At 61.6% G+C, this 115,343-nt stretch carries 95 protein-coding genes and 4 pseudogenes (1 of these 99 cut by a window edge); 40 read left to right on the top strand and 59 right to left on the bottom strand.

What is annotated here, in order from left to right; all coding sequences use genetic code 11:
* On the bottom strand, positions 1-231 hold the start of the coding sequence (locus ACVMDN_RS33215; RefSeq protein ID WP_076827363.1) for an ABC transporter ATP-binding protein/permease. 1,626 nt of this gene lie to the left of the window's left edge; only the first 231 of its 1,857 coding nucleotides appear in the window; its start codon is at positions 229-231; the stop codon falls past the left edge of the window.
* Between the two features lie 194 nt (positions 232-425).
* Between ACVMDN_RS33215 and rpmE the strand changes: the two genes are divergently transcribed.
* Positions 426-653 carry a 50S ribosomal protein L31 gene (rpmE, locus tag ACVMDN_RS33220; protein ID WP_016845230.1) on the top strand — a complete coding sequence of 76 codons (228 nt, stop codon included), beginning with the start codon at positions 426-428 and terminating at the stop codon, positions 651-653.
* 398 nt (positions 654-1,051) lie between these two features.
* On the opposite strand, the gene ACVMDN_RS33225 is transcribed toward rpmE, so the two are convergent.
* Entirely contained in the window at positions 1,052-1,531 is a 480-nt protein-coding gene (locus tag ACVMDN_RS33225) for a hypothetical protein (RefSeq protein ID WP_456815425.1), read from the bottom strand.
* A gap of 82 nt (positions 1,532-1,613) precedes the next feature.
* Here ACVMDN_RS33225 and ACVMDN_RS33230 point away from each other — a divergent pair, with 82 nt between their 5' ends.
* Positions 1,614-2,681, top strand: coding sequence for a LysR family transcriptional regulator (locus ACVMDN_RS33230; protein WP_141340055.1), 1,068 nt, complete (start codon positions 1,614-1,616; stop codon positions 2,679-2,681).
* Positions 2,682-2,791: 110 nt separating this feature from the next.
* On the opposite strand, the gene ACVMDN_RS33235 is transcribed toward ACVMDN_RS33230, so the two are convergent.
* Positions 2,792-3,346, bottom strand: a complete 555-nt coding sequence (locus ACVMDN_RS33235; protein ID WP_076827357.1) for a hypothetical protein — start codon at positions 3,344-3,346, stop codon at positions 2,792-2,794.
* Between the two features lie 550 nt (positions 3,347-3,896).
* Here ACVMDN_RS33235 and ACVMDN_RS33240 point away from each other — a divergent pair.
* Entirely contained in the window at positions 3,897-6,440 is a 2,544-nt protein-coding gene (locus ACVMDN_RS33240; protein ID WP_244558787.1) for an MASE1 domain-containing protein, read from the top strand.
* A gap of 86 nt (positions 6,441-6,526) precedes the next feature.
* On the opposite strand, the gene ACVMDN_RS33245 is transcribed toward ACVMDN_RS33240, so the two are convergent.
* Positions 6,527-7,144, bottom strand: a complete 618-nt coding sequence (locus ACVMDN_RS33245; RefSeq protein ID WP_076827353.1) for a LysE family translocator — start codon at positions 7,142-7,144, stop codon at positions 6,527-6,529.
* A 159-nt stretch (positions 7,145-7,303) separates the two neighbouring features.
* The gene (locus ACVMDN_RS33250) at positions 7,304-7,930 is read right to left on the bottom strand and encodes an FMN-binding negative transcriptional regulator (RefSeq protein WP_076827351.1); all 627 of its coding nucleotides are present in this window, start codon (positions 7,928-7,930) and stop codon (positions 7,304-7,306) included.
* A 98-nt stretch (positions 7,931-8,028) separates the two neighbouring features.
* On the opposite strand from ACVMDN_RS33250, the gene pdxR reads away from it, so the two are divergent.
* Positions 8,029-9,543, top strand: coding sequence for a MocR-like pyridoxine biosynthesis transcription factor PdxR (gene pdxR, locus ACVMDN_RS33255; protein ID WP_076827349.1), 1,515 nt, complete (start codon positions 8,029-8,031; stop codon positions 9,541-9,543).
* 13 nt (positions 9,544-9,556) lie between these two features.
* Here the strand turns inward: pdxR and rcdA are convergent, their stop codons facing one another.
* Together rcdA and ACVMDN_RS33265 are read right to left on the bottom strand one after the other, a co-directional pair.
* Positions 9,557-10,069 carry a protease adaptor protein RcdA gene (rcdA, locus tag ACVMDN_RS33260; RefSeq protein ID WP_028333674.1) on the bottom strand — a complete coding sequence of 171 codons (513 nt, stop codon included), beginning with the start codon at positions 10,067-10,069 and terminating at the stop codon, positions 9,557-9,559.
* A gap of 574 nt (positions 10,070-10,643) precedes the next feature.
* A complete protein-coding gene (locus tag ACVMDN_RS33265; RefSeq protein ID WP_016845225.1) occupies positions 10,644-10,835 on the bottom strand; it encodes a DUF1192 domain-containing protein in 192 nt (63 codons plus the stop codon).
* 273 nt (positions 10,836-11,108) lie between these two features.
* Here ACVMDN_RS33265 and metG point away from each other — a divergent pair, with 273 nt between their 5' ends.
* The 3 genes and pseudogenes from metG to ACVMDN_RS33280 all read left to right on the top strand — a co-directional run bounded on the left by metG (position 11,109) and on the right by ACVMDN_RS33280 (position 16,854).
* Positions 11,109-12,788, top strand: coding sequence for a methionine--tRNA ligase (gene metG, locus ACVMDN_RS33270; RefSeq protein ID WP_141340054.1), 1,680 nt, complete (start codon positions 11,109-11,111; stop codon positions 12,786-12,788).
* Between the two features lie 69 nt (positions 12,789-12,857).
* Positions 12,858-13,857: pseudogene (locus ACVMDN_RS33275) on the top strand (NAD(P)H-quinone oxidoreductase).
* A gap of 120 nt (positions 13,858-13,977) precedes the next feature.
* Complete coding sequence (locus ACVMDN_RS33280) at positions 13,978-16,854, top strand: EAL domain-containing protein (protein WP_076827342.1); 2,877 nt, start codon at positions 13,978-13,980, stop codon at positions 16,852-16,854.
* Between the two features lie 113 nt (positions 16,855-16,967).
* Here ACVMDN_RS33280 and ACVMDN_RS33285 read toward each other — a convergent pair whose 3' ends face one another.
* The gene (locus ACVMDN_RS33285) at positions 16,968-17,246 is read right to left on the bottom strand and encodes a DUF7662 domain-containing protein (protein WP_057017704.1); all 279 of its coding nucleotides are present in this window, start codon (positions 17,244-17,246) and stop codon (positions 16,968-16,970) included.
* Between the two features lie 115 nt (positions 17,247-17,361).
* Between ACVMDN_RS33285 and ACVMDN_RS33290 the strand changes: the two genes are divergently transcribed.
* Positions 17,362-18,855 carry a sensor domain-containing diguanylate cyclase gene (locus ACVMDN_RS33290; RefSeq protein WP_076827340.1) on the top strand — a complete coding sequence of 498 codons (1,494 nt, stop codon included), beginning with the start codon at positions 17,362-17,364 and terminating at the stop codon, positions 18,853-18,855.
* A gap of 236 nt (positions 18,856-19,091) precedes the next feature.
* Here the strand turns inward: ACVMDN_RS33290 and ACVMDN_RS33295 are convergent, their stop codons facing one another.
* The 4 genes from ACVMDN_RS33295 to ACVMDN_RS33310 all read right to left on the bottom strand — a co-directional run bounded on the left by ACVMDN_RS33295 (position 19,092) and on the right by ACVMDN_RS33310 (position 23,397).
* Positions 19,092-21,140, bottom strand: coding sequence for a DEAD/DEAH box helicase (locus ACVMDN_RS33295; RefSeq protein ID WP_076827338.1), 2,049 nt, complete (start codon positions 21,138-21,140; stop codon positions 19,092-19,094).
* A 343-nt stretch (positions 21,141-21,483) separates the two neighbouring features.
* On the bottom strand, positions 21,484-21,831 hold the full coding sequence (locus ACVMDN_RS33300) for a hypothetical protein (protein WP_076827336.1): 348 nt from the start codon (positions 21,829-21,831) through the stop codon (positions 21,484-21,486).
* Positions 21,832-22,009: 178 nt separating this feature from the next.
* Positions 22,010-22,696, bottom strand: a complete 687-nt coding sequence (locus tag ACVMDN_RS33305) for a haloacid dehalogenase type II (protein ID WP_076827335.1) — start codon at positions 22,694-22,696, stop codon at positions 22,010-22,012.
* A gap of 86 nt (positions 22,697-22,782) precedes the next feature.
* The gene (locus tag ACVMDN_RS33310) at positions 22,783-23,397 is read right to left on the bottom strand and encodes a CGNR zinc finger domain-containing protein (RefSeq protein ID WP_057017699.1); all 615 of its coding nucleotides are present in this window, start codon (positions 23,395-23,397) and stop codon (positions 22,783-22,785) included.
* Between the two features lie 186 nt (positions 23,398-23,583).
* Here ACVMDN_RS33310 and ACVMDN_RS33315 point away from each other — a divergent pair, with 186 nt between their 5' ends.
* From ACVMDN_RS33315 to ACVMDN_RS33330, 4 genes are all read left to right on the top strand, one after another.
* Positions 23,584-24,279 (top strand): alpha/beta fold hydrolase, encoded by a 696-nt coding sequence (locus ACVMDN_RS33315; RefSeq protein ID WP_076827333.1) that lies wholly within the window; start codon positions 23,584-23,586, stop codon positions 24,277-24,279.
* 33 nt (positions 24,280-24,312) lie between these two features.
* Positions 24,313-24,912 carry a TMEM175 family protein gene (locus tag ACVMDN_RS33320; RefSeq protein WP_076827331.1) on the top strand — a complete coding sequence of 200 codons (600 nt, stop codon included), beginning with the start codon at positions 24,313-24,315 and terminating at the stop codon, positions 24,910-24,912.
* Positions 24,913-24,952: 40 nt separating this feature from the next.
* Positions 24,953-25,807: an alpha/beta fold hydrolase gene (locus ACVMDN_RS33325; RefSeq protein ID WP_057017696.1), complete on the top strand. Its 855-nt coding sequence runs from the start codon at positions 24,953-24,955 to the stop codon at positions 25,805-25,807.
* Between the two features lie 163 nt (positions 25,808-25,970).
* Positions 25,971-26,741: an SDR family oxidoreductase gene (locus ACVMDN_RS33330; RefSeq protein WP_076827323.1), complete on the top strand. Its 771-nt coding sequence runs from the start codon at positions 25,971-25,973 to the stop codon at positions 26,739-26,741.
* A 31-nt stretch (positions 26,742-26,772) separates the two neighbouring features.
* Here ACVMDN_RS33330 and ACVMDN_RS33335 read toward each other — a convergent pair whose 3' ends face one another.
* The 3 genes from ACVMDN_RS33335 to ACVMDN_RS33345 all read right to left on the bottom strand — a co-directional run bounded on the left by ACVMDN_RS33335 (position 26,773) and on the right by ACVMDN_RS33345 (position 29,038).
* The gene (locus ACVMDN_RS33335) at positions 26,773-27,276 is read right to left on the bottom strand and encodes an SRPBCC family protein (protein ID WP_225646597.1); all 504 of its coding nucleotides are present in this window, start codon (positions 27,274-27,276) and stop codon (positions 26,773-26,775) included.
* Positions 27,273-27,599 (bottom strand): ArsR/SmtB family transcription factor, encoded by a 327-nt coding sequence (locus ACVMDN_RS33340; protein WP_141340053.1) that lies wholly within the window; start codon positions 27,597-27,599, stop codon positions 27,273-27,275. The genes ACVMDN_RS33335 and ACVMDN_RS33340 overlap by 4 nt, the downstream gene beginning before the upstream one ends.
* A 137-nt stretch (positions 27,600-27,736) precedes the next feature.
* A complete protein-coding gene (locus ACVMDN_RS33345; RefSeq protein WP_076827321.1) occupies positions 27,737-29,038 on the bottom strand; it encodes a PQQ-dependent sugar dehydrogenase in 1,302 nt (433 codons plus the stop codon).
* A 459-nt stretch (positions 29,039-29,497) separates the two neighbouring features.
* Between ACVMDN_RS33345 and ACVMDN_RS33350 the strand changes: the two genes are divergently transcribed.
* A complete protein-coding gene (locus tag ACVMDN_RS33350) occupies positions 29,498-29,785 on the top strand; it encodes a hypothetical protein (protein WP_075969423.1) in 288 nt (95 codons plus the stop codon).
* Positions 29,786-29,896: 111 nt separating this feature from the next.
* On the opposite strand, the gene ACVMDN_RS33355 is transcribed toward ACVMDN_RS33350, so the two are convergent.
* Together ACVMDN_RS33355 and glf are read right to left on the bottom strand one after the other, a co-directional pair.
* Complete coding sequence (locus ACVMDN_RS33355) at positions 29,897-31,165, bottom strand: serine hydrolase domain-containing protein (protein ID WP_076827317.1); 1,269 nt, start codon at positions 31,163-31,165, stop codon at positions 29,897-29,899.
* Positions 31,166-31,232: 67 nt separating this feature from the next.
* Positions 31,233-32,441, bottom strand: coding sequence for a UDP-galactopyranose mutase (glf, locus tag ACVMDN_RS33360; RefSeq protein WP_076827315.1), 1,209 nt, complete (start codon positions 32,439-32,441; stop codon positions 31,233-31,235).
* A 197-nt stretch (positions 32,442-32,638) separates the two neighbouring features.
* On the opposite strand from glf, the gene ACVMDN_RS33365 reads away from it, so the two are divergent.
* The 3 genes from ACVMDN_RS33365 to ACVMDN_RS33375 all read left to right on the top strand — a co-directional run bounded on the left by ACVMDN_RS33365 (position 32,639) and on the right by ACVMDN_RS33375 (position 35,100).
* A complete protein-coding gene (locus ACVMDN_RS33365; RefSeq protein WP_076827313.1) occupies positions 32,639-33,871 on the top strand; it encodes a hypothetical protein in 1,233 nt (410 codons plus the stop codon).
* Between the two features lie 73 nt (positions 33,872-33,944).
* On the top strand, positions 33,945-34,097 hold the full coding sequence (locus ACVMDN_RS33370) for a hypothetical protein (RefSeq protein ID WP_456843666.1): 153 nt from the start codon (positions 33,945-33,947) through the stop codon (positions 34,095-34,097).
* A gap of 22 nt (positions 34,098-34,119) precedes the next feature.
* Positions 34,120-35,100, top strand: coding sequence for a caspase family protein (locus tag ACVMDN_RS33375; RefSeq protein WP_456843694.1), 981 nt, complete (start codon positions 34,120-34,122; stop codon positions 35,098-35,100).
* A 41-nt stretch (positions 35,101-35,141) separates the two neighbouring features.
* On the opposite strand, the gene ACVMDN_RS33380 is transcribed toward ACVMDN_RS33375, so the two are convergent.
* The 5 genes from ACVMDN_RS33380 to ACVMDN_RS33400 form a co-directional block, all read right to left on the bottom strand.
* Positions 35,142-35,705 carry a DUF488 domain-containing protein gene (locus ACVMDN_RS33380; RefSeq protein WP_076827309.1) on the bottom strand — a complete coding sequence of 188 codons (564 nt, stop codon included), beginning with the start codon at positions 35,703-35,705 and terminating at the stop codon, positions 35,142-35,144.
* A complete protein-coding gene (locus tag ACVMDN_RS33385; protein WP_057017689.1) occupies positions 35,698-35,907 on the bottom strand; it encodes a hypervirulence associated TUDOR domain-containing protein in 210 nt (69 codons plus the stop codon). The genes ACVMDN_RS33380 and ACVMDN_RS33385 overlap by 8 nt, the downstream gene beginning before the upstream one ends.
* Before the next feature lie 318 nt (positions 35,908-36,225).
* A complete protein-coding gene (locus ACVMDN_RS33390; RefSeq protein ID WP_076827307.1) occupies positions 36,226-36,837 on the bottom strand; it encodes a DUF502 domain-containing protein in 612 nt (203 codons plus the stop codon).
* A 232-nt stretch (positions 36,838-37,069) separates the two neighbouring features.
* Positions 37,070-37,387, bottom strand: coding sequence for an HdeA/HdeB family chaperone (locus ACVMDN_RS33395; RefSeq protein ID WP_283805964.1), 318 nt, complete (start codon positions 37,385-37,387; stop codon positions 37,070-37,072).
* An 89-nt stretch (positions 37,388-37,476) separates the two neighbouring features.
* Positions 37,477-38,901: an MltF family protein gene (locus tag ACVMDN_RS33400; protein ID WP_310885540.1), complete on the bottom strand. Its 1,425-nt coding sequence runs from the start codon at positions 38,899-38,901 to the stop codon at positions 37,477-37,479.
* Between ACVMDN_RS33400 and ACVMDN_RS33405 the strand changes: the two genes are divergently transcribed.
* Positions 38,900-39,073, top strand: coding sequence for a hypothetical protein (locus ACVMDN_RS33405; protein ID WP_168857739.1), 174 nt, complete (start codon positions 38,900-38,902; stop codon positions 39,071-39,073). The two genes, ACVMDN_RS33400 and ACVMDN_RS33405, sit on opposite strands and share 2 nt — an antisense overlap.
* On the opposite strand, the gene ACVMDN_RS33410 is transcribed toward ACVMDN_RS33405, so the two are convergent.
* The 5 genes from ACVMDN_RS33410 to ACVMDN_RS33430 form a co-directional block, all read right to left on the bottom strand.
* A complete protein-coding gene (locus ACVMDN_RS33410) occupies positions 39,074-40,378 on the bottom strand; it encodes a DUF3300 domain-containing protein (protein WP_233475662.1) in 1,305 nt (434 codons plus the stop codon).
* Positions 40,379-40,474: 96 nt separating this feature from the next.
* Positions 40,475-41,488, bottom strand: coding sequence for an HAD family hydrolase (locus ACVMDN_RS33415; protein WP_076827303.1), 1,014 nt, complete (start codon positions 41,486-41,488; stop codon positions 40,475-40,477).
* Positions 41,489-41,562: 74 nt separating this feature from the next.
* Entirely contained in the window at positions 41,563-43,269 is a 1,707-nt protein-coding gene (locus ACVMDN_RS33420; RefSeq protein WP_200844473.1) for an arylsulfatase, read from the bottom strand.
* Positions 43,269-44,243 carry a formylglycine-generating enzyme family protein gene (locus ACVMDN_RS33425; RefSeq protein ID WP_141342794.1) on the bottom strand — a complete coding sequence of 325 codons (975 nt, stop codon included), beginning with the start codon at positions 44,241-44,243 and terminating at the stop codon, positions 43,269-43,271. Before ACVMDN_RS33425 ends, ACVMDN_RS33420 begins: the two co-directional genes overlap by 1 nt.
* A gap of 190 nt (positions 44,244-44,433) precedes the next feature.
* Positions 44,434-44,679 (bottom strand): hypothetical protein, encoded by a 246-nt coding sequence (locus ACVMDN_RS33430; RefSeq protein ID WP_229192917.1) that lies wholly within the window; start codon positions 44,677-44,679, stop codon positions 44,434-44,436.
* A gap of 272 nt (positions 44,680-44,951) precedes the next feature.
* Here ACVMDN_RS33430 and ACVMDN_RS33435 point away from each other — a divergent pair, with 272 nt between their 5' ends.
* Positions 44,952-46,739 carry a tetratricopeptide repeat protein gene (locus tag ACVMDN_RS33435; protein ID WP_246786640.1) on the top strand — a complete coding sequence of 596 codons (1,788 nt, stop codon included), beginning with the start codon at positions 44,952-44,954 and terminating at the stop codon, positions 46,737-46,739.
* Positions 46,740-47,875: 1,136 nt separating this feature from the next.
* Here ACVMDN_RS33435 and ACVMDN_RS33440 read toward each other — a convergent pair.
* The gene (locus ACVMDN_RS33440; protein ID WP_159109449.1) at positions 47,876-50,704 is read right to left on the bottom strand and encodes an autotransporter family protein; all 2,829 of its coding nucleotides are present in this window, start codon (positions 50,702-50,704) and stop codon (positions 47,876-47,878) included.
* An 881-nt stretch (positions 50,705-51,585) separates the two neighbouring features.
* Between ACVMDN_RS33440 and ACVMDN_RS33445 the strand changes: the two genes are divergently transcribed.
* A complete protein-coding gene (locus ACVMDN_RS33445) occupies positions 51,586-52,038 on the top strand; it encodes a hypothetical protein (protein WP_141342795.1) in 453 nt (150 codons plus the stop codon).
* Between the two features lie 365 nt (positions 52,039-52,403).
* Here the strand turns inward: ACVMDN_RS33445 and ACVMDN_RS33450 are convergent, their stop codons facing one another.
* The gene (locus tag ACVMDN_RS33450; RefSeq protein WP_057017678.1) at positions 52,404-52,892 is read right to left on the bottom strand and encodes a MarR family winged helix-turn-helix transcriptional regulator; all 489 of its coding nucleotides are present in this window, start codon (positions 52,890-52,892) and stop codon (positions 52,404-52,406) included.
* A gap of 250 nt (positions 52,893-53,142) precedes the next feature.
* Here ACVMDN_RS33450 and ectA point away from each other — a divergent pair, with 250 nt between their 5' ends.
* Together ectA and ACVMDN_RS33460 are read left to right on the top strand one after the other, a co-directional pair.
* Complete coding sequence (ectA, locus tag ACVMDN_RS33455) at positions 53,143-53,688, top strand: diaminobutyrate acetyltransferase (protein WP_225160841.1); 546 nt, start codon at positions 53,143-53,145, stop codon at positions 53,686-53,688.
* 4 nt (positions 53,689-53,692) lie between these two features.
* Positions 53,693-54,409, top strand: coding sequence for an aminotransferase class III-fold pyridoxal phosphate-dependent enzyme (locus ACVMDN_RS33460; protein WP_456834693.1), 717 nt, complete (start codon positions 53,693-53,695; stop codon positions 54,407-54,409).
* Here ACVMDN_RS33460 and ACVMDN_RS33465 read toward each other — a convergent pair.
* Positions 54,379-55,321, bottom strand: a protein-coding gene (locus ACVMDN_RS33465) for an IS630 family transposase (protein WP_141343507.1) whose coding sequence is annotated in 2 segments (ribosomal slippage) — positions 54,379-54,981 and positions 54,983-55,321 — 942 coding nt in all. Because the reading frame shifts where the segments join, the coding sequence is not laid out codon by codon here. The two genes, ACVMDN_RS33460 and ACVMDN_RS33465, sit on opposite strands and share 31 nt — an antisense overlap.
* 12 nt (positions 55,322-55,333) lie before the next feature.
* On the opposite strand from ACVMDN_RS33465, the gene ACVMDN_RS33470 reads away from it, so the two are divergent.
* The 6 genes from ACVMDN_RS33470 to ACVMDN_RS33495 all read left to right on the top strand — a co-directional run bounded on the left by ACVMDN_RS33470 (position 55,334) and on the right by ACVMDN_RS33495 (position 60,495).
* The gene (locus ACVMDN_RS33470; protein WP_456834692.1) at positions 55,334-56,089 is read left to right on the top strand and encodes an aminotransferase class III-fold pyridoxal phosphate-dependent enzyme; all 756 of its coding nucleotides are present in this window, start codon (positions 55,334-55,336) and stop codon (positions 56,087-56,089) included.
* Between the two features lie 15 nt (positions 56,090-56,104).
* The gene (locus tag ACVMDN_RS33475) at positions 56,105-56,518 is read left to right on the top strand and encodes an ectoine synthase (protein WP_076827282.1); all 414 of its coding nucleotides are present in this window, start codon (positions 56,105-56,107) and stop codon (positions 56,516-56,518) included.
* A 65-nt stretch (positions 56,519-56,583) separates the two neighbouring features.
* Complete coding sequence (gene thpD, locus ACVMDN_RS33480) at positions 56,584-57,462, top strand: ectoine hydroxylase (protein ID WP_283812345.1); 879 nt, start codon at positions 56,584-56,586, stop codon at positions 57,460-57,462.
* Positions 57,459-57,911 carry a hypothetical protein gene (locus ACVMDN_RS33485; protein ID WP_057017674.1) on the top strand — a complete coding sequence of 151 codons (453 nt, stop codon included), beginning with the start codon at positions 57,459-57,461 and terminating at the stop codon, positions 57,909-57,911. Before thpD ends, ACVMDN_RS33485 begins: the two co-directional genes overlap by 4 nt.
* Before the next feature lie 20 nt (positions 57,912-57,931).
* Positions 57,932-59,182 (top strand): MFS transporter, encoded by a 1,251-nt coding sequence (locus tag ACVMDN_RS33490; RefSeq protein ID WP_141342790.1) that lies wholly within the window; start codon positions 57,932-57,934, stop codon positions 59,180-59,182.
* Entirely contained in the window at positions 59,179-60,495 is a 1,317-nt protein-coding gene (locus ACVMDN_RS33495) for an MFS transporter (protein WP_199805256.1), read from the top strand. The genes ACVMDN_RS33490 and ACVMDN_RS33495 overlap by 4 nt, the downstream gene beginning before the upstream one ends.
* A gap of 1,567 nt (positions 60,496-62,062) precedes the next feature.
* On the opposite strand, the gene ACVMDN_RS33500 is transcribed toward ACVMDN_RS33495, so the two are convergent.
* Positions 62,063-63,472, bottom strand: a complete 1,410-nt coding sequence (locus ACVMDN_RS33500; RefSeq protein ID WP_310885539.1) for a hypothetical protein — start codon at positions 63,470-63,472, stop codon at positions 62,063-62,065.
* A gap of 449 nt (positions 63,473-63,921) precedes the next feature.
* Here ACVMDN_RS33500 and ACVMDN_RS33505 point away from each other — a divergent pair, with 449 nt between their 5' ends.
* Both ACVMDN_RS33505 and ACVMDN_RS33510 read left to right on the top strand, forming a co-directional pair.
* The gene (locus ACVMDN_RS33505; protein WP_141342788.1) at positions 63,922-64,197 is read left to right on the top strand and encodes a hypothetical protein; all 276 of its coding nucleotides are present in this window, start codon (positions 63,922-63,924) and stop codon (positions 64,195-64,197) included.
* Between the two features lie 853 nt (positions 64,198-65,050).
* A complete protein-coding gene (locus ACVMDN_RS33510) occupies positions 65,051-65,296 on the top strand; it encodes a tyrosine-type recombinase/integrase (RefSeq protein ID WP_283812346.1) in 246 nt (81 codons plus the stop codon).
* 50 nt (positions 65,297-65,346) lie between these two features.
* Here ACVMDN_RS33510 and ACVMDN_RS33515 read toward each other — a convergent pair whose 3' ends face one another.
* The 10 genes from ACVMDN_RS33515 to ACVMDN_RS33560 all read right to left on the bottom strand — a co-directional run bounded on the left by ACVMDN_RS33515 (position 65,347) and on the right by ACVMDN_RS33560 (position 75,011).
* The gene (locus ACVMDN_RS33515; RefSeq protein ID WP_456814901.1) at positions 65,347-65,949 is read right to left on the bottom strand and encodes a plasmid pRiA4b ORF-3 family protein; all 603 of its coding nucleotides are present in this window, start codon (positions 65,947-65,949) and stop codon (positions 65,347-65,349) included.
* Positions 65,946-67,511 carry an IS66 family transposase gene (tnpC, locus tag ACVMDN_RS33520; protein ID WP_253639843.1) on the bottom strand — a complete coding sequence of 522 codons (1,566 nt, stop codon included), beginning with the start codon at positions 67,509-67,511 and terminating at the stop codon, positions 65,946-65,948. The genes ACVMDN_RS33515 and tnpC overlap by 4 nt, the downstream gene beginning before the upstream one ends.
* A 51-nt stretch (positions 67,512-67,562) precedes the next feature.
* Positions 67,563-67,916 carry an IS66 family insertion sequence element accessory protein TnpB gene (tnpB, locus tag ACVMDN_RS33525; protein WP_011931031.1) on the bottom strand — a complete coding sequence of 118 codons (354 nt, stop codon included), beginning with the start codon at positions 67,914-67,916 and terminating at the stop codon, positions 67,563-67,565.
* Positions 67,910-68,332: an IS66-like element accessory protein TnpA gene (tnpA, locus tag ACVMDN_RS33530; protein WP_247280258.1), complete on the bottom strand. Its 423-nt coding sequence runs from the start codon at positions 68,330-68,332 to the stop codon at positions 67,910-67,912. Before tnpA ends, tnpB begins: the two co-directional genes overlap by 7 nt.
* A 642-nt stretch (positions 68,333-68,974) precedes the next feature.
* A complete protein-coding gene (locus ACVMDN_RS33535; protein ID WP_076827263.1) occupies positions 68,975-69,241 on the bottom strand; it encodes a helix-turn-helix domain-containing protein in 267 nt (88 codons plus the stop codon).
* A 575-nt stretch (positions 69,242-69,816) separates the two neighbouring features.
* Positions 69,817-71,154 carry an MFS transporter gene (locus ACVMDN_RS33540; RefSeq protein ID WP_076827261.1) on the bottom strand — a complete coding sequence of 446 codons (1,338 nt, stop codon included), beginning with the start codon at positions 71,152-71,154 and terminating at the stop codon, positions 69,817-69,819.
* A gap of 105 nt (positions 71,155-71,259) precedes the next feature.
* Entirely contained in the window at positions 71,260-72,291 is a 1,032-nt protein-coding gene (locus tag ACVMDN_RS33545; RefSeq protein WP_076827259.1) for a 2Fe-2S iron-sulfur cluster-binding protein, read from the bottom strand.
* A complete protein-coding gene (locus tag ACVMDN_RS33550; protein WP_076827257.1) occupies positions 72,288-73,277 on the bottom strand; it encodes a PdxA family dehydrogenase in 990 nt (329 codons plus the stop codon). Before ACVMDN_RS33550 ends, ACVMDN_RS33545 begins: the two co-directional genes overlap by 4 nt.
* Complete coding sequence (locus tag ACVMDN_RS33555) at positions 73,274-73,744, bottom strand: aromatic-ring-hydroxylating dioxygenase subunit beta (RefSeq protein WP_076827255.1); 471 nt, start codon at positions 73,742-73,744, stop codon at positions 73,274-73,276. Before ACVMDN_RS33555 ends, ACVMDN_RS33550 begins: the two co-directional genes overlap by 4 nt.
* Before the next feature lie 10 nt (positions 73,745-73,754).
* Positions 73,755-75,011, bottom strand: coding sequence for an aromatic ring-hydroxylating dioxygenase subunit alpha (locus ACVMDN_RS33560; RefSeq protein WP_076827253.1), 1,257 nt, complete (start codon positions 75,009-75,011; stop codon positions 73,755-73,757).
* Positions 75,012-75,122: 111 nt separating this feature from the next.
* On the opposite strand from ACVMDN_RS33560, the gene ACVMDN_RS33565 reads away from it, so the two are divergent.
* On the top strand, positions 75,123-75,902 hold the full coding sequence (locus ACVMDN_RS33565) for an IclR family transcriptional regulator domain-containing protein (protein ID WP_310885535.1): 780 nt from the start codon (positions 75,123-75,125) through the stop codon (positions 75,900-75,902).
* Positions 75,903-76,104: 202 nt separating this feature from the next.
* Here the strand turns inward: ACVMDN_RS33565 and ACVMDN_RS33570 are convergent, their stop codons facing one another.
* The 3 genes and pseudogenes from ACVMDN_RS33570 to bufA1 all read right to left on the bottom strand — a co-directional run.
* A complete protein-coding gene (locus ACVMDN_RS33570) occupies positions 76,105-76,560 on the bottom strand; it encodes a hypothetical protein (protein WP_206601510.1) in 456 nt (151 codons plus the stop codon).
* Positions 76,547-77,445: pseudogene (gene bufB / locus ACVMDN_RS33575) on the bottom strand (MNIO family bufferin maturase). The gene ACVMDN_RS33570 and the pseudogene bufB overlap by 14 nt, the downstream one beginning before the upstream one ends.
* A 57-nt stretch (positions 77,446-77,502) precedes the next feature.
* Positions 77,503-77,685: pseudogene (gene bufA1 / locus ACVMDN_RS33580) on the bottom strand (BufA1 family periplasmic bufferin-type metallophore); the annotation flags it as partial.
* Between the two features lie 438 nt (positions 77,686-78,123).
* Between bufA1 and ACVMDN_RS33585 the strand changes: the two are divergent.
* On the top strand, positions 78,124-79,062 hold the full coding sequence (locus tag ACVMDN_RS33585) for an HPP family protein (protein ID WP_076827249.1): 939 nt from the start codon (positions 78,124-78,126) through the stop codon (positions 79,060-79,062).
* A 257-nt stretch (positions 79,063-79,319) separates the two neighbouring features.
* Here the strand turns inward: ACVMDN_RS33585 and ACVMDN_RS33590 are convergent.
* The 4 genes and pseudogenes from ACVMDN_RS33590 to ACVMDN_RS33605 all read right to left on the bottom strand — a co-directional run.
* A pseudogene (locus ACVMDN_RS33590) lies at positions 79,320-80,012 on the bottom strand (transposase); the annotation flags it as partial.
* Between the two features lie 276 nt (positions 80,013-80,288).
* The gene (locus tag ACVMDN_RS33595) at positions 80,289-81,341 is read right to left on the bottom strand and encodes an alpha/beta hydrolase family protein (RefSeq protein WP_076827288.1); all 1,053 of its coding nucleotides are present in this window, start codon (positions 81,339-81,341) and stop codon (positions 80,289-80,291) included.
* A gap of 33 nt (positions 81,342-81,374) precedes the next feature.
* A complete protein-coding gene (locus ACVMDN_RS33600; RefSeq protein WP_076827247.1) occupies positions 81,375-82,526 on the bottom strand; it encodes a mandelate racemase/muconate lactonizing enzyme family protein in 1,152 nt (383 codons plus the stop codon).
* 121 nt (positions 82,527-82,647) lie between these two features.
* The gene (locus ACVMDN_RS33605; RefSeq protein WP_076827245.1) at positions 82,648-83,955 is read right to left on the bottom strand and encodes an MFS transporter; all 1,308 of its coding nucleotides are present in this window, start codon (positions 83,953-83,955) and stop codon (positions 82,648-82,650) included.
* A 292-nt stretch (positions 83,956-84,247) separates the two neighbouring features.
* Here ACVMDN_RS33605 and ACVMDN_RS33610 point away from each other — a divergent pair, with 292 nt between their 5' ends.
* Positions 84,248-84,853 carry a glutathione S-transferase family protein gene (locus ACVMDN_RS33610; RefSeq protein ID WP_076827243.1) on the top strand — a complete coding sequence of 202 codons (606 nt, stop codon included), beginning with the start codon at positions 84,248-84,250 and terminating at the stop codon, positions 84,851-84,853.
* A gap of 17 nt (positions 84,854-84,870) precedes the next feature.
* Here ACVMDN_RS33610 and ACVMDN_RS33615 read toward each other — a convergent pair whose 3' ends face one another.
* Positions 84,871-85,815: a LysR substrate-binding domain-containing protein gene (locus tag ACVMDN_RS33615; protein ID WP_076827241.1), complete on the bottom strand. Its 945-nt coding sequence runs from the start codon at positions 85,813-85,815 to the stop codon at positions 84,871-84,873.
* 259 nt (positions 85,816-86,074) lie between these two features.
* On the opposite strand from ACVMDN_RS33615, the gene ACVMDN_RS33620 reads away from it, so the two are divergent.
* The 3 genes from ACVMDN_RS33620 to ACVMDN_RS33630 all read left to right on the top strand — a co-directional run bounded on the left by ACVMDN_RS33620 (position 86,075) and on the right by ACVMDN_RS33630 (position 88,845).
* Complete coding sequence (locus tag ACVMDN_RS33620) at positions 86,075-86,821, top strand: sulfite exporter TauE/SafE family protein (RefSeq protein WP_076827239.1); 747 nt, start codon at positions 86,075-86,077, stop codon at positions 86,819-86,821.
* A 56-nt stretch (positions 86,822-86,877) separates the two neighbouring features.
* Complete coding sequence (locus tag ACVMDN_RS33625) at positions 86,878-87,762, top strand: LysR substrate-binding domain-containing protein (protein ID WP_310885534.1); 885 nt, start codon at positions 86,878-86,880, stop codon at positions 87,760-87,762.
* A gap of 219 nt (positions 87,763-87,981) precedes the next feature.
* On the top strand, positions 87,982-88,845 hold the full coding sequence (locus ACVMDN_RS33630) for a hypothetical protein (RefSeq protein WP_076825044.1): 864 nt from the start codon (positions 87,982-87,984) through the stop codon (positions 88,843-88,845).
* 736 nt (positions 88,846-89,581) lie between these two features.
* Here the strand turns inward: ACVMDN_RS33630 and ACVMDN_RS33635 are convergent.
* Entirely contained in the window at positions 89,582-89,893 is a 312-nt protein-coding gene (locus ACVMDN_RS33635) for a DUF736 domain-containing protein (protein ID WP_076825106.1), read from the bottom strand.
* Between the two features lie 709 nt (positions 89,894-90,602).
* Positions 90,603-92,603 carry a ParB/RepB/Spo0J family partition protein gene (locus ACVMDN_RS33640; RefSeq protein ID WP_076825045.1) on the bottom strand — a complete coding sequence of 667 codons (2,001 nt, stop codon included), beginning with the start codon at positions 92,601-92,603 and terminating at the stop codon, positions 90,603-90,605.
* 921 nt (positions 92,604-93,524) lie between these two features.
* On the opposite strand from ACVMDN_RS33640, the gene ACVMDN_RS33645 reads away from it, so the two are divergent.
* The 4 genes from ACVMDN_RS33645 (at position 93,525) to ACVMDN_RS33660 (ending at position 98,241) form a co-directional block, all read left to right on the top strand.
* Entirely contained in the window at positions 93,525-93,980 is a 456-nt protein-coding gene (locus ACVMDN_RS33645; protein ID WP_076825048.1) for a DUF3788 domain-containing protein, read from the top strand.
* 286 nt (positions 93,981-94,266) lie between these two features.
* A complete protein-coding gene (locus ACVMDN_RS33650) occupies positions 94,267-94,722 on the top strand; it encodes a (2Fe-2S)-binding protein (RefSeq protein ID WP_057016316.1) in 456 nt (151 codons plus the stop codon).
* Positions 94,723-94,726: 4 nt separating this feature from the next.
* Positions 94,727-96,934, top strand: a complete 2,208-nt coding sequence (locus tag ACVMDN_RS33655) for a xanthine dehydrogenase family protein molybdopterin-binding subunit (protein WP_076825060.1) — start codon at positions 94,727-94,729, stop codon at positions 96,932-96,934.
* Between the two features lie 395 nt (positions 96,935-97,329).
* On the top strand, positions 97,330-98,241 hold the full coding sequence (locus ACVMDN_RS33660; RefSeq protein WP_244558668.1) for a helix-turn-helix transcriptional regulator: 912 nt from the start codon (positions 97,330-97,332) through the stop codon (positions 98,239-98,241).
* A 128-nt stretch (positions 98,242-98,369) separates the two neighbouring features.
* Here the strand turns inward: ACVMDN_RS33660 and ACVMDN_RS33665 are convergent, their stop codons facing one another.
* The 5 genes from ACVMDN_RS33665 to ACVMDN_RS33685 form a co-directional block, all read right to left on the bottom strand.
* Positions 98,370-99,533, bottom strand: coding sequence for a DUF3095 domain-containing protein (locus tag ACVMDN_RS33665; RefSeq protein ID WP_076825064.1), 1,164 nt, complete (start codon positions 99,531-99,533; stop codon positions 98,370-98,372).
* 78 nt (positions 99,534-99,611) lie between these two features.
* Positions 99,612-101,231 (bottom strand): GMC family oxidoreductase, encoded by a 1,620-nt coding sequence (locus tag ACVMDN_RS33670; protein ID WP_307720377.1) that lies wholly within the window; start codon positions 101,229-101,231, stop codon positions 99,612-99,614.
* Positions 101,232-101,438: 207 nt separating this feature from the next.
* Positions 101,439-101,840: an SPW repeat domain-containing protein gene (locus tag ACVMDN_RS33675; RefSeq protein ID WP_057016321.1), complete on the bottom strand. Its 402-nt coding sequence runs from the start codon at positions 101,838-101,840 to the stop codon at positions 101,439-101,441.
* A gap of 604 nt (positions 101,841-102,444) precedes the next feature.
* Positions 102,445-103,335: a LysR family transcriptional regulator gene (locus ACVMDN_RS33680; protein WP_076825068.1), complete on the bottom strand. Its 891-nt coding sequence runs from the start codon at positions 103,333-103,335 to the stop codon at positions 102,445-102,447.
* Positions 103,336-103,616: 281 nt separating this feature from the next.
* Entirely contained in the window at positions 103,617-104,252 is a 636-nt protein-coding gene (locus ACVMDN_RS33685; RefSeq protein WP_057016343.1) for a response regulator transcription factor, read from the bottom strand.
* A 219-nt stretch (positions 104,253-104,471) separates the two neighbouring features.
* On the opposite strand from ACVMDN_RS33685, the gene ACVMDN_RS33690 reads away from it, so the two are divergent.
* A complete protein-coding gene (locus ACVMDN_RS33690; RefSeq protein ID WP_076825070.1) occupies positions 104,472-104,852 on the top strand; it encodes a response regulator transcription factor in 381 nt (126 codons plus the stop codon).
* Here the strand turns inward: ACVMDN_RS33690 and ACVMDN_RS33695 are convergent.
* From ACVMDN_RS33695 to ACVMDN_RS33705, 3 genes are all read right to left on the bottom strand, one after another.
* Positions 104,817-110,735: an ATP-binding sensor histidine kinase gene (locus ACVMDN_RS33695; protein ID WP_083714888.1), complete on the bottom strand. Its 5,919-nt coding sequence runs from the start codon at positions 110,733-110,735 to the stop codon at positions 104,817-104,819. The genes ACVMDN_RS33690 and ACVMDN_RS33695 overlap by 36 nt on opposite strands.
* 179 nt (positions 110,736-110,914) lie before the next feature.
* Complete coding sequence (locus ACVMDN_RS33700) at positions 110,915-114,088, bottom strand: efflux RND transporter permease subunit (RefSeq protein WP_057016324.1); 3,174 nt, start codon at positions 114,086-114,088, stop codon at positions 110,915-110,917.
* Positions 114,085-115,287 (bottom strand): efflux RND transporter periplasmic adaptor subunit, encoded by a 1,203-nt coding sequence (locus ACVMDN_RS33705; protein WP_244558669.1) that lies wholly within the window; start codon positions 115,285-115,287, stop codon positions 114,085-114,087. The genes ACVMDN_RS33700 and ACVMDN_RS33705 overlap by 4 nt, the downstream gene beginning before the upstream one ends.
* Positions 115,288-115,343 lie beyond the last annotated feature (56 nt).

The following is a 115,343-nucleotide window of genomic DNA, read 5'->3' on the forward strand; positions in this document are numbered from 1 at the left end:
CGGCACGATCAGCGTGGTGATCGCGGCGATCGTCAGCGAGATCAGCGCGAGGATCGCCCGGCCCTTGTAGCGCGCCACATAGGGCGCGAGCGCAAGCAACGGCCGCAACCGGGCACGGCTCTTCGCCGGCTCCGTGATCTGGCTCTCGATGAAGGCTTCCTCATCGAGCAACGCGTCGCGCGGAGGCTGCGGGGCGCCGCGCGGGGTCTCAAGCTGTTCGGCTACGCTCATCAATCTAGACCGGTTCTATCACCCCCCACATAGGCCCGCCGACCCCCGGCTGGCAAATCCGGTAAAGTCCCAATCCGGTGATGGGCTTAGGCCCTTTCTTGGCTTGTTTTGGCGGGCTCCATGGGTTATAGACCCGCGCAAATCCCGTATTCCAGACATCTTGAGACGGGCGCCGGCGCGCCGAAGGAACTGTCATGAAAGCCGATATTCATCCGAATTATCATACGATTAAGGTCGTCATGACCGACGGCACCGAGTACCTGACCCGCTCGACCTGGGGCAAGGAAGGCGACACGCTGAACCTTGACATCGACCCCAAGTCGCACCCGGCCTGGACCGGCGGTACCCAGCAGCTGATGGATCGCGGCGGCCGCGTCTCGCGCTTCCAGAAGAAGTTTTCGGGCTTCCTCAAGAAGGACTAAAGTCCGCTTCGGGATCGCCCCGGCGACCACACGCAAAACGCCCCCGTCTCGGGGGCGTTTTTGTTTTTGGGGGCCGCTCCGGACCGGCGGGCTGAACGGGCCCGCGATCCTCCCGATGCGTCGTCCTGGCAAAGGCCAGGACGACAGCGAATGTGTGGCACGGCCTCCATCCACAATCGTCGCCCCTGCCTAGTGCGCAATTGCGCACGGAAGCAGGGACCCACAACCACAGGGCTGTGTTGTTGAAGAGGGCTGCGGCCCCAGCGTCGCGCAACTACTGTCATTTGTGGTTATGGGTCCCGGGTCAAGCCCGGGACGACACTGAATGTGTGGCTCGACTTTTGGGTCATACATCTGCAAGCAAGCATGGATGGGCTACTTCTTTAAGCGCGCTGCAGTCAGCCGGCGACCTCGCGCAGACTTGCTTCGTAACGCGCGCTCGCCCGTTCGAAGTTGCGGCGCGCTTCTTCGCGGTCGGAGCGGCCCTCTTCAAGCGTCAACGAATCCCATTTGCTCCGTTCCGTGGCGAAAAAATCGCCGCCATAGACGTGGATTGCGCCGCTCAGCCGGTCGATTGGATTGATCACCGAATGGATGATGTCGGTGCCGAGCGGCACGGTATCGCGCACGCACAAGGCCCTGGCGCCGGCAGCCTCGATCCTGTTCGGCTCGCTCGGAATGCGCCGCCAGAAGACGTTGTCCTCACGGCCCCCATAAACGCCGATCACGGCCCACATGTGATGGTCGTGAGGTGGCACGATATAGCCGGGGGGCCACACCACGTTGAGGATGGTCAGCGTCTCGGAATGGAAGAGCGCGCGGCTTTCGGGACGCTGCGGCTCGCCGAGTCCCTTGAATACCGCAGCCGGTTCAGACATCGCGCGGGCAACGACCTCATGAATGGCTCGGTGAGACGGGTCCGCCGCGAACGCTGCGCGGCAGTCGGCAACGAAACGCTCGGTGTCAAACATCGCGATTCCCCTTTTGGACAAATCTCGGCTGGGCCGCGTAAGGATGTCGCGGCTTGCTCAATGTGTCCAATGCATTTATTATCCATCTATTCATGCATTTGGTGCATTGAAAATGGACCTTCGACAGCTGCGCACCTTCGTCGTCGTTGCCGAGGCAGGCGGCTTTGCCGCCGCTCAACAACAGCTGCGTCTGAGCCAGCCGGCGGCCTCTCGCCAGATCCGGGCGCTCGAGGACGAACTCGGGATTCCGTTGTTCGATCGCGTCGGCCGCGGGATCAAACTGACTTCAGAAGGCGAGGATCTGCTACGGCGCGGCCGCCGTCTCCTGCAGGATGCCGAATCGTTCGGCGAGCGTGCCCGCGCGCTGAGAACCGGCAAGGCCGGCGCGCTGCGCGTCGGCTGCAGCACCCAACATATGGAAACGGTGCTCGCCAATTTCCTCCCCCTGTTCCGGCGGAAGCACCCCTCCGTGGTCATCGATTTGATTGAGGATGGTGGTGCCCGCGTTCCGGATCGTCTGCAGCGGGGCGACGTTCATCTCGCGATCATTCCGGCCGCCGACGACGGCTATCACCGCCGGTTGCTGGCTCCCGTCCATATGCTTGCTGCGGTTTCGCCGCGGCATGGCTTCGCAAGCAGGCGGAAGCTGGAGATTGCCGAACTCGCCGAAGAGTCATTGCTGCTCCTGCGGCGGGACTTCGCATCTCGCGGCTGGTTCGATGCCGCCTGCAACGTCGCACACATCAGGCCACGCGTGATCCTCGAAAGCGCAGCGCCTCACACCTTGCTCGCGCTGGCAAAAGGCGGCAACGATGTCGCCATCGTGCCGTCGAATGTCCAGATCCCGTCCGCAGGCGTCCGCGCCTTTCCGCTGATTCACAGGGGCGCCTCGATCGGGCGATGGACTGCGGTGGCTTGGGATCCGCAGCGCTTTCTGGCTCCTTATGCCAAATCCTTTATCGACGAACTCGTCGCCTATTGCGGCCAGCACTATCCGGGACGCGAGTTTGCCAAGCGCGTCTCCCCTCTACCGAGGCCGGAAGAAACAAAGGCGTAGTCGCCTTGCGGGAATTGCCGCGGATGGCCTGCTTCCGGGACCCGCAACGACGACTCAATCACGAACATGAAATGGTAGCTCGCGCCGTCGCGCGGATTCCGACGGCGAACCTAGCGCGGACGTTTCGGTCGCTTGAGTTCGGCGACCTTAAACTTCCCCGCGGCCTGCAGGCTGCTGCAAAGCCACCAGGCCCTGTTTCGGTACTCGCCCAGGAACCATTTGGTCTCGACGCAATCGACGTAGGACTTGTAGGTGAGGTTGTCCCGGCACGTCGACGAGAACGGTCCGTGGGTTTGTCCGCCCGTCGACTCGCTGCACCCGACCCAAGGGTCCTTGCCATGCGGGAGGCTCGATTCGCAGCCACCGTTGCAATTGCTGGCGACTTTCTCCAGCGCGGCAATCCTGCCCAGCACTGAATCCGGCGCCGGCGACGGCGCTCGAGCGGTTGACGACGACGTCTGGGTGGTTCTCGATCTCCGGTGAGATACCCCCGTGGTCACCACCTGTTTCGGACGATTTGGCCTTGCCACTGGCTTCGGCGCCTCGACCGTGATGGAGGGAAGCGGCTTGGCTGGGTCTGTTTGCGACGCTGCCGGACCGCACAGCCAGACAGTTGACAACACGGCGACGGCTGAAGGCGCGACAAGGCTCGACGGCAATCTCATGACATAGCCCTCCCAAATCCGGGACGGAAATGCCGTCCCGACGAGGGCACGGTACCATACAGCCCGAGTTTGGCTACCTAGGGTTGAGGATAAATCTCCCGGTGTCTCACGATCGACGTCGACATGGCGGCGAGAGAACGCCCACCGCTCGCACCGTTCCGGCGTCTAGCCCAAAGCTGAGCTCGAACGGCTCTTGCCGATATTCGCCTTTGACCCGGAGCGGTTACTTGAACGACGCCGACACGCGGCGGGATCGGGTCGATTTTGCAGGCCCACGCCGTTAGGTCAGCGGTTCTGCCCCATGGTCTCTTGTTCAGAAGTTGCTGGCGCCCCCTACTCTCGATCCAGCGGCCATGCTTTGGTCAAAACTGCGTTGAGTGTTTGGCAGGGGTCATCGACTTGGTACGATCGCCCTCCTTCGGGTGACATGGAACCGGGTGCCAGGTCGTTCCCTACCGCATTCTTGAGGTGCCCACCGCAAAGGCTTGTGATGGAACGGGCAAGGTTCGATAAGGCCGGGATTTTCGCTTTTGGCGATGCTCGGAGCGCTGTGACCTACTCGATCGAACTTTTTATCGTCACCGCGATCTACGGGAGCCTTGCGGCCTCCGCACATGTCCTTCCCGCTATCAATCCGACCGCGACACCGCTGTGGCCGCCAACCGGGGTTGCGCTCGCGCTTATGCTGCTGCGTGGCTACCGGATCTGGCCCGCGATCCTGGTGGGCGCCGTCGCGCCTTACCTGATAACCGACCGATCGCTCCTGGAATTTGTCGCCGCCGGGATCGGCACCCTCCTTGCTGCACTGGCCGGGACATGGCTGATCGGACGCTGGTCGAACGGTTGCCAGACGTTTGCCACGCCATCCGGTGTCGCAAAGTTTGCAGGTGTCTCCTTTGCGCCGACCGCGATGATCAGTTCATTCTCCGCCTTGGCCGGATCCATCTTCGTCAACGAACCGAGCTTTCCCGATTCCGTCGCCGCCGGGCTGACCTGGTGGCTTGCCGACGCAGCCGCGATCCTGGTGATTGCTCCGGTCATCGTGCTCTGGGCGATGATGCCCTTACGGATTTCCTCCAGATGGGATCTGTTGGAATCGATCGCAGTTATCGCTCTCGCTGGTCTCATTGGGATCGTAGCCTACAGCCCGCTCATCGGCAGTGACCTCGTCAGCGACGATCTCAACGTGGCGTTGCCGCATCGCAGCCTGCTGGGTTTTCTGGCTTTGCTCCCGTTGATCTGGACCGGTCTGCGCGGCAATCGATGCACCGCGGCTACGGCTGCGCTCATTTTCACCGGAATGGCAGTCTGGGGTTTCGCGTTCGGTAATGATCCGTTTCCGAAAACGGATCCGAACGGAGCATTGTTGTCACTGCTCGTGCTTTCGATCACCGTATCGGCCCCCTCTCTTGCCCTGGCAGCGGCAATCGCCACGCGTCACACCGCGGAAGCCCATCTGCTTTCCGTGCAGGACCAGTTGAACGGTCAACTTGAACGGAACGCTTCGGCGCTCGACAGCATCAGACGGCACTTCCAAACCCTTATCGAAGGCGTCGTCGATTATGCGATTTTTGCGCTTGATAGAGAAGGACACGTTACGAGTTGGAATAGCACCGCTCAAAAGATCATCGGCTACACCTCGGAAGAAATCATCGGCAAGCATTTTGGAATATTCTATCGGCCGGATGAACGCCGCGCGGGTTCGCCGACACACGCGCTGGAGACGGCAATCGAAAGAGGCAAGTACGACGTAGAGGGTTGGCGCATCAGAAAGAATGGTACGCCGTTCTTCATCACCGGCTCGGTCTCGTCGAGCCATGATGACTCAGGAAATCTGATCGGCTTCATCAGTATTCTGCGGGACGCAACCGAGCGACGCGACGCGGAAGAGAAGCTGGTTCAGGCACGCGAACAGCTCGCGATGTCGCAGAAAATGGAGGCAATCGGCAAGCTGACCGGCGGGATTGCACACGACTTCAACAATCTATTGATGATCATCGGAGGCAGCGCCCAGATCTTCACACGCCTGCTTGATCCAAAACTGCCCAAGGCAATTGAAGCCATACAGACCGCGGCCAAACGCGGCGAAAGCCTCACACGCCAATTGTTGACATTCTCTCGTCATCAGCATCTCAGCCCGACGGTCGTCGATCTGAATGCGTCCATCAAGAACATGCGGACCATGATCGAGAGCTCGCTGCGCGGGAACATCGTGTACAATGAGAACGTCGGCGAGGGCGTAGCATCGGTCAAGGTGGACCTCGCCGAGCTGGAACTTGCGATCGTCAACATCGCCGTCAATGCGCGCGATGCAATGCCAAGCGGCGGCACGTTCACCTTATCCGTCCATGCGGTGACTGCGAACCAGGAAACCGGCGGCGATCGCCGCGCAAAGGCTTTCTTTGCGATCGCGCTTGGCGATACCGGCACCGGCATTCCGCCAAACCTGCTGTCCAAGATGTTCGATCCGTTCTTCACGACCAAAGAGGTCGGCAAGGGTACCGGGCTCGGCTTGTCCCAAGTCTATGGTTTCGCGCACCAGGCCGGCGGAACGGTGACGGCGGACAGCAAGGTTGGACAGGGAACAACGATTACAATCTACTTGCCGTCCTGCGCAGACGAGCAGATCACCAGTAAAGAACTGGCCGCTGCCAGAACAAGAGCAAGGCAGCCGCAGCGGCAGACGGTTCTCGTTGTCGACGACAGCCCCGAAGTGGCAGATGTGACTTCCTCGCTGTTCGAGCATCTGGGTTACGACACGATCTATCGAGATTCGGCCGAAGCGGCGCTGAAATTGCTCGACGCCGGTACAAAGATCGATCTCGTCTTCAGCGATATCGTCATGCCCGGGACCATCGATGGCGTCGGGCTCGCGAGAGAAGTCCGGTCGCGATACCCCGGTTTGCCGATCGCCCTTACAACCGGCTACAGCGATGCCGCAAAAGCAGCTCCGCCAAGTCTAAAAATACTCCGCAAGCCGTTCGATACCGACGCACTGAGAGATTTTATCCACGATCTTGCGCCGCCGCGACCACCGCGATCATCCGGCGCGCCCATGACGTCGAACACGACTGAAGCCTCGGGCAGAAATTGACCGGTCGCGCCATTGCAGAAGCAGCTCGTCGCGCAGCTTGGCGAAGCGTTGATCCGCACCATCGCCGCTGATGGACATGACTGCTTCTAGCGATCCTGGAAGGCCAGCCGCGCACCGAGCGCGACCAGGATGCTGCCGCCGATCCGCTGCATGATGCGCCGCGACCTCTTCGAGCGCTGCAGCTTCGACATCACGGCGCTGGCGAAGAACACGCAGACGATATCGACCGCCGAGAAGGTCAGATTGACCGCTGTGCCGAGCAGAAACAGCTGGGCCCAGACCGGCAGGCTGGCCGACGCATCGACGAATTGCGGCAGGAACGCCAGGAAAAAGATCGCCGTCTTCGGATTGAGCACCTCGACGACGATGCTTTGCGCGAAGGCGCGCTCCGCGGAGAGCGGCGCAAGTGTGGGGCGCTTTGCATTGTCGCGGTCGCGGAACAGCGACAGCCCGAGCCAGACCAGATAGGCCGCACCGGCAAGCTTCATCGCCATGAACAACGGCGGCACCGCATGAAACAGCAGCGCGAGGCCGGCCGCCGCGGCGACGACATGGACATAGCCGCCGAGATGCAGCCCGAGCGAGGCCATCAGCCCCGCGCGCCGGCCGCCTGCCAGCGTGCGGGCCGCGGCATACAGCATGGCGGGACCCGGGATCAGCGCGAAGGTCGCGGTCGTGATCGCGAAGGCGAGGTACAATTCCATGTGTGGGCGTCAATCTCTGCAGGGGTCGAGCGGGCGCAACTTCCTCGGCCGTCATTGCGAGCGAAGCGAAGCAATCCATCTGCCCGCATATGCCGATAGATGGATTGCTTCGTCGCTATCGCTCCTCGCAATGACGGTCGGGAATTTGTTCAAGGCGTCTCAGCTCGCCGGAATCATTGCCGCGACCTCGCGATCAGTCGGATTGTCGCTGGCCTCAAGCCCCGCGATCACGCCGGCGCGATCCTCGAGCTTGCGGTTCTGGCTCATCTTCTTCTTGGCATCGATCCGCGTGATTGGCATCCGGAAGCCGACGATCCCGCGCAGCTGCGCCTTGATGAAATCACCAGGCGCGTCACTGACCTGCCAGGCTTCCGGGCGCGAAGTTTCGTGCAGCTCGGTCAACCGGGTCACGACGTCCAGCAGACGATCGGCATTCTCGAAGAACTCGGCCGCGCCATAGGCGTGGACGGCGACGTAATTCCAGGTCGGCACCACTTTGCCGTGCTCGGCCTTGGTCGCATACCAGGACGGCGTCACATAGGCGTCGGGCCCCATGAAGATCGCCATCGCCTCGCCGACCGCGGGCAGCTTCCACTGCGGATTGGGCCGCGCGACGTGACCGTACAGCGTGCCGTAGTCGCCCTCGTTCTCATTGAGGATCAGCGGCAGCGGCGTGCCGATCAGGCCATCTGCGGTTGCGGTGACCAACGTCGCGAGCTTCGAGGCCCGCATCGCGGCGTGGACCGGACCGAGCTCATCCATCCTGAAATGCGGCGGCAGGTACATCGCGGACCTCTTGACAGACCTCATCAATTGCTGCTCGCACCATAGCGCCAAAGTGGCCTATGATAAGGGCCACTTTCGATCAAACTAATTGGTCCACTATGCCCCGCCTGCGCGCCACGATCAGCATCCCTTCGCTCCGGGCCGTCGACCGCGCCGCCGGACAGGTCGGGCGGCAGATCGCGCAGGCCCTGCGCGCCGCGATTGCGAGCGGCGAGCTGAAGGCCGGGGATTTTCTGCCGTCGACGCGCGCGCTGTCGGCCTCGCTCGGCGTCGCGCGCGGCACGGTGACGGAGGCCTTCGAGCAGTTGCTGGCCGAGGGCTATCTGGAATCGCAGGTCGGTGCCGGCACCCGCGTCGCGCCGACGCTTGCCGAGCAGGCACGGCCCGTCGTGGTCAATCGCAAGCCTAACAAATCAGTGCCGATCCGGTTGCCGCCGCGCGCGGCGCGGCTTGCCAAAGTGGCGGCGGCCTTCAGGCCGATGCCGGAGGTCCCGTTTGCGATCGCGGTCCCCGGCGGCGCGGTCGCGCCCGACGACCATTGGCGCCGCCTCGGCAACCGCGTGCGCGCATCGCGCGCTGCGGCGCCGGCGAGCTATGGCGAGCCGCGCGGCCTGATCGAGCTGCGGCAGGCGATCGCCGACTATGTGCGCAAATCCCGCGCGGTGCATTGCGAGCCCGAGCAGGTCGTGATCACGGCCGGCACCCAGCAAGGCCTCTATCTCGCCGGCCGCGTGCTGCTGTCGTCAGGCGATCCTGTCTGGGCCGAGGATCCCGCCTATCCCGGCATGACCGCCGTGCTCGACGATCTCGATCTCGTCACCACGCGCGTTGGCGTCGATGCGCAGGGCATCGACGTCGATGCCGCCACCGCCGCGTGCCCGCACGCACGCGCGGCGTTCGTGACGCCGTCGCATCAATATCCGCTGGGCATGCCGATGAGCATGGCCCGCCGCAATGCGCTGGTGGCGTGGGCGCAACGAAGCAATGCGTGGATCGTCGAGGACGATTACGACAGCGAGCTGCGCTACGCCGGGCATCCCTTCCCGTCGATGCAAGGCCTCGCCCCATCGCGGGTGATCTATTTGGGCACGCTGAGCAAGGTGCTGTTTCCCTCGCTGCGGCTCGGCTATGTCGTGGCGCCTTCGCCGCTGATCGACGCTTTCGCCGGCGCGCGGGCGCTGCTCGACCGGCATTCGCCGACCGCCGACCAGCATGTGCTGGCAGCCTACATGCGCGAGGGGCTGTTCGAAGCGCATATCAGGCGCATTCGCGGCGTCTACGCCGCACGGCGTGCGACGCTGATCGCGGCGCTGACGCACCACATGCCTGGTGACGTCACGCTGCAGCCGAGCGACCAGGGCATGCATCTGCTGTTGTGGCTGCCCCACGACCTCGACGATGTGCAACTGGCAAAATCAGCGCTTGCCGCCGGCATCGTCGTGCGGCCGATCTCGCCGATGTACAAGGCCGCGCCACGCCCCGGCCTGATGCTCGGCTTCGGCGGTTTCGAACCGGAGGAGTTGGAGGCGGCGGCGATCAGGCTGCGGCGCGTGATGGATCAGCACACGTCGCCGCGGCGGACCAGGCCACGCCGCGCGGACGCGTCACACTGATTTGCTGTCCGGATTACTGCTCGAACGCCGCCTTGAGGCGGTTGAGCTGCGGCACCAGCGGGTTGCCGATCGTCGAGCGGTCCGGCGCCGGCGCGTGGATCGTGGTGTCGAGGCGGCGGACGCGCGCCTGCAGATCCATCGAACGGGCGATCAGCTGCTGCAATTGCTCGGGCAGCTTGGTCACCATGTCGGCCGGGCCGGGATCGGCGGCCGACAGCTTCACCTTGGTCTTTTCGCGATTGGCCTGGGTCAGCGTCATCTCGCCTTCCTTGACCGCGCGATGCAGCAGCAGCCAGGAGGCGAGCTGCATCAGCCGCGTGGTCAGGCGCATGCTTTCGGTGGCATAGGTCAGGCTCACGGACCGTTCGAGCGCCTTGGCCTCGGCACGTCCGTCGCCGTCGAGATAGGCGGCGGTCTGCTCGACCAGGTCCATGCCTTCCCGGAACAGCACGCCGAATGCCGCAGAATTGGTCAGCCGCTCACTGAACAGCACAAGCCCGGCTTCGCTCTGGGAACGATCGGCCATGGTTAACGCCCTCACACCACCGTAACGCCCGCTGGCATCTGACGCGCCAGCTTATGATGAACAAATCATTGCGCGGGCGCGCCGAAGAGTCCAGCCGCAACCGGATTTATGGTTTCCAGCCGCTAGGACGCACAAAAAAGAGCCGCCGTTTCCGGCGGCTTTGAAGTTGATAACAGGGAGGCGTCAAACAGAGTGGACAGGAGCCACTCGGTGTCCAAACGAGGACAATGCAGTCATAATCGAGAAAGCTTAACCGATCGTAAATGAACGGATTTCTTGACACTTTGTTTGCCATGTCGGCCATTGACCTAGTTTGGGACAGGCCTCTTCTCATTCCCCTTGAGAGGGGAATGTCGGGATGGGGGTCAACCGCAGGCGACGGCGTATGTGAAGAGAGCTGATCCCCACACGCTTTGCTCTGGCGAGCAAAGCGACCTCCCCTTTTCAAGGGGAGGTGGAGCCGCGTAGCCCGGATGGAGCGCAGCGAAATCCGGGAACGGTCCATCCGCGGATAGCGCGGCTCCCGGATTGCGCTTCGCTTCATCCGGGCTACGACAGAAATGATGGCGCAGCGCTACGACTTGAAGAACGCGTTGGCGGCGTCCTTCGACGCGCGCTTCTTCGTCATCGCCTCTTTCAGGCGATCGACTTCGGCGTTGAGCAGCGCGATGCGCTCCGTCAACTCCTCGACCGACAGCAGCGAGAGATCCTGGCCGATCTCATGGCTGATTTTCTTCCGCGGCCGGTCCTCATCCTCAATCGGCATGTGTCTTCCCCGCGATGCTGATCTGGCGTCCTGCGTCCAGCGATGATAGATATCCGTCCAGAGGAGAATTTTGCAGTGACTTTCGTGTGCGCGCAACATCTGACGCGAATGCCCCGGCCCGACCGCAAGGAGTCTGACCGGACGGGATAGTTGCGCGCCTGCGCGCGAGGCATGAGCCGACCCCAAGCCCTTCCGGTCACGCGGGAGGGCTTTTTGATTTTCCGCTTTGATTCTTGCGGGGTCGGCATCACCGAACGCGAAAGACCTTAATCCATGACCAAGATTCTCATCACCAGCGCGCTGCCCTACGTCAACGGCGTCAAGCATCTCGGCAATCTCGTCGGCTCGCTGCTGCCCGCCGACGTCCACGCCCGCTTCCGCCGGCAGACCGGCTGCGACGTGCTCTTCATCTGCGCGACCGACGAGCACGGCACACCGGCCGAGCTCGGCGCCATCGAGGCCGGACAGGATGTCCGGGCGTTCTGCGACGCACAGCACGCCGTCCAGGCCGACATCTATCGGCGCTTCGGTCTGTCGTTCGATCATTTCGGCCGCACCAGCTCGCCGCACAACCATGCGCTGACTCAGCACTTCTATCGCCGGCTCGATGACGCCGGGCTGATCGAAGCACGCACCTCCCGACAGGTGTTCTCGCCGGCCGACCGGCGCTTCCTGCCAGACCGCTACGTGCTCGGCACCTGTCCGCATTGCGGCGACGCCGGCGCGCGCGGCGATCAATGCGACCATTGCGGCACGCTGCTCGACCCGTCGGACCTCATCGATCCCCGCTCGGCGCTATCCGGCAACCGCGCGCTCGAGATCCGCGACAGCCGTCATCTGTATCTGCGCCAGTCGCAGCTGGTCGACAGCATCGGCGCATGGATCGACAGCCGCACCGGATGGCCGCCCTTCGTGGTGTCGACCGCGAAGGGCTGGCTCAATGCCGAGCTGCGCGACCGCTGCATCACGCGCGATCTCGCCTGGGGCATCGCGGTGCCGCGCGACGGCTTCGACGGCAAGGTGTTCTATGTCTGGTTCGACGCGCCGATCGGCTACATCGCGGCGACGCAGGAATGGGCCGACGCCGCGCCAGGCCGCGACTGGCGGCAATGGTGGTGGCAGGCCGATGACGTCAGCTACATCCAGTTTCTCGGCAAGGACAACATCCCGTTCCACACCGTGAGCTTTCCGGCGACGCTGATCGGCTCCGGCGAACCGTGGAAGACCGCCGATGTGATCAAGGGATTCCACTGGCTGAATTACGAGGGCGGCAAGTTCTCGACCAGCAGGAAGCGCGGCATCTTCACCGATGCGGCGCTGGCGGAATTGCCCGCCGATCTCTGGCGCTGGTGGCTGATCGCCAACGCGCCGGAGAGCGCCGACACCGATTTTGGCGTCGCCAGATTCGTCGCCGACGTGAACAAGGATCTCGCCGATATCTTCGGCAATCTCGCCAACCGCATCATCAGCTTCGCGCATCGCGCCTTCGACGGCCGCATCCCGGATGGTGGCGCTCCCGGCGATGCCGAGCGCCAACTCGCGCTTGAACTGGAGCAGCGCATCGCAGCGCTGCACCGCCATCACACGGCGCTGGAATTTCGCGCAGCGGCGGCCACGACCCGCGCGATCTGGGACACCGCGAACGCTTATCTGCAGCACGCAGCACCCTGGACGGCGATCAAGTCCGATCCGGCACGCGCGGCAGTCATCACCCGCACCGGGCTCAATCTTGTCGCGCTCAGCGCCACGCTGGCGTGGAGCATCGTGCCTGATCTCGCGGCGCGCGTACTTGGCGCGCTCAGTTGCGACGATGTGATCCCGCGCTGGCCCACTGGCCCACTCCTCCCGCTGCTGGATCGCGGCGCGGGCACGCCGGTCGCTAGGCTCGGGCCGCTGGTCGAGAAAATCACGCCTGAGAGAGCCGACCAGCTCACGACGCGGTTCGGGGTTTAATGGCGTTTCGCTTCGGTGGAAAAGGCGGTATGCCATCCGCCGATCCTCTCCACTGACCAGGGACCAGCCATGCCAAATCTGCCCGCGCAAATGACCGTCGTTGCCATCAGCAAGCCTGGTGGCCCTGAGGTGCTGGTGCCGGAGACCCGCGCGGTGCCGGTGCCAAAGGCCGGCGAGATTTTGGTCAAGGTCGCGGCCGCCGGCGTCAATCGTCCCGACGTCGCGCAGCGCTCCGGCTCCTATCCGCCGCCGCCCGGCGCCAGCGACCTGCCCGGCCTCGAAATCGCGGGCGAAGTGGTCGCGCTCGGCGAAGGCGCAAAGCACAAGATCGGCGACAAGGTGATGTCGCTGGTCGCCGGCGGCGGCTACGCGCAATATTGCATCGCGCAGGACGCGCAGGCGATGACCGTGCCGCCCTCGCTGTCGATGCAGGAAGCCGGCGCGATTCCGGAAACGCTGATGACGGTGTGGCACAATGTGTTCGAGCGCGGCGCGCTGCAGGCCGGGGAGACGCTGCTGATCCACGGCGGCTCGTCGGGCATCGGCACGATGGCGATCCAGCTTGCCAAGGCGTTCGGCGCCAAGGTGATCGTCACCGTCGGCTCGCAGGACAAGGCCGATGCCTGCCTCAAGCTCGGCGCCGATCACGCGGTCAATTACAAGACCGAGGATTTCGTCGAGGCGGTGAAGAAGGCCACCGGCGGCAACGGCGCCAATGTCATCCTCGACATGGTGGGCGGCGATTATATCGACCGGAACTATGACGCCGCCGCGGTCGAGGGGCCGCATCGTCCAGATCGCGTTCCTGTCGGGAACACCGAAGGCCACGGCCAATTTCGCCAAGCTGATGGTCAAGCGGCTGCACCACACCGGCTCGACCCTGCGCCCCCGTAGTAATGCGGACAAGGCGGCGATGGTCGCGGCGATCGAGGCGAAGGTGCTGCCCTTGCTGCGCGAAGGCCACGTCAAACCGCTGATGGACAGCACATTCCCGCTGGAAAAGGCCGCCGACGCGCACCGGCGCATGGAGACCAGCGAACATATTGGCAAAATTGTGTTGGCGGTTTAACCCTCGCGACGGAAGCAGGGGCGGAAACCCTTTGATTCCCTTCGCTTTCGTGTCATTTATCGCGCCACCGCCGGGCCGGTCGCCGGGTCCGGTCAGTTTGTCGATCGCGGAGTACTGACATTGCGTCTGATCAGGTGCCTTGCGCTGCTCGCGCTGGGCCTCATGATGTTTGCCGCCGCGCCTGCCGCGTATGCGATCGACGCGGTCAGCGTGCGCAGCGATGCGCCCGCGATCGATCTGACGGCGGTTCTCGACCATCAGCGCAGTGAAGCCGACCGCATCCAGGTCTCCACCGCCCCCGGAACCGACGGCATCGTGCGCCGCATCGAGGTTCGCGCCCGCGAAGGCGGCCAGAACTGGGTGGTGTTCGCGCTCGCCAACAACACCGATGACCAGCTCGACCGCCTGATCGTTGCGCCGCACTACCGCATCGTGTCGTCCGGCCTGCTGTGGCCCGACCTCGGCCTGTCGCGCATCGCCACCATCACGCCGTCGGTCGGCGATCGTCCCGAGCGGCAGGAGAGCCCGACCGCCGACGTGTTCCGCATCACGCTCGATCCCGGCGCCGTCGTCACCTATGTCGCGGAACTGCGCACCGACAAGCTGCCGCAGCTCTATCTGTGGGAACCCGACGCCTACAAGGACAAGGTCAACTCGTTCACGCTGTACCAGGGCATCGTGATCGGCATCTCGGGCCTGCTCGCGCTCGTGCTCACGATCTTGTTTGTGGTCAAGGGCAGCATCATGTTCCCGGCCGCCGCGGCGCTGGCCTGGGCGGTGCTGGTCTATATCGGCGTCGACTTCGGCTTCTGGGGCAAGGTGCTCGACATGTCGAACAACGCCGAGCGCGTCTGGCGCGCGGCGGGCGAGGCGATCCTCGCCGCGACACTGCTGGTGTTCCTGTTCGCCTATCTGAATTTGAGCAGATGGCACGTCCGCTACTCGCACATCACGATCGGCTGGCTGGTCTTCCTCGGCTCGCTGGTCGCGCTGGCGCTGTTCGATCCCGCGGTCGCTTCCGGCATCGCGCGCATGTCGCTGGTGATGATCGCCTTCGCCGGCTTCGCGCTGATCGTCTATCTCTCGACCCACGGCTTCGACCGCGCGGTGCTGTTGATCCCGACCTGGTTCCTGCTGGTGGTCTGGGTGGTCGCGGCCGGCATGACGGTCGCCGGCTCCGTCACCAACGACATCGTCGGCCCGGCGCTGCTCGGCGGCCTGGTGCTGATCGTGATGCTGATCGGATTCACGGTGATGCAGCACGCCTTTGCCGGCGGCGGCGCCACCACCGGCGTCGTCTCCGATGTCGAGCGCCGCGCGCTGGCGCTGACCGGCTCCGGCGACCTGATCTGGGATTGGGACGTGTCAGCCGACAAGGTGTTCACCAGCCCCGAGACCGAGGCCCTGCTCGGCCTCAAGCGCGGCACGCTGGAAGGCCCGGCGGCGAAATGGCTCGAGGTGCTGCACCCGCTCGACCAGGACCGCTTCCGCGCCGCGCTCGACAGCGTGCTCGACCAGCGCCGCGGCCGCCTGGTGCAGGATTTCCGGCTGCGCACGCCCGACGGCCACTTCATGTGGTTCGCGCTGAAAGCGCGGCCGGTGGTCGGCTCCGACGGCGAGGTCTCGCGCGTGGTCGGCACCCTCACCGACGTCACCGAGTTCAAGAACTCCGAAGAGCGGATGCTGCATGACTCCGTCCATGACAACCTGACCGGCCTGCCGAACCGCCGGCTGTTCATGGACCGCCTCGGCGCAGTGGCGAATCTCGCCAAGACCATGCCGAACCTGCGGCCGACCCTGATGGTGATCGACCTCGACCGCTTCAAGCAGGTCAACGATTCCGTCGGGATCGCGGTCGGCGATTCCATTTTGCTGACGCTGGCGCGGCGGCTGACCCGCATCCTCAAGCCGCAGGACACGCTGGCCCGCATGGCCGGCGACCAGTTCGGCCTGATCCTGCTGTCGGAGCAGGACCCGGCGCGGATCACCAATTTCGCCGAGACCATCCGCAAGACCATCCGCGCCCCGATCGCGTTCAACGACCGCGAGATCTTCCTGACCGCCTCGATCGGGCTTGCGCTGTCCGACCCGGCGGCACCGCTGACCGACGAGATCATCAAGGACGCCGAGCTTGCGATGTATCATTCCAAGCGGATCGGCGGCGACCGCATCGACGTCTACAAGCCGGCGATGCGGGCGCGCAAGACCGACCGCCTGACGCTTGAGAGCGACCTGCGCCGCGCCATCGAGCGGCAGGAGATCACGATCCTGTACCAGCCGATCGTGCGGCTGGAGGATCGCGCGATCGCCGGCTTCGAGGCGCTGGCGCGCTGGGATCATCCCAAGCTCGGCCGGATGTCACCGTCGGAGTTCATCAACGTCGCCGAGGAGACCGGCCTGATCGTCGATCTCGGCATGTTCGTGATGGACCAGACCGCGCGCCAGCTCGCGGTGTGGCAGCGCGCGATGCGCGCCCGCGAGCCGATCTTCGCCTCGGTCAACGTGTCGTCGCGGCAGCTGCTGCGCCACGATCTGATCCACGATATCCGCACCGTGCTGTCGCGCTCCTCGGTGGCGCGCGGCACGCTGAAGCTTGAGCTGACGGAATCGCTGGTCATGGAGAACCCGGAGCACGCCGCCCAGATGCTGGCGCGGATCCGCGAGCTCGGCACCGGGCTGTCGCTCGACGATTTCGGCACCGGCCACTCCTCGCTGTCCTATCTGCAGCGCTTCCCGTTCGACACCATCAAGATCGACCAGTCCTTCGTCCGCACCACCAGCCGCGGCACCCGCCCGGTGATCCTGAAATCGATCATCGCGCTGGCCCACGATCTCGGGATGGAGGTGGTGGCGGAAGGCGCCGAGACGGATTCGGATGCCGTCGAGCTCTACCAGCTCGGCTGCGAATACGCCCAGGGCTTTGCCTTCGGCGAGCCGATGGACGCCGATGCGGCGACCCGGCTGCTCACCGAGGAACGGCTGGAAGCCGCGAGCTAACTCTTGTCGTCCCGGCCTCGTGCGCAATTGCGCACGGGAGCCGGGACCCATACGCCGCGGCCCATCCATGACGCGCTGGGGCCGGTTGCCTTCGTAACAACAACGCCCTGTGGTTATGGGTCCCGGCGTTCGCCGGGACGACGGTTAGGCATGCGCTTGAACCTGACGCTCTTGCCGTCGGCCTGGCGGGTGGCGATGTAGCCGGCCTCGAGGCAGGCCTCGCGCTGCGGCATCTTCTCCTGCGGGCTGCGCAACGTCTCCCACCACGAGGCCCGGTGCGCGGCGCGCGGCAGCGCCGCATCGATGATCGCCTCGATCTCCTCGAAGGTCAGCACGAATTCGGGCAGATGCTGCTTCTTCAGATAATCCCGCAATGCGTCGTAGTCGTTCACAACGTCCTCGATGACAAAAGTCCGGCAACCACCCGTTAACCCATTCGGCGGCTGCTGTCGCCATTTAAGGCGACAACAAGATTTCCCGTTGCATGACGGCGCATTGGAGCGGGACATGTCATTTCGACGGCGAAACGACGCAAGGCGGCGCTGGCGGCTATCGGCAAAGCTGCTGATCGCGGCGTCGGTTGCGACCGTCCTCGGCTTCTCCGCGGTCTGCGCCGGCGTGATGTTCGACATGCGCCGCGGCGAGGAGGAACTGGCCCGCCGCACCCTGGAGAATCTGGCGTCGGGGATCGAGGCCGACATCAGCCGCAACATCGAGCTCTACGACCTGTCGCTGCGCGCGGTCGCCAGCAATCTCGAGATGCCGGAGATCCGCAATATCAGCAAGGAACTGCGCCAGCTGATCCTGTTCGATCACGCCGCGACCGCAAAACATTTCGGCGCGATCCAGGTGTTCGACACCAAGGGCAATTTGACCATCGACGCGGCGAGCCTCGATCCACGGCCGGAGACCCGCAGCGACGAGGAGTATTTCACGGTCCAGCGCGACAATCCCGATGCCGGCCTTTACATCAGCCGGCCGATGCTGCATCGCGGCGCCTACGCCATCGTGCTGAGCCGGCGCATCGTCGACGACGAGAGCCGCTTCCTCGGCGTCGTGGTCGGCTCGATCCGCTTCAGCTATTTCCACGATCTGTTCGGGCGGCTGAACCTCATGCCGGGCGACACCATCACCGTGCTGCGCAACGACCGCACCATCATCATGCGGACGCCGTTCGATCTCGACGTGATCGGCAAGAGCCTCGCGGAGCAGCTCGACTGGAAGGCCGAGAACCTGAAGGTGGGCGGCGCCTTCTCCGGCAAGGGCCCGGTCGACGACATACCGCGGCTCTATGTCAGGCGCAGCAGCTCCGGGCCGCTTTACGTGGTGGTCGGCAAGCCGCTCGAAGCCGTCTTCAACCTCTGGCGCACGGAGGCCATTCGCATCGGCGCGATCATGGCGTTTCTGATCCTGTTCGTGCTCAGCGCAACGCTGGTGCTCGCCCGCGAGATCGTTCGCCGCGCCGACGCCGAGGACAAGCTTGAGGAGATGGCGACTACCGACGCCCTCACCGGCCTGAAGAACCGGCGCAAGTTCGACGGCGAGATCGAGCGCGAATGGCGCCGTGCCGGCCGCTACGGCCAGCCGGTCGCGCTCTTGATGATCGATGCCGATCATTTCAAGGCCTACAACGACACCTATGGGCATCAGGCCGGCGACCAGGTGCTGGTCGGGATCGCGATCTGCATTTCGGACGCGGTGCGCCGCGCCGGCGATTGCCCGGCTCGTTTCGGCGGCGAGGAGTTCGCCGTGCTGCTGCCCAACATGACCGCGCTCGAGGCCTTCAACCTGGCCGAGACCATCCGCCGCAAGGTCCAGCAATGGTGCGCGGGCGAACTGATCACGACAGTCAGCATCGGCGTCGCCAGCATGCGGCCGACCGCGGGCCAGCAATGGTCCGATCTGATCGAGGCCGCCGACAAGGCGCTCTACGCCGCCAAGGCCAACGGCCGCAACCAGTCGGTGCTCGCGACCGTGCCGAAGATCGCGCTGGTGGCGTGAGGGGCCAAGCGGCTGCAAAATACCGGGCGTCACAAGCAATCAGTTAGACGCGAAGCCCTCTCCGCATCGTCGTCCCGGCGAAGGCCGGGACCCATAACCACAGGCGTTCGTCGTCGAAGCGAGCTGCGGCTCCAGCGTTAGGCAACAATGAGCATTCGGGGTAATGGGTCCCGGCCTTCGCCGGGACGACGGTGAGGATGTGGCACGGCTTGTGACTCACACATCCGCACGCCAACTCAGCCCCGCCGCTTCTTCTTCGGCTTCTTGCCGAACTTCGGCTTCGCCGACACGTCCGGCCACTGCGTGGGTCCGGCGTGGCTGGACTTGCCCGGATGCTTCTTTTTCTTTCCGAACCGGGGCTCGTCGCCGGATTTCGGCCTGAAGCCTTTTCCGTCCCGATCTGATCGGAACGAGTCCCTGGATTCCTTCTTTGACGCGTATTCCTGACGCGAACCGCTCGCGCCTTCGCTCGAAAACGCTCTGGCCTCGCGGTCCGGTTTGCCGCGCCGCTTTCCCGCCCCCTCGTCGCGCGGCCCCCCGGCGCGCGGCGCGCTGTATCCGCCGTCGCCATCGTCGCGCCAGGGCTTGCGCGCCGGCTTCTCGCGCACCTCTCCCTGCGGCGCGCCCGCCAGCGGCTCGATGCGGATGCTGTCTTCCTTGTCCGGACGCTTGATCTTGACCGCGAAGGAATCCGCGACCCGCGCGGCGATCTCGAACTCGGTGGTCGTATCCATGATCTTGATCGCGCCGATGTCGCGCTTGTCGATGCCGCCACGGCGGCAGATCATCGGCAGCAGCCAGCGGGCTTCGGCGTTCTTCCGGCGTCCGATCGCGGCGCGGAACCAGACGGTCGCCTCCTCCATGCCGTGACGCGCGGAGGACTTGCCGGTCTTCGATCGCGGCCCGGCGGCACGATCATCGCGGCGCGAGGCGCGCTCGCCGCGGCGATCGTCGCGGTCCCGGCCGCGTCCCTCGCCGGGATCGAGGATGTCTTCGGGCGCAGGCAGCCGCGCGCGGTAGAGCCGGGCGAGCGCTGCGGCAATCGCCTCGGGCGCGCGTTCGGCGAGCAAGGCCTGCGCCAGCGCCAGATCGTCTGATGTCGCCTCCTCGGAGAACACCGCATCCTGCAGCAGGCGATCATGGTCGAGCTTGCGGATCTCCTCCGCCTGCGGCGCGGAGCCCCAGACCACATCGATGCCGGCGAGATCGAGCAGCAATTCGGCGCGCCGCCGCCGTGCCGGCGGCACCAGCAGGATGCTGACGCCCTTGCGGCCGGCGCGGCCGGTACGGCCCGAGCGATGCTGCATGACCTCCGGGTCTTTCGGCAGATCCGCGTGAATGACGAGATCGAGGCTCGGCAGGTCGATGCCGCGCGCCGCGACGTCGGTCGCGACGCAAACCCGCGACCGCCCGTCGCGCAACGCCTGCAGCGCCTGGGTCCGCTCGTTCTGGGTCATTTCGCCCGACAGCGCGGCGACGGAGAACCCGCGCTCGAGCAGCGCCGCCTGCAAATGCCGGACGGCCTCACGGGTGTTGCAAAACACCAGCGCGCTCGGCGCCTCATGGAAACGCAGCACGTTGACGACGGCGTGCTCGACATCGTCGGCAGCCACCCGGATGGCGCGGTACTCGATATCGGCATGGCCGCCTTCGTCACCCGCGACCTCGATCCGGAACGCCTGCTCCTGATACTGCTTGGCAAGCGCGACGATGCCGCGCGGAAACGTCGCCGAGAACAGCAAGGTGCGGCGGGTGTCCGGCGTGGTCTCGAGGATGAATTCCATATCCTCGCGGAAACCGAGATTGAGCATTTCATCGGCCTCGTCGAGCACGACGACCTTGAGTTCCGAAATGTCGAGACGGCCGCGCCGCAAATGGTCGCACAACCGGCCGGGCGTCCCGACCACGATGTGGGCGCCCTCGGCAAGCTCGCGCTGCTCGCGGCGCGGGTCCATGCCGCCGACACAGGAGACGACGCGGCCGTCGGCGTGTTCATAAAGCCAAGCAAGCTCGCGCTGGACCTGCAAGGCGAGCTCGCGGGTCGGCGCGACGATCAGGGCCAGCGGGGCGGCAGCCGGCTCGAACCGCTCGGCACCGTCGAGCAGGTCCTTTGCCATGGCCAAGCCGTAGGCAACGGTCTTGCCCGAGCCGGTCTGGGCTGAAACCAGGAGATCGCGGTCCACAGCGTCGTCCGCGAGCACGGCGAGCTGGACCGGGGTCGGTTGATCGTAGTTGCGCTCAGCCAAGGCGCGGGCGAGCGGCGAACTTGTGGTCGGAAAGGGCACGAGATGGGAAACCTTGATTGGTCCGGGCGCAGAACGTCGAGCGGGACGACCTGGAGCTGCGTACCCGGCAGGCGGCACAGCCGCATGACGATTTGGGGTGCTTTACGCCAAGAAGCGCCAAATCGCCATGCCCCCGTCGCAGAAAAGCTGGCGCCCGGATCAGGCGGCCTGCCCGATCCGGGCCGTAGGGCTGGTCAGCGCGATGGCGGGTGACGGCTTCGCCTAACCTGCAAGACCGTCCGGTCGGCGACAGCCGCCGCTACTTTGCCGCCTTGGCGCATTTGAGAGGTCAAGAGGAACGAGAACGGGGCAAGCACCGTTGCGGGACTCTCTGGACGCCGCATCACTTCGCCTTGAGCGCCTTCTCGTGGCTCTCGAGCGCCGCTGTCATCAGCTTCGGCAATTGCGCGGCATAGACCTCGATGAAGGTGGCATCGCCGCAGGCCTCCGGATCGCGCGCGGCCTGCTCGGCGATGCGCGCGGCCCTGGCCTCGCATTTCGCGAACATGTGCCAGAACCAGTCCGCGTTCTTGCCGAGTGCCGGCTTGTTCTTCTTGATGACGGCGGCGCCGACCGCGCTCATCGCGCTGACGACGCCGGCGCCCAGCGTGCTGATGGCGCGCGCGTTGAGGATGTCCTCGCGCCCTTGCGCGGTGGCGTTGGTGGCGGTCGCTCGTCCCTTGGCCGGCATGCTGTGAGCTCCTTCGATCCCTGCGGCGGATGCAGCATCGGCCGCGGAAGTTGAGGAAAGCTCAAGGGGCATGGTTGAGAACCGCTATGGATTTCATTCCGGTTTTATGCGCTTCCGAGCGATCGGGCCTGGAGGGGCGTTTTGCCCTCTTCTCTGCGCGGGAATCCGTCAGGCGTCGTTACCCTTTGGCGCCGTAGCGGCGGATCAGCTGACCGGCGACATCGTCGAGATCATTGCCGACGACCTGCGGCTGCGGGCCGACGCCGAGGACATCGTTGCCGGGACGCTTGATCAGCGCGGCCTCCCAGCCGGCCGCGACCGCGCCCAGCGTGTCCCAGGTGTGGCAGGCGATCAGGCAGAACTCCGAGGGCTTTGCCCCGAGCTCCTTCTCGACATAGCCATAGGCCTGCCGCGACGGCTTGTGATGCTTGACGCCGTCGGCGGAGAAGCGCCGCTCGAACAGATCGACGATGCCGCCATGGGTCAGCTGCCGGGTCTGCACCTCGAGCAGATTGTCGGTCAGCGTGAACAGGCGGAAACCCGCCGCGCGCAGCCTGCGCAGCGCGCCGGGCACTTCGCCGTGCGGCGGCATGGTGGAGAATTTCTCGGTCAGCTCCTGCTTGTCGGCATCGTCGATCCTGATGCCGCGGGTGTCGGCCAGCATCTTCATGACCGCGGCGCCGATATCGGTGAACGGCACGTAACACCCCGCGACGGTGAGCGAGGCCGAGTACATGATGAAGTTGGCGAACCACAGCCGCATCGCGCTCCTGTCGTTGAAGATGCGCGCGAACACCGGCTCCATGGTCTCGAGGTCGAGCAGGGTTTCGTTGACGTCGAACACGATCAGGGGAAGTGCCGCCATTTTGTTGGGCTCCTGTTGGTCTTTGTTTTGAGCATGATCTTTTCGGAAAACCGCTACGCACTTTTCCGGGTCATGCTTTGGTGGTCTCAGCCCCTGTCCTTCATCCGGCTGCGGTGCGCGGCCTGCTTGGCGCGGTTGCCGCAGATCGCCATGCTGCACCATCGGCGCGCACGCGCCCGCGTGTGGTCGGCGAACATCAGCGTGCAGGCCGGGCCCTCGCACGCCTTGATGTCGGAGAAGCTTTCCTCGCAGACGACCCTGGCCATCGCTTCCCCGATCGGCAGCAGCAATGTTTCGGCCGAACGCCAGCGCCGCGTCCGCTCCAGCGCGAAACCGTCATGGCCGCCATCGCCGTCCTTGCGGCGATGCGCCACGATCCGGCTGAACGCCTGATCGCTTTCCAGCAGCCGGTTCAGCGGCTCGATCTCCTTGAGCGCACGCGACGCCAGCGGCCGGCCCATATGCTTGCGCACGAAGCCGCGGAACCACTCGCGCAAATCGCGGGCCTGACCGGCGACGTCGTCGAGCTCGCCCGGCGTCGCGCGCGCCTTGAGCTCGTCGAGCACATCGGGCGGCACCAGCTGCGCCTGCGCGAGCCAGCGCAGCAGGCCGTCGCCATCGCCGATCCAGTCGACCGGCGTATCGACCGGGGTCGCAATCGAATTGATGAAATCGATGCCCAGGCTGTCTGCGATGAACATCGCGGGCGGATGGGATTGCACGGTGACGCCCTCCTGGCGGCTTTCTGACGGCTTCCTCAGTCACGGAAATAGTAACCTGATAAAAATCATTTGACAAGTTACGCGTCCTGGACCATAAGTGCGATAACCTGTCAAACAGAATTTTAGAGGTTACGGCAAAACGGGCCTGAAACGAGGGAGCGGACAATGTCGAACAAGGATGTCAGCGTGGTGCTTGCGCATGGCGCGTGGGCCGACGGCTCGAGCTGGGCGCGGGTGATCACGGCGCTCGACGCCGAGGGCATTACAGCGGTGGCGGCGCCGCTGCCCCTCACCTCGCTCGCCGACGACGTCGCCGCGCTGAACCGCACTCTCGACCGCGTCGCGGGCCCGGTGGTGCTGGTTGGCCATGCCTATGCCGGCGCCGTGATTGCCGAGACCCGCTCGCCGCGCGTCAAGGCGCTGGTCTATGTCGCGGCGCTGGCGCCGGATGAAAGCGAGACGGTCGCCGACGTATTCTACCGGCTGCCGCCGCATCCGTTCGCGCCGAAGCTCGCGCCCGACGCCAATGGCCTGATCTGGCTGCCGGAGTCTGCTTTCGCAGCGGCCTTTGCGCAGGGCGCGCGGTCCGAGGACCTTGCGGTACTCGCCGCGGTGCAGCGGCCGATCTCGCCGGCCTGCATCACCGTGCCGGTCGGCCGCCCGCTCTGGAAGGACGTCCCGAGCTGGTTCCTGGTTGCCGAGGACGACCGGATGATCGCGCCCGAGACTCAGCGCAGCATGGCGGCGCGGATGCAGGCGACCGTGCGTTCACATCCCGTCGATCATACCCCGATCGTCACCGCGCCGAAGCTCGTCACCGACATCATCCGGGAAGCGGTCGAGAACGTTACAGAGCACTGACCTCTTCCCACGATTCCGGACAGGAGAGCTGCCATGCAGGAGAAACGTCTCTCGGCCGACCGGCTCGGCGCGTTTTCCGATGCGGTGATCGCCGTCATCATCACGGTGATGGTGCTGGAGCTGAAGGCGCCGGAGGGCTCGCGGTTCGCCGACCTGCTGCCGCTGTGGCCGACCGCGATCAGCTACGCCGCGAGCTATCTGTTCATCGCGGTGATCTGGGTCAATCATCACCATCTGCTGCATCTGGTGCGGCAGCCGACGCCGCGGTTGATCTGGCTGAACTTCGTGCATCTGTTCGCGGTTTCACTGCTGCCGTTTGCCACCGCATGGGTCGCGCGATCGCACATGGCCGCCGCGCCGGTGGTGGTCTATGCAGTCATCTTCCTGCTGATCGATCTCGCCTATCTCGCCTTCGAGCGCACGGTGCTGACGCAGGCAGACCAGAGCCTGATCTCCGAGCGCGTGCGGACATGGACGCAGCGCCGCACCTTGCTCGCCGTGCTGGTGTTCGCGGCCGGCACCGCCATCGCCCCGTTCATGCCGCTGCTGGGCTTTGCCACCGTGTGCTGCGCCCTGCTGCTCTATCTGCGTCCCGAAGCGATCAGCGGGCTCGCGAAGCAAATCAAATCCTAAGTCCCGGAACTCACCAACGCACGATCACAAGGAGTGACAGATGTCCCAGGTCAAATACCGCATTGCCGATGTCGACGGCTTTAACATCTTCTATCGCGAAGCCGGTTCGCCCGGCGCGCCAAAGCTGCTGCTGCTGCACGGCTTCCCGAGCGCCGGCCACATGTTCCGCGATCTGATCCCGCAGCTCGCGGACAAATTCCACATCGTGGCGCCGGATTTGCCCGGCTTCGGCCAGTCGGACATGCCGCCGCGCGACAAGTTCAACTACACTTTCGACAGCATCGCCGGCGTCATCGATCGCTTTACCGAGGTGATCGGCTTCGATCGCTTCGCGGTCTATGTGTTCGATTATGGCGCGCCGACCGGCTTCCGCCTGGCGGTCAAGCATCCGGAGCGGATCACGGCGATCATCTCCCAGAACGGCAACGCCTATCAGGAAGGCCTCAGCGACGGCTGGACGCCGATCAAGGCCTATTGGCAGGATCCCTCGCCGGCGAACCGCGACGCCTTGCGTGCGTTCCTGACGCCGGAGACCACGCGCTGGCAGTACACCCACGGCACATCAGATCCGCAAACGGTGTCGCCGGACGGCCAGAACCTCGACAACTACTACATGGCGCGGCCCGGCGCGCACGACGTGCAGCTCGATCTGTTCGGCGACTACAAGAGCAACGTCGCGCTCTACCCCACCTTCCAGACTTACTTCCGCACCCACCAGCCGCCGTTCCTCGCGGTGTGGGGCAAGAACGATCCGTTCTTCCTGCCGCCGGGCGCCGAGGCGTTCAAGCGCGACAATCCGAAGGCGGTCGTCAAATTTTTCGACACCGGCCACTTTGCGCTGGAAACGCACGCCGCCGAGATCGCGCAGGCTATCCGCGAGTTCCTGAACCGCTGACTCAAGGATGTCGGCACCCACAACTCTATCCGCGTCTTTGCGAGCGAAGCGAAGCAATCCATAGCTCCGCACAACGGAAGGATGGATTGCTTCGTCGCTGTCGCTCCTCGCAATGACGGGCTCACATCCACTCAGTCGCGCCGACCACTGCAAGGAAGTACACATGACTACATCCGTCGCCATCGTGACCGGCGCCAGCTCCGGCATCGGACGTGCCGCCGCGCTGCGGCTCGCGCGGGATTTTTCCGCCATCGTCCTCGTCGCGCGCAGCGGCGAGAGGCTGCGCGAGGCCGCTCAGGAGATCGAAAGACGCGGCAGCACGCCGCTGGCGCTCGAGCTCGATCTCGCCGCGCCTGATGCCGCTGATGAAATCGTCAAGGCCACGCTGGATCGCTTCGGCCGCATCGACGCGCTGGTCAATGTCGCAGGCTCAGTGCCCGGGCTCGATCTGTTCGAGCTGACCGACCAGCAATGGGACGCCGGCCTCGCGCTCAAGTTTCACGGCGCGAGGCGGCTGACGATCCGCGCCTGGGACGCGCTGAAAGCGTCGCAAGGCGCTGTCATCTTCACGTCAGGCAATGCCGCCGTGCTACCCCGCGCCGGCGCCGCCGCGGTGGGCACGATCAACGCCGCGATCGAGGCACTTGCAAAAGCCTTCGCCGAGCGCGGCATCGACGACGGCGTGCAGGTGAACTGCGTGTCCCCGGGCGCCGTGATGACCGGCCGACGCCTCGCGATGCTGGAGAAGATCGCAGCGGCAAGGCAGCTCGATGTCGACGCGGCCAAGGCCGGCTTCCTCAGGCAGGCCGGCATCAGGCGGTTCGGCACGCCGGAGGAGATCGCCGACCTCGTCGCCTATGCCGTGTCGCCGCCGGCGCGCTGGATGACCGGCACCGTGCTGCGCATCGATGGCGGCGAGATCAGGACTGTCTGACATCGCCGCGCTATTGCCGATCCGCGCGCGGTCATGCTTTCGGCCCCTGCGCGGCGCGTGCCGCGAACATCGCGAGCAGCCGGCCCCAATCGCCTTCGGTATCAAAGATGCGGCGCATCTCGGCGGCGCGGGCGCCGTAACGGTCGAGCTTGCGGTGCTCGAGCTCGACGCGGGTGGCGTCCTTGCCGTCGGCAATGAAGCGCACCTCGATCTCGGTCTTCAGGTTCGGATCGTATTGCCAGTCCGCGGTGATATCCCACGACAGCACGAGGCGCGACGGGGGCTCCCAGAGCAGCACGCTGCCCCAGTCGCAGGTACTGCCGTCGTCGCCGCGTTCGTACCAGCGGCCGCCGACGCGCGGCTCCATGATTGCATCGACCGCATTGGTCTTGCCGATTTTGTAATGCGCGAGCGGCCACCACGTGCCCATCTGCTCGGTGAAGACCCGCCAGGCCACCGCCGGCGGCGCCTCGACATTCATCACCTTGCGGACGCTGTAGGGATCGTAATTGTCGGAGGTCGCTTGCATCGTCATCGGGATCTCCTCTCTTTGGCGGCTTCGCGTTCGGCCGCTTGCTTGAAGGCGGTCAGTGTCTTGTCCCAGAATCCGTCGAGCCAGCCGCGCAGGCTCTCCAACCCGCGGGTGTCGATGGCATAGAGCCGCCGCGTGCCTTCGATCCGCACCACGGCAAGGCCGGCGTCCTTCAGCACCCGAAGATGCTGCGACACTGCCGGACGGCTCACCTTGAGGCCGTCGGCGATCTCCTGCACCGATCGATTGCCCTCACGCAGCCGCTTGAACACCAGGCGGCGGGTCGGGTCTCCCAGCGCGTCGAGCGCGCGTTCGGCGCTGATCATGATCGTGTCGTCCGTTGTTGGATTTAACGTAAGTCTACACTTACGGTAAGTCAAGGCTAACGCTCTGTTCCAAATGAAACGGCGCGGCTCCGATCGAAGCCGCGCCGTTCAAATCGTCTTGCCGCAAGTGCAGGCGCTTACGCCGCCGTCACGCGCCAGATCACGTTGCCGACGTCGTCGGCCACCAGCAGCGAGCCGTCGGGGCCGAGCGCGACGCCCACCGGGCGGCCGTACGACACCTTCTCGTCGGGCGCGAGGAAGCCCGAAAGGATGTCGCGCGGCGGCCCCGCGGGACGGCCGTCCGCGAACGGCACGAACACCACCTTGTAGCCTGACAGCGTCGAGCGATTCCACGAGCCGTGCTGGCCGATCACCATGCCGTCGGGAAAACCCGGCAGCGTGCCCTGCGGCATCCAGCACAGGCCGAGCGAGGCGGTGTGGCCGCCGAGCGCGTAGTCCGGCTGGATCGCCTTGGCGACCATCGCCGGATCCTGTGGCACGCGATCGTCGACCGTCTTGCCCCAGTAGCAATAAGGCCAGCCGTAGAAGCCGCCGTCGCGTACCGAGGTCAGATAGTCCGGCGGCGTCTCGTCACCGAGGCCGTCGCGCTCATTGACGACGGTCCACAGCACATTGGTGCTCGGCTCCCACGCGATGCCCACCGGATTGCGCAGGCCGCCGGCGAAGATGCGGCTGGTGCCACCTGCGAGATCGAGCTCGTAGATCGCGGCGCGGCCTTCCTCGACCGCAAAACCGTTCTCGGCGATGTTGCTGAGCGAACCGACGCCGGCATAAAGCTTCTTGCCGTCGGCGCTCGGCAGCAGGCTGCGCGTCCAGTGCCCGTCGGGCTTGAAGCTGACGAGCTTGCGTCCCGGCGCGGTGATGCGATCGGCGCCCGCAGTGTAGGGAAAAGCCACGACGCCGTCGGTGTTGCCGACATAGAAGGTGTCGCCGACCAGCGCCATGCCGAACGGCTGGCTCAATCCTTCCATGAAGGCGCCGCGACTTTCGGCGACGCCGTCGCCGTCACGGTCGCGCAGCAGCGTGATGCGATTGGCGCTGACGCCGAGCGCCGCGGCGCGCCGCATCGTCGCCTGCATCGCGTAGTGGAAGACGCTGCGCGGCTTTCCTGCGATCTGCGTCGCCTCCGCGATCAGCACATCGCCATTGGGCAGCACATTGATCCAGCGCGGATGATCGAGCCCGGCGGCAAAGGCGTTGACCTTGAGCCCGGGCGCGGCGACCGGCTTCTGGTCGTTGTCCCAGCCCAGCGCCGTCGGCATCTTGAGCGTCGGGATCGCGCCCTGGGGTTTGGCCTGCGGGATCTCTGGCGCGCTACCCCAGGCGGGCGCGGGCTGCGCGCCCTGCATCCGCCGCCACGCCAGGGCGCCGGCCCCGATCGCCGCGACGACGCGGGCAAAAACTCCAGACGTGCTCATGAAACTTCCCCTGTAATTGCGCAGTGTTAGCGCGCCTTGTCATTCCCTTGCCGACCGGCCGCGGCCCGCAGCAGCATTCGCATAATGCCGGCCCTGATGACAGTAGTTATACGATCTTCGCAGCCGCGCACGAATCGGGGAGACTGGCTGCACGCTCCCTTGTCAGGGCGCTTTCCTCCCTGAGACCTTGCCCGCCGCAGTGGCGGGCTTCCTTTTACGAACCGCCCCGGCTTTTCGAGGCGCCGCTCGCGCATCCGCCGTTATAGCCATAGAAGCATAACGGGCCGGCGACGGATGCATCCTGCCGGGCAGAGCCCGGCAGTGCCCTCCCGGAACACAAGCCCCTTCACAAGAACCTGACCCCACGCTCGCGCAGATTTGCCCTTGCGAGATGCATGGCAGATCAGGAACGCCGCTCCATGGCGGTCGTTGGTCGGGACACCAGCAAGGAGAGTGTGAATGCAACGAAAGACCAAGATATTGTCCCTCGCCGCGGCGTCCCTGATCGCAACAACGGCAGGCGCGTTCGCACAAGGCTACTATCCTTATGGGAACCCTGGTCCGAGATATTACGGCGGCCCCCGCTATCAGGCCGTGCAGCCTGACGTGATGTACTCTCCAGCGGAGCCGGGCTGGTACGGTTCGTTCAACGGCACCAACCACCCGACGCCGAGCTCGACCCAGGGTGACGTGGGTCCTGAAGGGAACAACAACGGTACGCTGACCGGCGTCTACAGGCGCTGGTAGCCACGCAAAATTTAAGGTCCGTCGCTCACTTGAGCGACGGACCTTTTTGCTGTTCCACGTTCCACGTATGCAAAACGTGGGAACGTGAGGTTCGACTTTCCTGCTGAGGTGTTACTTCACCATCGCGCCGTAGACGATGTCCTGCACATTCTCGCGATAATATTTGCGCAGCTCGCCCGGCGCTGCGGTTCCCACAACGACGACAAGGCGCTCCTTCGGATCGCAGAAGAACTGGGTGCCATAAGCGCCGTTCCAGGTGAACTCGCCGGGATTGCCCGGCACCGACGACAGCCCCTCGCTGGTCCGCACCGCGACCGACAGCCCGAAACCGAATCCGCCGCGATGCGGTTCGACCGCCGCGACGTTGTTCTTGATCTCGGGCCCGAGATGGTTCGACGTCATGTGATGCACCGTCTTGGGGCTGAGGATGCGCATGCCGTCGAGCTCGCCGCCATTGAGCAGCATCTGCCCGAAGCGCAGATAGTCGCCGACGGTCGCGAACGAGCAGCCGCCGCCGCAATCGAACCTGGTCGGCGTATCGAGCAGCTTGATGGCTTGCGGCTTGCCCGTGAGCGGATCGTTGGGGAACGGACGCGCCAGCCGCGCGCGCTGCGCCTCGGCCGGGTGGAACGTCGCATCCTTCATGCCGAGCGGCTTCCAAACATTGGCCGCGAGATATTCGCCAAGCCGCTGGCCTGAGACCTTCTCGACCACGGCGCCGAGCACGTCGATCGAGAAGCCGTACTCGAACTCGGTGCCGGGCTGATGCACCAGAGGCAGCTGGGTGATGCGGTCGATGAAGGCCTGGGTATCGCCCTCGACCGCCGGCGCGGTGCCGTCGGGATAGAGCCGCGCCAGTGCGCTCGAGCTGTCGGGCCGGCCGCCATACATCAGGCCGGAGGTGTGGCGATAGAGATCGTGGATGAAGATCGGCTGCGCCTGCGGCTCCATCTTCAGCGAGCCGTCGGCCTGCTGCACGCCGACCTTCATGTCGGCGAACGCCGGATAGAACTCGGCGACTTTGGCCTGCAGCGGCAGCTTGCCCTGCTCCATCAGCGTCAGTCCTGCAACCGCCGCCATCGGCTTGGTCATCGACGCCAGCGCGAACACCGCATCGATCGGCATCGGCGTGCCCCTCACCGGATCGAGCTGACCATACGCCTTGTAATGCACGAGCTTGCCGTCGCGCGCGATCGCCACCACGGCGCCGGGCACGCGCTTGGCCGCGATCTCGCGCGCGAAGAAGTCGTCGAGCCGCACCAGCCCCCGCTCCGAGAAACCGGCCTGGTGCGCCGACGTTTCCGGAAGCGGCGCGGCGTGGGCGATGCTGACAGCAAGGCTAGTGGCGGCGGCAGCCGCGGCAATAACGGTTTTTCTCATTGTTTCCTCACCGGGGACCGCGGGCGATTTGTTATGGCGTTCGTTGCCCGCAGCTCGCAGGATTAGATCACGCCGGCAAGGGCGACAAGACTTCGCGGCGCGCGGCCGCGTCACGCCGGTGCATGCCTTGCTGCGCGAAGAACGGCTCGACCTCGAGCTCGAACGTCTTCAGTGCCGCGCCGATCGCCTGGTGCATGTCGAGATATTTGTAGGAGCCGAGCCGGCCGCCGAAAATGACATTCGGCCGCGACGCCGTCATGGCGTGATAGGAGGCGAGCATGGCGCGGTCGGCGGCGGTGTTGATCGGATAATACGGCTCGTCGCTCCGGCCCGCGAAGCGGGAATATTCGCGATAGATCGTCGTCCGGCCTTGCGCATGCGCGCGCTCCGGATGCAGATGCCTGAACTCGTGGACGCGGGTGTACGGCACCTCGGCGTCGGCATAGTTGATGACCGCGGCGCCCTGGTAGTCGGCGACGTCGTGCACCTCGCGCGCGAAGTCGACGGTGCGCCAGCCGAGATGGCCGCAGGCATAGCCGAAGAAGCGGTCGATCGGACCGGTATAGACCACGAGCTGCCGCGGATTGATGCGGTCGGCGACGTCGAAATAGTCGACGCCGAGGTGGCCCGCGATCCTGGGATGATCGAGCATCCGGCGAAAGATCGCGATGTAGCCGTCTGCCGGCATGCCCTCATAGCGATCGGCGAAGTAGCGATCGTCGAACGTGAAGCGGACCGGCAGGCGGCCGATGATGTCGGCCGAAAGCTCACGCGGATCGGTCTGCCACTGCTTCTGCGTATAGCCGCGGATCAAGAGATCGTAGAGCGTGCGGCCGACCGAGGCGATTGCCTTGTCCTCGAGATTGCCGATCCCCGCGGCGCCGTGCGCGGCCGCCTCCGCCGCGATCACGACGCGGGCCTCGTCCGGCGTCATGGCGCGCCCGAACGCCGCGCACACGGTCGCAAGGTTGATCGGCATCGAATAGACGCGGCCCTTCGCCACCGTGAAGACGCGGTGACGGTAGCCGGTGAACTCGGTGAAGCGGTGCAGATAGCGCCAGACGGTCTCGGAATTGGTGTGGAAGATATGCGTGCCGTAGCGATGCACCTCGACGCCGCTGTCGGGGTCGAGCTCCGAATAGGCGTTGCCGCCGATATGCGGACGGCGGTCGAGCACGCAGACGGAGCGGCCGAGCCTGCTCGCCACCTGCTCGGCGATCACAGCGCCGAAGAAGCCCGCCCCCACCACGACGACGTCGAAGCCATCAAGCTGCATGCGCTCTCGCCCTCATGTCGGATCGCGACGGCGCCCGACGCAGCTTCAACGTGACGACACGGCCGTTTCCGGCGAAATAAATCCGCCCATCAGGATAATTCCGAGCCCGGAACGGCCGGCTCGGCCGTTCAACTGACAGCAAGCAAGGCGACGGAAATGCCCGCGCGAGCAGCAACACCATCAAGCGCGGAGGTCCCATGTCCGTGATCTGCGTCCTGTACTCCAGCAACACCACCTATGATTCGCTGCGCGGCATCCTGGCGATGGCCGCCGCCGAGTTCGACCGGCTCGGGCACGAGGTCAGGATGCTCGATCTGCTGGCGCCGGATTTCTCGGCCCGGCTCAACGCCCTGCTGCCGCGGCGTGCCGAGACCATGGCGCTCGGCTTCTCCGGCATTGGGCTCGATATCCATACCAAGGACGGCAGGCTGTTCTGGGACGTCGCCCAGATTCCCGTCTTCACCTGGTTCTGCGATCATCCCTGCTATTTCGCCATGCGTCACGGGCTCGAGAGCCGCTACACCGCGCATGGCTACGTGTTTCCGGACCATGCCGCATTCAACCGCGATCATCTGGGGGCCAACGGCGCCGTGTTCGCGACTCATATGGGCATTCCCGATCCCGGCTTCTTCGGCGGCCTGCCGCCCGAGCAGCGCAACGGCCGGCTGATCTTCGCCAAGTCCGGCTGGAATCCGCTGGCGCTCGAGCGCGGCTGGCGCAAGATGATGCCGCCAAAGCTGTTCGCGCTGCTGTTCGACGTGATCGCCGAGGCGCGCGGCAAGACCTGCGGCGCATTTCCGAAGATCATCGTCGACGTCGCCGAGCAGCACCTGGTTTATCTGAAGCCCGGCGGCGACCTGTTCAACGTGATCCTGACCCGGCTCGACAACTACACACGAGGCGTGCGCACCCGCGAGGTGGGTGCGGTGCTCGCCGACTATCCGGTCGACTTCATCGGCGGCGGCTGGAGCGATCTCGACGTCAGCGGGCGTCCGGCCCGCGTGCTCGGCGCGATGACCTTCGATGCGATGCGCGAAGGCCTCGGGAGTTACCTCGCCGCGGTCTCGCTCAATCCCAATATCGACCTGTCGGTGCATGACCGGGTGTTCTTCGCGCTCGGCGCCGGCACCGTGCCGGTGTTCGACGCCAACCGCTTCTCGGCCGCGGAGATGCCGCATCTCGCCCGCTTCAGCTTCGGCCAGGACACGACCAGCATCGCCGCCGCCGTCGAGGCCGTGCTGGCCGATCCCTCAGCAGCGCAGGCGGCGGCCGCGACCACCTTGCGCGAGCTTTATCCGCGCTTCTCGATGCAGCGGTCGGTGCAGGACATCCACGAAATCACGATGTCGATCGCGGGCGCCGCCGGCGCCAGCTTGTTGCCGGCTGAACCGGTGCCGGCCGGCGTCTGGACGCTGAAGCAGGCGGCCTGATCGCGCGCCATTTCCGTGGCCGCGTCGCGCCCGCTACGCTACCATGCACCCGTCACCTCCGATCGGGACCAGCATGAATCGCCGCGCGTTTGTCTCGGGACTGGCCGTTGCCGCTGCGCTTGCAGGCTTCGCCGCGCCGGCTGCGGCCGACGGCAGGCGGGTGGCGCTGGTGATCGGCAACGGCGCCTACAAGAGCGTGCCCGGCGCTGTCCAATCCGCCGAATGATGCCGGCGATATCGCAGCCGCGCTGCAGCGCCTCGGCTTTGCCGTAACGCTCATCACCAATGCCGGCTTCGACGAGATGCGGCGCGGACTGATCGCCTTCGGTCGCAATGCCGCCAGCGCCGACATGGCGGCGGTGTACTTCGCCGGCCATGGCATGGAGATCAACGGCGACAACTGGCTGATCCCGGTCGATGCCGAGCTGAAGCGCGATACCGACGCCGCCAATGAAGCGATCAGCCTGCAAAGAGTGATGCTGCAGGTCGCCAACACCGCAAGCCTCGGCCTCGTCATCCTCGATGCTTGCCGCAACAATCCGTTCGCGGCGAAGATGAGCCGCTCGCTCGCCACCCGCGCCGCCGCTGGCAGCGGACTCGGCCGCATCGAGCCGGTCGGCAATATGCTGGTCGCCTATGCCGCACGCGACGGCACCATTGCGCTCGACGGCGACGGCCGCAACAGCCCGTTCGCCGCGGCGCTGCTCCACAACATCGAGACGCCGGGCGTCGAGGTCACCTTCATGTTCCGCAACGTCCGGGACGATGTGATGGAGGCGACGCGCAACGCGCAGCAGCCGTTTGTGTACGGCTCGCTGTCACGCAAGGCGATCTATCTCGCGGCCGCGCCGCCGGCCGACGCCGCCGCCACGAAACAGGCGAACGCTGCGCCGGCAGCCGCCGCATTGTCAGCGCCATCGGCGACAGCAGCCGGCGCGATCGATCCCGCGCTGGTCGGCACCTGGGAGATCATGGTGCCGGGTGGCCGCGGCCAGTCGCGCTGGATCTGGAAGATCATGGCCGACGGCACCTATCAATTCCACGCCGAGCCCTCCCGCGCCGCGCGTCCGCACGAAGGCGCCGTCAGCTTCGCCTACGGCCGCTGGACGCTGCATGCGCTGAGAGGACTGAGGAACTACAGCGACGGCGGCTCCTACGAGATCCGCGACGCCATTGCCGTGATCACCGGCAAGCTCGGCACCGGCTATTGGAAACGCAGTGTGGAGTGAGTGGGCGCGGCGCGACGGTGCAGCCGCAAGCCTCACTCCTTTCATAAATCCAGTTCACCCGTAGCCGGATAGACCACCGTGCCGTCGCCCTGGACGACGGCGCCTTCGGTAAGACGGGCGGGCTCGAGGCGCCCCTCCCCCATGATGTGGAGGACGGTCTCGCCGGACGCGATGAGGTAGTCGGCGACGATGCGGCGGTGGCAGCGCCACCACACGGCTTCCGAGCACATCATCGCACAGCGTTGCCGGCGCCCCTCGTCGCGCAGATGCTGGAGCGCCGCATGAAACTGCGGCGACAGCGCATAGTCGGCGTAGTTGTGAAAACTCTCGTTGCTCCAGAACCCGTTGACGGACGGCGCCACGCTTCGCGCCTTGCCGCGGAGCCCGCCGAGATCGGCCAGATGCTCATACGAGATGCCCGCGGCCTTAAGCGGCTTGGGCAGCGTATCCTTGTTGAACTGCGGATTGGTTCGCGACCGCGGCACCGTTCGGATGTCAACGATACGCTCGATCGTGGCCGCGCCGAGGAGAGCGATGAAATCCTCGAGGCTGCGGGTGGAATGACCGATCGTGAAGAACGGAAGCGCCACGTCTTTGCTAGGCATGATGCAGCGCGCTGCCCTTGTGGGCCGCGACATGATCGGTCTTGTCGCTCTTGATCTCGTACTGCGGATCGGCCTCCGAGGCGCGGTGGGTGTGCCCCTTGTAGTCGAAATCGCTGATGTGGACCGCGATGATGGTGCCCGAGACGCGGCCGGCCTCGGAATTCCAGCTGACGTGATCGCCGACCTTGAATTTCCTGGCCATCGTTGCAGGCTCCTTCAGACGCGAAATTGATCGTACGATACGCCGCCAATCGACGGCACGGGACTAAAAAAGCCCGCCGGAGCAAACGAGCTCACAGCCGGCCAAGTTCCTGCCTCGCGTTGCGGGTTCAAGCGCAAATTGATGGTCTGGTTGCGGCATCCCGGAAGCTTGCCGCCGCCGTCCGGAATTCGATAGCGGGATTGATCGACGAAGCGATACCGGCAACGGATGCAGCAAGTTACAAGTTATATGGCTCAACGCGCAAGCCTGACAGAAAGCTCGGTCAGATTCCCTCGTCACTTACGTGGATCCGCGGAATCAAGTTGCTGCCCTGCTCAGATCTTCTCCTTTGAGGGCCGCCGCAGATCCAATGCCGACATTGGTCACGATTGCCCTCGCCTGCAACATCGACATGCTCAGAGGACGAATGCGATCGACCGAGCAATATCTGACAATGCCGACCAACGGCGTCGGCGCCTGCGGGACGAAGACAGCCACCCAGTCGTTCTCGAGTGTCTCGAGGAGATATCCGAGCTGCCAGCCACCCTCGACGTTCACCAGCACTGGCTTGAACTCATCGCTGGCGCCTTCGGCCTGAGCAAGGCCTTGAGCCATACTCTTCACCATCTGGTACTGCGGAAGGCTGCCAAGAAATGATTTTTCGACCCACGCGCTAATCCGAGAGCCGGCTTTGGTTCGCGCGACGATGCCGGCGAGGAACGACACCAGGATCAATAAAGCCACTGCCACGACTGTAACAATTCCAATGCCTGCGACCTTTCCGATCTGGTCGAAATGAAGGGCATGAGACACCGGAAGCGCGGCCTTCACCGCCAGACGCATCGCGTGGCTGAGAATCGCCAGTACAAGAGCGACGGGCAGGAGAAACAGTGCGCCTCCGATTAAAGTCGTTTTCAAAAACTCCTTCATTGCCACGGCCTCTCCATTTGCACACGCCGTTTGAAACCGGGCCTTTCGCCAACAGCCGAAAGAACTCGCCCGGATCTACAAGAACGGCCATGGCCACCGGGCGTCAACAGACCGCCCACGTCGCCACAACCATCGCGTCCCGATGCGGATCATTGCGATGCTTGGCGAGTGAACGGGCAGTGCAGCGAGACATCCCGGTCTCGCCACACCGGTTGCCTCGGGGAGCCGCCGATCATTTTTCGTTCTTGAAGAGAACGTCGATGGCCTGGATCACCTTGAGTTCCGGGTGGGCCTTGCAATACACAATGACTTCGTGCTCGCCGGATTTGGTCCGCGTAATATGGGCAAAATGCTTCTTCGCGAGGCCGTTGTACCAGCCACTGTACCAAATCGCGAGAAAGTCGGCGTCCTCCTGATAAGTGTTGGCGAGTTGCGCGCAGGTCAAAGCCTGAACATCAATGAACCCTTTCGAGTCCATGTAGGTCGAGAGCGGGACCTGGGCATGAACAGAAGCAATCGAGATGACGAGCGCGCCAAGGCTGAGCCCAATCTGGTTCACGATGGATTTGCGTTTCACGATCTAGTCTCCTCTTGATTTTGGTTCGCCACCCAAGCCAGCGAACACTTTGAACAAACCGATCATTTCTGCGATGGGTCGGCCGTTGCGCTCGCCGGAGCGGGGGAACGAAGCGACTCATAGGAGATGTAGTACTTGTAGATCTTGCCGACGTACTGAACCGTCTCCTGCCCGACGATCGCAGCCGCGCCGTTCTCGACATTGTCGAACCAGACGGTCGAGTCGAAGCCGTGCTTGCTCGCATAGTCCCGGAAACGCTTCAGGTTTCCCGGGCCTGCATTATACGCCGCCAGGGCCATGAACACGCGCTCGCGCGGATCGGTGACCGAAGCGTCGACATAGGTATCCGCCAGGTAGCGCAGGTATTTGGAGCCGGCGTGGATATTGGTGTCGGCACTGGCCGCGACGCCGGTGATCTCGATCGGCTTCCCCTTCGCGGTACTGGGCTTGATCTGCATGATGCCGGTGGCGCCGGAGGCATTGTGGCAGGCCTGGTCGAGCTCTGACTCCTGATAGCCCTGTGCAGCGAGCAGGACGGGGTCGATGGAGTATTGCACCCCGTACTTTTCGAAAGATCCGCGCAGCGCCTTGAACTTCTCCGCCTCGGCGTGCGCGAGGGCGTTCTTCAGCGGCTTCGCCGTCTTGAAATAGCGTGCACGCAGGTCGTTGCCGAATTCAGTTCCGATTTTGTGAGTACTGACGAATTCAGCGAGCTCCTTCCTGAGCGCTGGACTGTCCTTGCGGATCGCCCAGGCGATGTCGCCGCCTTCGTTGATCGCAATATCGTCGCGCACCGTCAGCCCGTTCAGGAGGCCCGCCCACGCCTGCGCCTTGAAGCGGTCGACGACGGCCCAGGGCAACAGGCCGGTGCTCACCATCTCCAGCAAGTCCTCGTCCTCGAGGGTCTTGTCGGCTGGCCTGACGACGATGCGTTCCAGCCCCTTGGCTGCCCGGTCCGCATTGAGCGCGTTCAGGTGCTCGAAATAGCTGCTGGCTTCCCGGACGAAAATCGTCTTTCCACCGAGCTCGTTCAGCGAGCCGATGCTCGGCGCCGCAGATCCCGTCACGAGCACTTCGCGAACGCCGGATGCCCAAGGATCAGCGAAGTCAACCAACTTGCTCCGATCCGGCGTGACCGTGAGCAGGCCGGCGGCGATATCGCCCTTTCCGGCGATCAAGTCACCCAGCAGTCTGTCGCGCCTGGTGGGGACGAAGCCGACATAGATCCTCTGCTTCTTCTTGCCGTACCGCTTGTTCAGCCAGCTTTCGAACTCGGCGCCGAGCTCGGCTTCGAAGCCGAGTGTCTCGCCCTTGTCGATGAAGAACGATGTCCTGTCGGTCGGCACGAGGATGCGCACGAGTTTGCGCTTCAGCATGCCATCGAAGTCGCCCTCCCAGACCTTCAGGGACGGCAGCGCCAGAACCTGTGGATCGGCCCTGGCGGATTTTTCTGCCACGACGACGGCGGCGGCGGTTGCGAAGGCCATGGCGAACATCCTGGAACTTGCGCAGGTCGATGAAAAATTCATGATCCAACCCAATCATTTGAAACGTGCCGCTGAAATCTGCCTGGACGTTACCTTTCTTCGTGGAAGCTGTATTGTAATTTTGCCGCAACCTGGGCTAGCAGATGTCGACGCGCGAGCCCAGGCGCGCTGATCAGCGCCGCCGGCCACCGCCATGGAAACCGCCCCCTCCCCGGAAGCCACCACCTCCGCGGAAACCGCCCACGCGGCCGCCTCCGTGGAAGCCGCCGGCCCGCATGCCGCCGCGGATCGCGGCCGGCCGGCCGCCTGCGTGAACACGTCCGCTGACGCGCGAGCGCGTGACGCTCCTGTGCGAGACCGCAGCGCGATTACCCGCGCGCGTATGGGCGCGGGTGACGTTACGGCTGCTGGCCCGGCGGGATACGCTTGCACCGCGATTGCCGGCGCGTTGCGAGACCGCGGTCCTGGCCCGGCCGGCACCCGCATTCGAGATCCTGCCGCCGGGACCACCGGTGCGATTGCGCAGCGCCTCGCGCGCGGCGGGGGTATTGCCACTGCCGAACCGCCTCGCCACGCCGGCATCGCGATAGGCGACACCGCCGCGATGCGCCGGATTGTGGGCCCAATTGGTGTTTCTGATGTTGGTGCGGTTGAACTGGTTATATCGGTTGACGTTGACGTAGACGTTGCGGCCCCACCAGTTGCAGCCGCCCCAGATCGCAGCGCCGACGGCCACGCTGGCGGTGAAGCCGATCACGCCCGCGGCGACATAGCCTGGCGGAGACCAATAGAACGGCTGGTAGTCGGGATAATCCCAGGCCCCGTAGACGACACCGGGATCGTAGACCGGGACGTAATACTGGTCGGGATCGACCGGCTCGATCGAGATCGCCTGCTGCATGCCGGAGGGCGCGGTCACACCGGCAGGAGGCGCGCTCTTTATCACCTTTTGCTGCGGCGTCGACTTGAGATTGCCCGCGGCCTCCGCGCGCTGGCGCAAGGTCTGCACGGCGCTCATCACGTCCTGCTCCTGCGCGAGGAAGGCATCGCCAAGCTGCTGGGTCCAGTCGAGCTTGTCGTTCATCATCTGAAGAACCTGCGGCACCGCCGCGAGGGCCTTGACGCTCGGATCCCACGACTGCTTCTGCATGGCGTCTTCGAGCGCCTTGCCGGTGACGGTCTTGTTGTCTTGCGACCAGCGCGCCGCCTCGACGACTTCCAACGGATAGGTCGATGCCATCAGGATCTGCGACAGCAGCGCGTCCGGGTAGAGCGCGATCGGCGCGACCAGTTGCTCGATCTGTCCGTTCGGAAGCTTGGTGGCTGTCGGGGCCGGCGCCGGCGCGGCAGCCTGGTCCTGGGCCGGCTTCTGGTCCGCGGGTGTCTGCGCGTATGCCGGGCCTCCGAGCATCAAGCCAACCGCCAGCGCCGCGTTCGCAATGGTGAGCCGGCGCAATCCTGGAAGAAGTCGTGTCATGATGCCTCCTCGTTCTTCGTCTCGCTTGCATCACCGGCGGCGCCGGCGTGCTCCGCGGCGCCGGGCGTCAGCGATGCCTACGCAATCGTTCGGCCTCTATTCAAAGCGGAACATGCGTTTCCAGTCGTCCTTCATGCTGACCACGATCCAGCCATTGGAGTTCGCTGCGTCGAGCGCCTTGTCGAGTTTGCCGAATGAGGACTTCCGATCGTATGCATATTCCCGTTCGGCATCGGTGTGATGCACGATCAGGCCGAAGCGTTTCCCCGATGATTGCGTCGCCCATTGCAGCATCTGGAAGTCGCCGTCCGAATTGCCGAAGGCCGCGATCGGCCGGCGGCCGATATGCGAGTTGATGCCGACCGGCTTGCCGGGTCCGTCGTCGACGAGATCGATCGCCGGCAGCCGGATCAGTGTCGGTTTCCCCTTGTCGATCTCGAACTTCGTCTTGATGCTCGATCCGACGACCTGCTCCGGCGGGATGCCATAGGCCCGCTCGCTCCATGGCCGCATGAACTCGATGCCGCCGCCCGAGACAATGAAGGTCTTGAAGCCATTGGCCCGCAGACAGGCGAGCAGTTCCAGCATCGGCTGGTAGACGAGATCGGTATAAGGCCGGTTGAACTTCGGGTGACGCGCCGACTTGATCCAGTCGCCGGCGATCTGCGCGAACTCGGCCGTTGTCATGCCGGCATGGGTCGCCATGACCAGTTCGACCAGGCCCTTCTCGCCGGCCTTGGCCAGCGCTGCGATGTCGTTGTCGAGAACCGCCCTGAACGGCTGCTTCTGCTTCCACTCCGGATGTTTGGGGGCGAGGGCCTTCACCCGGTCGAGCGCAAACGCAAGCTGCACATACATCGGCTGCTCGCACCACAGCGTGCCGTCATTGTCGAATGTCGCGATGCGTTCCGGCGCCGGCACGAAATCCGGCGCTCCTTCCTTGGTCACCGCGGCGACGAAGTCCAGGATCGACTGCTTCGCCCGGCCGTCATTCCAGGAAGGAAGAGGATCACTCTGCGCGCGTGCGATACGGCCGGAGACCGACAGCGTGGCCGCCGACACCAGCAGACCGGCCAGGATCGTACGGCGGTCAACCAAGCTTCCGTTCACGAATCTCCGTCCTCCACTTCAGCCGTTCAGAGAGGAACGACCCCCGAGAGTGGGGGCCGCTCCATTTGCATCGATCAGTTGCCTGTGGGCAAGCCAATCTGGAAGCCGTCCTTGGCGAGTTGATCCCTGAAGAACGCGAAGCGCTCATACTGCTGGATGGTGATCGGTCCCGCGTAGGTCTCGCTCTGAATCTTCCGTGGCGGATACTTCACATAGGTCTGCATCAGATCCTTGATCGCGGCATTGATCGAAACCAAGGACCAGGTGTGCTCCGTGTAGTTGTTCATGAAGATGTCGTAGCGCTCCTGCGGGTCCTGCCAGAGATCGAAGACCTGCGGAACGGTCGCCACGTAGGACTCCGGTCCCTTCCAACCGAGGTTGCTGTCTACCGCGAGGCCGCCGGTCTTTGCGCCATTGTCGCCGCGCAGATTGAACACCGCTTTGTAGTTGCCGACACGGGCTGCGCCAGGCGAGAGCTCGGATTCCGTGAAATAGAACCAGTTCTTGCGCTCGGACTTGCCGGTTCCGAACAGGATCGGCGACATGTCGATGCTGTCGAAGATGATCGGCTTACCCTCGCGATCGTTCTCCGGCAGCTTCACGCCGGCGAGCTTTGCGAAGGTTGCCATGTAATCGAGGCCGCCGACGATGTCGGAATTCTTCGTGCCGGCCTTGATGCCTGGGCCCCATGCAAGGGACGGGACGCGGTTGCCGCCCTCGCGAACCGTGCCCTTGGTGCCGCGGAACGGTGTGTAGCCGGCGTCCGGATAGACGTCCTGCCAGGCGCCGTTGTCCGTCGTCCAGAACACATAGGTGTTCTTGTCGAGGCCGAGGGACCGCACCTTGTCCATGATACGGCCGATACGCGTGTCGTTCTCGACCACGGAGTCGGCATACTTGCTCTTGGACATCGACTTGCCCTGGAATTCGGGCGCCGGCATGTTGGGCTGGTGCACCTTCATGAAGTTGATGCTCATGAAGAACGGGCCCGATGACTTGTTGCGGTCCAGATACTCGAGCGAGGCCTTCTCGACGTAGTCGTCGAAGAAGGGAATGCCGACCACGCCCTTGTCCGGCGTGTTGACGTACTGGCCGTTGATCTTGAAATCTTCCTTCGCCGGCTGCCCGGCATTTCCGGAAAGTGCGCCTTTGGTGACCTTCTCGAACATCGCCCTCAATTCGGGGTCCATGTCGGGAAACCAGGTCGGATCGGCGTAGGTGTACGCATTGAGATGATAAAGGCCGGCATACTTCATCTCGTCGTAGCCTTGCGCGCTCGGCAACGCATAGTCGGCCTCGCCAAGGTGCCATTTGCCCGTGAAGAACGTTTTGTAACCGCCGGTCTTCAAAACCGAGGCAAGCGTCCATTCCGCCGCCGGCATGCCGCCGCCCTGGCCCTGGAACGCGACGGTCGTCATGCCGCTGCGATTTGGAATTCGGCCGGTTTGCACCGCGGCACGTCCAGGCGTGCAGCTCGGCTGCGCATAGAAGGACATGAATTGCAGTCCTTCATTCGCGAGACGATCGATGTTCGGGGTTGGCATGCCGCGATTTTCGCCGCCGCCATAGGGCCCGGAGTCACCATAACCGAAATCATCCGACAGGATCAGGATGATGTTCGGCTTTGCGCCGCCGGCCGCGCTCGAGGGTTGCGTGGTCCCTTGCGCCTGGGCGGTCTCGATGGGCGCCATCGCCGAGAAGGCGGCGATGGTGGCGAGCGAACTCGAGGCCGCGAGCAGGTTGCGGCGGCTGAAGGTGTCTGTCGTTGTCTTCTCAGTCATCACTTTCTCCCTGAACGTGTAATGCAGCGAAATCCGAGATGGCTGGTCGACGTATCGATCGGCTCGGCATGGCGCGCCGCCGGTCGATAGCGCCGGCAATAGTTCGGCGCGCAGAGATGCGAGCCGCCCTTGATCACCTTGCGCGGTATCCTGCTAAGCGGCAGCGACGGATCGTGGCTGTCATGCTCGCAGCCGCCCCGCGGGTTCTGGGGAATGCAGCAGGCCTTCTTTGCATCGGCGCGGTGTTTCGGAGCCCACCAGTCGCTGGTCCACTCCCAGACATTGCCGATCATGTCGAACACGCCATAGCCGTTCGGCGGATAGGTCATCACCGGCGAGGTGCGCGCATGGCCGTCCTCGCACCGGTTCTCGAACGGAAAGTGACCTTGCCACGTATTGGCTTGATGCACGCCGCCCGGCACAAATTCATCGCCCCAGGCATACTCGGCGCCATCGAGGCCGCCGCGCGCAGCAAACTCCCATTCCGCTTCCGTCGGCAAATCCTTGCCGGCCCATCGCGCATAGGCGAGTGCGTCAGCATGGGTGACATGCACCACGGGATGGTCGTCCAGCGACTTGATGTTGCTTTTCGGGCCATAGGGATGGCGCCAATTCGCGCCCTTGAGCAGCGTCCACCATTGGCTGTAGTCGCGCAGATCGACCGGATAATCCGGGGGCGTGAAGACGAGCGAGCCGGCGAAGATCAAATGCGGCAGCGCATCCGGATAGTCCTTGGGGTCCGGAGCGACCTCGGCGAAGGTGACGTGGCCGGTGGCACGCACGAACTGCTTGAATTGCCGGTTCGTCACTGGAGTGCGGTCCATCCAGAACCCGTCGACGCTCACCATGTGGGACGGCGCTTCTTCCGGATAATGCCGATCCGATCCCATGCGAAACGTGCCGCCGGGAATGAAGACGCTGTCTGACGCGCCGGTTTCGTCCACGTTCGCGATCGGTCTCTCGGCAATATTCAAGAAGGTTGCCTCCAGTTACTCGTTGCGGCCGATTGCGTGCTTGGTCGGTTCGGCGGCCTCGCTGCGCAGGTTCTGTGTGACTGACCGATCGCAGCACGCAGCATGCCCGCGGCAAGCACGCTTGATATCGAAAGGTTGACGAGAATCGTATTTTTCACGCACTGCTCCAGTTATGCGAACGCCCCCTCGATCACGGCCGGTTCAGATGAACCAGAGCCTCGGCTTCCAGTTCGGCAACGAGCCGTTCGTAATCCGCGGCCTTCCGACTTCCTTCGCGGTCTCCTTGCTTTGCCGCTTGTTGCCAACGACGAAGCGCTTTCACAGCTTCGTCATAATCTGCGCAAATCGCTCTAAACTGCGCGTCGCGATTGAAGCAGCGCCGAATGTCAAGTTCGCGCAGCGGAAAGCGGGTCACAATCGCGCGGAACTCCTCCATGATGAACTCGCTTGTGGCCAACGTGACCTTTGCTGCTGGTTCATCGAGGCTTCAAGGTACGAACATGTTCGTACACGGCGCGACGCTCGTTGAGCGCGCCGTCTCAGGCGCGACGGCTTCAAGGCCGATGCGACCAGCTGTCGCTGCAGTCGGGAACTCGTTGTTCCGACGATTGAAAGCTGTCGCGTCAGCGCCGGCTGCTTGCTTCGCTTACGAGTTGCAACATGTACTGAGAAAGCCTACCGTCAACCGACGATTGGGGTTGCCGGTTGATGCCTGATGTACCCTTCGCTCACGATGCCGTCAGCGGCTCATCCGATATCCCGCGTTGTGATGATTCCGCGGTGCCGCCGGCGCATGTAGCGAAAGAGCTGGACCGCATCCTCTCGAGTCCGCATTTCCAGGCGAGCGAACGGCGGCAAGCTTTCCTTCGTTTCATTGTCGACGAGACGCTTGCAGGCCGCGCTGATAGCCTGAAGGGCTACACAATTGCCTTGGCCGTGTTTCGGCGCGACGACTCTTTCGATCCCCAGGCTGACCCTGTCGTCCGTCTTGAAGCTCGACGATTGCGCCGCGACCTCGATAGCTACTACGTGGATTCGGGCCGCGATGATCCGGTACGCATCACAATTCCAAAAGGCTCCTATGTGCCCCATTTTGAGTGGCACAAAATGCATACTGCCGACGCTCCATCTCGCGAGCCTGCTCTTGAACTGCACGATGATTCGACAACTGCTGCTGCTACACGTGCGAATTGGACGACCAAGCCTGGCATCAGGCGCTATGGGCCCGTCGCTGCCGCGCTGGCAGCCGGCGTGGTGGCTTGGATATGGCTTGCAGCAAGACCGCCTCCGTCCCCAATGACGCCACGCGAACCCGCGGTCCTCGTGATGTCATTCACGCCACTGACTCCCGGGGAGAACACGCGGCTCTTCGCCATCGGCATGGGACAGGAACTGACCAGCAACCTGTTTCGCTTCGGAGGATTCCGGCTCTACACGTCGCCGTCGAATGCGCTCTCCGCAAAAGGCGACGAGGCGCCCCAACCTGGTCGTCCTCTCGGTGCTTCCTATGTCGTCCGTGGAAGCGTTCAAACGAGCGCCGAAGAGGTGCAAGTCACAACGACTGTCTTCAACGCCGAGAACGACGAGATCGTATGGATGCGGACATATGCTCGACCGTTCGATCCTCAGTCGCTCATGAATGTCCAGCGCGAGCTCGCAAGCGAGATCGCAACCGTCGTCGGCCAATCCTACGGCGTGGTTAGAAACGACATTCGCGCGGATCCACCGAGGAATATGGAAAGCTATCTCTGCGTCCTGCGCGCTCAGGCCTATCGCAGCACTTTCCGGCGCGTCGACTTCGATCCGGCCATGCAGTGTCTTCAGCAAACCGTTCAGCGGGATCCGCAGTATAGCGATTCATGGGCCATGCTTGGATGGCTGCATCTCGACGCCGGACGGTTGGGCTATTCAGCCGACGGCAATCCGCAAACGGAGTATGACAAGGCCCTTGAGGCAACGTCGCGCGCCATCGCCCTGCAGCCGAACAGTCCCCTGGCGCTGAAGGCCCTGGCTGCGGCCTACCATTTCACGGGACGTTACGCCGATAGTGATCGCATCAGCCATCTGGCGATCGACCTCAACCCCAACGATCCCGACATTCTTGCCCAATTCGGCTGGCGTCTCGCCATCCGCGGGAACTTCTCGGAAGGCGTGCCGATGCTCAAGCGCGCGATCGAGCGCACGTTGCATCCGCCAGCCTGGTATCTTCATTTCATCGCGGTCGACCTTTACTTGAAGGGTGAATACAAGCAGATGCTCGACGTGGCCGAGACGGCATCGTTGCGCGATTCCGGATTCAGCCAACTGTTGATTGCGATAGCGAATACAGAGCTGGGGCGCCGCGATGCGACCCAAACGGCCTTGAAAGGAATGTCGCGGTACAAAGCGTTGGCCGATGATCCGGCCGGCTTCTTGCGCCGCAACGGAGCGGCGGATCAGGTTGTCGACACTCTCGTGGCCGGATTGCGCAAGGCCCAGGCTCTCGTCGCAAGCTGACCTTCCCTGCCGTTTCGGCGCCGTTCAGCCGCCATCTTCGGCTTTCGACGGCCATGCCGCCGTCGCCGTTTTTCACTGCGCATGGAATAGACCGCCCGAAGGCGGCCTTCCATGGGTTAGCGGAAACCAAAGCGGCTTACGGGCGAATGCCGTTCTTTCGCGCGCAATCCCGATAGGCGGAATAGCCCGCCGAGTTTCGGGCGGCAGTCGCCCCGCTTGTCATGTTCGCACCGCCGGCGGCAGCGGCTTCATTCGCCTGCCTGAAGCATTCAGCACGAATTGCATCGACATTCTTGCCACTATTCTTCGGAGCCGCATTTGCCGGAACCGCAACCAGCAAGACCAACGTACTAAGCACACATATCTTCCACATAGTCGTCTCCCTGTTCCCTGTAGTGGACCAGCTGCCGTATCAGTTCGCCAATTTGCCGCGTCGGCAGTAAGCGTCAGCATTGTTTCACACAGGGAGGTCTTCAAGGTACGAACACGTTCGTACCTGCCTCGCGCCGCCGGGGTCCGAAGGATCGAGCTTCACCATGCCCGCGGGGGTCGCTTGCGCCCCGAAGCCACGACGCGCCGTATTGAGCATGCATCTTGTGCCAGCGTGGCACGCAGTTGAACCAACGGAACGAAGCACGTTCAGCGGGATTGGTTGGGACACCCTTGCAAGGAGTCCGGATATGCGACCAACGAAGGCTTTGCTGGTTCTCAGCTTCATCGCATCTGCAGCAATGATACTCCCTTATGACGCCCAGGCCCGGCCCAGAGGAGCCGGCGCTCGATCGGCTCACTTCCACGGCGGAGGAATGCGGCCTGGTTGGCACGGCGGCGGCACGCGATGGCATGCCGGCGGCTGGCACGGCGGCCGCGCACGTTGGGCCGGCGGCGGCTATTACCGCGGTGGCGGTTACTATCGAGGCGGTTGGGGCGCCGGAGCTGCCGCAGCCGGTTTGGCGACTGGCGCAGCCATCGGAGCCGCGACGGCCTACAACTCCTGCTATCAGACGCGAAACGTGTGGAACGGTTACGCGTATGTTCAGCAAAGCGTGAGGGTCTGTTAGGCACTTCCTCGTCCGCTATGCCTGCGCGAGTGCGTTTCGCCGACCCTGTCTGGGCCGACGTCACGCCTTCGCGCGCTACCAGTTAACGCGCAGTCCGGCTTTCCCGCCGTAGGAGAAGCCGCCACCGTCGAACCGGCTCTGATAGGAAGCGTTGGCATAAAGCGACGTGGTCGACGTGACCTGTCCGCTGATGCCGGCATTGATCTCGCCCCACAGGCCGCCGAGGCTCGCCTGGAATGGAACGAAGCCGGTGTCCGACGAGAACAGCGTTTTCGGGTTGCCGAGGAATTCGTTCCACAGGCTCGGACGGATCCAGGCCGTCAGCGTACGCGGACTGTCATCGACCGCCCATGTTCGGCCAAATCGGGCACCGATCCGGGTTGCGAGCGAATCCACATCCGCAAAGCGGATTTGCGCCGCGATGTCGCTGGCGTCGTTGATGTGGATGTTCTGATACACCAGTTGCGCCTGCGGCTCGATGAAGAAGCCGCCGGCGAACTTGAAGGGATATCCGCCCTCCACCGACGCAGCCCCACCCTGAGCACCGGTCTTGAGCGCCGGAATGCCGCGATTTGCGCTGCTCGTGATGTCGTAGAACGTGCCTTGCAGGATCGAGTCGATGTACCAGCCGGTCGGCCCGAAATGCGTCCAGTAGCCACCGAGCGTGTAGGCGGAGAAGGTGTTGTCACCCTGGCTGCCATCGAAATGGGTGACCCGCCCGCGCGCGCCGCCGATCGCGAAATACGCCCCCGCCTGGTCGCGCGAACCGTCGGGACCGTCGTGTCGATAGACATCCATGCCCGCCTGCAGCGCCAGGAAATCATAGCTGAAGTGCGGTCCGGCTTCGCCACCCAACACGCCAAAGCTGTCGCCCTGATGCACGCCGTTGACCCCAAGCACGCGACCCCATCCGACCCTGGCGTTCTCGGGATTGGCGCGGAAGCGTTCGTCCTCCTCCTCGCCCACGCGTTCATGCAGCGTGTCGAGCAGGCTGCGTCCGTACAACAGCGTCATCGCCGGAATTGCCGCGTAGAGCGAAGTCTCCTCGCGGTAGTCGGGGATATCGCCGCCGCCGCCGTCGGCTCCGCCTCCACCGCCGCCTCCACCGCCACCGCCGCCTCCGCCGCCACCGCCTCCTCCACCGCCTCCACCTCCGCCGCCGCACCTAGGCACGTTGGGCAGATTGGAGCAGTTGATGAGACCGCCACCGCCGCAGGCACGAAGATTGGGATGCGCGACACAGTCGAGGGTGTCGCGCAAATACCAGGCTTGCGGGTTGCTGGAGTCGACGCTCGAACGGAACAGCGAATATTGGTAAGGGCCGGCCAAGACGGGGTGAGACAGGCTGAAGGCACCAGGCGTCGTCGTCGCACCATTGATCGCGTCGACGACGAGGATGCCGTTGCCGGTGGTGAGCGCGCCGCCGCCCGTGGTGTTGCTGATCTTCAGGAACGTATTGCCGCCTGCCGTGCCGCCATTGATGACGAGCCTGTCCGACGGCGAACCGTCCCTGCCAAGATATGTATTGAGCCCGATGGTACCGCCCTGGCCGACATAGTTCACCGCCGTCAGCGTCTTGTAGCTCGACAGCTGCGTCGGATCGCCGACAGGGGACGTGAACTGGATGATGCTCGAAGCGTTGATCAAATTGGTGACGTTCGAGTTGCCGGTCATGGTCCAGAGCGAATTGTTTTTCAGCGCGACGCTGGAGGTGCTGCCGGAGTCGGTGAGCGCAACGCCCTGCAGGGTCGAACTGTCCGCGACGAGGTTGAGCGTGGAGCCGCCGCTGACGTTCAGCCATTGATTGTTGTTCGCGACCGCAGTCACGCCGGTCAGGCTTACGCTGCTGATGCCGCCCGGGGCGGCGATCGACGCACCGTTCGGACTGGTCATGGTGACTCCGGAGAGCGTCGCTGCACCGCCACTTATGTTGAGCGCGTTGGCATCGGCTCCATTGGCCGTGAGTGAGCCACCGGTCATGCTCAGCGTACCGCTGCTTGTCACGCCGGCCGCATGGGTGCCTGCGCCTGATGTGGTGACCGTCGAGCTGCCGTCGAGCGTGACGCTGCCCGAATTGTCAGCCTGCACTCCGCGGCCTCCGCTGCTGTTCGGAACCGTTACCGTCACGCCGCTCGCCGTGAGCGTGCTGCCGGTGCCGCTGGCCTGCAGGCCGATCTCGCCCCCGCCGCTGCCCGTCGCGGCGACGCTGCCTCCCCTCAAGGTGATCGCGCCGCCGTCGAGTGCCTTGGCACCGACATCGCCACCGCCGCCGGAAACCGTGACCGCAACGCCGTTTGCCGTGACAGTGCTTCCGGACGATTGCGCCAACAGGCCGGTTTCGCCGCCGCCGTTCCCCTCAACGCTGACAGTGCCGCCGGTCAGCGTGACCGACCCACCGGAGTCCGCGCGCGCGCCAACGTCGTTGCCGCCGCCGCCGGGCATCGAAATGGTTGTACCCGTCGAGCTAATCTGGCTGCCGGCGCCCGTTGCCCACAGGCCGGTGTTGCCGCCACCGCCGACCGCATAGGCGATTGAGCTGTTGAGCAGACTGACCGTCGCCGCGTTGGCCGCCTTCGCAGCGACGTTGTTGCCGGCGCCGTTGAGACCGATGGTGAGTCCTGTCGCGCTGATCTGACTGCCCGTTCCATCAGCGCTCAGCGCAGTTCCTCCGCCGCCGAAGGCCGGATTGATGATCGAACCCGACTGAAAGATGATCTGGCCGCCGCTTTGCGCCGACGCGGCAGTGCTCCAGTTGCCGTTGATGCTCGCCCCGGAACTGAAGATGATCGTACCTGCAGCATCCGCCAAACCACCGATACTGCCGCCATTGAAGGGATTGATGTTGACGTTGTTGGTCGTGATCTGAGCGCTCGAACTTGCGTGAACGGCAGGCGTTCCGGTCAACGTCGTATTCGCGTCGATCGCGCAGCTTCCACTCGTTGCGGAGACAGTCGAATCCGGTGCGACCGTGCAGGACTGAGCCGAGGCCGCATCAACCAGAGCGGCCGACGCAATCAAGGCAAGCGCGGCGAGCCGGAACCGGCTCCGACAGGCCGCGACTGGTCTCGGCTTATTCCTGAAGAACTGGACCAATGATTGCAGGGCGGCGCGCGTCGACGCCTGTTCCATGCGATTGCGCGCGCAAGATCCAAGGAGAGTCGAGCCGGTAAAGCACTTCATTTGCGCCGCCTTCCAAACCTGTCGTTCTCAACAACGTCAAATTGAAAAGGACGGGTTGCTTGGTCGCGGTGCAAAATGCAGGAGCGGCTACAATTCAAGATCGCAAATCATCATCCGACTATCAGGACGAAGATCAACTCGAATGTGGCGATCCGAAACGCGTGCTGCCGTTTGTTGGCAGTTGATGCTTTCGCATCACACAACTTGTGCAGTTCGTGCCAACCGTCGTGCTCTCTCGCGCACGTCCGACGCAACTTGACGCGGTCATCGGGCAGTTCCGCGATCACGCAACCTTTCATCAATTTGCATTCTCGCCTCTGTCCGGATTCGTCGGACGAATGGAATTGCCGTCCCATCGTTTGGGCATTGATCGCAGCATCCTTGCTACGCCGCGACTCCCTGCCGCATCCATGCCGCTTCTGCTGAAGTCGCATTCCAGATCGATTGGCAAGTCACGTCGATTTGATGCCGCGCACGAGATGCACAGGAACCACTTCCGGAGGTTGCATTTGGTTAGGTGCGAGAAAACGGGAACTTGCGGACTTGGCATTCAGTCATGCCAAGCTTCGTAAGTGTCGCAGCAAACCAAATCCAGGGAGCAAGCCATGATGAGTCTAAGAGTTCTTGGCGCGGCTGTGATAGTGGCGTCGGCAGTTTCGAGCCCCGCATCGGCGCAAGCGGTCTTCTCCAACCCGGCCGCCTGTTCATCTCAATTCGCCAGCGCCAACTGCCTCAACCGAGGAGCCGGGAGCCCGTACGACAGCAGGAGAGGCTATTATCAGCGGCGAGCCGCCTATCGCGAACCCGTGGGGCCGGTGGGGGCCGCTGCCGGCGTGGCCGGCGCTGCCGTCGGAACCGCCGCGGCGATCGCGACCGCTCCCTTCGACGGCTGGCGCAATTCCTACGCCGCATACGGCACCTACGATCGGCCCGCCGCGTATGGCGACTACTATGCGTGGAACGGCGACTGGAACAGTTACGCGTCGCACAACGGCATCGTCTGCAGGCCCGGCACCTTTTTCAAGGGATCCGACGGACTCCAGCACCCCTGCCAATAGGGCTCTTCTGCTCTCAGACTAATCTACAGGCGGCCTGCATGGGCCGCCTGCTCCAGTCCTGCCGGTCGCGTCGACAGCGCCTGCGCGGCTGAAGGATCGTATGCGCCCGAGCTGCCTAGTCGGATCGACGACAATATCCGGCTTCGCCCTCCACGCTGCGCCGGAACGAGCGCCTGCGGCGGAGCGATTGCTGGATGCGCAGCCCACCGATACCGACATTCAGTGCAGGTTTCGATGCGGCCCGAGCTGCTCGTCCGACTCCGCAATCATCCGATCCGACGTCGGCTTCTGATGATATGTCGGCCACTAACCTGCGCGGGAAGATCCGGCTCTGTCGAGCCGTCCACGCAGTCGAGGCAATCGACCTATCTGGGTTGGGATCGATCGATGGCCCCGCTGTCCAGCAATGGCGCGGCATCGATGTTGTGCGCGTCCATCAGCATGGCCAGCCGCTCTACTGCAGCAAGGATCATGGCCTGCTCCCATTGCGGCAACTGGACGAAGCGATCTGTAAACGTCAGGTGAAGCAAGTCGGGTGCGTTGGCCACGATGTCCCTGCCTGCCGGCGTCGCCGTCAGAAGGAACTGGCGCTTGTCGTTTGCGTTACGCTGGCGCTGCACTAGATCGAGCGCCACAAGCCGATCGACGATCGTCGTGATCGTTGCCTGACCGAACTGAAGCGCCTGCGCAATGACCCCCGGTGTGGTTTTCTCGCGCGCGTCGATCTCTCGCAACACGAGCCATTGCGATGTCGTAAGGCCGGTCGCAATGGCCAGCTGGCGACTACCGATCTCAGTTGCCCGCAGCACTCTTCGCAGGGCGCGCAGCGTCAGTGAGGCGATCTCTGATTTCATGTGGCTTTTCTTATAGCTACGGCCGCGCCGAGGCGAATCGTAACCGGTTCCAAGTCACCCCTTCAAATTTTATTCGGATAACGAAATATCTACGAAGCTTTTGATGTGAGATCTCAAGCCAATTTTCAAGATTTCGCCACTTATTTTCCTATAAGGTAAAGCGCTATATATTTCGGAGAATGAAGCGATTAATTCGAAATCTGAAGCAATAGCCGGCCCTCGGGTCGACGCTTTCGGTGGATCCTCGCCAGTGGCTTTCGACGCTGCTCCGGATGTCAACGAAGCGTTCCAGTTGAGAAAGCCGTCGCCCGCTGACGGCCCCGCGGTTACCCGCCTGGTCGCAGCCTGCGCGCCACTGGACTCCAATTCCGCCTATTGCAACCTCCTCCAGTGCACGCACTTCACGGACTCCTGCCTCGTTGCGGAACGTCACGCGCAAATTCTAGGATGGGTTTCAGGTTATCGCCCGCCTTCGGAACCGAACAGCTTCTTCGTCTGGCAGGTCGCGGTCGCGAAGGCGGCGCGCGGCAAAGGCCTTGCTCAGCGCATGATCAACGCGCTGCTGGATCGCCCTTCCGCCGAAAGTGCCAAGTATCTCCTCACCACAGTGACCGACGACAACGCTCCATCCTGGGCATTGTTCAACGGACTGGCCCGCGCGTGGGGCGCTCCGCTGATCCGCAGTGTGATGTTCGAGTGCGACGCGCATTTCGCCGGTAAGCACGCCACAGAGTGGTTGGCCCGCATTGGCCCCCTGCCAAACCGACAGCCCGGAGCCAGAGATCAGGAGAACTGACGACATGACCACAACAACCACACTTGCTCGCCATACACGACCCAAGCCGACCAGCCATATCCCGGACCGATCCATTTACGAACGCCGGGAGTCGGTCGTGCGGAGCTATGCGCGCACCATGCCGCGCCAGTTCAGCCGAGCTGACAATGTCTGGATGTATGATAATCAGGGCGGACGCTATCTGGACTTCCTGTCGGGATGCTCGACGCTTAATTACGGACACAATCATCCCGCGCTGAAGCAAGCGCTGATCGACTACATCTCGACTGACGGCATCACGCACGGGCTTGACCTGCATACCGACGCCAAGGCGGAGTTCCTCGAAACATTCGAGTCGCTGATTCTGAAGTCACGCGGGCTGGACTACCGCGTGATGTTCACCGGACCGACCGGCACTAACGCGGTCGAGGCCGCCATCAAACTGGCCCGCAAGGTGACCGGCCGTGGACTGGTGATCGCTTTCACGAACGGTTTCCACGGCATGACCCTCGGTGCGCTGGCCTGCACCGGCAATGCCGCCAAGCGCACCGGCGCGGGCGTACCACTCAGCCATGTCAGCCACGAGCCTTACGATGGCTATCACGGCCCGGATCTCGACACCGCCGCGCTGCTGGAACGGCGGCTGTCCGACCCTTCCAGCGGGCTCGATGCGCCGGCCGCGATTCTAGAGCATTTTCCACATGATGTGGATCATCTGGTGTATCCAGCATGCCTAAAGTAGTTGGCACACATCTGCGGCGCAAACGACTTGACGAGTTTGCCGATGAGTTTGAGCAGGGCTTGGACCGTGCGGGTGGCGCCTTTGCGCAGCGCAGCTTTCAACCGGGAGAAGGCCTGTTCGATCGGATTGAGGTCGGGCGAGTAGGCCGGCAGATAACGCACGCGGGCGCCGACAGCCTCGATCGCCTCGCGGACACCGGCGATCTTGTGAGTGCGCAAGTTGTCCATGAAGACGATGTCGCCCTTGCGCAAGGTCGGCGCCAGGACTTGCTCGACATAAGCCAGGAACGAGGGCCCATCCATTGCACCGTCGATGACATAGGGCGCCGTGAGGCCATCGATGCGCAGCGCGGCGACAAGCGTCAGCGTCTTCCAGTGACCATGGGGCACGCCAGAGACGAGGCGCTCACCGCGAGGAGAGCGCCCATAGTGCCGGACCATCTTCGTCGTGACCGCAGTCTCGTCGATAAAGATGAGGCGCGGTGCACGCAGCTTGGGCTGCTCGGCTTTCAGCGCGGCACGCTCGGCAGCGACGTCAGGTCGATCCTGCTCGGCGGCGTGCAGTGTTTTTTTTGAAGGTGATGCTGTGACGGTCGAAGAAACGCCAGATCGAACCGATGCCGGCCTTTTGCTTTCTCTGAGAGCGCAGACGCGCGCGGATCTCCTCGAGCGTCAGGTCCGGCTCCGCGGCGATCAGCTCGATCAGCCACTGCTTGTGCTGCTCCAACGGCGAGCGGCTGTGCCCGGTGCCGGGCTTGGCCTCAACGTTTCCGGTCTTCCTCCAACGATCCATCCATCGGATCGTAGTCGAAGCGCCGAGATTGAGAATGCGCGCAGCCTCACGTGCGCTTTCGCCGGACTCAACAAGCTCAACCGCACGCACCCTGAGGTCCTTGGAGTATCCCTTCGCCATCGCATGCCCCGCATGTTGTCGCGGGCAACACCGAATCTGATTTGCGTGCCCGTGGGAATCCCCTTTGACTGTTCCGATTCACCTCAACTGGAAACCGCTCTAGTCGAGACGGTTCAGGGCGAAGGCGGTCTCAACACCGCATCGCCGGATTGGCTGCGTGCAATCGCCGATATCGCAAAACGCCACGGCGCACTCCTTATCGTCGACGATATTCAAGCCGGATGCGGACGCACCGGTCCGTTTTTCAGCTTTGAAGGCATGGGTTTTACGCCCGACATCGTCACCATGGCAAAATCGCTGTCCGGCATGGGGCTTCCCTTCGCGCTGACACTGTTCCGACCCGAGTTGGATCAATGGTTGCCCGGCGAACACAACGGCACGTTCCGGGGCAACAATCACGCCTTCATCACGGCCACCGCGTCTCTGCGGAACTTCTGGAAGGATGACGAGTTCGAGCAGGACGTCCAGCGCAAGGGACGATTGCTCGCACGACGCCTGGATGCCATCGCTTCTGGATTCGGCCTTTCGACACGCGGCCGCGGCATGATGCGCGGCATCGACGTCGGGTCCGGTGAAACTGCCGATGCCATCACCAGCGCCTGTTTTGCCGCCGGACTCATCATCGAAACGAGCGGCGCACACGACGAAATCGTCAAGGTGCTTGCACCTCTCATTATCGACGACGCCGCTCTCTCGGCCGGCCTCGACATCATCGAGGAGTCGGTCCGCGCGGTGCGGACCGGCAGCTACGGCATTGCAGCCGAATAACGAAAGGAAAGAACAATGATCGTTCGTCAACTCCGCGACATTCAAAAGACCGATCGTCTCGTCAAATCGAAGGGCTGGGACAGTGCCCGCCTTCTGCTCAAGAGCGACGGCATGGGCTTCTCTTTCCACATTACGACGATGTACGCGGGCGAAGAACTCAAGATGCACTACCAGAACCATCTCGAGGCGGTTTTCATACTGAAGGGAACCGGGACCATCGAAGACCTCGGGACCGGCGAAACGCACAAGCTCGCACCGGGCATCATGTACGCACTCAACAAGAACGACCAGCATATCGTTCGCCCGGACACTGACCTCCTGACGGCCTGCGTGTTCAACCCGCCGGTCACCGGCCAGGAAGTGCACGATGAGACTGGTGCCTATCCGACTGATGTCGAAGCGCCGCGCGAGGCGGCCGTTAACTCCTGAAACAACTGAAAGAGGGAAAGGCATTGACAGACATTTACCCATCCCGTCTCACCTCGGAGGCCCAGATGCTTCCGCGTCTCGATCCCGTTATTCATAGCGACTGGAGCGAGAGCGCACCGCTAACGCGGCAGCAGGCCGAGCAGTTCGATCGCGATGGCTTCCTCGTGCTCAAGGATGTCCTCTCTCCCGAGGAAGTCGACCACCTGCAGACGCAGGCAAAGAAACTGCTATCGAGCCCTAACGGCCTCAATCCGGAAACGATCATCGCCGAGCCGGACAGCCAAGAAATCCGTTCGGTCTTCGAGATCCACTCTCAGAGTAGAGTGATCGGGCGCCTCGCCGCCGACGCACGCTTGTCAGGCATCGCTCAGTTCCTGCTGAACGACAAGGTCTACATCCATCAGTCACGCCTGAACTACAAGCCCGGCTTCGAAGGCAAGGAGTTCTACTGGCACTCCGACTTCGAGACTTGGCACGTGGAAGACGGCATGCCGCGCATGCGAGCACTCTCCATGTCAGTCCTGCTGGCGGAAAATACGCCGGACAATGGCCCCCTGATGCTGATGCCCGGATCGCACCGCGTCTTCCTGACCTGTATTGGGGCGACGCCGGAAGACCACTATCGCACGTCACTGAAGAAGCAGGAGTATGGCGTGCCCGACCGGCAAAGTCTGACCGAGTTGGCGCACCGCCACGGCATCGTGGCGCCGACCGGTAAGGCGGGCACGGTGGTGATCTTCGATTGCAACACGATGCACGGATCGAACGGCAACATCACGCCATTTCCACGCGCTAACGCGTTCTTCGTCTATAACGCCGTGAGCAACCGGCTGCAGGCGCCATTCGGCGTCAAAAAACCGCGGCCGAGCTTCGTTGCCGCGCGCAGCGACCCGAAAGCTCTCGTGCCTCAGCACGGCCCGTTGATGGAGGATGCTCTCGCATGAGCGGTTTTCATAGTGTCGAGAAGATCGGCGGCACATCGATGGCCGCGACTGGCACGCTATTCGACGACGTTCCGATCGCGGAGCGCAAGGGCGAGGACCTTTACAATCGCGCCTTTGTCGTCTCCGCCTATGCCGGGATGACTGACCTGCTGCTGGAGCACAAGAAGACCTACGAGCCTGGTATCTATGCACGCTTTGTTGCCGATGACGGCGCGGACGGATGGCGTCAAGCGATGGCCGACAGCGACATCGCTTGGCCAGGCTTGGTGTTCGATGCGCTGCGAGCCCTCGATAACGCACGAATCGACGTGATTGCGACGCGGCATCAGATTCGCAATGCTGACGTTCAGTTCGTCGTGACCGTTTGCCACTTCGATGCTAGCGCTAGGGTTCTGCATCGTGTCCCGGTGGAGGCCGACGGGGAAGCGGAAGGCCGGCGCGCGGCCTGACGGCGCGCGTCGCAATCGTCATGCTTGCGGCAATCTCCCCGGTTCGTAGCCTGCTGCTCGCCATCTTTATGCTCATGGCGGGAAGCGGGTTTATGGCGACGCTCCTGAGTTTGCGGCTCGAGCGGGCGGGACAGGGCACGATCGTGATCGGCGCGGTGGCGACCGCCTATTTTGCCGGGCTGGTCGTCGGAGCCCTGCGCTCGGGACGTATCGTCCGGCGCGTGGGACATATCCGCGCCTTTGCGGCGTTCGTTGCGCTTCTCTCCGCGAGCACGCTCGGCTACGCGCAAATCATCCACCCTCTGCTCTGGTCGGGACTGCGGCTGATCGACGGCTTCTGCGTCGCCGGCGTCTTCGTCTGTCTCGAGAGCTGGCTAAACGAACGCGCTGACGCGGCCTCGCGCGGCAGCATTCTAGCGGCCTACATGGTTGCACTATATTGCGGACAGGCGGTGGGACAGTTGCTGCTAGGAGCCAGCGGTGATTTGCCTGCTGTTCCGTTTCAACTAGCCTCAATGCTAATCTCGCTCGCGATCATTCCACTTTGTCTCACACGCAACTCGGCGCCGCCGCCTGCCGAAGCCGCGGCGTTCGGAACCCGAACACTCTTTGCCGCATCTCCCCTCGGTGCTGTCGGAGTAATGACGACCGGCTTGATGTTAGGGGCATTTTACGGATTGGCCGCAGTGCAGGTTCGACGCCTAGGGTTCGATTTATCGCAGACAGCCCACTTCATGATGATCGTGATTCTTGGCGGCGTGATCCTGCAATGGCCGCTCGGACGCATTTCCGACCGCTATGATCGTCGCCAGGTCATCGTGCTCAGTTTCGCGGCAACCCTGTGTATCAGCTTGGTCATCTCCTTTCTCTCGTCGGTCGGCCCGTGGCTGCTGATTCTCGGAACAATGTTTGGTGGCCTCAGCTTTGCGCTCTATCCACTCTGCGTGGCCCATTGCAACGACCGTCTGCACGCCGCACAACGTATCGCCGCAAGTGGACGGCTGGTGCTGCTGTATTCCGTCGGCGCCGCGCTCGGGCCGATCGGTGGAGCGATATTCATGACAGGCTGGAGCAGCGGCGGGCTTTTCCTTTTCATCGCCCTTTGCGCCGGCGGCGCGGCCGCGTTCGGCATGTGGCGGCAGACGGCAACCCCGCCTGTTCCTGCACCCGAGCAGCAGGACTTTCAGATTCTTCCACGCACGACGCCGATTGCATCGCTGCTTGACCCCAATACGCCCGACGCAGCGGTGATCGGAGAACAGCAATCGTGAATGCCCCCGTTTCCGCACCTGATCCAACTGCTGATCGCGCCACGTTGCGCCGTGCGATTGCCGCCTCTGCCGTCGGCAATGCGACGGAATGGTTCGACTACGGCATTTATGCGTATGGCGTGACGTACATTTCCGCGGCACTGTTTCCCGGCGACGTCGGGGAAGCGGTGCTTTTTGCGTTGGCCACGTTCGCGATCTCCTTCCTCATACGGCCGCTAGGCGGGATATTCTGGGGATCGCTGGGAGACCGGGTGGGCCGAAAATCCGTGTTGGCGCTAACGATACTGCTGATGTCGGGCGCGACGCTGTGCGTCGGGCTTATTCCCCCCTACAACAGCGTCGGCTTCTGGGCGCCACTGTCGCTCGTTCTTCTCCGCATCGTACAGGGCTTTTCGACCGGTGGCGAATACGGCGGCGCCGCGACGTTCATGGCCGAGTACGCTCCCGATGACCGACGCGGCTTTTATGGGAGTTTCCTGGAGTTCGGAACGCTGGCCGGCTTCTCGCTGGGCGCATTCCTGATGTTATCCTTCTCGCTCTTTCTGGGTGATCAGGCGATGCACGACTGGGGATGGCGCGTTCCGTTTCTGGTCGCCGCGCCAATGGGCCTCGTCGGCGCGTATCTGCGCGCGAGAATGGAAGATACGCCGGTCTTCCGTGCCCACGAAACCGCAAGCCAGGCACGATCCTCACCAGGCCTGATCGCCCTTCTGGCACGTCACCGGCGTCCTATGCTCGTCGTCGGCGGCCTGGTGGTTGCGCTCAATGTCGTCAATTATACGCTGCTCAGCTACATGCCAACCTATCTTCAGAGCCGCATCGGCCTGTCGCCGGATGAGGCGCTTGCGGTGCCGCTCCTCGGCATGCTGTTCATGATGCTGTTCCTGCCATTTGCTGGCCGGCTCTCGGACCGAATCGGGCGCCGTCCGATGTGGAGCTTCTCCCTGATCGGGTTGTTTCTGCTGGTGGCCCCTCTCTACATGCTCATGGGCACGGGCCTCGTCGGCGCCTGTGTCGGCTTCATTCTGCTCGGGCTGCTCTACGTACCGCAACTCGCGACCATTTCGGCGACCTTCCCGGCCATGTTTCCCACCCATGTGCGTTTCGCCGGCTTCGCCGGCGCTTACAACATTTCGACATCCATTTTTGGCGGCACGGCGCCGGCAATCAACAGCGGCCTTATCTCTGTTACCGGGAACGAGCTGATGCCGGCCTATTACATGATGGCTACATGCGTTGTTGGGCTGATCGCGCTGCGCTTCATGCCGGAGACAGCTGGACGGACTCTTTATGAAGATCCTTTCGCGCGATAGGCCTAGCTAGCACGCCAAGCTTCCGAGGCCGAGGAACGGCTGGAGCGCCTTTATGCGGCCATTGAGAGCGGCGCTATCGATGGTACCGATGGATCCGGATCCCTCAAGAACCGGATCGCCGCGTTGATGGCAAGCCGGGGTAGGGCCGTTGTGGCTCTCCATTATGCGAAGAAGTCGAGTGCACCCCCCATCCAGATTGACCCGATCGCTATCGATCGGTTCACCCGCCTGATGCGTCAGCAACTCGTGTCGGGCGACGTCGCTGCTCGGAAGGCCTATCCCGCAAGCGTGGTCGACGCGATCATCGCGTCGGAGGACCGTCGGCTCAAATGACAGCATCCGGTCCGTTTTCGGCCGAAAGGGTCAACCCAAACCTTGGTTTCATAAATCTGTTCAGGAGTGGTGCCCAGGGGCGGGATCGAACCAACCGGCTTCGCCCTCCGGGCTACGCCGGGACGAGCGCCTGCGTGGAGCGATTGCTGACTACGGTAGCAGCTGGATAATGGTAATGCCTCTGTCCTGTACAAGTACAATGGCGTCGAGCTCTTCTGCAAGTTTTCGATTCCGTTTTTCATGAAGCTTTTTGATCGGGGCAGCTATACGGTCCCAACCATCGAGAAGCTGCTTGGGGACTGCTTTGAGAACGTCGAAGGCGACTATGTAGGCGTGGGCCATCCTGATTGGTGGTCAAAGGGCAGCAAGCGAGCTTCTTAAACGCAGGTGCAATCAACGTTGTGTCGCAAGAAATGTCGAAAGCCCTGCACAAGGTCTCTACGAACACAGCTGCTCAGATTGAACTATGAATATTGCCCTATCTCCTCAACCCACCACGCTCGTCCCGGATACGCCGGGCTGCTATGTTATACGTCGGCCTAACTGACAACCTTCGGCGACGGTGGATCAGCACCTAGATAATCCCGAAAAAACTGGAGAGACTAAGCTTGGGCGCGGTGGTCTTTCATTGGGTCGCGACATCCGACACCTTCAAAGTTGAACGAACTTGGATGAACATTCACATTCAACACGAAGGTGCCTGGCCACTTTTAAATAGGATGTACTCGCCACCTTCAACCTGACTGCGTTTCAAGGTTTAGACTTAGACACCCGAGTGTACAGGTTCTCTTGGCGATCTTAGCTTATCGCCAGTTCTTATGAGAACTGCCTTCCTGGCAGCACACAAAGAATTTCTAGAACTGACGGCGGTGGAGAATCACGGAGATCGCCTTACATTGCACTCGCGGCATCTACTTCGTCTGCGGTTTTGGCCTGCGAAGTACTGCGGAACATTTTCCCATATTACCACATGTACCACCGTAGATATTAGAGCAGTCATTCGTCGATTCCGTCGTGCACGTGTATTCAGTGCGCCCCCCTGTACCGACGTATTTGCAGCAACACTTGTTGACGCCGCAGCCATCATGAGCCCGAACGGGGATCGACACCAAGAGAAGAGATACGACGGAAAAGGAGGTGATCAATCTGTACATTGCAATCTTCCTTTCGCCAATGCGCTGCACCAAACATCAAGCGATTGAGACGCGTTGTTAAGCAGGAACAGACCGAGCTCTCATTGAGCGAAAAAGGAACTCATAGATTTCAGTCCATCCTTGTTGTCGCACTGTTCAGCCAAACTAGGGAATCTAGCAGGATTCGCATTTGGCGCCGGGGGCTGTCCAAAAATTACAGTCCTGAGGTTTGCCTTAGCACCCGAAACGTTTCGATATTCTGTTCCGTAATTAAACCGTGAAGCGAAATCTGAAAGATTCACCTGCTTGAGCGCGATGCTTTTCGCAATGATCTTGTTTCCTTGGATATCACTCTCAATGCTGTGTTCTTTGAGCCACTCCTTTAGCTTGCTTGTCGAAAGAGACCCTGAGGCTCCAGCAGAAATAATGTCCAAGAAGCTCGCGTTAGCAGAGGAACTCGTGTTGAGCGTCCACTCATCTTTTCCCTGATCTTTGGTCCAAACCTTGTTCAATTCTTTGGTGATGGTGTCAGGCTTCAAGTCATCAGCGTTATAGGTACTCTTTCCTTGCTCGCTCTGAAAGAAGCGCTCATCCGCGGTAACATCACGAGCGGAACTTAACAGCCCTTGAATGAAAGACTGATCGAAACTTGCTGGATCCTCAACTGTAAAGGTTCCTCGCACACTGACGGCAGCCTCTTGAGCTAGCGTTCTCAAGTCATGACGAGATACCGTCCCGACCCCGCCAGAGCCGTTCAAATCTATCCAAAGTTTCGTATTCTTTAGCTTCTCAATATCTATAGCCGCGATGTTGAACTTTGTGCTCTTTACACTGAACGAAACCGTTGCGTCCAATTGCATGAATGGAAGGAATTTTAGAAACCGGTCCAAGACCTCTTCCTCCCCACTATTGTCCTTCTCCCACACATCAAATTTGAGAAATAGCTGCTTCGGCGCTGTAAGAAACGATTGAGTTTTTTCGGCAATCGCGACGTTGCGAGCCATCATGCCATCAGGTCGTTCGATATCACTACTGGATATCGTGATTTCGACAAGTGGAAGAATATCTACGTTGGAGCGACCTAGCCTGCAATCTTTCGGGGGCTTGACTGAGTTGGGGTATACAAACGTTATCGCATCAAGAGCGCGATCACGCGCGTCATTAGTTATCAAGTCAAGCGGCACCAAAACACGATTTCGGCGCTTTAGATGTTCATGCTTGCCGTGTTTAACAACTAACGGATCCATGAGAAATTTTTGATATTCAATTTCTCCGTTTGCCGTCTTTCTCGTACTGAGCAATGGCTCTATGACGAACTGCCACTTCTCGATTGCAGTCGCCGCTACCGATTGATTTCTGGTGTTTTCATAGACATGGATAATCTTGTTTCCCCACTCAAACCGCCCAACGTCAACAGAAAGTACGGTTATATCGCTCATACCCGCAGTTTGCCCGTGCGCCGTCACTGACGTCGCACAGCAAATGATTAGAGACATAAGCATCTTTTTCATGAACCGCCCCTGTCTAATGATAAATGCGAAATCTGATGATGCTCCTGGACATTCGAAACCACTCGGCAGATCTGTTCGTACGCTTCTCCCATCAATTGCTTTCGTGCCTTTTACGTCGAACAGTCCTACTGCTCACGGCAGTAGAATAGTGTATGTGGTGCCTCTGTGATCATTCTGTTGCGTCACATAGCAGAGCTCGCAGCAACAGGCCGCTAAAATAACGAGCCAAATCTTCCTCACCTTGTCTTTGCGCTCAGCAGTGGCGGCTCTGTGATGCCGCAGTACTTTCAGGAATCACAGAAGCTCGGCATAGATCGATTTTGCTTGCCCGCAGAGGGAGCCCCTGGCTGGAGTGAGCACGTTGCAAAGCCTTGGGTCGCTCGAACGCTTAGCTCCCGCTGAGACCGTTACTCCGAAAGCGGTCACGTGCTAGCGCGCAATCCGTCTACATGCATTTTGCCGAGGGATTGTTGCCAGGCATACTGCAGACGCAAGTTGGATTCTTTGGCGGCGTACACGTGATATTGAACTTCTTAGTAGTAGTTCCGCAGGTGCAAGAGATTTCTGTAATCCTTACGAGCGGGCTAAAAGCCTCAGGCTTGGAATACATCAACGCCGCCGATCTGACGGGCTCTGCCGCTCGCGACGAGGACAACGATGCGGCTAAAATCAAAATAAAGAATACGCCTTTCATAATTGGCCTATCCTCCACATCCACCGCTTAAACTTAAAGTAGAGCGTCGATTATGATCATTACGACACAACCAGTTGTCAATCCGAAAGCTACTTGCAACCGCGACAAGATGTCCCATATGCAAGACCTCCGTACACACCCCGTCCTGAGATTCCTGCGATCTGGTCTGCGTTGCTTGGTTTGTGTTCTAGTGGTGTAGCCTTTTGCCAAGTTCTTCGCGCCATCCGATGGTCCTACTCTAGATGCAACATGGCCGGTCAACGTCGGATGCAGAGATGCCGCAGATTTATTTAATCGGGCCTCACCAGCGTGAGGCCGCAGGCGACAGCCTCTTTCATGGCCTCGCTCACGCTTGGCCTAACCGCTCAGCCCGAAGTTCGATGGCGAGTCGCTCAAACGCCACGGACAACCAAAAACGCCATAGCCTAGGGCGATGGGAGCAAGCCGGACCAATTACAAGCGGCCTGGCAAGTCTAGAAGGCCCCCCGACCTCGTAACGTGCCAATCGCCTAGCCCTGGATCGCGCTGCATTACTGCTAGATTCGGTTTGTCACCTTGCTGGCGTAGAAAATCTGATCGGCGCAAAATCTAATCGGCTGCGAGACGCGATCCTAAATCAAGATACTCCGCAGCTATTCGAGCACCTATTGGAAGCATTTTCACTGCAGGGCATCAGCGATCATGCAGCACGCAGCTACATGGATCGTCATGGGAGTCATGCCTGGCAGGACCTACAGCGAGCGACCTCTCGGCCTGCGGACTGCTCGAAGCTGCGCAGCTAGTAGAGCTTTTACGGTTGCGGCTACTCGCAGCACGACGCCATCACCCTAGCGGCTACGACGAATGGCACTCCTTGGACGGAATGCGGCTTCAATTCGAGCTTCATCAAGGCGTTGGCCAGATTGAGGCAGGAAGGCAAAATCGGTGATGGCCTGACCTTCCATGGGTTGCGCCACACCGTCGGCAAATTGCTTGTCGAGGCCGGTTACGACATCGACACAGTTCGTCGTTGGCTCGGCCAAGGGACCTTCGCGATGGCAGCGTACTACACCGAGACCGCGGATATTTCGCAGCGGATGCGCGAGGTGGTCGCGAAGTTCGACCCACTCGGGAGCAAATCGCGTACATAGGTGTCTAACGTAAGCGTAGCTCTGAGGCCCATTTGATTGGCGCTTGACGTCTATTTTGAGCGCGTGGTGCGCCGGCGCGGCTTCCATATGTCGGACAACGCATTGACAGCGGCCTCAAGCGCCTTCCGGTCGACGACGTTGGGATCGAACTGCTCCGGGCCCCAGAGGCGCATATGTTCGTGCTCCGGATGGGTGGGGTCGCTGATGGCGTCGAGGTATTCAGCATAGCCTGGCGCACCGCCGACATCTTCCGGAGGACAACGGCCGGCGGCCTCGAGCAAGAACGGAAGTCCATCCGTTGTCGTGTTGTCGAACCACTTTTCAAGCTTGATCACGTGATCCCAGCTGTCGCCGAAGTCGTAGAGATAATGGATCGTCTTCGCGCCGGTCTCCTGAACGATATTAGAGAGCCGCGTCTTGCGGGCATCGATGGGCTGAGGGCCAAAATCTCCATCGGGATCAGGTATACCCCAACGTCCTTCGCCGGCCAGGAACTCGAAGAGATGGCTGTTCGTCCAGCCAAACGCCGCCTGAAGCGTCAGATGCAGCCGATCAAGGCGCAGGGTGACGGGTACGACAAGGCGACGCATCACCTCCGGCTTCACATCCTTGAGGGTCACCTTGATCCGGACCGCGGTCGTGTTCAGGCTCATGCCGCCAGCCTCGGATCGTGTGTATGCATCGTATAGGTCGACGCCCAGGGAAGCAGTTCGTCCAGTCGCGCCGCAGGCCAACCATTGACGAGCTTGGCGAGAACGTCAGCGAGCCAGTGCTCGGCACTGACGCCATTGAGCTTACAGGTCTCAATGAGCGAAGCCAGCAATGCCCAATTCTCGGCACCTTCGTCGCAACCGGCAAAAAGGGAGTTCTTGGCATTGAGCTTGATTGGCCGCATCGCTCGCTCGACCGCATTGGTGTCCATCTCGATGCGCCCGTCATCAAGGTAGAACGTTAGGCCGTCCCAATGACGCAGCGCGTAACGCAGGGCCTTCGCCGTGTCGCTCTTCTGCGCAAGGTGAGCAAGCTTGGCCTCAAACCACTGCTTCAAGGCTGTAGCCAGAGGCCGGGCATGCGCTTGTCGCCCCGCGCGGCGCTCGTCCGCAGATCGGCCGCGGAGTGCCTTCTCGACCGCGTAAAGCAGGGCGATGCGCTCAAGGGCCTCGCGGGCAACCGGAGCTGGCGCCGGCGCAGCCTCCCGCTCGATCTTCACAAACTGGCGCCGCAGATGCGACCAGCAGAAGGCGAGCGTCCCGGACAGGGCGTCCGCACGCGTCTCTCGGGTCATGGTCTTGTAAGCCTGATAGCCGTCGCAGTGGATGATGCCGCGATAGCCCTCGAGCAGCCTCAAGCCATGAACGGCCCCACGGCCCGGTGCATAGGCGTAAACCACGCCAGGTGGATCAGGTCCGGCCCAGGGCCTGTCATCGCGTGACAGCGCCCAGAAGTAGCCGGTTTTGGTCCTGCCGCGCCCTGGATCCAGCACCGGCGCCGGGGTCTCATCGACACAGAGCTTCGAAGAGGCGAGCAGAAGCTGGCGCAGACGATGCCACAAGGGCTTCAATTCCTGGGCGGCGTAGCCGACCCAAAAGGCGAGCGTGGAACGGTCGATGGCGATACCGTGGGTCGCCAGCATCTGCGCCTGACGATAGAGCGGCAAATGCCAATGATACTTGGCGTCAATTACATGCGCGACGAGACGCTCGGTGGGCAGTCCCCCCTTGATCAATCGCTCGGGCGCAGCGTGCTGGAGGACGACGCCATGACAGGCGCGGCAGGCAAGCTTGGGCCGGCGGGTGACGATCACCCTGTATTGCACCGGAACGACGTCGAGCCTCTGGCTCTCATCGTGACCAATCTCAACGAGATCGCCTTTGCAGCACGGGCAGCAGGTTGCAGCCGGCATCAGCGTTTCGACAATGCGTGGCAAATGCTCCGGAAGCTGACCACGGTTGGCTCTGCGCTTGGCAGTTCTCTTCTCGCGGGCTCTGGGATTGGCGCGATCCTCAGCTGCTTCGAGAGCCGCGACGGCCTCTTCGATGTCCTCCAGAACAAGCTGTAGCTGATCAGCGTCCAGCTTTTCCGACGATCGACCGAACTGCGCATCCTTCGCAAGCTTGAGCAACCGCTCGAGCCTGGCGCAGCGATCCAGCAGAGCCGCGGCAAAGACACGCAACTCGGCTGGATCGCTCGGCAGCTCATCAGGCAAATCACTCATTGGCCCAAGTCTGCCATGCTTCGCGCCCCGATGCAGCGAAGATTTTATGTCCTACGCAAGTGCTTTCGGCTGCGGGATTCGAGGCGCGTGCATCCGCGTCCAATCCATGCCGGCCAGAAGCGCGGACAGCTGGGCGGCATTCATCCGCATCACGCCGGCCACGATAGGAGGCCATTTGAAGCCGCTGCCATCGAGCCGCTTCCAATACATCACAAGGCCGCTGCCATCCCAGACGACAATCTTCACCCGATCGGCGCGCTTCGCACGGAACACCACCGCCACGCCCTTCATCGGGTCATGGCCCAGCGTCTCCTTCGCCAACAGCGCCAAGCCCTCCGCACCTTTTCTGAAGTCCACAGGTTGCGTCGCCACGTAAATCATGAGGCTCGCGGGCGGCGTCAGCATGAACGTGTCCGTCGAAGCGCCAAGAACACATCACTCAACACAGCAAGGCCAGGCGTCCCTCGCACCTCCACGCGTGCCCCCTGGAGTTCAACCGTCACAACGGCTGCTTCCGGCGACCCGGTGGGCTCTGCGGCCGCCGGTAGCGCCGATTCCGATACCACCGGCACGAACGACAGCGTGTCCGCCGAAGCCGGCAGCACCAACTGGCCCAAACGCGCCCGGCGCCGCCAGTCGTGCACCTGTTGGGGCCGGCACCCATGGCGACGCGCGACATCTGTGACAATCGCCCCCGGCTCAAGGCTTTCCGCGGCAATCTGTGCCTTCAAATCGTCCGGCCAGCGCTTTCGACCTGCGCCTGCGTACACTTCGATACGCGGTGACAACGGTCGTCTTATGTCGTCCGAATGGTCGTCCATTGTGAGCACCCTTGCAGAAGATGACTCTTCTAGCGGTCCTCTCAGGACTGAGTACAAAAATTCTCAAGGGCCTCAACGCCTCGCTTACTGTCTAACTCGCAGCCAGAAATGTCTAACTGGCTAGGAGACGTTCAGCTAAGTCATTGATTTTATGGTGCCCAGGGGCGGCTCCGCACTACGGAGATAACGCGTTGATAAGACCAATGTATTTTTGAATCCGACGGACGGACTACCAACGTCTCTACCAACAATTTTGCGAATGTTGGTAGTTGGGGATAATGAATGCCCGGCGGACGCACCAACAGACAACAACGGCGCCATTCCCGACGTGGGTAGGTGCGCTCTGATTTGTTCGTCTGTTTACGCTTATTTTGAACGTTGAGCTGCTGAATTTTCGAGGCGATTTTCTCGAAGCTCGGTGACCGACGACAAGACTGCATTCCGATGCCGATCAATGCGACGCCGATCATTACCGTATGCCACCATCCGCGCCGCCTCAGACCTGCGCCAGCAGTCACCTAAGGACAAAAGCCTACTCAGGCGACGCGTCGGACTCGGCAATGCGGTGGAGCAATGAACGCTCTTACGACGCACTCATTTTCAACTAGCGAGCTGCGCGCCGGACGAAAAGCCAACGATTGGTCACAACGAATTTGTCGCGTCCAGAAGTGCGAGAAGTGATCGCACTATCACCAAGCGCCGACGCCCGATCGTTGTCGTGATAATTTGGCCAGTTCCTATCAACTCGTAAACTTTTGTACGTCCCAAGCCAGTTACGACGCAAGCTTCGTCGACGGTGCAACTGAGCCGCTCAGCAAACGGGACGAATTTCGCATCGTGACCATTTGGAGGAGACAATCTATTTGCAGCCTCCTTTCGTGAATCGTTCTCCAATTGGCTGCCCGTCATCGTCTCTCCTTGTCGCGAATGCAGTTGCTTGATTAAAGCGTGCTGGAGACAGATCAGATGATATAAAGAGCAACAGCGAGAACACTTCAACAGCCTGAAAAATCGCGAAGAAGAGCTACGGCAATTTCAAGCCAGTTTTCCTGTATCCACGTCCAGGTCCGGCAAGTTTGGACGCATGTGGTGATGCAGTACAATAAAGCGTGAACCGTCGAAGAGCTTCAAAGCCGCGGCACGACTATCCTTGCACCGCCCGGGCGATTGCGTGACTTCGCGTCCAGCGCCGCTTGCCGCGTCTAGCCGCCTCCGCGGTGAGCGGCATATTCCTCGCCATCGATCGGCGCCAAATGGGCAGGTCAAAATTGAGATGGGGACGCGCGACGCCAACTTCGCCACCACTTCCCCCTCAAGCAAGAGGTCAACGAACACTTTGGCCGCACTCGACGCGCCGGAGGTCCACGGGAGGGGACCCTCCCGTCAGAACCGATCGAGGCGCGATCTGCCGACGAGCGGCGGACAAATTAGCGAAGGAATCCGAGTTCGCATTGTCGTTCGACAAAGCAACGGTTCGTTCGATCCTAATTCTTTGTTCTATCCCGTCCGTACCAATGTCCGAGCATGAGGATGAGCAATCCAGCGATCAGCATTGGGACACCGGCGACATAGAAAATGTGCTGCGCGCTGAGGTGATACGCGAGCAATGCCCCAATCAACAGCGGCCCACCGATGCCGCCTAATCTGCCTATCCCGAGAGCCCAGCCCACGCCGGTGGATCTGATCGAGGTCGGATAGTAAATCGCCGCCAACGCGATCACGCTCTTCTGTCCGCCGCTGACGCAAAAGCCCGCGCAAAATGCCGTCGCCACCATCCTCCAGCTCTGCTTGTCGATCGAATAGCCGAACAAGACAACAAACAGAACGCCGGCCAGATAAACCGTGGCAAGGGACCCATAGGGTCCGATACGATCCATCGCTGGTCCGATCGCGAATGCGGCGACGATGCCACCGACGGTGGTCATTGTGGTGGCGAGCGCGACTGTGTTGAGAGAATGGCCGACATTCGTCAGCATCGACGGCAGCCAGCTTTGCAGCGCGTAGAATTCGGCGAGATTGAGCATAAACACGGCCCATATCACCAGTGTTCCGACACCGCGACCAGACGAAAATAGACTTCCAACCGTGCTGCGCGGCTCAGCCACCTCAGTGACGAACTGCGCCGGCCCCTGCACCGGCAACGCGCGATCCACTCGACGCACTACACGCCAGACGGCTTCCGGCTTCGCGTTCGTGCGGATCAGGAAGTCCATCGACTCAGGTAAGAACATAAGCGTCAGGATTGCGAGGACCGTGGGCGCGGCTGCGCCGATCCACAGCATCGATCGCCAGCCATATTCAGGAATAGCCCAGGCTGCAACCGCGCCCGCAGCGACGAAGCCGAGCGAGAATCCGCAATAGATTGCCAACACGAACGTCGCGCGCAGGCGAGCGGGGCTGAACTCCGTCGTCAGGGCAATAGCGCTGGGTATCACGGCCCCAAGCGCGATGCCGGTGACGAAGCGCAACATTATCAATTCGGTGACATTCGTTGCGAAGATGGTGGCGAACGTCGGCAGCGCGAATGCAAACGTCGAAATAACCACTAACCTGCGATGGCCGAAGCGATCCGACAACGGCGAGACAAGTAGATAACCGACCATCAAGCCGCCCAACGCCGACGAAAAGATCGGCCCGAGAAGTTGCTTCGTGAGCCCGAATTCTTTTGCAATCGCCGGCGCCATGTAGCTGATGGCTTGCGTATCGAAGCCGTCGAGGAACATGACAAGGCCACACAAGGCGACGATCACGTATTGTGTGATACCGGTGCGACGCGAGTTAATGAATGATGGGACGTCGAAAGCAACCTCGGCACTCCTCATTTCCTCACCTATGCTGGCCAAATGATTTTGGTCCGATAAGTTCTTGTTGTTGGTCGGTTGATCCGATCATACGGCGCCGCAGGTCTTATGGAGTGCGGGCAACTGTCAGTCGACCGTTTGCAGGAGCCGCGCCGGCGGCGTGTCCGACGAGCCGCTGGGGATGAACGCGTCCGCGTAGAAGTGATCCCTCGGCAATCCGCCAAGCGTCTCGAATTCGCTACGCGCGGCATCGATCATCATGGGATTGCCGCAGGCATAGACACGTCGGTCCGACAGATCCGCAAGATCATCAAGCACCGCAGCATGCAGCAGACCGCGACGCCCAGACCAATCGGCGTCAGGTTGAGATAGCACCGGAACGAAGGTGAACCACGGATATCGCTTGGCCCACTTCTCGCACGTGTCCGCGAGATAAAGATCAGCCTTGCTCCGTCCTCCCCAATAGAAGCGTACTTCACGATTGAGCCCACGACGGATCATGTCATCGAGGATCGATTTCAGAGGCGCGAAGCCAGTGCCGGTCGCGATGAACACATAGCGCGCCTGCTCATCTTCCCGCAGATAAAACTCGCCGAACGGCACCTCGACCTCGAGCTTGTCGTCGAGCCGCAACGAAGCGAGAACTTTTTCGGAAAACTCGCCACCGGGCACGTGCCGAATGTGCAACTGCACGCCATCGCTCTGCTGCGGAGGGTTGGCCATCGAGAAGCTCCGCTCGTCGCCGTCCGGCGTGCGGATGCGGAGATACTGCCCCGCCTTGAATTTGGCGCGAATGCTGGCCGGAAAGCGCAACTGCAGGATGGCCACGTCATCCGTCGGGCGCGACATGCGAAAGACCCTCGCCTGAATATTCTTCCGCGCCAACGGATCGTGGCGTTGGATTCGTCGCGGCCGAATAGTTAGATCGCTCTTAGCGGTCGCTGAGCAGAACAACACCTTGCCGGAGGGACCCACAATCTCTTTTGATCGCTGTTTGACGTTGCCCTTGCTTAGAAAGCCTTCACAGGACGCGCAAACGCCCTTCCTGCATGAGTACGGCATTGTGAAACCTGCGCGCTCCGCCGCGACGAGAATCGTTTCGCCGTCATTGCAGGGAAAGCTTATGTCGGCGTCTTCGACCGCGATTGTATACGTCATACGGTTTCCCTGAATTGATTGGCGCCTGCGACGAGCTGGATGCATCGCAGGACGGGCGTCGGATCGGCAATGCCTTTGCCCGCAATGTCGAAGGCGCTGCCATGGCCGACGCTTGAAAACATCAGACCGGCACCAATCGACATTGCAGCCGAATTCCGGCCCGCCATCAGCTTGATCGGGATGTGTCCCTGGTCGTGATACATTGCCACGAACGCATCGAAGCCTTGCCGACCGAGCATCAGGTCGGCGCCCACCGGCCCCTCGATATCGATGCCTTCCGCCTTCAGCTGTTCGACCAGTGGCTTGACGATACGATCATCATCATCGCCGAATAGACCGCCTTCGCCTGCGTGGGGATTGATGCCGAACACGCCAAGCCGTGGTTGGGCAATGCCCTGACGTTTCAATGCATCGATCGTTGTGCGAACGGCGCGTTCGATCAGTGTAGGCGTGATCCGCTCAAGTGCACCGGCAAGCCGCTCGTGCAATGTCACGTGGACGATGCGCAGCCCCGCGCCGACCAGCATGAGAAACACTTCATCCTCGGACACCTTCTTCAACCGCGCCAGCAGGCTCGGATAACCGGAAAACTTGATGCCGGCCGAGTTCACGTTGGTCTCGGAATGCGGACACGCCACGATACTGTGGGCGCGCCCTCGCGCCATGAGGTCGAGCGCCGCCTCGACATAGGCGACGGTCGCACGGCCGCCTTCTGCGCACCCTTGCCCCGGCTGGAAGGCTTTGGGCCCCAAAGCCGTAACGGGATGATAACGCAGGGCCGACTTGTCAAGGAATGACCCGTCTCGTGTCAGCGGCCAGCCCGCCGCGAATTTGTCCGTGTAGAAGCGGATTACGTGCTCATCGCCCACCAGAATCGGACGCGCTTCAGACTGCGCCTTCGCGCACAGCATCGCGGCCTTGACCGCGATTTCGGGGCCGATGCCATTAGGATCGCCGATTGTCAGCGCAACAGCTTTCGGAGTCATAACGGCAGCGCCAGTAATGTGTCGATCCGCGAACTGTCACACACCACCGTGCGCTCGTGCAGTCGCGCTGTATCACTCACGATCTCATAGACGTCAAAATAGCGGCCGGTGGCGTAGATCGACGTGTCACCGTCTTGCACGATGCGTGCCACCATGAATGGCGTCTCACTCCTCACCATTGCACCATCTTCCGACAGGATTGACGGCAGACCGAGGATGTGGCGATAGCTCTGCCGCTCGTAGATATTGGCTTCGCGCAGGGCGGAGACGCGGTCGGTCAGCATGCCACGTGAGTTAGCGAACACGATGCCGGCCTCGAGCCCGTCGCGATAGTTTGACGCGGTGGTGATTTTGTAGAGGCAGGGACCGTGAAACAGGCTCGGCCATTCCTCAAGACGATCATCGTCGATGCACCGCGCATAATCGGCCTGCGCTTTGGTGATGTATTGCAGAGAGTTACCACTCATGGCGCAGTCCTCAGATTCCCATGTTGGCGCGATACGCCTTCCAGAAGCCGCGCACCGACGCTTCGGTCACCCGGCTCTCGCTGCTCTTGGCGTCGGCGCCCCCCATCTCGAGTACCGCCTGATCCTCGCTTGCGCCGGCTATGCCGCGCTGCACAAAGCCGCCGACACAGCCGTCTTCCATTGAGATGTAACCGGCCGGACCAACCAGATTGCCCTGCTTGATGCGCGTCAGGCGCTGCTCAGGCGTGTCGTCGGCAAAGCCGAGATAAGTCCAGTTCAAGTCGGTCCTGTCGACCGCGCGCGGCACGATCTGACGCACCGCGATCGCGTTCTGGATCTGCTGCAACACGAATGTCGGGAACACCGACAAGATCTGCAGGGTGCAGCCGTCGTGATACTCGTCAAAACTTTCCAACAGGGTCGGATCAGCCAGCTTGTACTCGCTCTCGGACCGCAATTGCTGCTTGGCGTAGTCAACGTCCTTATCCGCCTCCCGATCGATTGCCGAATAGCTGACATGGTGTCCGCCACTTTCATCAACAATTATGCCGCCCTTCATCGACAGCCGGTTTAATTCGAAGGTCGTGAAGAAGAGATGCAAGATGCTGGCGTGGTAGGAGTCCTTGACGTTTTCCATGTAGAGCTTCCAGTTGTTCGGAAGCGCTTGAGTGAATCGCCCGAGCACCACCGGGGTACGGCCGCCGAGCACCCGCTCGATGCGGTTCATGATCTCCTCGCCGAGATAATCCTCAATCGATGGCACATCTTCGGAGAATGAACCGAATATCAGACCGTGAATGACCGCGATGCGCAGCTTGCGCGGTCCGTGCTGCTCCATCTTGAACGAGTCGGGCATGCCCCCTTTGCCCTTGATGCCGTCCTTGAAGGCAACGCCCGTCAGGTTGCCCTGCGGGTCGTAATTCCAAGCGTGATAGACGCAGCTGAAATCCTTGCGGTGCTTGCCGCGGCTCTCCAGACAGATCAACGCACCTCGATGGGCGCAGCGATTTTCGAACGCGTAGATTTCGTTGTCGGTGTCGCGGGTTACGATCACGGGCGTTTCGCCGATGAGCGTCGTGAGGAAATCGCCCGACTCCGCCAGTTCAACTTCTAGCGCGAGATAATGCCAATTCGGTCCCTGGAAGATCTTGCGCTGCTCCTCCGCATAAACCGATTGATCCTGAAACACCCAATACGGAACGCGGGTGAGCCCCTCCGGCCAGTTGACCGGATTTGCTCGTTCCGGCGGCAAAACGTTCTTGTTCATCGGCGTTTCCTAACGCTTGACTTAGCATTTCGTTTGTTCGAATATCGAACATATACTCATATTTCGAACACCTTGAGCCACTCTAAAACGGCTGTCAAGGTGAGCTCAGCTATGGCGATCGCGGAAACTAAAGAGAGACGTGAAGGGATGGCGGGGCTCGCGAAAGGCCTCGCGATCATCGAGGCATTCTCGGTTCACCCGGTGATGAGCGTCGCCGACGCCGCGCGCGCTTCAGGTGCCACACGCGCAGCGGCGCGCCGATGCCTGCTCACGCTGGTCGAATTGAATTATTTGGAGCTGTCGGGACGAGACTTCCGTCCCCTGCCTCGCTTGCGCAGGCTTGGCGGCATGATGTCGAAGCGCGATAAGCTCGTGCAAATCGCACAGCCACTGCTGGAGCGCGCCCGCGACGAAGTCGCGGAATCGGTTTCGCTGGCGGTGCTAGACGACAATCAATCGCTCTTCATTGCGCGCGCGCAAGCCGAGCACTACGTCCAGACCGGCGTTCGTGTCGGCGCCTATCTTCCGCTCTATTGCTCGGCGACAGGCCGCATCCTGCTCGGCCACCATACCGATGACGAAATCACGCGACGACTGAGCCAGCAGCAGATGAGCGCGCGCTCGCCGCGAACGCTAACAACCATCCCGGACGTTCTGTCTGCGATCCGGACTGCCGCGAAGAACGGTTATGCGATCAGCGACGAGGAGCTGGCGCCGGGCATCAGGTCGATGGCCGTCCCGGTGCTGGCCCCCAACGGTGACATCGTCGCCGCCGTCAGCGTGAGTGCGGCGACGGCCCGCGTCAAAGTCAGCGATTTGCGCAAACGTCTGTTACCGGTGCTGCTCAACTGCGCAAATCAGATTGCCCAGCCGTTGAACGAGCTGCGCTGACGGGTCAGTTCGCTTCCTATGCCCGAGGATTTTATCGCTCTGGCGCGGCGGAGAGCATCCGTCAGCCGTCGTGGATCATGCAACTATCGGCCATAGGACTTCGCGCTTCAATGCTCGGCGGTTCAAACATCCGCCTATGCTTCCGCGGTCAATCGTGGTTGGAGAACTTTCTTTCCAAAGCGCGTCGCAGGTTAACTTCACTTCAGTCTCTAACAAACACTCTCGGGAACCCTGAGGAAGCCGCGAACCAGATGATCCGCCGAAACGCGCCCAGGTCCCCAGGCATGATGCCGAGCGCCATCGCCGCCCATGTGACGTGGATCGGCCAACCATCGGGAACGCTGAACTCAACGATCAAGGCAGGAAAGTCGCGACCATATTCCGAATAGCAGCGGTGAGGTCGACGGTGTGGCGCGGAGGTGATAGCGCGCCATCGCGCAGAAGAATTTGACCCCGGTAATGCGTTGGACTGCCGGGATAGACAGCGGCCAACGCATTTGATGAGACTGACGGTGATGTTGTTGCGATAGACATTATAGCGCTTCACGGCCGCCTTGCGCCGGGGACCGCAGACCACTGCCGGGGGCGCGCGCTCTGGTTTGACAAGCGCCGATGCGAAGGCCGCGTATGACGACAGTTCCTGCTCAAGCCGCTGCATGGCGCACCTCTCTCTTGCAATGATCAAGGATCGCTTGCGAGGCCGCGGCTTCGGCCCTCAGGATCGGCCAGTCGGGAACATTGCTGTCCCATTCGATCAACGTGGGGACGCACCGCAACGTTCGATTACGATCTCATAAAGCTTCCATAGGGCATCGGCCACCGGTCCGTCGTGGCTGTCGAGCAGAAGCGTGTCGCCCTCATCGTCAGCTTGTTCAGTGTGGCCGGCTAGATGGCTCTCGCTCACGCGGGACAGTGGAAAATCTGAAAGATAGTCCAGTGCCGAAAAGCCTTGATTGGTTGCGGAGACAAACACGTTGTTGATGTCGAGCAGCAAACCGCATCCGGTACGCTCAGCAGCGGGACGAATGAATTCCGCTTCACCCATTGTCGATTCGTTCAACGCTAGATAGGTAGATGGGTTCTCCAGCAGAAGTGGACGCCAGATAGCATCCTGTACTTGGTCGATGCGGTCGCACACGCGACTAAGCGTCGCCTCGTCGGAAGGCAGCGGCAGCAGATCATTGTAATAGGTCGTCTGATGCGTCGACCATGCCAGATGCTCCGAGGCCAGCGCGGGCTCGTAGCGCTCGACCAATGCGCGGAAACGCGCGAGATGTGCCCTGGCGAGTGGTCCCGGACCTCCGATCGACATGCAGACCCCATGCAACAATAGGGCATGATCGCGGCGCAACGCCTCCAGCGCGCGATGCAGCGGCCCACCGGCTCCCATATAGTTCTCAGCGTGAACCTCGAAGAAGCCACGCTGCCGCCATTCGTCGAAAATCGCGGCGAAGTGCTCCTGCTGGAAGCTGCTGCCGGCAAGGCCGCGTACTCCGAGTGCAGGAAAGCGAGGGGATTCGATTGCAGACAACCCGGCCGACACGTCGCATCCACGCTCTCTCTCCGCTTTCCCGCCGTTTCGTTATCGTCCGTCCAACTATTAGACCGGCTTGAGCGAGCCCGACTTGCCGTTCGGAAGCTGGATATTGGCGCTGGTGCGACCCTTAACGAACTTCCATGCGTTGCCCTGGAAATCGACGGTCGAGGTGCCCTTGCAGGTGGTGCCTGGACCAGCGGCGCGATCGTTCTGCCCCTTCAGTGCAACGCCAAAGCACTTCTTCTTAAAGAAGAACCCTGCCTATGGGAGGTCAGATTGGCCCTACCGCTGTTTGAGTCCTGCCGGGCCCACCAAGAAGATCAGTATCTTACTGGGTCCTGATTGCCCGCAGTGCGACGACCGCACCAGAAACCGCACCAGAAACGTGCTCTTTTCGTTCACACGAAAGTTCGCAGCGGCGTTAGGCAAGCTCGCCTGCTGATGAGCGGACGCGGCAGTGCCACCCACGATCCTCGCCTTCGGCCGACGGAGAGGCACCGACAGAAGCAATCTCTCCCTTTTGCGGAGAAGTCGGCCTTCTTCGGCAAAGCGGAAGTCAGCCAAAGGTCCGGCGCGGGGGGCCTCGCGGATGGCATCGATTCAATAACCAATGGTCATTAGAAATCGAGTTTCGGGTTTCTACTTTCGTCTCGTCAACCAAAGAATTCGGAAGATTGGACGATTGTGAAATACACGACGAGATTATTTGCCGAATTTCTTGCGCTTACATTCGTTGGAGGAATTGGGCTTGCGGTCGATACCACGGGCATATCTCTTATCCTGTTTCCTGAGATTGCCGCTTTAGCGTATGATGTATTCACGCGCCCCCACGGAAAATGGGCAAGCCAACCAATCAGACTAATTGCTACCCCTACGATCACCGCGATCCTAGGCGTGATGATAACCCGACACTGGGAATACAGCGCCCTCGCTGTAACTGTTGTTGCCCTCCTGAGCCTATTTGCTATTAAACTGCTTCGGTCGAACATCGGAGCAGCGATCTCTGCGGGTGTGCTTCCAATGACCCTCGGCGTGATGAGTTGGGGGTATCCCGCCGCCATTCTGGCGGGACTCGCAGTACTCGCTATTGCGTTGACGCTCTGGAGGCGCCTTGATCCCCATCGTTACCTGTCTGAGGGGGGCAAAGAGGGCCAGATTATAGAGACCGCCGAAACGCCGCCGAGAAATCGGTTCTGGATCTTCGCACTGACGGCCTTCGTCTTCGCTCTGGGAGCGGTGGCTCAAGCAACGAGATTGCACTTCCTGTTATTCCCTCCGCTGATCGTCGTAGCCTATGAATTATTCGGTCACCCGGACCTTCCCGGCTGGATGTCGCGGCCGGTATTGTTTCCTCTCGTATGTTTCCTGACCGCGTCCGTCGGCTTACTCTTGAGCACGAGCTTTCACGCGGAATTTTTGGGCGTGACGGTTACCATGCTTTGCTCGATTGCTATTTTACGGATGTTCAAGGTCCATATGCCGCCAGCCCTCGCCGTCGGTTTGATACCGTTCGTCATCGTCCATCCCACCTTTTGGTATCCGATCTCGGTGTTCTTGGGCGCCGCCGCGCTCATCGCGTCCACCAGAGCGTACAGCTTTATTACTCATCCGTCGGCAGCATAGGCGACACTCGGCGCTCTGGAGAATGACCGGATGGGCCGGGTCGCGGCCTAGAGACGAGCCAACTGCGCCTTCGGCCCTGTCCGCTAGCACCGCCAAAGGAGCGTTCGACTCGCACAGCAATGTCCGCTATGGGCCCAGGCTGTGTGAGAACCTCTTTTGGGCAGGTCGGGAGTCCGGCATCGGCTCGATTTGGGCGGTCCGATGGCGGCGCGAGGCTTCTGAACCTGAAGGTCGCCGATCTGGCGCACAAATATCCCTTACGTCTGCATCGCCTCCAGCAGTGTTCGGCAACCCAAAATCGCTATGACACGTTTCATATTGTAGGCGAGTACATTCAGCGCCATCTCGGTCGCAACCTTGTTTCGTCTTTGCATCAGGAAGTGCGTCGCACCCATCCAGGCCTTTATGGTCCCGAACGGATGCTCGGCCGTTTGACGGCGTAAGGTCATCTTGTTGGGTTGGTCGAGCCGCCGCCGAACCTTCTCCAGCACGGCCTCGTGCTCCCAGCGCGTGATGCGCCGCTCGGGGCCGGTCGTGCTCTGAGCTTTGAGCGCGCAGCCTTGGCAAGCCGTCGTCCAATAACGGCGCAGCATCTTACCATCCTCTTGGCCGGCAAAGCGGTAGGTGAGCCGTTCTCCAGCAGGGCAGCGATAGACATCCTCGGCCGCAACATAGACGAAGTCCTGCTTGCCAAAACGGCCGGCGGCTTTCGCCCCTGAGGTCAGCGGTTTCGGCAATGTGACCGTGACGCCAGCCTGCTCACAGGCGCGAAGTTTTTCGCCGTCGTAGTAGCTACGATCCGCAACAACCTCGAGCGTCTCGACAGCCATCTCGGCACGAACCTGCCCGGCCATGTTAGAAAGTTGGTGACGGTGGCTGCCCACGTTGATCACATCGTGAGCCACAATGAGATGATGCTGCGTATCAACGGCAATCTGCACATTGTATCCTCGGCCACATAGTCATCGAGCGATGCCTGAAACAGTGTGCTCTGCCCGCGATCCAACCCTTCGAAAAAGCGCTTCATCAGAGGCCCCGCGAAATCGCCGGGAATCTTATCGCGCGAATCACTTCAAACAGAGCGTTTTCACACAGCCTGGGTCCACAAGCCGACCACGACGCCTCGGCTCGACCTTGGTCGGCTTTTCCTCCCGACAGCGGACATAGCGGCATTCTGAGCAAGCATCGGCTGAGGGCCAGAAGCAGAAATCAACGAATGTGCTTCTTTATTGTCGGCTGCTAGGTTGACGGACATGATGACTCAGCCACTCCCCCAGCCAGCCCGCGACCGCTAGGCTATTCCTGTCCTGCATTATCATGTGAGAGTTGCCGTGAAAGCCGACATCCGGAAGTGACACGAGCTCTGCAGTGACGCCTGCGGCCTTTGCGGACCTGACAAATTCTTGGCAGCCCTTGAAGCGGTTCGTCCACGCTTCCGACTTGTCGACGAAGTCTCCGAACAGTACGAGAACCGGAATATTCTTCAACGCACTCATATCATAGTCGGCCGCCGGACAAGCGCCAGGCTCCAGAGAGATGATCGCGGCAATTCCCTTGCTGCTGATCATTGCCGTCTGGAACGGATAAATGCCCGATTGCGAATGGCTGATCAGGACAGTATTCCCCACCTTTTGAGCAAGTTCGGAAAGTGCCGGCACCGTCGGCACCGGTGGCTTCATTGAATATCCCCAGTCGGGCACCATCTGTTTCCAGAATTCTCCCTGTGCTTCGAGCGGAAACTGCATCCCGGGGAATACTTTTGGATACTCCGGGCCAAAGCGGAAAATGGTCCAGGCAGATTCGTGTCCCGCCGAGATGAATGCAGGCAACGTGTCTGCCCCGGCTTTGCCGGCTTTCACTGCGTTGACAGCAGCCGGGTTCGCTGCCGATCGGCCGCGCCAAGCCTGATCGATCACGTACACGGTAAAATTCTGCCTCAGAAAATATTCATCCCATCCCATCCGGCCGTCTGGAGTGGTCTCCCAGCTCTTGCCCGACAGGCAGCAGCCATGAATAAGCGTGATCGAATAGCGCGCAGGACGGACGGGCGTTTGGTAACGCACATAGACCTGGTCCACGCTGATCGTGCCGCTCGAGGCGAAGTTGGGGATGGTCGACAAAGCATCGCTCTGCACATCGTGCCCGCCAACGAAGAAGCTTCCCTGCTTTGAGATGATCAATGGCCGATCTGCGTCGACTTGAGCAGCCCGCGCGCCGGAGGCTGCCGATCCAGCGGCAAGGATGATCGCCAACGTCGTTCGAATGCTCTTCGACATCATGTCGTACCTCCGCTCACTATTGAAAAAGCACATCTAGTTCGACGACCGATACTCGGCCCGATTCAGCAGCCAACCGGCGCTCGCTTTGAGGTCGGGCTCGATTCCAAGTCCAGGCTCATCCGGCAAAGGGAATAATCCGTCTTTGACTCGCGGAAACGGCTGGCTGAGAGCTTCACGCAGCGGGTTTTCCATGACGTCATGCTCCAGCATGCCAGGTCCGCCTACCGCCGCCAGCACTTGAGCCGCGGCCAGTAGTCCTACCCCGCTCCCAAGCCAATGGGGACAGTAGGACCGCCCCATCTTCACAGCCCGTCGGCCGACCGCGTACGCCCCGGTGACGCCGCCCCATTTGAGCATATCGGGTTGCACCACTCCGTGATGGCCTCTTTCGATCAAGCTCGCGAAGGCATCGTAGCCCATGACGTTCTCGCCACCCGCGAGCGGCACTGGCGACAGGAGCGCAAGCTCGGCCCATTCAGACGACGGCCGGTCCGCGGCGATGGGCTCCTCGATCCAACCCAGTCCGTATTCACCCAGCAGGGGCACTGATCGACGTGCTTCAGCCAAATCCCATCCCTGGTTCGCATCGACCATGAGCTGTTCACCGTCACGAAGATTGCGAGCAAGGCCCGACACAACCCTTTCATCGACCGCTGTGCCGAATGCCACCTTGACCTTGAAGGCGCGAAAGCCTGTCTCACGGCAGCGAGAGACGGTCTCCTGCGCTGTGTCGGGATTGAGGCCGCTCGCATAGGCTGCGATCGACTCCGCCGTTTGCCGGCCGCACAACATTGATCTCAGCGTTTTCTTCTCACGGCGCGCGACCAGATCCCACAACGCTAGATCCAGTCCACCGAGACACGCGGCAAATGGCCCGGGTTCAGCGCCCTGTAATGCCCAACGATGCGTACGAACGGACAGTACGTGCCATGCATCAGACGGATCGTGGTAACTTCCAGACAAAGCCGCCGGACAGATTATGGTTTCGAGCAGCCGCATCTTGTTGTCCGCACTAAATGGCGGGAAGTTGCACCAGATCTCCCCCCAGCCGTGAGCGCCGTCCTTGTCTTCGACGCGCAACAACAAGACGCTGCGGCGCGGAATGCTGCCGAACGACGTCTTAACCGGCTCCTTAACGTCGGCTCGGAAGAGAAATGCCTCAATGCGCGCGATTTTGATGCTCATCACGAATCCTTTTCAAAGCGGCGACGTTTGGACCACCACCACGTTCCAGACAGGGTTGATGGAGTTGTGGAGCCTCCGCCCTCCCGGGTCGCGATCGCAGCCTTTTCTGCGGAAGCTCCGCCTATGCTTTCTTCAGGGTCGGACCGGCCCGTGGTGCGCCCACGAAGCGCGCATTCACGACGATCGGCGTGATCGCCGCTCCGAGGATCGAAAGAGCAGCCAGAAAGTAAATGCCTGCCTCGAAGCTGTGCGATGATTCCTTGATCCAACCGATGACATACGGTCCAACGAAGCCACCCAGGTTTCCGATTGCGTTGATGAGCGCTATGCCGCCAGCTGCGGCCCGCCCTGTCAGGAAAGTTGACGGGAGCGGCCAGAACGGCGGCTTGGCTCCATAGATGCCGATCGCAGCAACCGCCATGAACGCGACCGCGATGAGCGATCCGTGGAGAAGACCGGCCGCGAGCAGGCCGACGGCCGTTACGGCAAGCGCGACAAACAGCGTCCATCGTCTTTCATTGTACTTGTCCGATACATAGCCGAACGCGATAATGCCAAGCGTACCAAAGATGTAAGGAATTGACGTGGTGATACCCGTCTGCATGTCGGTCAAGCCCAGACCCTTTAGGATTTGCGGCAGGAAGAACGCTAGTCCCAAATTTGCAGTCGTGTTGGCAAACCAGATGAAGGCGAGAGCCAGCAGCCGCCGGTCCGACAACGCCTGGATAGTCGTCAAACCGTGGGCCTCTGCAACTGCGCGATCGTCGTCAGCGATCGCTTTTTGCAGGGCGTTCCGCTCGTCCAGGGTCAACCATTTGGCGTCCCGAGGCTTGTCGGGCATGACGGCAAGGAAGAAGAAGCCGAAGATAACCGTTGGGATGCCTTCCAGAAGAAACAACCATTGCCATCCCTTCAGCCCGGCAAATCCATGAATGCCAAGGATCGCCGTTGAGATCGGACCGCCGACAGCCAGCGAAACAGGCACCGCGACGATGAAGGCTGCCACGATGCGTGCCCGATATGCCTGCGGAAACCAGTAGGTGAGATACAGGATCACGCCTGGGAAAAAGCCGGCCTCGGCGGCTCCGAGCAGAAACCGGATGACGATGAAGCTCGTCGGCCCCTGCACGAGCGCCATCGCCGCGGAAATCAGACCCCACGAAATCATGATCCGGGAGATCCATTTTCTGGCGCCAAATCGCGCAAGGGCGAGATTGCTGGGTATCTCAAAAACGAAGTAACTCAGGAAGAAGACGCCCGCCCCCAGGCCGAAGATGTAGGGCGAAATGCCGGCGTCGTCGTTCATCTTAAGGGCCGCGAAGCCTACATTGATCCGATCGATATATGCCAAGACGTACCCGACAAAGAGTATGGGCATGAGCCGCATCGACACTTTCTTGATGGTGCTCTCGGAAACTGCGGTCGACATACTCGCCCCCGTTTGGCCTGCTATTTGTTGGCGTCACGCTGCTCGGCAGTGTCCTGCTTCTTTCTCGACGGAGCGGCTCAGGCCGAGCAATCTGCATCGACCGCAGACCATGGCATGGTCCATCCGCAGCGCAGCGCGTTAGCGGTAACTTACAGCTACGGCGCGATGTCTCGGGTAATGGTTTTTTCCGATGCCGCTATCTGCGCTTCAGATTGGCCAAGGGCCCTGTTCTCGCGTAATCCGCCGCGAACAGCACTGCCCCTCACCAACGTCTCCTTCGGAAGGCCCGCGAATGATGACCTTGCGTATCTCCGCGACTTCGCCATTTGCCCGCAAAGTCCGGATAGCCATCTCCGTTCTGGAGCTCGATCACCGAATCGAAGTCAGTCTGGCGGATACCTACGACCCGGCCGACGAGATAAGATTGGAGAATCCGCTCGGCAAAGTACCGACACTCCTGCTGGAGGACGGCCGAACCTTGTACGATTCCCTGGTCATTCTCGAGTATCTGAACGAGCTCGTCGGCGCCGACGCTATCATCCCGCGCGGCCCGGAACGTATCGAAGTTTTGCGTATGCATGCGTTGGCTTCCGGTCTGACCGACGCAGCTCTGTTGGAGGTCTACGAGCGGCGCTGGAGAAAGCCGGAAAAGCTTAGCGAAGATTGGCTCGAGCACCAGAATGGCAAGGTCGTGCGTGCTCTCGATGCCATCGAAGCAACGCCGTTCGCGTGGCGGGGCACGCCGCATATCGGAGCGATTGCCCTCGCGACCGGACTTGGCTTTCTCGATCTTCGGTTCGATGGAAAGTGGCGTAAAGGCCGGCCGAAGCTGGATCGATGGCAGGAGAACTTTTCGAGCGAGGTGCCGGCCTACGAAGCGACAGCGTTCAAAGGATAGCCCGCTGCAAGCAAGGTCTAGCCGGCCGACGGGGCACCCAGCTTGGACCTTCTCGCCTGCTCATCCGACGCTTCCTGCATCGCGCTCTCCTCCCGCAGCCAGTTCCTGAAAAGCTGCAAGCTGGGATCATGTTCCCTGGTCGGACGACGGATCAAATACCAGGCCTCGATCTTCGGTATCGACAGCGGGAACGGGGCGATCAGGCGGCCTGCAGCGAGCTCCGCCTCGACATATGCGCTCATCGCCAGTACGGCGCCAAGACCGTCCGTTGCGGCTTGAACTGCCAAACCATAGTAATCGAAGACCGGACCGGGCGTCAGCTTCGCGAACGTCTCGGTCGGCAACGACGCAGCGAGCCACCAGCGCGACCAATCATTTGGCGCGTGACGGACACGAAGCAGGGAAATGTTTGCCAGATCGGCCGGCCGGCGGAGCCGTCGCGCAACATCTGGGGAACACACCAGCACGAGGTCCATGCTGAACAGCCGATCAGCGATGAACCCCGGCCATGGATCCTGTCCAAGCCGCACGGCACAGGTCCACTCTTCGTTGAACGGCGCGACGGCTCCGCCGGTCGCTATTCGGATTTCGATATGAGGATGGGATGATGCAAACCGGCCAAGTCTCGGAATCAGCCATCTCGCTGCCAGGGTCGGTCCAATGCCAACCGTCAGGACGTTGGTCTTCTGCCCGCGCTTCTTCGTTTCAAGCATCAGTTGTTCGATGCGGGCGAACGAGGCTCCTAGCTCGGGGGCCAACGCCGCGCCTACTTCGGTAAGTTCAAGTCTGTTGCGCTGACGGTCGAACAGTTTGACGCCGAGATTCTCCTCCAGGATGCGCACGAACCGGCTGACAGCCGCTTGGGAGACGCCAAGCTCGGTAGCTGCCGCGGTAAAGCTGACGTGCCTCGCAGACGCTTCAAACGCGCGCAAGGCGTTCAGGGGCAGAAAGGAACGAGACATACGTACCGGGCCGGGTGCGAGAATTCTACAAGGACGAAACCTCGGCAGATGAGGCTTAGTGCGACGCCCGCGCAATCCCACGGCCGTTTAGCCCTAAGCCAGCTCGGTCTGACCGATTGCAAAAGATAATTGCACGGCCAGAATCGCGCAAGTTTTTCATTATTTCCGGGCATTCTCCCTCGATCAGGGCCAACTTTTCTAAGGCACCCCCTAACTATCTCTGTTTGCGCTCGGTCACGCGCCTGAGCCACAACGGGCTATGACAGCCCTAGCAGCTTTAGGCCTAGCGATCTTGATGACCGCGACGGCTTTCCTCTCAGGCATCTTCGGGATGGCAGGTGGTCTCATCCTGATAGGCGTCCTGCTCGCCATAATGCCCGTTCCGGCCGCCATGGCCCTGCATGCCGTGACACAGATGGCCTCGAATGGGTGGAGGGCCTTCCTTTGGCGTCGCCACATCGTGTGGCGTCAACTCGGCTATTACGCCGCCGGATGCGTCGTCGCGCTGCTCGCCTGGTCTGCCATCTTCTTCGTACCCGAGAAACCGGTCGCCCTGCTTTGTCTCGGCGTGACGCCATTCCTGGCGAGAGCGCTGCCAATGAAATTACAACCGGATCCGGAGCGGCCTTCGCACGGGCTCGCCTACGGCTTGATCTGCATGTCCCTGATGCTGCTCACGGGCGTAACCGGCCCGTTGCTCGATACGTTCTTCCTTGGGTCCAAGACCAACGATCGCCGCGGCATCGTTGCCACCAAAGCGACGGCTCAGGTCTTGGCACACGGATTCAAGCTAGCCTATTTCGGCGGCCTCGCGGCGGGCGTTTCGGGACTGGACCCCATGCTGCTCGCTTATGCTGTCATAGCGTCCGTCCTTGGAACGACCTTCGCCCGACGCGTCCTGGAGTCGCTGAGCGATACTCAGTTTCGGCTCTGGGCCGGACGCCTGATTACGGCCGTGGCGACTTGGTACTTGCTGCAAGGAGGTTGGCTCCTCATCGCCCGATGAGGACGACGATTGATCTCGGAGTCTCGTGACGTTAGCGACCTTGATGGTACACAAACATGGATGTAAGCGATCTGAGAGCGTTTGAGGCGGTCGCCCGCCTGGGCAGCATGAACCGCGCGGCCGCAGAGCTGAATACGGTGCAAAGCAACGTCACGGCCAAGATCCGCAATCTCGAATTTGAGCTGAAGACACAGCTCTTTCAACGCAGCGCGCGCGGCGTCGAACTCACCCCTGCCGGCCGAAGAATGCTTCCCTTCCCGCTGCGACTTAAGAAGCTACTATCGGACGCCAGGGCGGCAGCTCGTGACGACGGACCGCCTAGCGGGCGCCTGGAAATCGGGACACTCGAAACCATCGCGGCTCTTCGGTTGCCGCACGTTCTCGCCGGGTTTGCCCGATCGTATCCAACGGTACAGATCTCTCTGAAAACTGGAACCACTCGCGCCCTCGTTTCTGATGTCATCGACGGACGGATCGATGGGGCACTTGTAACCGGTGCCGTCGAAAGCATCGTGCTAAATCATGCGTCAATGTTTCATGAAGAGCTTGTTTTGGTGACGTCGGCATCGATCCATTCCGTCGATGAACTTGTCTCGATACCGAATGTCCGAGCAATCGTGTTTCGGCAAGGATGCGTGTACAGGGAAAAGCTGGAGATGCTGTTAGCCGCACGGGGAGTATCGACGGTTGCGACGCTTGAATTCAGCTCGCTCGAGGCCATCCTTGGCTGCATCGAAGCGGGCGTCGGGCTGTCGCTTCTGCCGATAGGCATCATAAACCGCGTCAAGCGTGATGGCCTTGTAAAGGTACACCAGCTCCCGCCAGAAGATGCAAATGTACAGACCGCATTTGTCCGCAGACACGACACCTATCTCTCCAGCGCCATGACTGCCTTCATCGAACTGCTCCGTGACGAAGCGCTTACGTTTCCGAACCGCTAAACTGTTCGACCAACGGCGCGCCGGACGCATTGCAACCGTCCTTGCCTCGGTGCCTCACTGCGAAGTCGACGAAATGGATCGGCTTGAAATGATGGTCGGCTAGATAAATTGCCGTAAAGTATTGTCGTTGCTGACAACTGCGACGGACAGTGGGCCGAATGGGTTGAGCGTGTCTTGCACGCGGCGCGGCCGCCCGGATCGCCTTTGTTGGGCTCAGGAATGATCGCAGTCAGCCATGCGTGCACTGCGTTCGGACAGCAAGTCGTTTTCCCGCTTCTGGTGCGCTCGACCGACGGTGGTGCGTACGTCGGGACCCTTTCTCCATTGACCGAGGCGTACCAGATAGCCCGTCGCGTCGTGTTCACAGAATTGCCGGCCGAGACGTTGTTCGAACGCGCTGCGCATTGGTACCAGCAGAGCGAGAACATCGAAGCGAAGCTTGCCGAGCTGTCCCCCGGAACAGCGGATAAGGATTCCTGGCCGGCGGCGATCCCCAGCGCGGTGATCCGAGTAGGTGAGGTGGACGTGGAGATAGTTCCGCTGACCTCGAGGACCATGCTGGTCGACGAAGCGAGGGCAGGAATCGACGCCCAGGGGGTCGCGGGGCTAAACCATCGAATGGCTGCAAAGCGCTATGTCGAGAGTTGTCTCAGCGGTATTGGGCGTATCGTCTCATTGCGTTGTAGCGACGACGCCACAGCCATCAAGCGGCTGTCCACTGCGAAGATCGCGTTCGAGTTTGGAGGGGACGGCGCACCCGGGGAGCCGCTGTATGTCCGGTTGCATCGCGGCCGCGATGCGGGTGCGCCTCCTGCCGAGGCCGTGAAGGCTATCGAGACGTATCTCGCCCAACTAAGCGGGACCGATCCGCTGCTTCACGTGAATCTCACGGCGTATCGAGCTCGTCCAAGCTCCCGGTCCGTCGACACCATGTGCGGCTACGACGCGGCAAATGATGCCAACATCGAGTTCGCGCTGCGGCTCTGGGAGGAATATCTGCCGGAGCGATTACGTGGTTTGTCTCTCGACGCGTTTGCGATCGCCCTCGGCATCCCTCAGCTCAGGCGCAACGGTCCTGTGTAGAGGCGTTCCGCGCCTTTCGGTAAAAGGCCAACCGTGTCGACAGTTGGCGTAGAGGACCGGCGTGGGAACGAACAGCTTGACTGAAGGATGACCTGAGGGGCGGCCGCGGCGTGCGGATAACCTACCCCTATGAGGGTCTATCCCGAGAGCTTGTCCGCGCTAGTCCCAGCGAGATTCCAGAATTTTCCGCGCGACAAATCCGAACGGAGCATCAGACGAGTTCTTGTAGGAGTTTGAAACGCTTGGGTACGTTATGGCGACACGAGGTTTGTCAATGGCGCTAACCTTTGGATGTGCAGACAACGACTTGGCCGCCCTTCGGCGACAGTGCTTTTATCTTGCGATACTCCCTACCCTGCTCTGCCCTCAGACTTGGTTAGTCTGACTTTGCTCAAATTGCCAGGTCGATTCATCCGCGCTCAGTCTTTGCGACAGGAAATCGAGGCCTTTCGCGCGGCAAAATGGAGAGCAATTCGAGCTCCGAATGCGGGTCATTGCTGCCCGTGAGACACACGAAAGAGCACCTCCGACGATCGAAAATCCGAGCCAGATCCGACGCGAAAATCTGATCGCTCGGCCCTGAATACTGCACCAAAATCCATCCATCGATCGCTTTTTCTCAGGCGGCGAGGCCCCCTTTTCGATCCGAGAATCCCCTTCGACTCCCTCCCAAAGCGGCGCAAGCAACGCAAAAAGCCCCGCCTCCGAAGAGGCGGGGCCTTTGAAACCGCGGCGATCAATCGCCGCTGCGGCGCGACCAGATCAGGGTGAAGCCCTCGTCGCCTTCGATCTTGACCAGCGAGGCGTAGATCGGAGCCGGGAAGCTCGGATCGTCGAGCTTGACCGAGAGATATTCGCGATCGCTGTCGCGAACGGTCTTCTTCCAGGCGGCTCCGAACTCGGTCGCACCAGCGAAGATTCGGTAGTCGGGAGCCTTGTCGTTGTCCTTCTCGGATGCTGTGAACTTGGCCTTGATGTTGAGCGTCAGCGTCTTGATCGAGCCGCTGTAGCCGTTGTCGGAAGCGGTGAAAGTGCCGATGGTCGCCATGGTGATCTCCGTCTGTTTTGCCCGGGCCGCGCCCATCGCAGCCTCGATGGCGATCCCTTGCCCGGGAAGCGATCGGCCCGCAGCCACAAGGCCCGCAGCGCCAGCGGAGGACGGCGAAAGCCTGCTTTTTTGTCGTCCGCGAGGAATGCCGCCACTTCGCGGCAGAGGAAAAAAGCAGGCTTGAGGTGTTGCGGGAAGGCGATCGAGGCGCTTGCCGTGCCTCGGGCCTGATCAGCCCAATCGAGGGTGCGTTGGACGCGCGCCCATACCCGAACTGATGGCGATGACCATGGCTGCCGGCGCCCCACCGCGGCATCGGACAACGGCGCGATCGATCCAAAGAAGAGCCAGCGTCTACGCATCAATGGCAGGGACGACGCCCGACCAAACGAACCCGAACCAACCGCATTTGCGCGCGAGAAACCGACGTCGCCGCCAGGATGATCCGCCCGCTTTGCGCTCTCGCACGAGGTTCTGGGCACGACCAAAGCTTCCAGCCCGATTGCCTCGTCCCCGCAAAAAGAAGGCGCGGCACAGCCGCATCGGCCGCTGCAAACAGCGTGACTCGGACGGATCGTGGCCCGGATTTGGGGAGGGTCCAACGTGAGCAGTCGCCGCTGTGCATTGATTGAACCGGCCGCGCGCCGTCAGGTGCGCGGCCGAAAATTTTGGAGCCTGCCGGAGCCGCCACGCGGCCCCGGCGCGCATCTTACTCCGCAGCCTGCGAGCGAAGTTCGCTGCCCTTCACCTCGCTTTGGCCCTGCGGCGCGGCCGTCCGCAGCAACATCGGCAGCCAACCGGTTGCCGCCAACAGCTGTTCGGCAGCTTGCGCCATGTCGGCCTTTTTCAGCGACGACAGGCGCTCTGCCGCCTCTTCGCTGACGCCTTCCCTGACCGCTTCCAGAATGCCCGCCTTGGTGACTCGGCCGAGATAACTGCGCACGGTTGGACACCAATAGGAGGTCATGTCGAGGCCCACGGCCTCGGCCAAACGGTCCGCTGCCGAGAGGGCGCAAGGCCTCCGGTCAAACGGCAGTTTGACCGCATTGACCGTCAACGCCGTGCAGTGCGCGAACAGGGACATGCGGCTGTCGTGGTCGAGCTCGGCCACAAAATACCACAGTCCGGCGACGTCCTTGGGCATCTGCCGTGCCCAATTGGTGTGCCGGTCCGACCAAGACTTGCCAGCCGCGGTGTCCTCGATTCCGACCGCATGCACGGCCAAATCCGTCTTCACCGGCTGGATGCCGACCACATGCGCGTTGGCCCCGAAATAGAAGATTTGGGCGGCGAGCGCATGAGTGACCGCCACGATAGCGACCTCCGGCTGCTCACTCAAATTGAGCCGCAGCCCCAGCGTTCGGTGCGCGGTGAGATCGCGGACGAGCGTGTCAGACAGCCTCGGCACCTCCTCTTCTTCCTCGTTTTCTTCCTCCCCTTCTTCACCATCGCGCTTGGCTTCGTCACCTCCGACGCCCTCCTCTTCCAGCGCCTGGGCACTGCTGTCCTGCCCGGTCTCAGCATGGGCTTTCTCGTCCTCGGGGCGAATAAAACCCCGTTCGATCCGCACTGCACCGTCGTGATTGAGGATTACGAAAGCGCCGCCGCGCACGATGTCATCGGGATCGTAGGCCTGCCGTTTTGATTCCAGCCGGTCGATTTCGGTCTCCAGTTCACCGAACCGCGCGTCCACCTCATCGGACAGTTCCTCGGCCGTCTGGTGCTGCTCGGTCAGCCGGTCGAACTCGCTCTGGACCGCCTGAAGGGCGGCCTGATCTTCCGCCGAAAGCTCTACCGGATGCGGGTAGACCCGGCGCATGCCGTGGGCATGCGGGAAGTCGAGATGAGCTTCCGTCCACCGCCATCCCTCGGCCGCCCGCAAGCTATCCGCCTCGCGGCCAAGCCTTGCCGTCACCAAGAGATCGAGCAGCGAGACATCCTCCAGATAGCCGCCGCGATCCTCAGTGAAGAGGTCGCGCAGGACGGTACCGCCCGCTTCCGTATAGGCCTCGAGGCCGACAAAACGCGCACGGCGATCGGTGGCCGCGACATGGGTTTCGGTGAGCAGACGGCGGATGGTAGAGGCATCCCGGTCATAGGTGAGACGCTCATAAACAGCCTCCTGCCGTGCTTGATCGTCGGTGATGGCAAAGGCCATCACCTGCTCAAGCGCAAGATCGCCATCGCGATAGAGCTGGATCAATTTCGGGGAAACCGCGCCCAGCCTGAGCCGTTGCCGCACCACATTTGGCGTGACGCCGAACCGCGCGGCGATCTCCTCAGCGCCGAGCCCGCGCTCGTCCGCCTGCTTCCTGAACGCCTCGAACTGGTCAGCGGGATGCATGCTTTCCCGGGTGACGTTCTCGTCCAGGCTGATTTCGTGGGGGTCGTTCGCGGTATCGACGATGCAGCGGATCGGCTCGGTCTTCTTGATCTCCTTCCGCTTGACCCGCAACAACTGGGCCAGCCGCCTGCCCTCGCCGATGGTCACCAGATAGCACCCGGTAGCCGCTCCCTCGCCATCCAGCTCCGGCTCGACCACTAGATTTTGCAGGATGCCTTTCGCGGCGATGCTCGCCGCATAGGCCTCGACCATCGCCTCACTGTGCGGCGTCTTGCGCGCATTGTTCGGTGACTTCTTGAGCTTGTTGAGCGGAATGAGAACCTCGGTCCCGCTCACGGGGATGATTTCAACTGACTTGGCCGACATGATCAAACTTCCTTTTGCCTTCCATGGGTGCAAGGCGCACTCCGCGCCTGCAGCCCTGCCCGTCGGCGAGACCGGGGTTAGCAAGGGCCAGGGCGACCCGAGCGGAGGGGGATCGCCCGCCCGATAAGGGCCGCTTCGCAAGAAGCGGGTCTGCACAAGCGCGTGCTTCTTGTCGTCCAAAGTCGGCAGAATGAAATCAGCGCGGAAGACCGGGGAGACCGCTCGGGTCGGCGCCGGCAAGCCGGCGCTTCACCCTGGCGCGCGCGAGGGGCAGCGCCCCTGAGATCCAACCATGAGAAAAATGCGCAACCCTGCAGTCGTGACGACATGGCAGAAGTGCCAGCATCAAAAGAGCAGCCGACGACAGGGCAGTGATAGCGACGCGGGCATGCAATGCCCGCGGGCACCGAGGCGACTGCAGTCGTGAGACCGGTTAACAAGGCACCCGAGCGCGGGACAGCGATAGCGACGCCGGCATGCAATGACGGCGGGGCCCGCGGGCGAGTGCCTCCGGCGAGCGACTCATTATAATCTGTCTCTTACTTGCGCGAGGGATCGCAGCCGCATGGCCGCGACGCGAAGCGGCACCGTTCACGAGAGCCCGGTCCGCGACCAGCGGACGCGCCCCACCCCAACGAAGAACGACCTACCGGACGGACCACAATCGCTTGTCAACAAGCGCAGTCCTGTCCTGAAGGAAGCGACAAGAAGTCCCGAATACGTGTCCGCAAATCCGCGCGCAAGATTCCAGCGTTGACGGGCAACTCGCCTATGCGCCATTGCCGGAGAGAGGCCCGCGACAGAACTTCCGATTCCGAGACGGAAGACATTTCGCGCGCAACATAAGTTCAATCCTCAGGAACTTGGCAACGCAACTCTCGCAGAAGCTCAAGGAAGAGCCGTCGCAGCGAAAGGAAAGTTATGGAACAGTCCCCCCAGGTCGGCGACAGGATCACCGACAAATCAGCCTCGCCCGATGACAGCGTTGTCCGCGATTGGATCGGACCGGGTGCGTTCAAGCATTGGACCCACCTCCAGAACTGGATCGAGAAGTTCTACCCCGGCATTTTCGCGCCGGAATGGCTCTATGGTGGCAAGAAACGGGGTTGGTCGCTGCGCTACAAGAAAACAAAGGCGTTCTGCACCTTCCTGCCCGAGTATAAGCGGTTTTCGGCCGTGGTGGTCTTGGGGAGAGCGGAACGAGAACAATTTGAAGAGCGGCGCTATCTGTGGCGCTCGCGGTTGATCAAGCTTTATGATGAAGCCAAAACATACCCAGACGGGAAGTTCCTAACGGTAGCGATCTCATCGGCCGATGACCGGCATGATGTGACTGAGCTTTTAACTATGAAGCGCCCGCCGCAACCGCGCCGTTAAAATCCGCGGAAATCCTAAGTTTCGCGACCGGCTCGGCGACGCTGGACCTTCGGAAGCGCAAGACGACGCTATCCAGCAGTTAAAGTACATCGTTCGCAAGTAATGTGGAACGCTGCAGCGCTCGTGCCGGAGCGTCGCGGCTGCATTCCTCATTGCTATAGACACCATACATACTGGCTATTGGAAAGCTTCGCCTCGTATTGCGATCAATCCGCACCATTTTCGCGGATTCATGAGTGATGTTGATTGGCTCACTGCTCACTCCCAGCGCGCTCAAGAGGCATTCATGGCTTTCACACTGAAGATCAACGGCTCACTTCATGAGGTCGATGTCGACGGCGATATCCCTTTGTTATGGGTACTGCGCGACGTGCTCGGCATGACCGGGACCAAGTTCGGTTGCGGCCAGGCGTTGTGCGGCGCCTGCACCGTGCATGTCGATGGTCAACCGGTCCGATCCTGCCAAACGTCGATCGATAGCATCGGCAACAGTGCGGTCATCACCATCGAGGCGATCGGCCGCACGTCGCAAGGAGCCGCGTTGCAAAAGGCCTGGTTGGATCTGGAGGTCGTGCAATGCGGCTACTGCCAGTCCGGCCAGATCATGTCGGCGGCGGCATTGCTCAAAAATACTCCGAAGCCGAGCGACACGGATATCGACGCGGCGATGTCGGGGAATGTCTGCCGTTGCGGCACCTATCAGCGCATCCGTGCGGCTATCAAGCAAGCAGCGGGAGTTTGAGCTCATGGATATGCCGATTCTGAAGGACCGCGCCGAAGACGAAATGGCGATTTCGCGGCGCGCGTTTGTACGGGGCGCAGGTTTGATGCTCGGTTTTGCGTTGAGCGGTGCCGGCGCGGAGCCGGTGTTCGCGGCGTCCGCGTCGCAGTTGGTCGAAAGCGAGGTCACCGGTACCTTCGCGCCGAACGGATTCATCCGAATCAATCCGACCGGCGCCGTGACCCTGATCATGCCCATGGTCGAGATGGGACAAGGAGTTTACACGTCGCTCTCGATGCTTCTCGCTGAAGAACTGGAAGTGAGGCTTGACCAGATTCAGGTACAGCATGCACCGCCAAATCATGCGCTTTACGTCAATTCGATCATAGGCATTCAGAATACGGGTGGTTCTGCCTCCATCCGCGCCTTCTGGATACCGCTTCGCCAGGCGGGCGCGGTGGGTCGTAATTTGCTGCTTGCGGCGGCCGCCAAGCGGTGGAATGTCGATCCGGCGACTTGCCGCGCCAGCAACGGCGTCGTGTCCGATGCTTCGGGTTCGAAGCTTCTGAGCTATGGCGAGCTTGCGGAAGCTGCGGCGAAATTGCCTGTGCCGCCGGCGGCTAACGTCAAATTGAAGGATCCGAAGGATTTCACGCTGATCGGTACTCGCGCCAAGCGCGTGGATTCTCCGATAAAGGTCGACGGACGCGCGCTCTACGGTATCGATACGCGACTGCCGGGCTTGAAGGTCGCAGCGGTTGCTATTTCGCCTGTGCTCGGTGGCAAGGTGAAGGCGGTGAACGAGAAGGCCGCACTGGCGGTGAAGAATGTCCGGCAGTTCGTCAATATCGGTGAAGCCGTCGCCGTGGTGGCGGATCACATGGGGGCGGCGAAGAAGGGTCTCGAGGCCGCCGCCATCAGGTGGGACGATGGCCCGAACAGCAAGATCAGCAGTGCCGATATCGTACTGCAACTGGAGGAAGAATCGAAGAAGCCGGGCGCTGTTGCCCGTCACGTCGGCGATGCCCGAAAGGCGCTTGCGGACGCTGCGCAACGGGTTGACGCCGTCTATCAGGTGCCTTTCCTGGCCCACGCGACGATGGAGCCGATGAACTGTACTGTTCATCTGCGGAAGGATCGTTGCGACATTTGGGTCGGTACGCAAGCGCCTACGATCACGCAGTCCCAAGTGGCCGAACTCACCGGCCTGCCAAAGGATGCGGTCAAAGTCCACAATCATCTGATTGGAGGCGGCTTCGGTCGGAGGCTGGAAGCCGATGGCACGATTCTCGCCGTCAAGATCGCCAAGCACGTCGACGGCCCGGTGAAGGTAATCTGGAGCCGCGAGGAAGACATCCAGCACGACATGTATCGGCCCTACTATTTTGATCGGCTGTCGGCAGGACTTGATACGACTGGCCAGCCGGTCGCCTGGACGCATCGGATCGCCGGCTCCTCGGTCATGGCGCGCTATTATCCCCCTTATTTCAAGGACGGATTGGACCCCGATGCCGTGGAAGCGGCGGCCGAGCCACCCTATGCACTGCCCAATATCCACGTCGACTTCGTCCGGGTCGAGCCCCCTGGTGTCCGGACGTCCTGGTGGCGCGGCGTCGGACCGACTCACAACGTTTTTGTGGTCGAAAGCTTCATCGATGAGCTCGCTCATGCCGCGAAGCAAGACCCCCTCGCCTATCGCAAGAGATTACTTGGCCACAATCCGCGAGCGCTCGCTGTTCTGTCGCTTGCAGCGGAAAAAGCGGGATGGGGATCCCCCCTTCCGACGCGGCATGGCCGCGGAATTTCGGTACAGTTCGCATACGGAAGTTACACATCGCAAGTCGCCGAGGTCAGCGTCGGCGTCGATGGCTCTGTCAAAGTCAGGCGCATCGTCTGTGCGATTGATTGCGGCACGTACGTCAATCCGGATACAATCGAAGCACAGATTCAAGGCGGCACGCTTTTCGGCCTGACCGCCGCTCTCCATGGATCAATCACTTTCAAGGATGGACGGGTCGAGCAGAGCAATTTCGACAGCTATCTGCCGATGCGTATCGACGAGGTCCCGGTGGTGGAGACGCACTTGATCAAGAACGCAGAGGCTCCGGGCGGCATTGGTGAAGCTCCGACAGCCATCGTGAGTGCTGCAGTGACCAATGCGATCTTCGCCGCGACCGGCAAGCGTGCACGCAGCCTGCCGATCGATACGGATTCGCTGAAGTCGTCATCCTAGGTCCTTGCCCTTCATCCCGCGTGACAGCTTTCTTGGCGCGTTCATCGCGTGCCGCGCTTTTCGATGGTGGCGTCGAAGACTCGTCGTCAGCATCTCGACCTGAAGGCGGTTCAGGATTGATCTGCAAACGTTTCACTTCCATACTCCGGTACTCTGATCATGATTGCGCCATCGGGCACTGGAGGAAGGCCGAGCAGTGGTAGGAGCGAGAATGGCGCCGCTCCCACTGATCCTTGGAGAACAGGCGTAGGAGCACTATCGGCGCCAGTAGCCAGCAATAAAGGGCCACTCTCATGCACACGAAAGCGGTTCCAAAGCACACACTCACCAGGCAGAACGTGTTGCTGTCCACGGGGTCCACGGTGAAATTGTCTACAACGGACCTCGACAACCTAATGCAGGCGCTCGACATCGATGTCATCGCGCTGACCGAGATACTGGTGCCACACGGTCACCGAGTGAAATTCGGGACGATTGACGTACCTGGAATCCACTACAACTTGAGTGGCGTGGGACGCATATCGATCAACAGCGGACCAGCGATACCGTTGAGCCCTCATTTACTCATCATCGTGCCGCCAAACACTCCCTTCATGATCGAGGTTGACGGTGGGAGCGGCCCACCGAAGCTCATTTCGAAAGACTGCTGGACCCATCAGGAAGGCATTCTCCGCGTCGCAGCGCCGAATGAGCGACCCGAAATCGTCCAGGTATGCGGCTTTTTTAACGCATCCTTTGGTCAGTCGGTGAGGCTGTTCGGAGAACTCCGCGAACCAGTGATCGAGCAATTCGAGCCGGCTGACAAAATCGACCTGAAGCTTCGCGAGGCTATGGACGAGCTGCTGCAGCAAGAGGTCGGCGTGGGAGCCATGACAGCGTCTCTTCTCAAGCAGATCGTCGTCTCTTTGGTGCGGCGGTCCCTGAGGTCTTCCCAGCGGTGGACCGAGCGATTCTCGATACTTGCCGACAGGCAGGTGACCCGTGCTTTTGCGGATATGGTGGCGCGGCCGGGAGCAGCCCATTCAGTTCAAAGCTTGGCGCACAGTGCGGGATTGAGCCGCTCGGCATTCATGGCTCGCTTTTCGGCTATCTTTGGACAATCGCCGATGGCCATCTTGCGGGACTTGAGGATGCGCCAGGCCGCAGTCGATTTGACGACGACGACGATGCCGATCGACGTCGTTGCTCTTAATGCGGGGTACGAAAGCCGTTCAAGTTTTGTGCGGGCTTTTCGAAAGGCGTACAAGCGAGATCCGAGCGACTATCGGCGGACAGCCGGCGAGCGCAATGCCCGGCAGGATGTCTGAAACGACCTGTTTAGCGCGTGCGGGCTGGTCACCCAATCTCCAAACAACGATGGCCGCCGCTGTGCGCTCTGCAATGGCAACCGAAGCGCAATTGCCCGAAGCTCTGATGGTTGACGTGAGCGGCCAAGTCACGAATCCTCTGAGAAACTGGCGACATTACGCTTCAAGTTGGCCGCGGCGAAGGCATATCCCCCGGAAGCACCATCAACGAAGTGCACGTGATCGGCTCTCGTGGGTGATGGCACATAGCACGTCAGATTCGCAGCCTTCTGTCGGTGCGTCCCGAAAAAGCAGGCGCCTCGTCGCTGGGCCTCCTCCAGGCGCGCGCCTATCGCATTGGCGAGCTCGGATGAGCAATCCACCGTCATGCGCAGGCCGTCATCGAATTTTCGGTAATCTGTATTCTCCACAAGCTCACGTCGGAACCGCGCTTCATCAAAGCCTTCAATCGGAGGCCCCGACCGGGCGCCTACCCAAGCCAGAACGGCGCGCCGGGACTCCGCGACCCAGGTCGCAAAGGGCATCTTCCGCCTGCTTTCCTTGATAGCATGATCAAGATAGTCGCCCGTCATTGCGGGAAGCGGACCTTCGGCGGGCAGCGGACGCAGGTCGAGATCGTTGGAACGAAGCGTTTGCAGGAGCTCCTGTATAGTTTCCGCGAAGAAAGCCGGATCATCGCGCGAAATGACGATAAGAGACAGAATGATGCCGTTCTTGGTATCGATCGGGGCAAATCGGCACGAGAGACCTGTGAGGTCGGCTGAAACTCCGAAAGGCGCGCGTGGAACGATGTATCTGCCTTCCTTGAGTTCGCGCTCGGCCCAGGCAAGTCCCCCGCCGGCGAACATCGCGTAGCTGACATTCGAAGAGGGCGCGAAGCGGGCGACCAGGACGTCCAAGTGCTGAGCGCGAATGTCTGCGACCGGAATGACCGCAACGCGCAATGTGAGATCCAACACGTCTTCAGCCCAAGCGGCAGTTCTTCCCAGGGTATCCTTGACAACGGACGAACGGGCGCCGGGCGCTGCGATGCTCGCGCCGTCGCCTCCGAAAGTGGACGGAAGATGTAGGTCTGGTAGTGCATTGCTGATGGCGGCAAGAACCGCCGCGCCGGCCGTATTCACATCTCGGTACCGTCCTTGTTCAATCGCTTTGGTCGAATGGCTGACATCTGTAACGGCGATGATCCAGTCTTCCGGCAGCGGGCGGTACAGATCTCGCTGCATTACGTCATCGAAGGAATCGAAGGGCACAAGCGCCCGATAGAAACCATCGCCTGATCGATTCAACATCGTCTGCAGACCCTCCGGTCGTCTTCGGAGTTCGGAGCCAGGCGCAGTTTCGCTGTTCGATAGCCTTGCCGGAGCTTCTCAGGTGCGCTTCAGATCCTCGACCAGCATCGCCGTCGCATGGCGTGCGAGCGCCTGGGTTGGCGCGTTGGTATTGCCGCTGGTGATGTTCGGCATGATCGAGGCGTCGATCACCCGAAGGCTGTCGACCCCGCGGACCCTGAGCCTGGCGTCGACCACCGCTCGCTCATCCTGTCCCATCCGGCACGTTCCGACCGGGTGCCACATCGTCGTTACGACGCGCTTCACCCATTCGCCGATCTCCGCGTCCGACTGGATATGCGGACCGGGATCCATCTCTTCCTCGATCACCGACGCCAAAGACTCCTGGGCCATAACCTCGCGGATCGCCCGCACTGATTCCACCGCGGCCTTCAAGTCTTCCGCCTCGCCGACGAAGTTTGGATTGATGAGGGGCATCGACGTCGGGTCGCTGTCGGCCAGCCGCACCCAGCCGCGGCTCTTGGGCTGAAGCACCACGAGCTCGAAGGTGACGCCCGAGCGGTTGCCTGTCGGACCGAGTTGCTCGTTCAAAATGATAGGAGCGTGGTAGCATTGGATCGTGGGGTCGGCGGCGAAGTCTGACGGGCTCCAGTGAGTAACCGTCTCAATGCCGTTGCCCGACGCGGGGCCGTCCTTGGTGACGAGATACCGCAGGCCGGCCTTAATTGTGCCGAGTCCCTGAGCGGCGGCCTGATAGCCGAGATCTCCCTTCACATAGGCGCGAACCGGGACCATCGGGTGGTCGTGGAGATTTTCGCCAACTCCCGGAGAATCGACAACCACCGTGATGCCGTGCTGCCGCAGCTGCTCGGCCGGTCCAATGCCTGAGTGCATGAGAATTTTGGGGCTATGAACGGCCCCGGCCGACAGAACGACCTCGCCGGCCATGACCCTCTCGAGGCCGTTATCCTTCAGTTCGATCCCGACAGCCCGCTTGTCGTCGACGAGAATCCGAACGACGGTCTTGCCGGTGAGAAGTGTGACGCGGCCCGAGGCGAGATACGGACGCAGATAAGCGTCGACCGCGCTACACCGGCGTTGATTTCCGACCGTCGACTGCACCGGCGAGACGCCGATCTGGCTCTCGCCGTTATAGTCGGGATTGTAGGGCAGCCCATATTCCTGGAACGCCTTGAGACAATGTTGATTCAGCTCGTTGATGCCCTTGGGCAACTGGACCGCCAGACCGCCGTTGATGCCGTGATATTCATCATGGAAGGTGTCGTTGCGTTCCTGCGCAATGAAGACGGGAAGCAGGTCTTCATACGACCATTTGCCAGTGTCGCCGACCGCATCCTGCCACGCGGCGAAGTCGCGTATCTGACCACGGACGTAGCACATCGCGTTGATCGAGGAGCCGCCGCCGAGCACCTTGCCCGAACGATATGCCCTTTTCTTGCCATGCTGGGGAACCGTCTCATACTTCCAGACATGCCGGTCGTGGACCAATATATTGGCGAAGCCGGCGGGGATGTGGATGAACGGATCGCGATCCAAGTCGCCCGCTTCGATCAGCGCAATCGATGCATCGGTGTGTTCGGCGAGATAACTCGCGACGACGCAACCGGCCGCACCCGCGCCAACAACGACGATGTCGTACCTCTCCTGGGACATCCGTATCTTTCTCTTTCGCGCCATTTTTAGTTCAATCTCGCCCCGGGAGCCGCTCTATCGCGGCACCTGGTTCGGAGATTGATTACACCTTGCTCTTGGAGGGTGATCCTTCTCGACCGGCGAGGGAAATCACCTCTCGCCATGGAGTTGATAGACGATCGTTATTGTCGCTTCACCACACCGCGCGATGGCGTACGCTGAGACAGAGCAGGTGACGCGCTGTTGTCGCTTTTAACCCGCCGCGCGCCTGCCCAATGTCGAGCCCGTAGCGAGCTGTTCCTCAGGCGCATTCAAGACTGTCGTCGTGAGCAGAACGGCGGCGGCGAGGACCCAGTAGTACCAGGCATCGAGCCCGACGAACTTGAACGCAAACGGAGCGATGATAAACAACACGCCGACGGCGCGATCGACCCAAAGGTGAAGCCAGTAGGGAATGATGCGGACGAGCCCGGTGGGATGGTCAGTCAGGGCGGCCAAGAGCAGCGCGGTCGCACCGACAACGACCGAAAGCCACGTTGCGACCGGGTTGTTCTGGCCGAGATCCAGCACGAAAGGCGCTGCGATCAAGACGATAGCGACCGGATAGTCGATCAAGTAAGCATGAATGGATTTGGTGATGAAGCGAAGCGACATCGCTGTCTCCTAGTTGTTGGATTTGTTTAGTTGAGCGGGTCCTTACGGTGCGGAGAGTGCATCACCCGACGGTGATCAGGACGATTGCGCCGCCCTGCGCTGTAGCACTTCATTCAACCGTCACAGGTCAGCCCCGTTGGATGAACAGTAAGCAGGCACGCGAACCATTAGAAATGCCCGGTCGTTATCGTTTCCATTCCGCCTCATTCAGCGCCGGGGAGGCGAGGTTTGTGTCTGCGTGGCGTCGGCCACCAAGTCGAGAATGGTGCTTCAGTGTCCCGCTATCGCAGCCCAGGACTACGTCATCCGCTCATTCCCGGGTCGCCGCCCTATTCTCGTCCTTGCTCCTTTAACCCGGAGCCCATAGCCCAGAGCGGCCCGATCTTGCCGGAGTATGTCGTCAATCGGGTCGGACGAGATGCTCGCGAGCTGCCACTGCGCCTTCTGCCGGGTGGAATGGCTCGCTTCTATCGACCCGACGCGTTCCACGGCACGTCAGCCCTCGAACTGCTGCGTTGCTTGCTTCATACGCGGCGCGTTGGGCTGGCTTTTTAAGTAGCAACAGCGAGGTATGCGCTGCATGCCGTCCCACTGAACTGCAATTTCACGTCGTTCGCACAACGGATGACCAGTCGCGAAGGCGCGTGACCTTGACGAAAGCGTCAAGCGCCGGCGAGTAGCGGCGCCCCTGCACGGCCAGTAGCCGCACCTCGCGCGAAGCCAGGTCGCCTTCGAGCGGGATAGTCTTGAGCATCGGAAGATGCGGCATGTGCTCGGGCGCGAGCATTACGCCGAACCCAGCGGCGGCCATATGCTGCAGGTGCAAGTCGTTGCCGCTGCGGTGGCCGAGGTGAAGCGGCTTCTCGGGAAAATAGGCTTGCTGGATTTTTGCTGCCACGTCGCAGTCGGCACGTTCCAGCAGGATGGTCTCACGGAGGTCCTCGATGCCGATTGAGGGACGGTTTGCCAGCCGATGTGTCGGCGCGAGGACCGCGACATAGCGCTCCTCGAACAGCGACCAGTCGTCGATCCGGTCAGGCATGTCCCGCACGTCCCCGACCATTGCCGCGCTGATCTCCCCCTTAAGCAAGAGGTTGACAAGCTTCTCTGCTGCTCCTTCACGCAACTCGACGTGAAGTCCGGGGACGCCCCTCGTAGTCTCGGCGATCGAGTCGAGCACGAGCGACGCCGAGATCGAAGGAGCAAGGCCGATCTTCAAGGGCGCGACCTCTTTGCGTTGGAAATCCCGGGCCCTGCGGCGCACCGTCTCCGCAGAGGCGAGTGTGCGCTCCAGCATCGGAAGGACTTCCTTTCCAAGGTCGGTGAGCTGCGTTAGCCGACGCTCGCGGTAGATCAACTGGCCGCCGAGTTCCTGCTCGAGCTTCTGCACCCCCTTGGTCAGCGCTGGCTGCGCGACATTGCACTGCTCGGCCGCGCGAGTGAAGTTGAGCGTAGACGCGACGGCGAGGAAATAGCGAACCTGATGAAGCTCCATCGTTGATTCTCCGTCAAGTCGCGGCGAGTCTTGAGATGCTACGATGACCCGACACGCGTCGCATCCCATCTTGACGGCTTGGGGTATTGCGGTCGATTCCGCGAAGGTACCGTGAAGTTCACTTGTTGCTGATTGTGCTAAGCGTTCGCTTAGACGCAAGACGTAAACGGCGCGCGCCCGGATCCGCTAGCCGGATAAGCGCGCCAATTGGAGATGTCGGCACAGCAAGAGGCCGCAGAAATGCACCCTCACGCGAAGCGCGGAGTAAACACCTTCTGGGTTCAGGAGTTGTGCGGGTGATGGAGACCTTCGTTGAGAAGGTCCGCCATTCGGCTGAGTTCGGGAAGCGAACGCGCCTTCATCTTCCGCATCAAATTCACGCGATGCACCTTCACCGTAGATTCGGAGATGCCGATATCATTGGCAACTTGCTTGTTGAGGCGACCGGCGACGACGCCGAACATGACTTCACGCTCTCGGGAGCTGAGTGTGTCGAAACGCTCCTTGAGCGCGGCCACTGCGCTTTCACTCTCTCGACGGGCACGATCGCGAGCGAGGCCTGCCTCGACGGCATCAAGAAGATCCTGATCACGGAATGGCTTTGTAAGGAACTCAATCGCACCGCCCTTCATCGCTTGCACGGTCATCGGCACGTCGGCATGTGCTGTGATGAAGATGATCGGCACTTGCCTGTTTGCGGCGACAAGGTCGCGCTGAAGCTCAAGACCGCTGCGTCCCGGCATTCTCACGTCGAGCACCAAGCAGGTAGGACCGTCCGGCGGATCGGCCTTGAGAAAATCGGAAACAGACGAAAATTGTCGGGCAGGCAAGCCGACTGTCCGCAACAGCCGCGCGACCGAGTCGCGAAACTCCGGATCATCGTCGATTACCAAGACACTGGGATTTGCCTCACCCACTCTCGGCATCCTGCGTTGGCAAAGCGTTCTCCTACTACCAACATCATTCTATGCCCAATCGACCGCAAGAAACAATGTTTGTCGCCTAAGCGGACGGCCGAGGGGCTAAGCCATCGCTTAGGAACGTAACATTGCGTTATTGAGGAAAGTCGATGACATTAAGCCGCATGCTGCGCGAGGTCTTGCCGTGCCGCTCTGCGGAGGCGCTTGGAACCTGCAATGGTGAACCGAACACTGATATCAATCGTCGACGACGACCAGCCATATCGTGAGTCAATGCGAAAGCTCATAATGTTGCTAGGCTACACCGTCGAGGCATTTCCGTCGGCGGCCGATTTTTTGGCATCGGGTGTCTTGCCCGAAACCACTTGCCTGGTCACCGACGTTAATATGTCCGGAATGACCGGTGTCGAGTTGCACCGGCGCTTGGTAGACGCGGGTTACGCGATCCCGACGATCCTTATTACTGCTTACCCCGATAAGGTCGCCAAGGATCAAGCGCTAAAGGATGGAGTTGTTTGCTACCTCAGCAAGCCGTTGGACGACGAAGATCTCGCCCGGTGCCTACGTTCGGCTCTGCAGCCTGGTTTCGCCAGCTGAAGACCATTCATGAGCCGTGTTCGTGGGCAACGTGAATTGAAAGACGGCGCCGCGAGGTTCGTTTGCTTCCGCCCACAACTTGCCCTCGTGGGCGTGAATGATGGAGCGGCATATCGCCAGGCCCACCCCTGTTCCACTGGACTTCGTGGTGTAAAAGGCGTCGAAGACTCGATCGAGATGCTGCGCATCAATTCCGGGCCCCGAATCACGCACGGTAACGAGGGCGCCTGTCTGATCCTGCTCGGTGCTAATCAACAGATGTCGTGGCCCTTCATCAACCGAACTCATTGCTTCGACCGCGTTCAAAATCAAGTTCAGCAAGACCTGTTGCAGCTGAACGCAATCCCCCATAACCGGAAGAAGTTCATCCGCGAGCCGCGTATCGACTGAAACGCCGTTCCTGTGAACCACGCTTTGCGCCAGTACAATTACTTCGTCGATAGCCGCATTGAGATCAAACCGCTCCTTTCGCAGAGGCGCCTTCTTGATGTGATCACGCATCCGTCCGATGATATCCTTCGCTCGATCCGCGTCCCTGACAACGCAAGCGAGCGCTTCCTTGATCTCATCCAGATTTGGCGGTTTCATCTCCAAAAAGCGCATCCCCGCACGGGCGTTGTTACGAGCGGTAGCGATCGGATGCAGAATTTCGTGAGACAACGAGGCCGCCAATTCTCCCATTACGCTCACGCGATTCATATGAGCGAAATCCAGCTCGAGCTGGCGCAGCTTTTCGCGTTCGTCCTGCGCACGCCTTCGTTCCGTCACATCGACGCTTGTGGCGATAGCCTCAACCGGTGCGCCCTGGGGGGAAAACACAAAATGGCTGGTTCCTTCGATCAATTTCACTATTCCATTAGGCAAGAGGAGTCTGAATTCGGCCTTCAAACCTCTTCTCTGGTGCACGGCCTCCTGAACCGCTCCTGACACTCTGTCGCGGTCCTCTGGGTGGATGCGTCGCCACACATCGTCATGGCTTGGAAGGCCCTGCAGTGGATCAAACCCCCAGATCCTGTAACACTCGTCCGACCAATAAAGGAAACGCTTTGTTGTTGCGTCGTAGATCCAGTTGCCGGTGCGGCTCAGTCTCTGCGCTTGGCTGAGCGCTTCCTCTATGCGCTTGCGCTCGGTCAAATCAAGTACGAATGCGAGGCCCTCGTCGCCACCTTCTTTAACTAGAGCGGCGCCAACGAGCACAGGAACGCGAGTGCCGTCTTTCCTAACATACTCCTTCTCGTAGGGCGGAACTATCCCGGTTGAGTTCAGTTTCGCCAGAGTCAATGTGTCGCGCTCACGCCATTCGGGCGCGGACAGCTCGGTCCAGCGTACGCGGCCCGAGACCAACTCCTCACGGCTATATCCTAAGATGTGCAGAAACGCGTCGTTGGCTTCAATAATCCTACCTTCGCGGTCGGCAATGATGATCCCAATGATGTTCGCATCGACCAAACGCCGGATCTTGCGTTCGCGGTCTTCAATGTCGCGATAAAGCCGTGAATTATCGAGCGAGATCGCCGCCTGCGACGCAAGCACTTTCAACAAAGCGACGCGATCCGATGTAAAGACCCCGGGCGCCAGATTATTCTCCAAGTAGAGAATGCCCGTAAGGTTTCCTTGATTGATCAATGGAAAACAGAGAATAGAACGAAGATGGCCTTCAACCAGGTACGGATCGGACGAAAATGGATTAAGGGACGATGCGTCGTCGAGAATCACGTTTTCTTGGGTGTGCAGGACATGGTGGAGCATCGTCTTCGGCAGCTCGGTCGTGGCCACCTCCTCGTCGCGCAGATGCACGATCACCAAATCGCCGTCGGTCGTCGCCTCGGCGGCAATTCGCTGCACGTCCCCTCGTAAAACAATCAACAAGCCCCGTTCGGCGCCGGCCTGCTCGAGCGCTGTCCGCATAAGCGTTTCGAGCAGTTTCTCCAGAACAATCTCGCTCGATATCGCTTGTGACGCCTTGATCACCGTCGCGAGGTCGAGTTGTTCGGCAGACGCTGCGATCGTTTTTGTCGGAGCAGGTGTGGGCCCTTCCATCCTGACGCGCGGATACATCGCGTAGAGATGGCGCACTTTGCCGTTCGCGCCCCAGCGCAGGTAACAGTCCCGGGCGTTTCGCAGATAAAGGTGCGTGATTTGATCGAACCCGCTGCTGGCGTAGAAGCGTGCAGCCAACTCGTTGGCAAGCGCCTCGTTGTGGACAAAGCCACTCGCCTGCGCCGAACGTATCGCTTGTTCGTAGAGGTTCATTGCAGCGAATGCGCGGCCATCAATTCGGGCAATCTCCGCATCAACCAACGCCGCGCGGTCCGCGAAGTTTTCCGGACATGCCGCGGCCCAGCTGGCGAGCTGACGGTGATGAGGAGCCAGTGCCTCCAAGATTGACACCCGCTGGTCTGCAGGCGTCAAGTCGTAGAACGCCGCGTATGACAAGGCGCTGTAGAAGTGATAGTCGGCGGCCTCCATGACAGTGAGAGAGAGGCTCAAAAGGGGTCGCGCCCTCGATGCGGCATCAATCGCTGCCGGGTAATCACCAGCCATAAAGCGAGCCTGCAACTTGCAAATCCAGTACAAGCATTGGCCGGCCGTCCCTTTCGAGGCGCCCACGAAATCGCGTTCGAATCGTTGCTCATCAAACTGATCGTGATCCAAGGAGCCGAATCTTATCGTCTTGCCGCGCAACATCCGCACTAATGCGACCGCTACACTGATGAATTCGACGTCCGTGCCAAGCTGTACTTGCCGAAACCTTGCCCTCTCAGCTTCTCGTTCGATGTCGACGAGCGCGTCGCCGACTGTAAGAAGATTGAGCACCCTTAGATGGGAGCAGATGCGCGCATACACGAAGTCGCCGGTTTTCCGGGCCGCATCGAATGCGCGATCCATAAGTTCGCAGCACGCCCGGATATGCTTCCTCCACGGCATGACCATATTTCCGAAATTCAGATAGACGCCCGCTTGGAAACGCCACAGTGCTCGCTCCTCCACGAGTTCATAGGCGAGCCGCCCGACGCGATATGCGCCCTCATAGTCACTGAACCGTAGCCCGACGATCATTCCAAGCCGGGCATAGGCGACCGCAGACGCGTCGCTGTTGCCACTATCCAAGGTAAGGCGGAGCATTTGGCAGACCACGAGCGTGTAGAGATTGAAGTCGGTGTATTGCGCCGGCGAAGAGAGCCGGTTCAAAACATCCAGCACGACGAGAGACGCCGAGTCGGTCATGATGGGAAGCGCCTTCAGCTCCTCGCTCGTGCGCCGGTTGAGTTCCGACCAGACACGCTGGTACGCTTGGTGCGCTTCCTCATCCGTCGGATGCGGCGACCAATTGATTCCTAGATAACTTAGGTAATCAAGACCGACCACGACCGCGCGGCCGGGTCGATTAAGCCTGATGTAAACGTCGACACCGAGGCGCGCCACCACCGCTCGATCGCCCGCACTCGTGACGCGAGCAGACAATGCTGCAAAGTGGCTTTCCGCGTCCGAAAGCGCGCCCGTCAGTAGCTCGCATTCGGCGCGACGAAAATCGAGTGCGAAGATAAGCTCCCTACGGCGTTCCCAGCAATCCTCTGCCAATAGACTTCGACCTGCAATAAAGTAACTGAGCGCCGAGACGTAAGCCGTTGATGCGTTCGCGCGCCGGCCTGCCGCCAGGTTCAATTCCGCGGCCTGCTCGCGCTCTTCGATCGATTTGATCAAATGAAGAGCTCGGTTGAGCTGGTTAACGATTTCAAAGATCGCTTCGTCCCGCTTCTCCGGAGGAGTCCTCGCCGCGAGCAGCCTTCCTATTCGAAGATGCGTCTCGCCACGTAGCTGATCCGGGATCAGTGCATAGGCGGCCTCTTGAACGCGATCGTGGGCGAATCGGTAGCCACCTTCCGCTTGCTCGACCATCTCCTGAAGACGAGCCGGCCACATAACCGTATCGAGCTGCGCCTCCGACATCCCGAGAACAAGCGAAAGTGCTGTGCTCTCGACAATGCTTCCAAGACAAGCCAAATGCTGCAACGCATCTTGAGTCGCGACGGGAAGCCGGCTGAGCTTTCCCACCATAAGATCAACGACATTGTCGGTGTAGCCCTTGGCGTGAATGCGGTCGATATCCCAGGACCAACGCGCGCCATCACGATCGAATGCAAGTAGACCTTCTTCGGCGAGCGAGGACAGGAACTGAATGGCGAAAAACGGATTGCCGTCCGTCTTGACATGCAACAGTTTCGCAAGCGGAGCGGCGCGCTCTGGCTGACAGCGAAGGGCGTCGGCGACCAGTTGACCGAGATGCTCTTGGTCGAGCCGCGAAAGCTCGATCTCAACTACTTTTCCGTTGGCGGCCTTGATGGCGTGGAGCTTTTTCATGAGAGGATGGGCGGCAGCGACCTCGTTGTCGCGATAGGCGCCGATCAGCATCAGATGCTGGATATCTGACCGCAAAAGATCTTCCAGCAGATCAAGCGTCGCCGCGTCGAGCCACTGCAGGTCGTCGAGGAAGAGCACAAGTGGCTGGTTCGTGCGGGCAAACACGCTTATGAAGCGACGGAATACCAGTTGAAATCGGCTTTGCGCCTGCTGTGGCGGCAACTCAGGGACCGGCGGCTGATCCCCGATGATTAGCTTGAGCTCGGGTATGAGGTCGATTAAGAGCCGCCCGTTCGATCCCAGCGCCTCTAAGAGCGCGCGACGCCAGCTCGCCAACTCCATGTCGCTTTTGCTGAGAAGGGGCCGGATGAGGCTTTGGAACGCCTGAACCAGTGTCGCGTAAGGGATATCGCGCTTATACTGGTCGAACTTACCAGACGCGAACAAGCCGCGCGACTGCACGAGCACTCTATGCAGTTCGTCGATGACGGAAGATTTTCCGATGCCGGAGTATCCCGAAACCAGGACCAATTCTGGAACACCAGTTTTCGTGATGCGATCGAAGCAGGAAAGCAACATCGCGATCTCACGATCTCGCCCGTACAGCTTGCCGGGATTCAGGAGCTGGCTCGACAAGTCCTGCAGGCCGAGCGGAAAATCATCGATGCGGCGGCGGGCTTCCCATTCTGCCAGGCAGCGTCGCAGATCGCGCTCGACACCGACCGCGGTCTGATAGCGATCCTCAGGTGTCTTGGCGAGCAATTTCATAATGATCGCCGAGACCGGAGCCGGAGCACTCACAAGCCGTTCCCCTGGCGGCATCGGTCGCCTTGCTATATGGCAGTGCACCCATTCCATTGGATCGGTCGCCGTGAACGGCAGCGCGCCCGTGAGCATCTGGTAAAGCGTGACTCCGAGGGAGTAGAGGTCGCTGCGGGCGTCGATCGAGCGATTCATCCGCCCGGTCTGTTCTGGTGCCATGTATGCGAGCGTACCGGCCAAGGTCTCGGGCGGCTCGGGTGCCTTCCGCTCGCGAGACAAGCGCGATGCGATGCCAAATCCGGTGAGCCGCACGTGTCCATCCACGCAGTTCACCACAATGTTGGCTGGCTTAATGTCTTTATGGATGAGCCCGTGCTGATGAAGCTTGCCCAGAGCCGAAGTAACCGCGATACCCAGAGTCAAGCACGACCCTATCTCCATAGGCCCATCGAGCAAATGGTCGAGCGGCTGACCGCCCCGATCATCCAGCACCAACACGGTCCGGCCGGCGTCGCGCATGAGGGCTAGCGGCCGCGCCGCCCATGCCCCATCGAGTTCATCCTTCAGCTCATATTCGTGCGTAAGGCGATCGAGCGCCGGCCGAGACGGGTGGTCGGCAGCAACGGCGACGAGCATCACCGCGATCTGGTTGCCATCGTCGTCCAGTCGCCAGCCGCGGCTGAACACTCGTTCGCCGTCCTCCCAAATCAGCTGAGAGTCACTGTCAGAGCACACGACGTTGAGCGGCTGCTGCACCACCTGCGAGACTCCGGCGTCGAGCTTCACACACGAGACCTCTCCGGCCCGGAGAGAACGTACCCCGCCGGTCGAGAAATGTCAGTCATCCCTTGGTCGCGCGGACGCGGAACCTTCTCCTTCAGCAGCAATTTAGCAATTTTGAGCCACTTGCCGACTTTATTCGTGGGGGCAGCAGCGGCTCATTCGGCCGCCGCTGTCGTCCGGGCGGCCGGCCTGCCCTCATTCTTTCCTTCGGCGAGGTTGCGCACCACCATGTAGAAGATCGGCGTGAACAACAGACCGAACAGGGTGACGCCGAGCATCCCGAAGAATACTGCAACGCCGACCGCCTGGCGCATCTCCGAGCCTGAGCCGGTCGACACCACCAGCGGCAGCACGCCGAAGATGAAGGCGAATGACGTCATCAGGATCGGCCGCAGTCGCAGGCGGCAGGCCTCAATCACAGCCTCCAGCCGAGGCCGGCCCTCGAGCTCGATGTCCCGGGCAAACTCGACGATCAGGATGGCATTCTTGGCCGCCAGCCCCACCAGCACCACGAAGCCGATCTGGGTCAGGATGTTGACGTCCTGGCCCATGATGCGCACGCCGATGGTGGCCGCGAACAGACACATCGGCACGATCAGGATCACCGCGAACGGCAACGTCCAGCTGCCATATTGCGCGGCCAGCACCAGATAGACGAACAGCACGCAGATTGGGAACACGTAGAGGCCGGCATTGCCGCCTGTCGCTTGCTGATACGACAGATCGGTCCACTCGAATGAAAACCCGCTTGGCAACGTCTTGTCGGCCAGCAGCTTGATGGTGTTGAGGGCGGTCGCAGAACTCACACCCGGAGCCGGCTCGCCCTGGAGTTCAGACGCGGTGTAGAGATTGTAGCGCGCGACACGATCAGGTCCCGAAACATCCTTGAAGTCTACCACGCTGCCGAGCATCACCATGTCGCCATTGGCGTTACGGGTTCGCAGCCGCGCAAGATCAGTGGTCTCCTTGCGGAACGGAAGGTCCGCTTGCGCGGTCACATGATAGGTACGCCCAAACAGATTGAAGTCGTTGACATAGGTCGAGCCGAAATAGGTCTCGATCGTGTCTGTGATGCTGCCAATGGGGACGCCGAGCTTTTGCGCCTTAACGCGATCGATATCGACAAACAGCTGCGGCGTGTTGGCTGTATAGGGCGAGAACACAGAGGTCAGGTTCGGCGACTTCCGTGCGGCGGCGACGAGTTCGTCGGTCGCGGCCGCGAGCAATTCGGGACCGCGTCCCTGTCGATCCTGGATACGGATGGCGAAGCCGCCACCGGTGCCGATGCCGGGCACAGCAGGCGGCGGAATGACGATAATAAAGGCGCCCTGGATCACCGACAGCCGTTTGCGCAGGTCAGCCGTGATCGCGCTGGCCGACAATCCCTTCTTTTGTCGTGCCTCCGGCTCGTCGAACACCGGGAACAACGCCGCGGCGTTTCCGGCTTGCGTGCGTGTTGCGCCAGAGAAGCCGCTGAACGCTCCAACACGGACGATACCTGGGGTATCCAGTGCAATCCGCTCGATTTCGCGGACCACCTCAGCGGTGCGCGCGAGCGACGCAGCGCCCGGCAACTGCACCGAGATGATGAGGTAACCGCGATCCTGCGCGGGGATAAAGCCCTGAGCGGTGGTGGCCAGCAGCCAGCCGGCGCTCCCGATCAACGCGATATAGAGCAACAACATCGGCGCCGAATGCCGTATCACAAGGGATGCCGTCGCCGCATAGCCACTCGATAGCCGGTCGAACACACGGTTGAAGACTCCTGTGAAGACCGACCAGCCGCGCGCGATCACGTTCCAGCGCGCCGGCGGTCGCTTCTCCTCGTGCGGGACCAGGATCTGCGAGGCCAGCGCGGGTGACAGAGTCAAGGAGCAGAAGCAGGAGATCGCGGTTGCGACTGCGATTGTCACAGCAAATTGCTGAAAGAACTGCCCGGAAATGCCACCAAGGAATGCTGTTGGCACGAACACTGCGCACAGCACGAGCGCGATCGAGACAAGCGCACCGCCAACCTCCTCCATGGTCTTGAGCGCAGCCTCGCGTCGGCTCATACCTTTCTGAAGATGTCGCTCGACATTCTCGACTACCACGATCGCGTCGTCGACTACGATGCCGACCGCCAGCACCAGACCGAACAGCGTCAGATTGTTGACCGAGAACCCGAGCACTGCCATCACTGCGAAGGTTCCAACCAGCGATACCGGAATCGCTATGATCGGAATGATCGCAGGTCGCCATCCCTGCAAAAACACCAACACAACAATGACGACGAGCGCCATTGCCTCGTAGACCGTCTTGATCAGCTCGTGGACCGATTGGGTGATGAATTCGGTGGGGTTGTACCCAATATTGTAGTCGAGGCCCTTGGGAAAGCTCTCCTTCAGTTTCGCCATGGTAGTCGAGATTGCCTTGGCCGTCGCGAGCGCGTTCGATCCGGGCCGTTGCGTCACTACCATCGCGACCGCCGACTTTCGCAGGATGCGGCTACTCGTGGCGTAGGAAAGTGCACCGAGTTCGACCCGGGTGACGTCGCGCAACCGCACGGTCCGCCCGTCGGAGCCAGCCTTCACCACGATGTCCTCGAATTGCCTGATATCTTTGAGGCGGCCGGTGAAGACGAGGTTCGGCTGGAATGCGCGATCGGCGATCGGCGGCTCCGCCATTTGACCGCCGGTGATCTGCAGGTTCTGGGCTCTGACTGCGGCGACGACATCACTTGACGTCATGCCGAGATTGGCGATCTTGTCAGGGTCGAGCCACAGCCGCATCGAGTAGTCGCGCGCGCCGAACATCTGGATGTCGCCAACTCCGTCGAGCCGCAGGAGCTGGTCGCGCACCTGCAGCAGCGCGTAGTTGGAGATGTAGAGCTGGTCGAACGTGTCGTCGGGCGATAGCACGAACACAGCCATAAGGATGTCAGGTGAGTTCTTCTGCGTGACGACGCCGTTGCGCTGCACCTCTTCCGGCAGTTGCGGCTGCGCGATCGCGACGCGATTCTGTACCAGCACCTGAGCTTTGTCGAGGTCGATGCCGAGCTTGAAAGTGACGGTAATGGTCAATTGACCGTTCGAGGTCGCCTGGCTGTACATGTACAGCATGTCCTCGACGCCGTTGATCTGCTGCTCGATCGGCGCCGCAACGGTGTCGGACACGGTCTGCGCCGAGGCGCCCGGATATTGCGTGGTTACCGTGACAGTCGGCGGCACCGCCTGCGGATACTCCGAGACCGGCAGCGTCTGGTAGGCGATGGTGCCGACGATCAGGAGAACGATCGACAGCACCATCGCGAGGATAGGCTGGTTGATGGAAAGCCTGCCGAGATTCATGGCTTGGCACCTGCCGCGGGCTTGTCGCCTGCCGCCGGCGTGGCTGCTGCCGGAGCTTTGTCACCCGCCGGGGCTTTGTCACCCGCCGGGGCCTGCGCCATTTTCGGCGTCACCTTGGCGCCGACGCGGGCACGCTGCAGCCCGTCGACGATCACGTGGTCTTCCGGCTTGAGGCCTTCACGGATCACGCGCAGGCCCTCATCCAGCGGCCCGAGCGTGACCGCGCGGGCTTCCACCGTGTTGTCGTCCTTGACCACGAACACGATCTTGCGCGACTGGTCGGTGGCGACAGCGGTGTCCGGGATCAGCAGCGCCTCATAGGGCGAGGAGCCGATCAGGCGGACGCGGCCGAACTGGCCGGGCAGGATCGACAGATCCTTGTTCGGAATCACCGCGCGGCTGCGCAGCGTCGCGGTCGAGACATCGAGGCGGTTGTCGAGGAAGTCCATCTTGCCTTCATGCGAGGGCTTGGTCTCGCCGGTCAGCGCCACCTGCACCGGGTTCGCCGTGTCGCGCGAACTCGGCCGCCTTCCTTCGAACCACAGCTTGCTGTTGCGCTGGTAGGTTGCCTCGTCGACGTCGAAATAGACGTAGATCGGATCGAGCGACACGATCGAGGTCAGCAGCGTCGCGCCGCCCTCGCTGCCCTGCACCAGGTTGCCCGGAGTGACCAGATGCCGGCTGACGCGACCGGTGATCGGCGCCAGCACGTGGGTGAATTCGACGTTGAGCTGGGCCGCCTTCAGTCCACCATCGGCTTGTGTCTCGGCTGCAAGAGCAGCCTGCAAGGCCTGACGGCGCTGGTCGACGACCTGCTCGGAGACCGCGCTGGTCTGCACCAGTGTCAGCCCACGGTCGAGTTCGCGCTTGGCAAGCTCGCCCTTGGCGCGCGCATCGGCGAGCTGGCCTTCGGCCTGCAACACCACCGCCTCGAACGGCCGCGGGTCGATGATGTAGAGCAGATCGCCGGCGTGGACGATCGCGCCATCCTTGAACTCGACGCTGTCGACGAAGCCGCCGACGCGGGCGCGAACCTGAACCTCCTCGACCGCCTCGAAACGGCCGGTAAATTCGTCCCAGTCGGTGACGGTGCGCTTGACCGGCTGCGCGACGGTCACAGGTGGCGGCGGAGGCGCGGCAGCCTGCGATTGAGCCTTCTCGTTGCAACCAGCGAGCGCTAGCGTCAACAGCAGGCCGATAGGTGTGTAGCCGAATCGAGGAAGGCTACGAAACGAACCGCGATTGAGCCAGAGCA

The organism is Bradyrhizobium sp. USDA 4510 (assembly GCF_054059095.1).

Bases quoted from the DNA above. Each gene is read 5' to 3' on its own strand.
- ACVMDN_RS33380 (WP_076827309.1), bottom strand. From the start codon at position 35,705: ATGCCTAGCAAAGACGTGGCGCTTCCGTTCTTCACGATCGGTCATTCC.
- ACVMDN_RS33290 (WP_076827340.1), top strand. From the start codon at position 17,362: ATGTCATTTCGACGGCGAAACGACGCAAGGCGGCGCTGGCGGCTATCG.
- ACVMDN_RS33610 (WP_076827243.1), top strand. From the start codon at position 84,248: ATGATGACCTTGCGTATCTCCGCGACTTCGCCATTTGCCCGCAAAGTC.
- ACVMDN_RS33335 (WP_225646597.1), bottom strand. From the start codon at position 27,276: ATGACGATGCAAGCGACCTCCGACAATTACGATCCCTACAGCGTCCGC.
- ACVMDN_RS33535 (WP_076827263.1), bottom strand. From the start codon at position 69,241: ATGACGGGCAGCCAATTGGAGAACGATTCACGAAAGGAGGCTGCAAAT.
- ACVMDN_RS33660 (WP_244558668.1), top strand. From the start codon at position 97,330: ATGCAGGCGCTCGACATCGATGTCATCGCGCTGACCGAGATACTGGTG.
- ACVMDN_RS33560 (WP_076827253.1), bottom strand. From the start codon at position 75,011: ATGAACAAGAACGTTTTGCCGCCGGAACGAGCAAATCCGGTCAACTGG.
- ACVMDN_RS33630 (WP_076825044.1), top strand. From the start codon at position 87,982: ATGATCGCAGTCAGCCATGCGTGCACTGCGTTCGGACAGCAAGTCGTT.
- ACVMDN_RS33545 (WP_076827259.1), bottom strand. From the start codon at position 72,291: ATGACGTATACAATCGCGGTCGAAGACGCCGACATAAGCTTTCCCTGC.
- ACVMDN_RS33615 (WP_076827241.1), bottom strand. From the start codon at position 85,815: ATGTCTCGTTCCTTTCTGCCCCTGAACGCCTTGCGCGCGTTTGAAGCG.
- ACVMDN_RS33595 (WP_076827288.1), bottom strand. From the start codon at position 81,341: ATGATGTCGAAGAGCATTCGAACGACGTTGGCGATCATCCTTGCCGCT.
- ACVMDN_RS33355 (WP_076827317.1), bottom strand. From the start codon at position 31,165: ATGAGAAAAACCGTTATTGCCGCGGCTGCCGCCGCCACTAGCCTTGCT.
- ACVMDN_RS33450 (WP_057017678.1), bottom strand. From the start codon at position 52,892: ATGAAATCAGAGATCGCCTCACTGACGCTGCGCGCCCTGCGAAGAGTG.
- ACVMDN_RS33680 (WP_076825068.1), bottom strand. From the start codon at position 103,335: ATGGAGCTTCATCAGGTTCGCTATTTCCTCGCCGTCGCGTCTACGCTC.
- ACVMDN_RS33430 (WP_229192917.1), bottom strand. From the start codon at position 44,679: ATGGAGGAGTTCCGCGCGATTGTGACCCGCTTTCCGCTGCGCGAACTT.
- ACVMDN_RS33625 (WP_310885534.1), top strand. From the start codon at position 86,878: ATGGATGTAAGCGATCTGAGAGCGTTTGAGGCGGTCGCCCGCCTGGGC.
- ACVMDN_RS33505 (WP_141342788.1), top strand. From the start codon at position 63,922: ATGCATTTTGCCGAGGGATTGTTGCCAGGCATACTGCAGACGCAAGTT.
- ACVMDN_RS33410 (WP_233475662.1), bottom strand. From the start codon at position 40,378: ATGACACGACTTCTTCCAGGATTGCGCCGGCTCACCATTGCGAACGCG.
- ACVMDN_RS33635 (WP_076825106.1), bottom strand. From the start codon at position 89,893: ATGGCGACCATCGGCACTTTCACCGCTTCCGACAACGGCTACAGCGGC.
- ACVMDN_RS33325 (WP_057017696.1), top strand. From the start codon at position 24,953: ATGTCCCAGGTCAAATACCGCATTGCCGATGTCGACGGCTTTAACATC.
- ACVMDN_RS33435 (WP_246786640.1), top strand. From the start codon at position 44,952: ATGCCTGATGTACCCTTCGCTCACGATGCCGTCAGCGGCTCATCCGAT.
- ACVMDN_RS33400 (WP_310885540.1), bottom strand. From the start codon at position 38,901: ATGGCCTTCGCAACCGCCGCCGCCGTCGTCGTGGCAGAAAAATCCGCC.
- ACVMDN_RS33250 (WP_076827351.1), bottom strand. From the start codon at position 7,930: ATGTACCTGCCGCCGCATTTCAGGATGGATGAGCTCGGTCCGGTCCAC.
- ACVMDN_RS33265 (WP_016845225.1), bottom strand. From the start codon at position 10,835: ATGCCGATTGAGGATGAGGACCGGCCGCGGAAGAAAATCAGCCATGAG.
- pdxR (WP_076827349.1), top strand. From the start codon at position 8,029: ATGCCCCGCCTGCGCGCCACGATCAGCATCCCTTCGCTCCGGGCCGTC.
- ACVMDN_RS33245 (WP_076827353.1), bottom strand. From the start codon at position 7,144: ATGGAATTGTACCTCGCCTTCGCGATCACGACCGCGACCTTCGCGCTG.
- ACVMDN_RS33690 (WP_076825070.1), top strand. From the start codon at position 104,472: ATGGTGAACCGAACACTGATATCAATCGTCGACGACGACCAGCCATAT.
- ACVMDN_RS33340 (WP_141340053.1), bottom strand. From the start codon at position 27,599: ATGATCAGCGCCGAACGCGCGCTCGACGCGCTGGGAGACCCGACCCGC.
- ACVMDN_RS33600 (WP_076827247.1), bottom strand. From the start codon at position 82,526: ATGAGCATCAAAATCGCGCGCATTGAGGCATTTCTCTTCCGAGCCGAC.
- ACVMDN_RS33665 (WP_076825064.1), bottom strand. From the start codon at position 99,533: ATGTTGAATCGATCAGGCGATGGTTTCTATCGGGCGCTTGTGCCCTTC.
- ACVMDN_RS33330 (WP_076827323.1), top strand. From the start codon at position 25,971: ATGACTACATCCGTCGCCATCGTGACCGGCGCCAGCTCCGGCATCGGA.
- ACVMDN_RS33620 (WP_076827239.1), top strand. From the start codon at position 86,075: ATGACAGCCCTAGCAGCTTTAGGCCTAGCGATCTTGATGACCGCGACG.
- ACVMDN_RS33300 (WP_076827336.1), bottom strand. From the start codon at position 21,831: ATGCCGGCCAAGGGACGAGCGACCGCCACCAACGCCACCGCGCAAGGG.
- ACVMDN_RS33345 (WP_076827321.1), bottom strand. From the start codon at position 29,038: ATGAGCACGTCTGGAGTTTTTGCCCGCGTCGTCGCGGCGATCGGGGCC.
- ACVMDN_RS33405 (WP_168857739.1), top strand. From the start codon at position 38,900: ATGGCGAACATCCTGGAACTTGCGCAGGTCGATGAAAAATTCATGATC.
- ACVMDN_RS33485 (WP_057017674.1), top strand. From the start codon at position 57,459: ATGAGCGGTTTTCATAGTGTCGAGAAGATCGGCGGCACATCGATGGCC.
- ACVMDN_RS33320 (WP_076827331.1), top strand. From the start codon at position 24,313: ATGCAGGAGAAACGTCTCTCGGCCGACCGGCTCGGCGCGTTTTCCGAT.
- ACVMDN_RS33550 (WP_076827257.1), bottom strand. From the start codon at position 73,277: ATGACTCCGAAAGCTGTTGCGCTGACAATCGGCGATCCTAATGGCATC.
- ACVMDN_RS33675 (WP_057016321.1), bottom strand. From the start codon at position 101,840: ATGTCGCTTCGCTTCATCACCAAATCCATTCATGCTTACTTGATCGAC.
- ACVMDN_RS33225 (WP_456815425.1), bottom strand. From the start codon at position 1,531: ATGTCTGAACCGGCTGCGGTATTCAAGGGACTCGGCGAGCCGCAGCGT.
- ACVMDN_RS33310 (WP_057017699.1), bottom strand. From the start codon at position 23,397: ATGTTCATCGCAGACAGCCTGGGCATCGATTTCATCAATTCGATTGCG.
- ACVMDN_RS33315 (WP_076827333.1), top strand. From the start codon at position 23,584: ATGTCGAACAAGGATGTCAGCGTGGTGCTTGCGCATGGCGCGTGGGCC.
- tnpC (WP_253639843.1), bottom strand. From the start codon at position 67,511: ATGAGTGATTTGCCTGATGAGCTGCCGAGCGATCCAGCCGAGTTGCGT.
- ACVMDN_RS33365 (WP_076827313.1), top strand. From the start codon at position 32,639: ATGTCCGTGATCTGCGTCCTGTACTCCAGCAACACCACCTATGATTCG.
- rcdA (WP_028333674.1), bottom strand. From the start codon at position 10,069: ATGGCCGATCGTTCCCAGAGCGAAGCCGGGCTTGTGCTGTTCAGTGAG.
- ACVMDN_RS33605 (WP_076827245.1), bottom strand. From the start codon at position 83,955: ATGTCGACCGCAGTTTCCGAGAGCACCATCAAGAAAGTGTCGATGCGG.
- ACVMDN_RS33700 (WP_057016324.1), bottom strand. From the start codon at position 114,088: ATGAATCTCGGCAGGCTTTCCATCAACCAGCCTATCCTCGCGATGGTG.
- rpmE (WP_016845230.1), top strand. From the start codon at position 426: ATGAAAGCCGATATTCATCCGAATTATCATACGATTAAGGTCGTCATG.
- ACVMDN_RS33655 (WP_076825060.1), top strand. From the start codon at position 94,727: ATGGATATGCCGATTCTGAAGGACCGCGCCGAAGACGAAATGGCGATT.
- metG (WP_141340054.1), top strand. From the start codon at position 11,109: ATGACCAAGATTCTCATCACCAGCGCGCTGCCCTACGTCAACGGCGTC.
- ACVMDN_RS33500 (WP_310885539.1), bottom strand. From the start codon at position 63,472: ATGAAAAAGATGCTTATGTCTCTAATCATTTGCTGTGCGACGTCAGTG.
- ACVMDN_RS33515 (WP_456814901.1), bottom strand. From the start codon at position 65,949: ATGAGCCTGAACACGACCGCGGTCCGGATCAAGGTGACCCTCAAGGAT.
- ACVMDN_RS33305 (WP_076827335.1), bottom strand. From the start codon at position 22,696: ATGGCGGCACTTCCCCTGATCGTGTTCGACGTCAACGAAACCCTGCTC.
- ACVMDN_RS33445 (WP_141342795.1), top strand. From the start codon at position 51,586: ATGATGAGTCTAAGAGTTCTTGGCGCGGCTGTGATAGTGGCGTCGGCA.
- tnpA (WP_247280258.1), bottom strand. From the start codon at position 68,332: ATGGACGACCATTCGGACGACATAAGACGACCGTTGTCACCGCGTATC.
- ACVMDN_RS33645 (WP_076825048.1), top strand. From the start codon at position 93,525: ATGGAACAGTCCCCCCAGGTCGGCGACAGGATCACCGACAAATCAGCC.
- ACVMDN_RS33350 (WP_075969423.1), top strand. From the start codon at position 29,498: ATGCAACGAAAGACCAAGATATTGTCCCTCGCCGCGGCGTCCCTGATC.
- glf (WP_076827315.1), bottom strand. From the start codon at position 32,441: ATGCAGCTTGATGGCTTCGACGTCGTCGTGGTGGGGGCGGGCTTCTTC.
- ACVMDN_RS33640 (WP_076825045.1), bottom strand. From the start codon at position 92,603: ATGTCGGCCAAGTCAGTTGAAATCATCCCCGTGAGCGGGACCGAGGTT.
- ACVMDN_RS33670 (WP_307720377.1), bottom strand. From the start codon at position 101,231: ATGGCGCGAAAGAGAAAGATACGGATGTCCCAGGAGAGGTACGACATC.
- ACVMDN_RS33370 (WP_456843666.1), top strand. From the start codon at position 33,945: ATGAATCGCCGCGCGTTTGTCTCGGGACTGGCCGTTGCCGCTGCGCTT.
- ACVMDN_RS33565 (WP_310885535.1), top strand. From the start codon at position 75,123: ATGGCGATCGCGGAAACTAAAGAGAGACGTGAAGGGATGGCGGGGCTC.
- ACVMDN_RS33385 (WP_057017689.1), bottom strand. From the start codon at position 35,907: ATGGCCAGGAAATTCAAGGTCGGCGATCACGTCAGCTGGAATTCCGAG.
- ACVMDN_RS33390 (WP_076827307.1), bottom strand. From the start codon at position 36,837: ATGAAGGAGTTTTTGAAAACGACTTTAATCGGAGGCGCACTGTTTCTC.
- thpD (WP_283812345.1), top strand. From the start codon at position 56,584: ATGCTTCCGCGTCTCGATCCCGTTATTCATAGCGACTGGAGCGAGAGC.
- ACVMDN_RS33475 (WP_076827282.1), top strand. From the start codon at position 56,105: ATGATCGTTCGTCAACTCCGCGACATTCAAAAGACCGATCGTCTCGTC.
- ACVMDN_RS33540 (WP_076827261.1), bottom strand. From the start codon at position 71,154: ATGAGGAGTGCCGAGGTTGCTTTCGACGTCCCATCATTCATTAACTCG.
- ACVMDN_RS33490 (WP_141342790.1), top strand. From the start codon at position 57,932: ATGCTTGCGGCAATCTCCCCGGTTCGTAGCCTGCTGCTCGCCATCTTT.
- ACVMDN_RS33650 (WP_057016316.1), top strand. From the start codon at position 94,267: ATGGCTTTCACACTGAAGATCAACGGCTCACTTCATGAGGTCGATGTC.
- ACVMDN_RS33470 (WP_456834692.1), top strand. From the start codon at position 55,334: ATGTTGTCGCGGGCAACACCGAATCTGATTTGCGTGCCCGTGGGAATC.
- ACVMDN_RS33555 (WP_076827255.1), bottom strand. From the start codon at position 73,744: ATGAGTGGTAACTCTCTGCAATACATCACCAAAGCGCAGGCCGATTAT.
- tnpB (WP_011931031.1), bottom strand. From the start codon at position 67,916: ATGCTGACGCCGCCCGCGAGCCTCATGATTTACGTGGCGACGCAACCT.
- ACVMDN_RS33570 (WP_206601510.1), bottom strand. From the start codon at position 76,560: ATGCAGCGGCTTGAGCAGGAACTGTCGTCATACGCGGCCTTCGCATCG.
- ACVMDN_RS33420 (WP_200844473.1), bottom strand. From the start codon at position 43,269: ATGACTGAGAAGACAACGACAGACACCTTCAGCCGCCGCAACCTGCTC.
- ACVMDN_RS33460 (WP_456834693.1), top strand. From the start codon at position 53,693: ATGACCACAACAACCACACTTGCTCGCCATACACGACCCAAGCCGACC.
- ACVMDN_RS33235 (WP_076827357.1), bottom strand. From the start codon at position 3,346: ATGAGATTGCCGTCGAGCCTTGTCGCGCCTTCAGCCGTCGCCGTGTTG.